This is a genomic window from Tsukamurella paurometabola, from assembly GCF_900631615.1.
Taxonomy (GTDB): Bacteria; Actinomycetota; Actinomycetes; order Mycobacteriales; family Mycobacteriaceae; genus Tsukamurella; species Tsukamurella paurometabola_A.
In genome coordinates this window covers 1,170,400-1,284,872 of record NZ_LR131273.1, presented here as the reverse complement: position 1 = coordinate 1,284,872, position 114,473 = coordinate 1,170,400, and the positions used below count along the sequence as shown (strand labels likewise).

Here is a 114,473-nt window from a genome sequence, read left to right as displayed (position 1 = left end):
ACCAGCTGGCGAAATCGCCCGGCGACGCGAAGATCAAGGACGGCGTCGTGATCGGCTACGGCCTGGTCAACGGGCGCAAGGTCGCGGCGTTCAGCCACGACCAGACCGTGGGCGCGGGCACCGTCGGCGAGATGTTCGGCCGGAAGATGGTCAAGCTGTACGACTTCGCGGCGGCCGCGGGCCTGCCGGTGGTCGGCATCAACGATTCGGGCGGCGCCCGCATCCAGGACGCGGCGACGTCGATCGCCTGGTACGCCGAGCTCGGCCGGCACCAGGACGGGCTGTGCGGCATGGTGCCCCAGATCTCGATGATCCTCGGCACGTGCGTCGGCGGCGCCGTGTACGCCCCGGCCAACACCGACGTACTGGTGGGCGTGCAGGACAACGCGTACATGTTCGTCACGGGCCCCGAGGTGATCGGCCCGACCACGGGTGAGTGGACCTCCAAGGAGGACCTGGGCGGCGCGATCAACCAGGCGCGGTGGGGCAACCTGCACCACGTCGCGGTCGACGAGAAGGCCGCGTTCGACTGGGTCAAGCGGTACCTGGCCTTCATGCCGGACTCCGTGCACCAGCGTCCGCCGCTGGTGAACCCGGGCCTGGAGCCCGAGATCACCGAGAGCGACCTCTCGCTCGAGTCGATCATCCCGGACGCCGACAACGCGGGCTACGACATCCACGACGTGATCCTGCGCGTCTTCGACGACGGCGACTTCCTCGAGTACGCCGAGCTGTGGGCGCCGAACATCGTGTGCGGCTTCGCCCGCGTCGACGGCCAGTCGGTGGGCGTCGTCGCGAACCAGCCGATGCACATGGCCGGCACCCTGGACACGCAGGCGTCGGAGAAGGCCGCGCGGTTCGTGCGCCTGTGCAACTCGTTCAACATCCCGCTGGTGTTCCTCGTGGACGTGCCCGGCATCCTCCCGGGCGTCGAGGAGGAGAAGATCGGCACCATCCGCCGGTCGGGCAAGTTCATCTTCAGCTACGTCGAGGCGGCGGTCCCGAAGATCACGATCATCCTGCGCAAGTCGTACGGCGGCGCGTGGGCGGTGATGGGCTCCAAGCAGCTGGGCGCCGACTTCGTGTTCGCATGGCCGACGGCGCGCCTGGCCGTGATGGGCGCGGAGGGCGCGGCGGCGATCATCAAGCGCCGCGAGATCGAGGAGGCCGGCGAGAACGGCCCCGCGATCCGGCAGGCCTTCATCGACTTCTACAACCAGTTCATGGCGACGCCGTGGCTGGCCGCCGAGCGCGGATACATCGACGGCGTGATCGAGCCCAAGGACACCCGCCTGCTGATCCGTAAGTGCCTGCACCAGCTGCGGGACAAGGAGCTGCAGCGCACGCCGCGCCGCACCTACCTCATGCCGATGTAGATGGCTTCGCTGGAGGGCTTCCCGCAGCTCACCGGTTCGGTGCTCACCGACCCGGACGTGACGGCGGCCTACGCCGTCGACCACTGCTCGCCGGTGCACGGCGCGGTGCCGCTCGCCGTGGTGCTCGCCGAGACCACGGAGGACGTCGCCGCCGCGGCGGCGTGGTGCTACGCCAACGACGTGGTCATCGTGCCGCGCGGCGCGGGCAGCGGCCTGGCCGGCGGCGCCAGCGCGATCGAGGGCTGCGTGATCATCTCGCTCGCGAAGATGAACGCGGTCAAGGAGATCAACGTCGCGGACCAGTACGCGATCGCCGAGGCGGGGGTCATCAACGCCGATCTCGACCGCGCGGTCCGCGAGCACGGTCTGATGTACCCGCCGGACCCTTCGTCGTTCGAGATCTGCTCCATCGGCGGCAACGTCGCCACCAACGCGGGCGGGCTGCGCTGCGTCATGTACGGCGTCACCCGCGAGTACGTCCTGGGGCTCACCGTCGTGCTGCCCGACGGCCGGATCATCACGACCGGTCGGCGCACCGTCAAGGGCGTCACCGGCTACGACCTCACCCAGCTGCTGTGCGGCAGCGAGGGCACGCTCGGCATCGTCACCGAGGTCACCGTCAAACTGCGTCCCGCGCCGGCGATCCCGCCGACCACGGTCGCGGCGGCGTTCCCGGATGTGGTCAGTGCGGCGGCCGCGGTCGCGGCGGTGGTCGGTACCGGCGTCGTTCCGGCGCTCATGGAGCTGATGGACCGTCGCACCCTCGAGTGCGTGGAGGCGCTGCGCCCCTTCGGCCTCGAGGACGAGACCAGGGCGATGCTCATCGGCCAGGGCACCACGCCCGACGACGCCGCGGTGCTGGCCCGCGAGTTCGACGCCGCCGGTGCGCACTACACCGTGGTCTCGGACGATCCGGCCGAGGCCGCCGAGCTGCTGGCCGTGCGCCGGGCCGCCTTCCACGCCTACGAGCACGCGGGCAACATCTTCTCCGAGGACGTGGGCGTGCCCCGGTCGCAGCTGCCCGAGATGTTCGCGCGGATCGAGGCGATCTCGGCGAAGTACGGCGTCGACATCCCCACGTGCGCGCACGCGGGCGACGGCAACCTGCATCCCACGCTGATCTACCCGAAGGACGAGCGGGAGGTGCCCCAGGCCATCTGGGACGCCGCCGACGAGGTCTTCCAGGCGGCCCTGGAACTGGGCGGCACGCTCACCGGTGAGCACGGTGTCGGCGTCCTCAAAGCCCGCTGGGTGGGCGAGGAGCTCTCCGAGGACGTCCTCGAACTGCACCGCGGCATCAAGGCCGTCTGGGACCCGAAGAACCTCCTCAACCCGGGCCGCGGCTTCTAGCGCAGCTCGTGCCGGTCAGGCCGTGTGCCACGGCGCGGACGGCACGTCGGCGACCTCCTTCGCGGCGGCGGCGGCGACCTCGACCGCCTCGGCGGTCCACGGCCGGGAGACGCCGAGCACGAGGTGGTCGATGCCCCAGCCCGCGGCCGTGCGCGCCCGCGCGGCGAGGTCGGCGGCGGTCTCCGTGGGGCCGAGCCGTGTACTCAGCGTCGTCTCGATGTCCGACGGTGCCCGGCCGGCGTCGCGGCAGTGGCCGGCGAGCACCGCGAGCTTGCGCCGGACGGTCGCCCCCTCGTCGGGCATGTCGAAGACGTTGCAGGCGTCGGCGTACCGCGCGACCATGCGCAGCGTCCGCTTCTCGCCGGCGCCGCCGACCAGGATCGGCGGCCGGGTGGCCGGCAGCGGGGACAGCCGGGGCCGGTCGCATCGCACCGTCGTCCCGCGGAACGGGCCGTCGTCGCCGGACCAGACGCGGTGCGCCAGGCGCAGCGTGTCCTCGGTGGCGTCGAGCCGTTCGCGGGCGCCCGGGAACGGCAGGCCCATGTCGGTCGCCTCCGCGCCGTGGTGGCCCGCGCCGAGGCCGAGCCAGGCGCGGCCCTCGGACAGGAGGGCCAGCGTGGTCACGGCCGCGACGAGCACGGCGGGCGGACGGAACGTCGCGGGGGAGACCATGGCGCCCAGCCGGATCCGCTCCGTGCGCGCGGCCAGGTGGCCGAGCGTCGTGTACGCCTCGAGATGGTCCTGGTCGCCGGGCGGCGCGGTCGGGTCGACCTGCAGCAGGTGGTCGGCGACCCACAGCGTGTCGAAGGCCGCGGCATCGGCGAGGGCGGCGACCCGGGCCAGGCCGGGCAGCGCACCGTCGGGGAACGACGGGTTCGTCACGGACAGGCTGATCTTCATTGCGCTCTCCTTCTACGTCGGGGCGGTGCCGCCGGGTGCGGCGGAGGTCCGAGCGAGGCCGCGGATGAGGACGTCGACGGCGGCGGTGCCCTCCGGGAGCACGGTCGCCGCGATCTCGGTGCCGAGGAGTCCGGACTCGGCGAGCCGGTGGACCTCGAGAGTCATCGCCTGCGTGATCCCGATGGCCGCGGTCGCGAGGGCGCGGGTGCGGATCCCGTCGCCCTGCTCCTCCGCGAGGAGTGCGGCGAGGTCCGCCGCCGCGGCGTCGGCGAGGAGCAGCTCGCGGGCCCGCAACGCCGGGCTCGCCGCGATGATCGCGCGGACGCGCACCAGGCCCTCGACGGCGCGCGGATCGTCGACGGCGAGCACGCCGCGCGGCTCGCGGAGGTGTGCGCGGAAGGCCTCGAGCACGGAGGTTCCCGGAGCACGGTCCCGCAACGCGCCGACGAGGCGCTCGCCGTACTCCGCCATCCCCTGGAGGACCAGGTCCTCCTTGGTGGGGAAGTAGTTGAACACGGTGGCCGGCGAGACGTGGGCTGCGCGCGCGACGTCGGTGACGGTGACGTGGTCGAATCCGCGCGCGGCGAACAGCTCCAGCGCGACCTCCTGCAGTCGTCGCCGCGTGTCGATCTTCTTCTGCTCGCGCAGGCCGATCCCCTCGGTCACATCCCCTCCAAAATTACTGTTGCTCTAAAGTTAGAGTCACTCTAACATGGATAGCGGCACACCACCATCCATCGAAGGAGGATCCGATGAACGACCGGGACGCGGTCGCCGACGCGCAGCGGCGCTTCGACGAGGCCGAGCTGCACGACGACCGGGAGGTGCTGGACGAGCTGATCGACGCCGACTTCCTGTCGATCGGCCCGAAGGGCTTCGTGCTCGACAAGACGCAGTGGATCGCGCGGCACGACCATTTCCGCTACCACGAACTGGACGTCTCCGAGATGGACGTGCAGACGTACCCCGCCGCGGCCATCGTCCGCAGCGTGCAGCGCAACCATGCGGACTCGTCGGGGCACGACGTCCGGATCGCCACGCGCATCTCGCAGACCTGGGTCGAGCGGGCCGGCGCGTGGCGGATCGCCGGGATCCAGTTCAGTCCCCTCGCCGACGCCTGACCGGTGCCCGACCGCCGGTGAGGCCGCGCGCCGAAGCCTGCGTGGGCGCCGGCGGCGCGGTCGGCGGGCTCAGCGCAGGGACTCGACGAAGACCGCGGCGATGGCCTCCAGCCCGCGCTGGTCGTCGTCCGTGAACCGGGCGGTCCGCTCGCTGTCGAGGTCGAAGACGCCGATCAGTTCGCCGTCGCGCACGAGCGGCACGACGAGCTCGGCGTTGGTCGCGCCGTCGCAGGCGATGTGATCGGCCACGGCGTGCACGTCGTCGACCCGCTGCGTGGTGCGCGTCCGCGCGGCCGCGCCGCAGACGCCGCGATCGAGGGGGATGCGGATGCACGCCGGGAGTCCCTGGAACGGACCGACGACGAGTTCGACACCGTCGTAGAAGTAGAAGCCCACCCAGTTGAGGTCGGGCACCGTCGCCTTCACGAGGGCCGAGAGGTTCGCCGCGTTGGCGACCCGGTCGGGCTCGCCGTCGACGAGCGCGCGGGCGTAGACGGCGAGCTCGGCGTAGCGCTCGGCGGGGGAGTCGGAGAGGTCGGGCAGCGTGAACGACACGCCACGACGGTACGTCCTCCGACGGTGCGCCGACACCCTCGCGGCCGGTGTGAGTCTGGGCGGAAGCTGAGAGCGTGAGCGACTCGAAACCGGCGTGATCGGGACCTAAAAACACCTCATGTACAGCGCTGACCTGCCTGAGCGCATCGATCTTCACCCGTAGTCGTAACACGGTGACGGGCTACTCCGACTAAGAGTTTGTCAGGAACTGAGATGTCGCATACAGTGCCTGACGAGCACTGAATCGCTCGCGTTGCTCTGTCACGGGGTCCTCCTGTGGTACCGACGGGGCCGGCACGCCGGCGCCGCGCAGGCGGTTTGCACGCGCCCACCGGGCGGAAACACTGAGGAAGAGAGTCTCGTATGCGTATGCGCAACGGCTGGGCCAAGAAGGCCACCGCCGCCGCGGTCACCGTGGCTGCCATTCCGGCCCTGACGATCGCCGGCACGGGCGCCGCGAACGCCTGGGGCCCCGGCAGCGCCAAGAACCCGCCGAAGGGCTTCAAGCAGGCCTTCGTCAACGGTGCGGGCATGCCGAACGTCAAGGTCCGCAGCTGGGCCTCGACCACCACCGACCCCAAGAAGGCTCCGACCGTCGTGCTGCTCGACGGCCTGCGCGCCACGTGGGACGTCTCGGGCTGGGAGCGTGACTCGAACGTCGCCTTCCTCTCGCAGAAGGGCATCAACGTCGTGACGCCCGTCGGCGGCACCTCGAGCTGGTACACCGACTGGCAGGCCCCGTCCTCGACGAACCGCCAGCCGTACCGCTACACCTGGGCCTCGTTCCTGAAGAACAGCCTTCCGCAGTACATCCGCAGCCTCGGCTTCAGCGACAACGTCTCGCTGGTCGGCCTGTCGATGTCCGGCAGCGCCGCGATCATCAACACCCTGGAGTCGAACGGCTACTACAAGCGCGCCGCCTCGCTCTCCGGCCTGAACAACATCTCGGCCCCCGGCATCCCGATCGCCGTCGGCATCGCCTCCCTCGACTCGAGCGGCTACAACGCCGGCCTCGACATGTGGGGCGGCCCGTTCGACTCGCGCTGGGCGAAGAACGACCCGACCGTGCAGGTGAACCGCCTGAAGAACATCCCGCTGTGGATCTCGGCCGGTAACGGCGTCTTCGGCAAGTACACCCCGAACCCGGGCCCCGCCGACGTCATCCAGGGCGTGCCGCTCGAGTGGCTCGCGCTGTCGCAGTCGCGCGCCTTCCAGGGTGCGGCGCAGCGCGCCGGCCTGAAGAACGTGCACTACGACTTCCCGCCGGCCGGCACCCACACGTGGGGTTACTGGCAGGACCAGGTGTGGCAGATGCAGCGCACCGGCTGGTTCTCGAAGTAGTCCTTCGCGATTGCACGAACAGATCACACGACAGGCGGCCTCGTTCGGACGAACGGGGTCGTCTGTCGTATTGTGATGTGGACGACTTTCCTGAGGAAACCGGGAGGGTCTGTAACGACTTACCCTGTGATTTCGATGAGATCCGGGGAGAGTGTCGGACATGTGACTGATGTGAATTATGTGACATGTGTGACGAACGATGTTAGAGTGACGGCTGTGACAAGGCTGGTCGATTGCGACCATCCGTCCGGTCCACCAGCTACTGCGCGGAGAATCCGTGTGAAAAAAGAGAGGTCAGCAATGCGAGCAGCCTGGGGTAAGCGAGCGGGTGCGGCGGTTCTCACCGCGGCCATGGTGCCCGCCCTCGCCGGTATGGGTGCCGGCGTCGCCGGCGCCTGGGGTCCGGGGTCGGCGAAGAACCCGCCCAAGGGCTTCAAGTCCGAGAAGGTCGACGGAGCCGGCATGCCGGCCGTCACGGTGCGTTCGTGGGCTTCCACCACGACCGATCCCGCGAAGGCCCCGACCGTCGTCTTCCTCGACGGTCTGCGCGCCACGCAGGACGTCTCCGGCTGGGAGCGCGACTCCAACGTCGCCTTCCTGTCGCAGAAGGGCATCAACGTCGTCATGCCCGTCGGCGGTACCGCCAGCTTCTACACGAACTGGGCGAACACCTCCAAGCACGGCAACGGCACCTACAAGGCCACCTGGGGCAACTTCCTCGCCTCGAGCCTGCCGAACTACATCAAGTCGCGCGGCTTCTCGAGCAACCTCTCGCTCGTCGGCATCTCGATGGGTGGCGGCGCCGCCCTCATCAACGCCGCGAACAACCCGGGCGTCTACAAGCGCGCCGCTGCGCTCTCGGGCTTCCTGAACACCTCGGCCCCCGGCATGCCGGTCGCCGTGGGCGTCGCGATGCTCGACGCGGGCGGCTACAACGTCCTCGACATGTGGGGCGGCCCGTTCGACGCCAACTGGGCGAAGAACGACCCGACCGTGCAGGCCGCGCGCCTGAAGGGCATCAAGCTGTGGATCACCGCCTCGACCGGTGAGCCCGGCAAGTACACCCCGAACCCGACCCCGGCCGACATCGTCCAGGGCGTGCCGCTGGAGATCCTGGCCAAGTCGCAGTCGGAGGCCTTCAAGGCCGCGGCCGACAAGGCCGGCGTGAGCGCGCACTACGACTTCTCGTCGGTGGGCACCCACACGTGGGGCTACTGGAGCGATCAGGTGTGGCAGATGCAGCGCACCGGTTGGTTCAACTGATCACGCGCTGATCGAGCGATCGCACGGAAGGCCCCGGGCACCTGCCCGGGGCCTTCCCGCGTATCGGTACCCTTTTCAGCGACCCCACACGAGAGAGTCGAGGTTGCAGCCCTCATGACCCCGCCGGCCCCGCTCACCCCCACCACCGACGCCGACGAGCCCCTCGGTTTCCGCATCGACCCGGTGCTCGCGCGCAGCTGGCTGCTCGTCAACGCCGCGCAGCCGGAGCGCTTCGACGCGGCCGCGCGCTCGCGGGCCGACATCGTGGTGCTGGACATCGAGGACGCGGTGGCGCCCAAGGACAAGGTGGCGGCGCGGAACAACGTGGTCGACTGGCTGGGCCGCGAGGTCGACGGGAAGCCGAACGACGGCTGGGTGCGCGTCAACGGGTTCGGCACGCAGTGGTGGGCCGACGATCTGGAGGCGTTGCGCGGGGCGAAGCACCTCGGCGGCGTCATGCTGGCGATGGTCGAGTCGATGGACCACATCACCGAGACCGCCAAGCGGCTGCCGGACACGCTCATCGTCGCGCTGGTGGAGACGGCGCGCGGCCTGGAGCGGATCAGCGAGATCGCGTCCGCGAAGGGGACCTTCCGCCTGGCCTTCGGCATCGGCGACTTCCGCCGCGACACCGGTTTCGGCGGCGATCCGACCACGCTGGCCTACGCCCGCTCCCGCTTCACCATCGCCGCCAAGGCCGCGCACCTGCCGGGCGCGATCGACGGGCCGACCGTCGGGTCCAAGGGGCTGCTCCTGACGGAGGCGACCGCGGTCTCCGCCGAGTTCGGCATGACCGGGAAGATCTGCCTCACGCCCGACCAGTGCCACCCGGTGAACGAGGGCCTGAGCCCGTCGCCGGAGGACATCCGCTGGTCGCGGGAGTTCTTCGCGGACTTCGACCGCGACGGCGGCGAGATCCGCAACGGCTCGGATCTGCCGCGTATCGCGCGGGCCACGAAGATCCTCGATCTGGCCCGTGCCTACGGCATCGTGGTGCCCGACGGGCTCGAGGGCGAGCACGCCCCGGCACCGTCGGACACCTTCCACTACTGACCTGACGACGAAGCCCCCGCGCCGGCACGTTCCGGCGGTCGGGGGCTTCGTCGTCAGGTCGATCAGGCCTGGCGCAGGGCCTCGATGTCGAGGGTGAGGGTGATCTTGTCGCCGATGACCTTGCCGCCGGTCTCCAGCGGCATGTCGATCGTGATGCCGAAGTCCTGGCGGGTGATCACGGTGCTGGCTTCGAACGCCGCCACCTCGCCCTGGCCCATGCCCGGGTTGGTGCCGAGGAACTCGAGGTCGAACTGCACGGGCTTGGTGACGCCGCGCAGGGTCAGCTCACCGGTGAGCACGTAGTTCGAACCCTTCTCGGCGACGCCCGTCGAGATGAACGTGGCCTTGGGGTGGTTCTCGGCGTCGAAGAAGTCGGCGGTCCGGATGTGGGCGTCGCGCTGAGCGTTGCGGGTGTTCACCGACGTCACGTCGACGTCGGCGGTCAGCGACGCGGTGCCGTCCTCGGCGACGGTGATGGTGCCGCTGAACTCGTCGAACCGGCCCTTGACCTTGCTCACCATCAGGTGGCGGACGGAGAACTCGACGGACGAGTGGACCGGGTCGACGACGTAGGTGCCGGCGGGGAGGACGTTGCTCATGGTGATGCTCCTTCGGTGGTTGGACTCTCGCGACTCACCGAGCATAACCGGACTGCGGTCCGATGTATTCCGGGGCGCGTGAACGCGCCCTGAACATCCCCTGAAGACCGTTTCTATGCGGCTCCGTGGAAGACCGCCTCCACGTTGTTGCCGTCGGGATCGCGGACGAAGGCGCCGTAGTAGCCGGGGTGGTACTCCGGCCACAGGCGGGGCGCGTGCAGCGACTCCGCGCCCAGCTCGAGCGCGACGCGGTGGAACTCGTCCACGGTGGCCGTGTCCGGCGCGGCGAAGGCGATGTGCGCCTCCCGGTTGGACGCGCCCTCCGCGGCGCCCGAGATCCAGAACACGGGCTGTTCCGTGCCGTAGCCGACGGCCACGTCGAAGTCCATGAGCCGGCGCGAGCCGAGCACGGCCAGCACCCCGTCGTAGAACCGCTTCGCGGCCTCCAGGTCTGCGCAATTGATCCCGAAGTGGTCGATCATGTCGGCTCCTCGCCCGATGCCGGGCGCCCGCTGCACCCGCGACGCCCTCAGGTGTAGCACCCGCGACCGACAGGTTTCAGGCCATTGCGGCGCGTGCGGCCTCCCGCGCGGACTGCGGGTCGGCGGCGGCGACCGCCGCCTCGGCCGCCCACCGGCACTGCTGCAGCGTCACGGAGCCGACCCGTGCGCCCACGGCCGCCGCGGCGCCGGCGGCGCACGACAGCGAGGTCACGCCGAGGCCGACGAGCACGCAGGCGAGCAGCGGATCGGCCGCGGCCTCGCCGCACACGCCGACGGGCTTGCCCGCCGCGGTGCCCGCGCGGGCGGTGAGCTCGATCAACCGCAGCACCGCGGGCTGCCACGGGTCGGTGAGCGCGGCCAGCTCGGTGCTCATCCGATCGGCGGCCATGGCGTACTGCGTCAGGTCGTTGGTGCCGAGGGAGACGAAGTCCACCTCGGCCAGGACGGCATCGGCGCACAGCGCGACGGCGGGCACCTCCACCATGACGCCCGCGGTCAGCCCCCGCGCGCGGCACTTCGCCGCGAATCCGCGCGCCTCCGCCGCGGTGGCGATCATCGGCGCCATCACCCACGGCTGCGCCGCGGCGCCCTCGGCGGCGGCGGCGATCGCGTCCAGTTGCCGGTCCAGCAGTCCGGGGTCGGCGTCCGCGATGCGAATGCCGCGGACCCCCAGTGCCGGGTTCTCCTCCTCGCCGTGGTCGACGAACTTCAGCGGCTTGTCGGAGCCGGCGTCCAGCGTGCGGATCACGACCTTCCGGCCGGGGAACGCGTCGATGACCTCGCGGTACAGCGAGGCCTGTTCCTCGACCGACGGCTCGTCGGCGCGATCGAGGAAGGCGAGCTCCGTCCGGAACAGGCCCACCCCCTCGACCTGCCGTTCAGCGGCGCTCCGCGCGCCCGCCCCGTCCTGCACGTTGGCGAGGATCGCGACGGGGGCGCCGTCGGAGGTGTGCCCGGGCCCGCGCCACCGTGCGATCTCGGCGGCCTCCCGGGCCGCCTCCGTCACCCGCGCCCGCGCCCGCGCCTCGTCCGGGGCGACGGTGACGGTGCCCGCGCCGCCGTCGAGCAGCACGGGCGTGCCCGCATCGACGGTGCCGGCGCCCGCCAGGCCGACGATGCACGGGATGCCGAGCTGTCGCGCGATGATCGCGGTGTGGCTGGTCGCGCCGCCGAGCCGGGTGCCGATGCCCACGATGAGGGCCGGGTCCAGGCCCGCGGTATCGGCGGGCGCGAGATCGTCGGCGAGCAGGATCGACGGTGCGTCCGGCACCGGGACGCCGGGCTCGGGGCCGCCGAGCAGCTCCGCGACCACGCGGTCGCGCACGTCGCGCAGGTCGGTCACCCGCTCGGCCATGAGGCCGCCGAGGTTGGTGAACATGTCCGCGAACTGCTCGGTCGCCGCGGCGACCGCGTTCGCGGCCGGGGTGCCCGCCCGGATCAGCTTCTCGGTGGTGCCGATCCACGCCTTGTCGGAGGCGAGGCCGGCGTTCGCGCCGAGTACCTCCGCCGCGGCGCCCTGAGCCTGTGCGGCGCGGGCGCGCAGCCGGTCGGCGACGGCCTGCGCCGCGGTGGAGAACCGGGTGGCCTCGGCGTCGCGATCGCCCTCCGGCAGGTCGACGGGCGGGGGCAGCTCGGGTCGCGCGCCGGGCCACATCACGGGTGCGTAGGCGACCCCGGGGACGACGGGGGTGCCGGTGAGGACGGCCAGGCCGGGCGCGGTCGACTGCTGCGAAGTCATGTGACACAGATTACGAAATCCTCTTGACTTGTCAACACAAACAGGCGTAAAAACAGAAAAATCAAATCCATAACCACAGAAACCCACGAACTCGGAGGGGTCATGTACGCGGAGGAACGACAGCGCGCGATCAGCGAACTGGTCGGCGGTCGCGGCCGCGCGTCCGTCATGGAGCTGGCCGAACGCTTCGACGTGACCCCGGAGACGGTGCGCCGCGACCTGGACGCGCTCGAGCGGCTCGGCGGCGTCCGGCGCGTGCACGGCGGTGTCGTCGCGGCGGGCGTCCTCGCCGGCGCCGAATCGGGCCTGGGGGAGCGCGAGGGCACGAACGCCGAGGCCAAGCGCGCGATCGGTGCCGCGGCCCGGCGCTTCCTCCCCCCGGCGGGCGGTTCGATCCTCTTCGACGCGGGGACCTCCACCATCGCCGCCGCCCGGGAGGTCCCGGCGAACCTGCACATCACCGCGATCACCAACTCCGTGCCCGTCGCCGCCGCGCTGTCGACGCGCGAGGCGGTCGAACTGCGGCTGCTCGGCGGCCGCGTCCGGGGCCTCACTCAGGCGGCGGTCGGCGCGGGCACCGTCGCCGAGATCGCGGGACTGCGCACGGACGTGGCGATCGTCGGCGCCAACGGGCTCAGTGCCGATCGCGGCCTCTCCACGCCCGATGCGGACGAGGCCGCCGTCAAGACCGCGATGGTCCGGGCCGCGGACTTCGTGGTCGTGGTCGTCGACTCGTCCAAGTTCGACCGGGAGAGCCTCGTCGCCTTCGCCGGACTGGACGCGGTGGACGTCCTGGTCACCGACGCCGCGCCCGCCGGCCCGCTGGCGGCGGCGCTCGCGGATCACGGCGTGGACGTCGAGGTCGTCGCCCGATGATCGTGACGGTCACCGCCAACCCCAGCCTGGACCGGCTGGTCGCCCTCGGCGACACGCTCCGGCGCGGCGCCGTGCACCGTGCCGCGGCGGTCGCGGCGGACCCGGGCGGCAAGGGCGTCAACGTCTCCCGCGTGGTGCACGCCGCGGGGGAGCGCACGGTCGCCGTGCTCCCCGCCGACCAGGGGGACCCGCTGCTCGTGGGACTCTCCCGCCTCGGCGTCCCCGCGATCCCCGTCCCCGTGGGCCACGAGGTGCGCAGCAACATCACCGTCACCGAGCCCGACGGCACCACGACGAAGCTCAACGCGCCCGGCGCGCCGCTGGCGCCGGAAGCCGTGCGGGCCCTGGAGGAGGCGATCGTCTCCGCCGCCGACGGTGCCGCCTGGCTCGCCCTGTGCGGCTCGCTCCCGCCCGGCCTCCCGGACGACTGGTACGCCCGTCTCGCCGACCGTCTGGGCGCACGCGAGGACGGCCCGCGGATCGCCGTCGACACCTCCGGACCGGCGCTCGCCTCCTCCGCGGTGCGCGGGATCGCGCTGCTCAAGCCGAACGCCGAGGAGCTCGCCGAGCTGGTGGGGCGCGGCCCGGAGGCCGGGGCGGAGTTCGAGAGTCGCGCGGCTGCAGGTGATCTCGCCCCGGTTCGCACCGCCGCCGAGGAGCTGCACCGCGCCACCGGCGCCACCGTCCTCGCAACGCTCGGCGGCGCGGGCGCACTGCTGGTCACCGGCGAGGGCGCGTGGGCCGCCTCCCCGCCGCCGATCGCGGTGCGCAGCACCGTCGGCGCCGGCGACAGCTCCCTCGCGGGGTACCTCATCGCCCACGCGCGCGGCGCCACGCCGCCCGAACGTCTCGTCCTCGCGGTCGCCCACGGCGCCGCGGCCGCCGCACTGCCGGGCACCCAGGCGCCCCGCCCCGAGGATCTCGCCGTCGCCGACGTGCGGGTCCTCGCCCTGTAGCTCCCGACGATCCACCAGCAGAACCGGAGAACACCCATGACCGAATCGATCATCGCGCCCGAACTGGTCGCGCTCGACGTCTCGGCCGGCACCGAAAAATCCGAGGTGATCGCCTACCTCGCCGGCCGCATCACCGACGCCGGCCGGTCCACCTCCGTGGACGGGCTCGTCGAGGCGGCCCTGGCTCGCGAGGCCCAGTCCGCCACCGGGCTGCCCGGCGGCATCGCCATCCCGCACTGTCGCGCCGCGGCCGTCACCGCCGCGAGCCTCGGCTTCGCCCGCCTCGACCCGAAGGTCGACTTCGGCGCTCCCGACGGCGGCGCCGACCTCGTGTTCCTCATCGCCGCACCGGAATCCGGCGGGTCGCAGCACATGAAGCTGCTCAGCGCTCTGGCGCGCGCGCTCGTGCGGCCCGAGTTCACCGCGGCGCTCCGCGCCGCCGCCACGCCGGACGAGGTGGTCGCGCTCGTCGAGGACGTCATCGCCCCGAAGCCCGCGGAACCGAAGTCCGCCGAACCGAAGTCGGCGGAACCGACGCCGGCCGCGACCGTGGACGCCGCGGCCACCGCCTCGCCGGGTTCGGTACCGGCCGCTGCACCGGCCGCTGCGCCGGCCGGGCGGGCGCCGTCGGCCGGGCCCGCGCTGGTGGCGATCACGGCCTGCCCGACGGGGATCGCCCACACCTACATGGCCGCCGACGCGCTCAAGCTGGCCGCCGAGCGCGCCGGCGTGGAGCTCGCGGTGGAGACGCAGGGGTCCTCCGGGTCGACGCCGCTGTCGGCGCAGACCATCGCCCGCGCGGGCGCGGTCATCTTCGCCACCGACGTCGGCGTCAAGGGGCGGGAGCGCTTCGCGGGCAAGCCCGTCATCACGTCCGGCGTCAAGCGCGGCATCAACGAGCCGGACGCGATGATCGCCGAGGCGGTCGCCGCCGCGACCGATCCGCACGCCGCGACCGTCGACGGGGCCGCGGCCGCGAGCGACGAAGCCGCCGCGGCGCCGGCGGGGCTGGGCGGGCAGCTCAAGCGCGCGCTGCTCACCGGCGTCAGCTACATGATCCCCTTCGTCGCCGCAGGCGGCCTCCTCATGGCCCTCGGCTTCCTCCTGGCGGGCTACGAGATCGGCAGCGACCACGGCGACGACGGCATGTCCAACGGCGCCTACTTCGCGCTCCACGATTCGCTGTGGAACCTGCCCGACGGCGGCCTGCTGCAGTACCTCGGCGGCGTCAGCTTCGCGATCGGGAGCGCGGCGATGAAGCTGATGATCCCGGTGCTCGCCGGCTACATCGCGTACGCCATCGCCGACCGGCCCGGGCTCGCACCGGGATTCGTCGCGGGCGTGCTCGCGGGGACGGTGAACGCGGGCTTCATCGGCGGCGTCATCGGCGGCCTGCTGGCGGGCGTCGTCGCACTGTGGCTCTCGCGGATCCCGCTGCCGCAGTGGGCCCGCGGCCTGCAGCCCGTGGTGATCATCCCGCTGCTCGGCACGCTCATCACGGGCGGCGTCATGTACATGTTCCTGGCCGGTCCGCTGCGCTGGGTGAACGAGGCCATGACGGACGCCCTGAACGGCATGAGCGGCAGCAGCAAGGTCGCGCTCGGTGTGGTCCTCGGCCTCATGATGTGCTTCGATCTCGGCGGCCCGGTGAACAAGGCCGCCTACGCCTTCGGCGTCGCCGGCATCGGACTCAGCACGGCCGGCGTCCCGCAGTGGGAGATCATGGCCGCCGTGATGGCCGCGGGCATGGTGCCGCCGCTGGCGCTCGCCCTCGCGACCTTCGTCCGGCCCGGCCTGTTCACCGAGCCCGAGCGGGAGAACGGCAAGGCGGCCCTGCCGCTCGGCCTGTGCTTCATCTCCGAGGGCGCCATCCCGTTCGCGGCGGCGGACCCGCTGCGCGTGATCCCGTCGATGATGCTCGGCGGCGCAGTGACGGGCGGCCTGTCCATGGCGCTCAGTGCGCAGCTGTGCGCCCCGCACGGCGGCGTCTTCGTCCTGTTCGCGACGAACGGCACCTGGCCGAAGTTCCTGCTCGCGCTCGTCGTGGGTGTCCTGGTGAGCGCCGTGGCCGTCGTCGCGGCGAAGAGCCTCGCCGGCCGGAGCGCCCCTGCGGACGAATCCGCCCAGCCCGCGGCGGTCGCCGCGTAATACTGGTCCTGACCACCTCCGCCGCCGACCGGCAGCGCGAGCCACCATCACCCCCACGAGGAGAGACATGCCCAGCACCACCGTCGCCGTCGGATCGGCCGTCGGCCTGCACGCCCGCCCCGCCGCCGTGATCGCGAACGCCGTCAACGAGTCGGGCCACGAGGTCACCCTGTCCGTGGCGGGCGGCGAGCCGGTGGACGCCGGCTCGGCGCTGATGATCATGACCCTCGGCGCCGAGCAGGGCGTGGAGGTCACCGTCGAATCCGCCGATCAGGCGACCGTGGACGCGATCGCGGCCCTGGTCGCCCAGGACCTCGACGCCTGAGCGCTCGCACGAAAAGAGGGGCGGCCGGATCCTCCGGCCGCCCCTCCTCGTGACCGGTCTACGTGACGGGCGCGATGCAGTAGCTCATGCGCTGCGGCGCGGAGTAGTTGAGGGCCGACGAGCCGCGGCACGTCAGTGGGGCGCCCGCCGCCCGCTCGATCACCCGGATCACGTTCGACGGTGCGCTGCCCAGCGCGGTCGGGCAGTCGACCGGGCGGATGTCGGTGGTGGCGGCCTTGTCGGGCTTGACCTGGTAGCAGTTGCCCAGCGTGAGCTTGGGGACCACGCACAGCACGGCGCCCGCGGACTCGACGCGGGCGTAGCTCGGCTGGCTGCACGCGGTCCTGGCGGCCGCCTTCTCGGCGACGGCGAAGCTGAAGCCGTCTCCCTCGCAGCCGGTGCGGGTCACCCGGTCACCGGAGACGGTGACGCAGTCGCCGACCTCGACGGAGCTCACCGGAGCGACCTCCGGGCTCGACGGTTTGACGCCGAGGAGCAGCACGGCGGCACCCATGACGACCGCGGCGATGAGGCCGGAGTAGACCACGGAGCTGATGACCTTCCAGGCGGTGGTCGGCCGGACCTCGTCGATCCGTCGGCCCACGGGCGTGGCCTCGAAGCGGCGCCGGAGCGCGGCGAGTCGCGGCTGCGCGGGGTGGAGGGAGGGCATCGACATAGTCTCAATCTTAACTTGAGACTCAGTAGGTAACACAAGTCTCAGTTTTCACAGGTCGAATGGGCGCGGCTGTACCCGGCGCCGACGGCGGCTCATTAGGCTTTGCGACATGTCATTCGACGACGCGCCCGTCATCGCCGTGGGACCGAAGCCCGATCCGGACTTCGACGCCGCGATCACCGCGGGCGGTGGCGAGCCGGGCCCGCTGACCCGTGCCGACGGCCTGGTCTGGACCGATTCCCGCGCGGCCCTGCCCGCGCTGCCGCCGAGCGTGCGCTGGGTCCAGCTGCCCTTCGCCGGGGTGGAGGGCTTCCTCGACAGCGGCGTCCTCGCGCGGAACCCGAAGGTCGTCTTCACCTCGGCCGCCGGTGCCTACTCCGGGACCGTCGCCGAACAGGCGGTCGCGCTGCTGCTCGCGGGTGTCCGCGGCCTGTGGCGGCGCGAGACCTCCTGGGACGCCGCCGGCGCGGGCGCCCGCACCGGGCGCCTCGGCGGCACGACGGTGGCCATCGTCGGCGCGGGCGGCATCGGCCGCGACGTCATCCCCGCGCTCCGCGGGCTCGGCGTCAAGGTCGTCGCCGTGAACCGCTCGGGCTCGGACGTCTCCGACGCGGTCGTCGTGACCGCCGACCGGCTGGACGAGGTGTGGCCCGCCGTCGACCACGTGATCCTGGCGGCACCGTCGACCGCGGAGACCCGCGCCCTCGTGAACGCGAAGGTCCTCGCGCAGCTCCAGCCGCACTCGTGGATCATCAACGTCGCCCGCGGCTCGCTGATCGACACGGACGCACTGGTGGACGCGCTGCGGAAGGGGACGATCGGCGGCGTCGGCCTGGACGTGACCGATCCCGAGCCGCTGCCCGACGATCACCCGCTCTGGTCGATCCCGAACGCGATCATCACCCCGCACGTCGCGAACCCGCCGCAGCACCTGCGGCCCGCGCTGCTCGCCCGCGTCGAGGTCAACGTGCGCCGCTTCGCCAACGGGATGGAGCCGCTGGCCGTCGTCGACGCCGACCGGGGTTACTGATGTCCGACGGCCGGCCGGAGGAGCCCCCGCCCGAGCCCGATGAGGTCGATCTCATCGTCCGGGGGATCGTCGGGCTGGCCAAGCGGATCCGCAGCGATGCGCGGTTCGTCGGCGCCGAGGTCTCCTACGTCGACTTCACGCTGCTGTTCGTGCTCCACGAGTCGCCGGGGATCCGGGCGGTCGATCTGGCCGAGGCGGTGTCGATCGACAAGTCCACCGCCAGTCGTCAGCTCGCGGGCCTGGAACGACGGGGCCTCATCACCCGCGACGTGGACCCCGGCAACCCCCGGTCGCGGCAGCTGCGCCTCACCGAGAAGGCCGAGCGCGTGCTGGCCGAGACCGATCGCGAATGGCGCCGCCGGATCGAGGCCCGGACGGCCGATTGGTCGCCTGAGGAATTGCGCACATTCGCGACCCTGATCGACCGCTACATGAGCGTCGATCTGCCCGGCGATACCGCCCTCGACCAGCCGATTGTCCCCGCTAAGGACCCTACTTTCGAGTAAGTTTGGGTGTGTTATGGTCAGCCCACTGTTCTGTGCATCAGGCGGCCAGCGTGCCCTCGCGATGCCCGGCGACCCCGGGCGTTCTGCGTGAATTCGCCCCCGTTCACACCGCGGCGGGGGTCGTACACGCGTGGATTCGTCCCGGTGCCGGAGCTCCGGGCCCGCAGCCGCGCGGCCCGGTAGGGACGACAGGAACGAATCAATGAACGTCGGTGGACCGACCATGACCCCGCATGCGGGTCGGCAGTGGGAGTGCTGCGCATGATCATCGGAGTTTTGAAAGAGGCACAGCCGGGCGAGACCCGTGCCGCCGCAACCCCCGCCACGGTGGCCCAGCTGATCAAGCTCGGCTACGAGGTGGTCGTGGACTCGGGCGCCGGTGAGGCGTCCTCGTTCGCGGACGAGGCCTACGTCGAGGCCGGCGCGTCGATCGGTGACGCACGCGCCGCCGACATCGTGCTCGGCGTCAACGCACCGTCGGCCGCCCAGCTCGACGGCGTGCGCCCCGGCGCGACCGTCGCCGGGCTCCTCGCGCCCGCGCAGAACCCCGAGCTGCTCGAGGACCTGCGCCGCCGCGAGCTGACGGCCCTCGCCATGGAGTCCGTCCCCCGCATCTCGCGCGCGCAGTCGATGGACGTGCTGTCCTCGATGGCGAACATCGCCGGCTACCGCGCCGTCGTCGAGGCGGCACACGTCTTCGGCCGGTTCTTCACCGGCCAGGTCACCGCTGCGGGCAAGGTGCCCCCGGCAAAGGTGCTCGTGGTGGGCGCCGGCGTCGCCGGCCTCGCCGCGATCGGTGCGGCCGGCTCGCTCGGCGCCATCGTGCGCGCCACTGACCCGCGCCCCGAGGTGGCCGACCAGGTCGCCTCGCTCGGCGGTGAGTACCTCTCCGTGGCGAACGAGCAGGCCGAGGTCTCGGCCACTGGCTACGCCAAGGAGATGGACGACGACTACAAGGCACGCGAGGCGCAGCTCTACGCCGAGCAGTGCAAGGACGTCGACATCATCATCACCACGGCCCTGATCCCCGGGCGCCCCGCGCCGCGCATCATCTCCGAGGAGATGGTCGCGTCGATGAAGCCCGGCAGCGTCATCGTCGACATGGCGGCGGCGAACGGCGGCAACGTCGCGGGCACCGTCAAGGACGAGGCGATCGTCACGCCGAACGGCGTCACGATCATCGGCTACACCGACCTCGCGGGCCGCCTGCCCGCGCAGGCCTCGCAGCTGTACGGAACGAACCTCGTCAACCTGCTCAAGCTGCTGACGCCCGAGAAGGACGGGCAGCTCGTGCTCGACTTCGAGGACCCGGTCCAGCGGTCGATCACCGTGACCCGCGCGGGCGAGCTGCTGTTCCCGCCGCCGCCGGTGCAGGTCTCGGCCGCGCCGAAGGCCGCGCCCGCCGCCGAGGCGGAGGCGCAGCCGGTCAAGGAGCCGATGTCGGCGTCCAAGAAGGTCTCGCTCACCCTCGTGGGCGTGGTCCTGTTCGGGCTGCTCATCAGCTTCTCGCCGAACCCGCTGCCGCAGCACTTCACCGTGCTGATGCTGGCGATCGTCATCGGCTACTACGTCATCGGCAACGTGGCGCACGCGCTGCACACGCCGCTGATGTCGGTCACCAACGCCATCTCCGGCGTCGTCGTGGTGGGCGCTCTGCTGCAGATCGCGACCAACACCACGACGGTCCTGGTGCTGTCGACGATCGCGATCCTGGTCGCGTCGATCAACATCTTCGGTGGTTTCGCGGTCACCCGCCGCATGCTCGCCATGTTCAGCAAGGGGGCATGAGTAAGCCATGAGTATCACTGCAATCTCCGTTGCGGCGTACATCGTCGCGTCGCTGCTGTTCATCCTGTCGCTGGCGGGGCTGTCCAAGCACGAGACCTCCAAGAGCGGCCTGACCTACGGCATCGTCGGCATGGGCATCGCCCTGCTGGCGACGATCGCGCTGGTCATCGACAAGGTCCTCAAGCCGGAGCTCGACCTGACCTGGCTGCCCGTCGCCCTCATGGCCGGCGCCATCGTCATCGGCGCCCTCATCGGTTTCTGGCGCGCACGCATCGTCGAGATGACGGGCATGCCCGAGCTGATCGCCCTGCTCCACTCCTTCGTGGGTCTCGCGGCCGTGCTCATCGGCTGGAACGGCGCGATCGAGGGCTTCCACGCCGACGGGGTCAACCCGGCCGACGTCCGCGCGCTCACCAACATCCACGAGGCCGAGATCGCGATCGGCATCTTCATCGGTGCGGTCACCCTGACCGGCTCGATCGTCGCGAACCGCAAGCTCTCCGGGAAGATGAAGTCGGCGCCGCTCATGCTGCCCGGCAAGAACCTCATCAACGTCGGTTCGATCGTCGTCTTCATCGTGCTCACCGCCGTCTACGTCTCCCGGGACACCCACGGCGACAACACGTCGATGATCCTGCTGGGCGTCATCACCGCGCTCGCCCTGTTCCTGGGCTGGCACCTGGTCGCCTCCATCGGCGGCGGCGACATGCCCGTCGTCATCTCGATGCTCAACAGCTACTCCGGCTGGGCCGCGGCCGCGTCGGGCTTCCTGCTGAGCAACGACCTGCTCATCGTCACCGGTGCGCTCGTCGGCTCCTCGGGTGCGTACCTGAGCTACATCATGTGCAAGGCGATGAACCGCTCGTTCATCTCGGTCATCGCGGGCGGCTTCGGCATCGAGGCCGGCCCGGCCGACGACACGGACTACGGCGAGCACCGGGAGGTCAACGCCGAGCAGGTCGCCGAGCTCCTCACGGGCGCCAAGTCCGTCGTCATCACCCCGGGCTACGGCATGGCCGTCGCCCAGGCGCAGTACGGCGTCGCGGAGCTCACCAGCGAGCTGCGCAAGAAGGGCGTCGAGGTCCGCTTCGGCATCCACCCCGTCGCCGGGCGCCTGCCCGGGCACATGAACGTGCTCCTCGCCGAGGCGAAGGTCCCGTACGACATCGTGCTCGAGATGGACGAGATCAACGACGACTTCCCCGAGACCGACGTGGTCCTGGTGATCGGCGCCAACGACACGGTCAACCCGGCCGCGTCGGAGGACCCGGGCAGCCCCATCGCGGGCATGCCGGTGCTCACCGTGTGGGAGGCCGAGAACGTGATCGTGTTCAAGCGGTCGATGGCCGCCGGCTACGCGGGCGTGCAGAACCCGCTGTTCTTCCGCGACAACTCGGCGATGCTCTTCGGCGACGCCAAGGACCGCGTGCAGGACATCCTCGCCGCGATGCACTGACGCACGAGCGCCCTCGGGCCCGGCACCGTCGACCGACGGTGCCGGGCCCGAGTCGTCGTCGGGGCCTACCGCCCGGGGCCTACGTCCAGGCCTCCTCGATGCGCACGTCCCCGTCGGTGAAGGGCAGGTCCTTCCCGATGGTGTCGGGACGGTCCAGCACCGAGGCCGCCACCAGCGCGACGTTCGCGCGCGACGTGCCGGGGTTGTCCGCCGCCCGCACCGCCGCGGGGTCCACTCGCCCGGTGGGTTCATCGAGGGTCAGGCGGCCCGGCATGAGCACCGTCCAGTCCAGGTCCGAGGCGCGCAGGGCGACGTCGGCGGCGGCCTTCGCCTCCGCGTAGGGGAAGAACGCGTCCGACTCCGGGACGCCGTGGTCGGGGGCGGCGCCGAGGTAGGAGACCATGACGTAGCGCTTCACCCCGGCCGATTCGGCGGCCTGGATCGAGCGGATCGCCGCGTCGCGGTCCACGGCGTACGTGCGGTCGGGGTTCCCGCCGCCCGCGCCGGCGGAGAAGACCACGGCGTCCGAGCCGGCGAGGGCCGCCGCGATCTCCTCGCGCGACGCCCGCTCCACGTCGAGGACGAGGGGTTTCGCGCCGGTCGCGGCGACGTCCGCCGCGTGCTCCGGGTTGCGGATCCACGAGGTGACCGCATCGCCCAGCGAGCTGAGGACGCGCGCCAGGATGAGCGCGATCTTGCCGTGTCCACCGATGATCGTGACAGCTGCCATGCATTCCAACGTACGCGCCCCGGCGGCGTGTCCGACTCGGCCCGGCGCGACCACAGGATCGCTGCAGCGAGGGCATGCGTGCGACGCATGCCTCGTCACGAGAACACGCCGCTGACCAGTGAAGGCAACAGCCATGCGTGCCACGCATGACTGTTCTGCGAGGACAGACCTCCGTTTACGCCCCCCGCGGCTCGCCACCACGCCCACCCTGCGCAGACTGCGAGCGCTGTCAGCCGCCGAGGGGCATGGTCGCGAGCCGCAGGGCCAGGAGCAGCAGCAGCGCACCGATGCCGAGGTTGATCGCCCGCCACACCCCGGGCCTGGCGAGCACGCCGGCCAGGCGCCGGGCGCCGAAGCCCAGCAGGCAGAACCAGGCGACGCTGGCGACGACGGCGCCGAGCGCGAACCACCAGCGGTCGCCCGCGTACCGGGTCGAGGCCGAGCCGAGCAGCAGCACCGTGTCCAGGTACACGTGCGGATTCAGCCACGTCAGCGCCAGTGCCCCCGTCACGACGGCCGCGACCGATGCGGCGCCGTCGCCGCCCGCGACGAGCCCCTCCGAGCGGCGTGCCGCCCACAGCGACCGCAGGCCGTAGCCGAGCAGCACCGCGGCGCCCGCCCACTTCACCACCTCCAGGAGCAGCGGCCGTCCCGAGACCGCGGCGCCGAGCCCCGCGACCCCCGCGATGATCAGCGCCATGTCGGAGGCGATGCACACCGCGACGACGCCGCCGAGCCCGCGCCCGCGCACGCCCACCTGCAGCACGTAGGCGTTCTGCGCGCCGATCGCCACGATCAGCGAGAGCCCGAGCCCGAGGCCGGCGAGGAGTGCGGAGGTCATGGCGTCGACGCTAGGGCCGCAGGGTGTATTAGCACCAATACGAAAAGGCGATCACCCATTAGAATTACTTCATGCTGAGCGGGCATCACCTGGAGACCCTCGTCGCGGTGGTCGAGGAGGAGAGCTTCGGCGCCGCCGCGTCCCGCCTGCGCATCACCCAGTCCGCGGTCAGCCAGCGCATCCGCGCCCTGGAGCAGCAGGTGGGACACGTCGTCGTGACCCGCGAGGGCCCGTGCCGGCCGACCGCGCAGGGGGAGGTGCTGCTCGGCCTCGCCCGCGGTGTGGCCTCGCTCGAGGCCGACGCGCTGGGCCGCCTCGCGGGCGGTGCGCCGTCGGCCGTGCTCGACGTCGGCGTGAACGCGGACTCGCTCGCCACCTGGTTCCGCGACGTGATCGGGGCCGTCGCCGGCCTGCCGGACGGGCCGCTGCTGCGCCTCGTGGTCGACGACGAGCATCACACCGCCGATCTGCTCCGCGCGGGCTCGGTGCTCGGTGCCGTCACCACCGACCCGGAGCCCGTGCAGGGGTGCGCGGCCGAGTACCTCGGCACCATGCGCTACCTACCGGTGTGCACGCCCGCCTACGCCGAACGCTGGCGTGCGGGCGGCCGCTGGCGCTGGAGGGAGATGCCCGTGGTGCAGTTCGACCTGCGCAAGGACGAGTTGCAGAACAAGGTGCTCCACCGCCGCGGCGTCCGCGACTCGCCGCCGATGCACCGCATCCCGTCGTCGGAGGCCTTCACCCACGCCGTCCGCGCCGGCCTCGGCTGGGGCAGCCTGCCGGAGGCCGACGTCGGCGACGCGCTCGAACGCGGCACCCTGATCCGGCTCACGGACGACACCGTCGACGTGAAGCTGCACTGGCAGTCCTGGCGGCTGCACACCCGCGCCACCGAGCGGCTCGCCGACGCGATCCACGCCGCCGCGGCGGTGCACCTCCACTGATCCCGCGTGCGTCCGGCGGAGCGCGAGTACCTTGGCGCTCATGCCGGATCCCGCAGCGCCGCACCCGCTCCGCACGCTCCACGAGGGCCTCAGCGACCTCGACCGCCGGCTCTTCGACGCCGTCGCCGACTCGCCCAGCCCGCTGCTGGACCTCACCATGCGGCCGCTCTCGGCGGCGGCCGACCACTCGAAGCTGTGGATGGTCCTCGCCGCGGGCCTGGGCGGCCTGGGCGGTCTGTCGTCGCGCCGCGGCGCCGTGCGCGGCATCGTCTCGCTCGCCGTGACCAGCCTGATCGTCAACCAGGGGCTCAAGCGGGTCTATCCGCGGCGCCGCCCCGCCCACGACGGGGTGCCGCTCAAGCGGGCTCGCCGCCAACCCACGTCCACCTCGTTCCCGTCGGGGCACTCCGCCGCGGCGGCGGCCTTCGCCATCGGGGTGGGCCTGGAGAACCGCACCGCCGGATACGCGCTCGCGGGGCTCGCCGGCGCGGTCGGCTTCTCCCGGATCGCCACGGGCGCCCACTACCCGGGCGACGTGCTGGCGGGCTTCGCCGTCGGTGCGGGCGTCGCGGTCGCGGGTGCCCGCCTGGTGCCGCCCGTCGACGACAGCCGGACCATGACGCCGGAGCCCACCGTCGAGCGGATCACGACGGACCCGGAGGGCGCCGGGCTCGTGGTGGTGCTCAACCCGGCCTCCGGTGACGGCACGGGCACGCGCGTGGCGGAGGAGATCCGCCGCACGCTCCCGAAGGCCGAGATCGTCGAGCTCGCCGAGGATTCCGACATCGACGCCGTGGCTGCGGACGCCGCCGCCCGGGCGGAGTTCCTCGGAGTCGCGGGCGGCGACGGCACCGTCGCGACGCTCGCCGCGCACGCCCTCGCGGCGGACAAGCCGCTCGCGGTGTTCCCCGCCGGGACCTTCAACCACTTCGCCAAGGACGTGGGCGCGGAGACGGTCGGCGCCGTCGTGGAGTCGATCCGCAGCGGCCGCCTCGCCCGGGTCGACGTGGTGTGGCTCAACGAGGAGAAGCTGCTGCTCAACACCGCCAGCATCGGCGCCTACCCGGAGTTCGTACGCGCCCGCACCCGGTACCAGCGGCGCCGGATCGGCCGCGTCACGGCCACGGTCCGCGCGCTGCGGCGGGTGCTGCGACACACCGCGCTGGCATCGGTGCGGATCGAGGGACGCCCCGCCACCGTCTCGTTCTTCTTCCTCGGCAACTCCATGTACGGTGCGCCGAGCTTCGTGCCCGGGCGGCGCACCCGCCTCGACGACGGCGTGCTCGACGTGCGGTACCTCGAGGACGGGCACCGGTACGCGACCGCGCGCCTGTTCGCCTCCTGGATCAGCGGCCGGATCCGCAACTCCAAGGTCTACCGGGAGCTGCAGGCGCCGGTCGTGACCATCGAGGCCGACGAGCCGTTCCGGGTGGCGCACGACGGCGAAGCCGGTGAACTGCACACGCGCGCCCGGTTCCGGGTCGACTACCGGGCCCTGCGGGTCTTCGGCACCAGTCTCACGCGATAGGCGCCGCGCACCACCCGCCGGTGCACAGGACCAGCCCGCCGGCGGTCACGCGACGCCCAGCAGTGTCATCTCGTTCGCCTGGATGTCCGCGGCGATGAGCGTGCCCGTGCCGCCGCCCGTCCCCGTCCCGTCGGGCCGGGTGTGGACGGTGTTGATCACCCCGACGGCGGTGAACGTCCCGTCGGGCCAGCGGGCGTAGACGGGCCCACCCGAATCCCCTTCCACCGCGGGGATTCCCACCCAGGTGACGCGGGTGCCGGTGACGTCGTCGAGCACGCCGCAGTGCCGGCCGGTGCGGGCGCCGACGACGCAGATCTCGGGCCGCCCCGCACGCAGTTCCTCGGTGCCGCTGACGCCCCGGACGGGGCCGATCACCCGCGCGATCGGCGCCACGTCACGGCCCGCCAGCTGGATGATCGCGATGTCCTGTCCGCGGTTGCTGCGGGTGGCCTTGATGTACTCGCCGAACGGGGAGCTGCCGCCGCCCGGCGTGAGGTACCGGGCGACGGGATTGCGGCCGGGCCGGACCTGGGCCGCGAGCTCCGCGCAGTGCCCGGCGGTGAACGCGACGATCTGGCCGCCGGGGTACCGGGCGAGGAAGCCCAGGGTGCACACGCTGCTGTAGACCCCGTACGGGTCGGCGTAGGTGGTGATGCCGGCGCCGGTCGTGGGCTTCGGCGCGGTCGCGGGCTTCAGGTCCGGTGCCACCACGTCGTACGGCCTCACGACGGGGGTCGTGATCACGGTCGTGGGGCTCGGCGGTCCCGCCGGAGCCGGGTCCTGCTGGATCACGGCGCAGCCGCCGAGCAGGGCGAGGCTCAGGGCGCACGCCGCGGCCCGCAGCTGTCGGCGGGCGGTGATCACCGATCCAGGGTAGGCCTTCAGGCCCGCGAGCGGATCGCCTCCGCGACCGCCGAGATCGCCAGCGCGCGCACCACGTCCACCTTGGCCTCCACGGCGCCGGTGGCGGCGGAGATGAAGGCGTCGCCGTCGTAGCGGGTGTGCGGCGGGTCGATCGCGCGGGCCAGACCGTCGTGCGCGCCCTGCGCCAGGATCAGGCACTCCGCCTTGGTGAGTACGGCGTTGGTCATCACGACGCCGATCGTGGTGTTCTGCCGGTCGCCGCCGAACGGCTCGTAGTCGCCGAAGTCGACGGGACCGGCCTCGCCGGTCAGGATGTCGCCGAACGCGTTCACGGCGCACAGCGCGCCCACGACGACCTCGCCCGCGCGCACCTCGGCGTAGGCGAGGCCCGCATCGTGCAGGTTCTCGAGGCCGCGGGCCTTGCCGGTGGTGGCGCCGGTGCCGGCGCCGATGAGGCCGTGCAGCTCGGCGTCCGCGCTCGCGGACGCCGCCGCCGCGTAGCCGTCCGCGGCGGTCGGGCGGACCGTCGGGTCGCCGACCATGAGGTCGAACAGGCCCAGGGTGGGCACGATCGGCACCCGGCCGGCCACGGTGTCGACGCCCCGGTCCTCCTCCTCGAGGCGGCGCATCACGCCGTCGGCGCTGGCGAGGCCGAAGGCGGAACCGCCGGTGAGCACGGCGGCGTGGATCTCCTCGACGGAGCGTTCGGGGGAGAGCAGGTCGAACTCGCGCGAGGCGGGCGCGCCGCCGCGCACCTCCCCGGACCCGACGGTGCCGTCGGGGAAGGTCACGACGGTGCAGCCGGTGCGGGCCGCCGCGTCGGTGACGTGGCCGACGCGGACGCCGGGGACGCTGATGGTCTGGACGACGGGCATGTCCCCAGGCTACGACGCCGCCGCCGGCGCGGGGACGTCGCCGTCAGGCGCGGGTGGGGGCGTACGCGGCTTCGTAGGCGGCGCGGGTCGCGTCGCGGCGCGCGGCCACGGCGGGGTTCTCCAGCTCCGGGTCGAGGCCGTTCTTCTCCAGCCGGCGGGCGCGGTTCGGACGCATGTAGGCGGCGTTGTAGAACACGGCGAGCAGCGCGCCGAGCAGCACCGTCGCGCCGCGCAGCGCCAGTGGGCCCGGGAGCAGCATGAGCAGCGCGTACACCGGGAGCACCGCGAGCTGCCCGCGGAGCAGGTGCCGCAGCGCCCACGTGCGGCGGGTCAGGGTGCGGCGCACCCATTCCCGGTTCCGATCCGGCAGCGAGCCGGTGTAGACCCAGGCGAGGTAGTGCAGGGGATCGGGGCGGTGGACGGCGGTCATCAGGACTCCTTCAGGGCGCCCGCGGCGAGCGCTTTGGCGTTGACGGTGGTGAGCACGCGGTGCAGGTCCTCGAGCTCCTCGAGGCTCGCGCCCAGCCGCTCGATCACGGCGGGCGGCACGGCGAGGGCCTGGTCGCGCAGTTCGCGACCGGCCGCGGTGAGTGCGACATCCATTCGCCGCTCGTCGTCCGCGGCGCGGGCGCGGGTGAGGAGGCCCTGCGCCTCGAGGCGTTTGAGCAGCGGGCTCAGGGTGGGGGAGTCGAGCTGCAGCGCCTCGGCGATCTCCTTCACCGACCGCGGCGAGGCCTCCCACAGCGCCAGCATCACGAGGTACTGGGGGTGGGTGAGGCCCATGGGCGCCAGGATCGGCCGGTACACCGAGAGCACCGCGCGGTTGGCGATCGCCAGCGCGAAGCACACCTGGCGTTCCAGGGCGAGCGGATCGGGATCTGTCATACCGCGACGGTAGCAGAAAGATAGTGCACTAATCAATAGGGCACTAAGTATCAGTCGGGGTCCTCCCACGGTGCCTCGTCGGCGGAGGGGAGGTCGCCGGGAAGGAGATCGCGCCGGAAGCCGCGCCAACTCGGTTGCCGCAGGTGACCGCCGCGCCGCAGCGAGGAGTAGCGCACGTCACCGATCACCTTCGGCAGCACCCACACCGCGTCGCGGGCCTCGGGATCGTCGATCGGGGCCGTGAACGGCGAGCGGCGCATCCGCAGCGGCTCCAGTTCCTCGGCGAGAGCGGCCAGGTCGCGGTCGCTGAAACCCGAGCCCACCGAGCCCAGGTACACGAGGCCCGTCTCGGCCGGCAGGCCGACGAGCACGGATCCGATCCGGTTGGCGCGCGCTCCCTTTCCCGGCTTCCAGCCGCCGATCGCGACCTGCAGGTCGCGCCAGTTCTTGTGTTTGAGCCATGCGCGCACCCGCTGCCCGGGCAGGTACGGCGAGTCCCGGCGCTTGGCGAGGATCCCCTCCCAGCCGCGCTCCGCGCTGAGCGCGGCGGCCTCCGCGCCCGTCGCGGCGTCCACAAGTGGCGGCACGCTCACAGCGGTGTCGGATTCGAGCAGCGGCGCAAGGCCTTCCAGCACCTGTCGGCGTAGCGTCCACGGCCGCTTCGTCAGGTCCACGCCGTTCAGCGACAGCACGTCGAAGAGGTACAACTGCACCGCGCCGGACCGGGTGTCGCCGCCCGCCATCAGGTGGAACGACGGTACGCCGTTCCCGTCGAGCACCACCGCCTCCCCGTCGAGCACCACGTCCATCCCGTCGAGATCGGCCGCCAGCGACTCGAACTCGGGGAACTCCGCGGTCACGGTGCGCCCCGATCGGGTGCGCAGGGAGACGGTGCCGCCGCGCACCGTCGCGATCATGCGGTAGCCGTCCCACTTGCCCTCGAAGGCCCAGTCGGCGCCGCGCAGCCCGTCGATCGGGGACTCGCTGGGCAGCATGGGATCCGGCGCGAGGCCGGCGACGGGCTTGGCGGGCACGGCCTTGTCCTTCGTCAGGTGCGCCAGCCAGTTCTTCTCCCCGGTGCGGATCAGCGCGTACCGCTTGCCCTGCAACCGGTTCCCGTGCAGCGTCACGATCACCTCGTTCGAGCGCCACTTCTCCAGCTCGTACGTGCCGTGGTCCCAGATGGTCACGTCGCCGCCGCCGTACTCACCCTTCGGGATGCTCCCCTCGAACGCCGCGTAGTCCATGGGATGGTCCTCGGTGCGCACGGCCAGGTGATTGACCTCCGGATCGTCCGGGAGGTTCTTCGGCACGGCCCAGGACGCGAGCACGCCGTCGTGCTCCAGCCGGAAGTCGTAGTGCAGCCGCCGCGCGTGGTGCTCCTGGATGACGAAGATCGGATCGCCCTGCGACGGTGCGCCGCCGAACGGTTCGGGCGTCTTCCGCGCGTCGCGCTTGGCGCGGTACTCGCCCAGGTCGACGGGCGCGGGCGGCGGCGCCGACGGTGCCTCGGCACCGCCCGGCCGGGCGGCGGCACCGTCGAGCCCGGCGAGCAGGTCGCCGTCGGACTGCGCCCGTGCGAGGACCTCCTCGAACTCCAGCTGCCGCAGGCCCGGCCGGGCCAGTTCGTCCCAGGTGCGCGGCGCGGCGACCCACGGGCGTTCGCGGCCGCGCAGCGAGTACGGCGCGACGGTGGTCTTGGAGGCGCTGTTCTGGGACCAGTCGACGAAGATGCGTCCGCCGCGCTGGTCCTTCGCCATCGACGCGGTGACCAGTTCGGGCGATTCGGCCTCGAGTTGCGACGCGATGGCGTGCGCCACCGTGCGGGCGCCGTGCGCGGAGATGGCGCCGGGCAGCGGAGCGTAGATGTGCAGCCCCTTGGAGCCGCTGGTCACGGGGTAGCCCTCCATGTCCATCGCGGCGAGCAGCTCGCGGATGCGCAGGGCGAGGGCGGCGCACTCGTCGAGGGTGACGTCGGGGCCGGGGTCCAGGTCGAGCACGAGGCGATTCGGCGGTCCGGGCACTTCCGGGCGGTCGGGGTCGGCATCGTCGGGGACGAAGGCCCACTGGGGGACGTGCAGTTCCAGCGCCGCCTGCTGGCCGAGCCACACCATGCCGGCGGCGTTCTCGATGACCGGGTACCGGGACTCGCCGTCGGAGTGGAACTGGCTGCCGCGGCGGATCCACGCGGGTGCATGGCTCGGCAGCCGCTTCTCGAAGAAGGCCGTCTTATCCACGCCGTTGGGCCAGCGCTTGCGGGTGAGCGGGCGGTCGCGCAGGTGCGGCAACGCGAACGGGGCGATGGCCTGGAAGTAGTCGATGACCTCGGCCTTCGTGGTGCCCGTCGCGGGGTACAGCACCTTGTCGAGATTGGTCAGCTGCACGCCGACGCCGTCGACCTCGCGGTTCTCCCGGATCTGCGCCACGGGCCCATTATCGAGGTCCTCGCAGGTGCCGGGAGGGCGGATGGCGCGGGCTGGAGGTGTGGTCAGGTCTCCGCGACAGCCATGCGCGCGGCGCATGCCCTCTGACCTGCGGAGACGCGGGCAAGACATGCGTGCGACGCATGGCATCGAGTTCCGGTAGCGGGCCGGAGGCGCGGGCGCCCTCATGCGAGACCGAATTCAGGTATGCGCCGGGCGGATGACACGGCAACGAAGTACCTGGTCGGAGGCCATGCGTCGGACGCATGGCCTTGCATGTCGCACCGCACCTCCCGGTGCGACGAGTCCGTAGCGCCCTGCTGTCGTCGCGGGTCGGTAGGAGTACCCGCCGCCACCTCTCGCAATCGGCGCTCACACCAGTCACAATGGTCACATGCGCGCGATTTGGACGGGTGAGCTGTCGTTCGGGCTGGTCAACGTGCCCGTGAAGGTGTACTCCGCGATCGAGAGCCACGATGCGAAGTCGCACCAGGTGGACTCGAAGGACGGGGTCCGCATCCGGTACAAGCGCGTGCGCGAGGGCACCGACGACGAGGTCGAGTTCTCGAACATCGCGAACGCCTACGAGTCCGAGGGCGGCGACACGGTGATCCTCTCGAAGGAGGACATCAAGTCGATGCCGGTGGAGAAGCACCGGGAGATCGCGGTGACGGAGTTCGTGCCGCGCGAGGACGTCGACCCGATCATGTTCGACAAGCCGTACTTCCTCGAGCCGTCGTCGAAGTCGCCCAAGGCCTACGTGCTGCTGCGGCAGGCGCTGCAGGAGACGGACCGGCTCGCGATCTGCACCTTCACGCTGCGCAACCGCACGCGGCTGTGTGCGCTCCGCGTGGTCGGCAACGTCATGGTGCTGCAGACGCTGCTGTGGCCCGACGAGGTGCGCACGCCCGAGTTCCCCGCCCTCACCGAGGACGTGAAGATCCGCCCGCAGGAGCTGGCGATGGCGGCCTCGCTCATCGACTCGATGGCGACCGACTTCGACCCGGAGCAGTACGAGGACGACTACCAGGTGCAGCTGCGCCAGCTGATCGAGGCCAAGGCCACCGGGGGCACGGCCTTCCCCGAGGCGCCCGAGGAGGAGGCCGAGGACGACGAGGTCGCCGACCTGCTGGCCGCCCTCAAGGCTTCGGTGAAGAACCGCGAGGCGCAGGCGGAGCGGCCCGCCCGCAAGCGCGCCGCCGGCTGATCAGCGCCCGCGATCACCGCCCGCCCGCGCCGTCGCGCAGGTCCGCGAAAGCGCGCCGCGTCACGTCCTCCAGGTCGACGGCGCCCTCCGCCGCGATCCACTCCTCGTACGCCGCGGTGAAGGCCGCGACGCCGGCGCCCGCCAGGACCCGGGCGGCCCGGGCCGCCGCCCCGCGGCCGGCGAGCGTGGTGGCGAGTGTGCGGGCCAGCGCGTCCATCTTGTGCAGCTCGCGTTCGCGCAGCGCGGGCGTCGCGTCGATGACCCGCTGTCGCTCGAACGGCAGGGTTCCGCGCCCGGCGATCATCCGCGCCATGGTGGCGAACGCGGCCTCGACGACGTCGATCGGCGCGGCCTCGGGGGCCGCCTCGGTGGCCTGCGCGGCGAGCGTCTCCTCGAGCAGGCTCTGGCCCCAGAACAGCACCTCCTTCTTATCGGTGTAGTGCCGGAAGAAGGTGCGCTCGGTGAGCCCGGCGCGCTCGGCGATCTGCGCGACGGTGGTCGACTCGTAACCCTGCTCGGCGAACAGCGCGAACGCCGCCGTCTCGAGCCGCTCCCGCGCGTTGGGCTGCCACCGTGCCATTCGTCGAGCCTACGAAACGGCCGCGGGATCCCAGCGTGCGATGTCGTCGAGGAGGCTCGCGCTCTCGGGTGCCCAGCCCAGCGCGGCGCGGGTGCGTTCGGTCGACGCGGTCGTGTCGAGGGCGAGCAGCGGTGCGAGGAAACCGAATCGGGTTCCGGCGTCGCGGGGCTCGACCGCCTCGGTCGGGACGCCCATGAGCCCGCCGACCGCGGCGGCGATGTCCGCCACCGCGACCGCCTCGCCGGCGGCGTGGAAGACCGATCCTGCGCCGCCCTTCTCGGCGGCCAGGCGGAACAGGCGCGCGGCGTCGTGGCGGTGCACCGCCGGCCAGCGCTGCGACCCGTCGCCGACGTATCCGGAACGACCGGCGTCGCGGGCGATCCCGGCGAGGCGGCCGACGAACCCGGCGGGCACGGTGTCGTGCACCGACGGCGCCAGCCGGACCACCGACGATCGGACGCCGCGCTCCGCGAGCGCCAGCGCAGCGGCGAATCCGGCGGTCCGCGGGGATTCCGGGGCGGGGTCTGTCTCGCGCGCCTCGCGACCGCTCGTCAGCCCGAGCAGCCCCGAAGCGATGACCAGTGGCCGTCCGGACCCGGAGAGTTCGTCGCCGATCGCCTCGATGGCGGCCACTTCGACGCGCGCCGACTCGGCGAACTGTGAGAAGTCGTGGTTGAAGGCGAGGTGGATGACCCCGTCCGCGGCCGCGGCGGCCGCGCGGAGCGTCGCGGTCTCCTCGATGGTGCCGCGGAGGGGCTCGGCACCCAGCGCGCGGACGGATTCGGCGGCGCGGTCGGACCGCACCAGACCGGTGACGTCGTGCCCGGCGCCGAGCAGCTCGGTGACCACCGCGGAGCCGACGAAGCCGGACGCGCCGGTGACGAAGAAACGCATGTGAGATCCTCCTGAACCAGTGATGTCAGCTACTGACATCACTGACTGTACGCCTGATGTCAGCGGCTGTCATCAGTGTTTGAGCGCGCCCTACAACGTGCGCTTGAGGCCGACGTGCTCGGAGCGGTAGCCGAGCCGCGTGTAGAAGGCGCGCGCCCGCTCCCGGGAGACGTCGGTGGTGAGCTGCGAGAGCACGGCCCCGTGGGTGCGGCCGTGGTGGTGCGCCCACTCGATCATCGCCGTGCCGAGGCCCTGTGAGCGATGGCCCCGCGCCACGCGGACGCCCTCGATCTGCAATCGCGTCGCGCCGCTGCGGGACAGGCCGGGGATCACCGTCAGGTGCATCGTGCCCACGACGTCGCCGGCCTCGTCCCGCACGACGGCGAGGTACTGCGAGCGGTCGCGGGTCACCAGCTCGAATGCGCTGTCGTACTCCGCGGCATCGCCCACCTCCCGGGCCGCGCCGAGCTCGTCGTCGGCGAGCAGCGCGACGATCGCGGGCACGTCGTCGCGGCGCGCGCGTTCGATCCGGTAGATGCCGCCGACGCCGCGGAGCACCCCGCCGACGGCGGCGCGGGCCTGCAGCTCGCGGACCACCCCGTCGAGCCAGGCGCCCACGTTCGCGCGGGCCTCGAGGGTGTCGGGGTAGCGGCACCGCAGGTGCAGCCCTGCCTCGTCGAGGATGAACCACAGCATGACGCCGTCGGTGCGGATGGTGGCGCCGACGTACTGCGCGTCCAGCCGGGTCGCGTCCACGCGGACGGGCAGCCGGCGCAGGTCCAGCCAGGAGATCGCGAACATGCCCGGCGCCTCCGGCATTCCGCCCCACGGCTCGAGCACGTCGGCGAGCGGCCACGACCCGAGCCGCACGGCCTCCTTCACGGCCTCGGCCGCCGCGGCGGGCTCCGCGGACGGGGAGTCCAGCACCGAGTTGGTGATGAACCAGCCCACCGAGTCGTGCCAGGTCTCGTCGTAGCGGCTGTGCACGGGGAACACGGCGCGCAGCGGCGCGCCGGCGAGGTCCAGGGTCACGCGGGTCAGCGCCGCCACCGTCGCGGAGAGGGTGGAGACGCCCGCCTCGCGGGCAGCGGCGGCGAACGCGGCGACCTCGTCGGTGCCGAAGACGTCGCGGACCTCCACCCGTTCCCGGTGCGCCTCGGGTGTGCCCAGGGGCAGCGGGAAGAGCGGCATGACTCCGCCGCTGGCGGTGATGATCTCGGCCCAGCGGCGGCGCACGTCGTCGGGCGCGCTCGGGCGGTCCGCCAGTGCGCGCGTGTGGTCGACGAACGGCGGCACGGTCGCCGTCGACGGTGCCCGCCCCGCCCGCACGTCCTCGAGTGCGGCGAGCAGGTCGCGCGCGATCACGAGCATCGACCACATGTCGGTGTGCGAGTGGTCGGCGGCCACGATCACCGTCGGTCCCGCGGCGGTCTCCAGGACGCAGAGCCGGTGCGCCGGACGGCGATAGGGGGAACAGGCGTCGTCGAGCACGTCCCGCAGGGCGTCGTTCACCGCCTGCCCGGGCCCGATGGGGTGCTCGACCCACGCGCCGGGCCCGACCTCGATCTCGTGCAGGGCCGGACCGGTGTCCGCGGGGAGGAACGCGGTCCGCAGTGTGCCGTGGCGGGCGATCACCGCGAGCCACGCCGCGGCGAGCTGCTCGCGCGGTACCGGATCGGGGAGGTGGAACGACAGGGCCATCCACGATCCCGGGCGGTCCCCGCCGGCCACGTGCCGCGCCTGGTCGAAGGACACCGGGAGCGCCGCGCCCGGCTCCGAGGCCGTGACGTCGTAGCCGTACAGCCGGCCGAACGGCAGGCGCAGGTGGGCGACGTTGGTCAGGCGCATGGCGGTACCCTAGCCCTCTCTCCATCCACCTGCGCGCTGTGAGAAGGCCCCATGCCGACGTTCCGAGTACCGGGAGCAGAGCTCGCCACCGAGTTCAGCGACGAGCACGGTCGCCCCGTGGTGCAGTTGCACGGGCTGACCTCCAGCCGCGCCCGCGATCGGGTCCTGGACCTGGACCTCGGCCGCGGCCTCAGCGGCACCCGCCTGCTGCGGTACGACGCGCGCGGGCACGGCTTCTCCACGGGCCGCGCCGTTCCCGACGACTACCGCTGGCCGAATCTCGCCGACGACCTGCTGCGGCTCCTGGACCACTGGTTCCCGGGGGAGCGGGTGCACGGCGTGGGCCCGTCGATGGGGACCGGCACGCTGTTGCACGCCGCGGTGCGGGAGCCGGCGCGGTTCAGTGGACTGACCCTGATGGTGCCGCCGACCGCGTGGGCGACGCGCGTCGCGAAGGCCGCCGAGTACCGCGCCGCCGCGGGCCTCATCGAGACCCGCGGGCTGGAGGAGTTCCTCGCCGCGGGCGAGGGCGCCGTGCCGCCGCCGGCCACCGTCGAACACCCGCCGACCCGCCCCGATGTCCCGGAGTCGCTCCTGCCCTCGCTCTTCCGCGGAGCCGCGGCGAGCGATCTCCCCGCGCTGGAGGAGATCGCCCGCATCGACGTGCCGGTCACCGTCCTGGCCTGGATCGGCGACCCCGCGCATCCGGTGTCGACGGCCGAGGCGCTCAGCAGGGCGCTCCCGCGGGCGACGCTGTCGGTCGCTCGGACTCCGCAGGACGTGCAGGAGTGGCCGTCGGTGCTGTGCGACGACGTCGCGGGCTGAGCCGCGAGACCGCCACGCCCACGAGGCATGCGGCGCCGCCCACCAGTCCCCACGCGGTGGGTGTCTCCGCGAGGAAGGCCCAGCTCAGCAGGATCGACAGACCCGGAACCGCGTAGGACGACGAGGCGGTGACGCCGGCAGGGGTGTGCGCGAGCGCGTAGGCCCACAGCAGGAAGGCGAGCGCGGTGGGCACGAGCCCCAGGTAGATCACGCCGACGGCGCTCGACATCGGGGCCGCGGCCAACTCGTCGAAGAGCCGGGGCGCCCACGGCAGTAGCACGATCGCGCCGACCCCCGCGCCCAGCGCGGTCGCGGTGAGCGGGTCGACGGTGCGCAGTACGAGTTTCTGCGCCACGACGCTGATGCCGTAGAGCAGGGCCGCGGCGATCGCGAGGGCGACGCCGGCACCGTCGCGCCGTCCGTCGCCGGTGAAGGCGATGATCGCCGCCCCGGCGAAGCTGATCGCGATGCCCGCCATCAGGAGCGGAGGGAAGCCCTCGTGCAGGAAGGCGCCGGCCAGGATCGCGACGATGATCGGCGCGATGTTCACGAGCAGGGCGGTGGTCCCGGCGTCGAGGTGTCGCTCCGCGGCGTTGACCAGCACCGTGTAGAGCGCGAACCACAGCGCACCGTAGCCGACGGTGAGCGCGAGCGTGCGGCCGCGCGGTAGCCGCACGCCGCCGTTGTACAGGGCGTTCATCCCCCAGATGACGCCGAGCACGGCGCCGCCCACCAGCAGGCGGCCCTCCGCCATGGCGATGGGGGAGACGTGCGGGCCGATCCCGCGGATCACCACGAACGCGGAGGCCCACGCGAACATCACGGCCACGAGAGCCAGGGCGGGAAGTCGTTTCGTCATGACTTCACTGTGCGATCGCGGCGAAGTAAGCACAAGCGCATATTTCTGCATTATCATTCAGTGGAACTGAATGGAGGCCTTCATGCTGGACGCGCACCGGCTCATGATCTTCCGCTCCGTCGCCGCTACGGGGTCGGTGGCCGCGGCGGCGGCCAGCCTCGGCTACACGCCGTCGGCCGTCTCGCAGCACGTCGCCGCCCTGCAGCGCGAGACGGGGCTCAAACTGCTGGAACGGGTCGGACGGGGCGTCGAGCTCACCCCCGCGGGGCGGGTGCTGGCCACGGAGGCCGACGGGGTCCTGGCCCGGTTGAACGATCTCGGCGCCACCGTCGACGACCTGCGGGCCGGCAAGGCCAACCGGATCACCATGAACGTCTTCGCCACCGCGGGCACGCATTGGATGCCGTCGGTCGTGCAGACGCTCAGCGCCGAGTTCCCCGACACCCGCCTGCGCCTGCGCATCGAGGACGAGGTCACCGAGATCGCCGCCCGCCGGCCCGATCTCGCCGTCGCGGTGCGGCAGGAGCATGCGCAGACGACCGCGGTTCCGGGCTTCTCCGCCGAGGACCTCGTGGTGGAGTCCTACGTCGCCGTCGTGCCCGCCGAGCATGCATTCGCGGGCCGCGAGCTGGTCGATATGGCCGAGCTCGAACACGAGCGGTGGATCGACAACGACGTGCGGCGCGGCGCCTGCCGTCAGGCGGTGCTCGATGCCTGCGCCGCAGCGGGATTCACGCCGCGCTTCGTCGTCGAGACCACCGACTACCCCTCAGCGCTGCGGTTCGTCGCGCGGGGCGTCGGCGTCACCGTGCTGCCCCGTCTCGGTGCCACCGAGCTGCCGCCCGGCACCGTCGCCGTCGACGTCTGCAACCCCGCGCCGCGCCGCACCATCGTCGCCTACGTCAAGGACTCCGAGTGCCGGAACCCCGTGGTGCGCAGGGCCATGCACCTACTCCGCGAGGCCGCCGCCACCGCTAGTCGGCCGTGAGGCGGGTGGCGACGATGACCGTTGCCACCGCAGAGGCGAGCGGCACCAGCAGCGCCACGGCGAATCCCGTGTGCCCCCACGCGAGAGTCTGCGCGAAGATCCCACCGGCGCAGGCGATCGCGAGGGCGGTGCCCACTGCCTCGGAGAGCTTGAGCGCGCTGGAGTTCGCGCCCTGCTCGTCGTCGGAGCTGAGGCCGAGCAGCAGGATCGACAGCGACGGCAGCGCGAGTCCCATGCCGAACCCACCGATGCCCCATGCCACGAAGATCACCGGCCACGGCGCGTCGGCGGCGAACGCCGCCGTGACCGACGCCAGCGCGAGCGCGAGCAGCCCTGCCCCGACCAGCGGCAGGCGGCGTCGCGCGACGCCGGTCGCCGGGATGCGTGCCTGTATCTGCGATGCGAGCGCCCACAGCACCGCCGCGCCCGTCATCACCGAACCCGCGGCGAACGGCGAGAGCCGGTCCACGTGCACCAGATAGAGCGGCACGTAGATCTCGGCCGCGAAGAACGCGCCCGCGATGAGCAGGTTGGCGAGCATGAGCCGCGGGATGCCGGCCCGGCCGGTCAACGATCCGGCCGGCAGCATCCGCCGGGTCGCCACCAGCGCGACGGCCAGGCAGAGTACGGCGACGGCGAGGAACCCGGCCCCGTCCTTCGGCGCGGCGAACTGGGCGACGGCCATCGACACGCCCGCCGCGAGCGCGGCGAACAGGAGCCCGCGGTTCGGCGGGTCGTCGTTGCGGTACGGGGATTCATCGAATCCGGCGGTGGCGCGCAGGGTCGCTGCCAGGGCGAGCAGGGACGGTCCGGCGAGACCGAGGAACACCCACCGCCAGCCCACGGTGTCGACCGCGAGGCCCGCGAGGGCCGGGCCGACGAGGGACGGCACGACCCACGCCGTCGAGTACGCGGCGAAGACCCGCGGCCGGCCCTCCTCGGGGACCAGCCGGCCCACCATCGCATAGAGCACCACGCTGATGAGGCCGCTGCCCAGGCCCTGCACCCCGCGGCCCAGCGCGAGCACGCCCATGCCGGGCGCAGCCCCGACGATCACCAGGCCCGCCGCGAACAGCAGCGCCCCTGTGATCAGCGGAGGCTTCACCCCGGCGCGGTCCACCCATGGCCCCACCCAGGCGATCGCCACGATCATCGCGGCGAACGAGGCGCCGAAGGCCACCGAGTACTCGGCGGTGGCACCGAACTCGGCTGCGGCGCGCGGCAGCACGGTACCCACGGCGAGGGTTTCGAAGGCGGAGAACGCGATCAGCGCGACGGACCCGATCAGGAACCAGCGCAGCCGGGCCCGATCGGGTGCTGTCTGAACGTCCGCATCGGTGGTCATCCTCGGCACGCTAATACGTCGACCATGGTTGAGGTCAACCGGAAATTCGGTTGATCGCACAGCCCGTCGGCGGCATCGTGAGAAGGTGCATACCGACGTCAGCTCCCGCCGCGTGCCCCGCATGCTGCGGCCGCTGCTGCGCCGGGACTACCGACTCCTCTTCGTCACCCTGCTCTGCGCGCTGACCACCGACGGCATGTGGCTGGTCTCCGTGGTGTGGCAGGTGATCGACATGGGCGGCTCGGCCACCAGCGTCTCGCTGGTCTCCGGCGCCGCCTCCATCGGCCTGCTCGTCTCGACGCTCGCCGGTGGCGTCCTCGCGGACCGGGTGTCGCAGCAGCGGATCCTGTTCGTGCTGGAGCTCCTCAAGGTCGCGGTGATCGGCGGAATCGGCGCGCTGATCGTCGTGGACGCCATCACCGTGCCGATCCTCATGGCGGGCTCGCTCGCCCTGGGCCTGGTGTCGGGCTTCTACTTCCCGGCCTACTCCGCGCTGGTGCCGCGGCTCGTGCCGCCGGGTGAGCTGCTCGCCGTCAACGGCTACGAGTCCGCGGTCCGCCCTGCGGCCGCGATGGCCGTCGGCCCGGCGATCGCGGCGTGGATCATCGCCGTCGCCGACCCGGGCTCCGCGCTGCTGGTGGCCGGCGGGATCTGCCTGTTCGCCGCGCTCTGGGTGGTGAGGATCCGGGTCCCGGAGGCCGACGGTGCCGACGGGCCCGAGTCCGGCTCACCGCTGCGCGACCTCTGGGAGGGCATCGCCTACGTCCGGCGGACGCCGTGGCTGCTCGCGACCCTGCTCTTCGCGAGCCTGATGGTGCTCGTCACCGTCGGCCCGATCGATGTCCTGCTTCCCTTCGCGATCAAGGACCAGGCGCACGGCGCCGCGAGTGAGCACTCGATGATCCTGGCCGCCTACGGTTTCGGTGGCGTGGCGGGCGCGCTGTTCATGGCCGCCCGCACGATGCCCCGGCGGTACCTCACCGTGATGATGGGGATCTGGGGCGTCGCCTCGCTGCCGATGCTGGTGTTCGGCATGGCCGAGAGCGTGTGGCCCATGGTGATCGCGGGATTCGTGCTCGGCGTGCTGTTCGAGGCGCCCGTGGTGATCTGGGGGACGCTGCTGCAGCGCCGCGTGCCGCGGAGGCTGCTGGGGCGTGTCTCGAGCCTGGACTTCTTCGTCTCCCTCGTGTTCATGCCGCTGTCGTTCGCGCTGGCCGGACCGGTGAGTCAGGCGATCGGTCTCACGGCGACGTTCGCGCTGGCCGCACTGGTCCCGATCCCGCTCGCGGTGGTCGCGATCCTCGCCGCGCGGATGCCGCGGGACGAACTGGAGCACCCGTTGCGCGATGAGGACGACGGCGACGCCGAGGACGACGGGGCCGACGGCACCGTCGGGCCCCGGACCGGTGCGCCGGCGGACGGCACCCGCGACGCGCCGGTTTCGCCGACCGTGAACGCTCCGCCCGCCGACCGCACCGTCGGATAGGCTGAGGCGTATGACGAGCGGGGTGGCGAGCATCGAGACGCACGAGTCGGCGGAGGCCGCGCGTCCCCCGCTGCTGCGCGAGGTCTTCGGGCGCGTGCTCCGGCAGGAGCGCACCCGGCAGGGGCGCACGCTGGCCGAGGTCGCGCGCGACGCCGGTGTCTCCACGCAGTACCTGTCGGAGGTCGAGCGCGGGCGCAAGGAGGCCTCGTCGGAGGTCCTCGCCAGCGTCTGCGATGCGCTCGGCGGCTCGATGATCGAGTTCGTCGGCGGCGTGCACCGCGAGCTGCTCGGCGCGCGCCCGCGCCCGGTGGCTCTCGCCGCCGCCTGATTCCAGGCGAAGTGCGGTCGGTTTCCTGCGGTATCCGTGGTTTTTCGGCCGCACTCGCGGACCCGGTGGTCGGTTACGACTTCTCGGTCGCCTCGGCGGGAGCCGCAACGGCGGCCGCCTCCGCCTCCTGGGCCGCCTCGGCTGCTTCGGCGTCCTTCGCCGCGCGGGTGTCCTTGTCATAGCGCAGCAGGTGCGGGTGCACGGCCCGGAAGCCGCGGGCGCGGTACGCGCGCAGGCTGCGCGTGGCGAGGCCCGGCTCGTCGGCGATGGCCTGCGTGAAGTTGTCGTCGATGAGCACGGTGCCCGGGCGCGCCGCGCTGGTCAGCCGGGCCGCCAGGTTCACGACGCTGCCGAACAGATCGCCGTAGCGCTGCAACACCTCGCCGTAGGCCATGCCCACGCGCAGCTGGGGGAACTCGATCTCGATGACGTCCAGCTCGGGGTACTCGTGCGGCTCCTGCAGCTCGAGGCCGATGCGGGCCGCGGCCGCGGGATCCTCCGCCGCGAACATCACCTCGTCGCCGACGCCCTTGATGATCCATCCGCCGCCGCCGTAGATCACGGCCTGCATCCGTGCCTCGAACGTCGCGACCAGGGTGTTGAGCTCCTCCACGGCGAGGCCGCGGCTCAGCCGCGTGTACCCGACCATGTCCGCGAAGCCGACCGCCATCATGGCGGTCATCGCGTCGGACGAGTCGTGGGTCACGAGGCGCTGGGTGGCCGTCGACAGGTGCCGCCGCCAGACGTGGGCCTGCAGGTTCTCCATCTTGTCGATGACCTGCGCGACCCCCGCCGACGGATCCGTCACCCCGGCGTCGTGCGCGGTGTCCAGGTGGGCCTTGACGATGCCGGCCTGCCACTCGGCGAGCCGGTACATCGCCTGGCCGAGGGACTGCGCCCCGGGCAGCACCGCCTCGCGGTCGATCACGTCCAGCGCGAACAGGTCGGCGAGGTCCTTGACGATGGCCACGTCGTCCGCCGTGAACGCCGGCTGGTCGTCGTCACGCAGGTCCGCGAAACCCGCGGAGGTCCACCACACGCGGAGGTCCTCCACGTCGATGCCGCCCTGCTCGGCGAGCTCACGGAAGGTGTACTTGCGTTCGCCCGGGAGGAGCAGACCGTCGATATCCAGATCTTCGGCGTCGCCCATGCGTCCACTGTATGGGGCATAGGCTGGAAGAGTGACGATCAGTGTGTTCGACCTGTTCTCGGTGGGCATCGGCCCCTCGAGTTCCCACACGGTGGGGCCCATGCGGGCGGGCGCGGACTTCGCCGACGAGCTGCGGGCCGCCCCGTCGACGGTGCGCGCCGTCACCGTCGACCTGTACGGCTCCCTCGCGGCCACCGGCCGGGGGCACGGCACCTTCGCCGCGGTGCTGCTGGGGCTCGAGGGCAACCGGCCCGAGACCGTGGATCCCGACCACGTGGACAAGCGCGGCGCCGAGATCGAGGCCACCCGCAGGATCAGGTTCGGCGGGCGGGACGAGGTCGCGCTGTGCGCCGAGCAGATCGTGCTGCATCCACTCACGGTGCTGCCGCGGCACACCAACGGCATCCGGTTCCGGGCCGAGCTCGCCGACGGCACGGTGCACGAAGCCGTCTACTACTCCGTCGGCGGCGGCTTCGTCGAGCGCGAGTCGGGCGCCGATACCGTGAACCCGCTCGCCGGGACCCCCGGCGTGCCGCACGACTTCGACACCGCCGCCGCGCTCCTGGAGACCTGCCCGCGCACCGGTCGCACCGTGCCGCAGCTGATGCTGGAGAACGAGATCGCGCTGCACGGCGGACCGTCGGACGTGGCGGAACGGGAGGTCCGCGCAGGGCTGCTGCACATCTGGGAGGTCATGGAGGCCTGCATCGAGCGGGGCTTCCGCGCCGAGGGCGTGCTGCCCGGCGGGCTGGGGGTCAAGCGGCGCGCGCCGGGCCTGTACCGCCGGCTCGTCGATTCCGACGGTGCCGACGCCATGGACTGGCTCAACGTCGCGGCCATGGCGGTCAACGAGGAGAACGCCTGCGGTGGCCGGATCGTCACCGCGCCGACCAACGGCGCGGCGGGGATCGTGCCGGCGGTGCTGTACTACGCGCTGAAGTTCCGGCCGCACCTCGCCGAGCGGCGCGAGGAGACGGTGTGCGACTACCTGCTGACCGCCGCCGCGATCGCGGTGCTCTACAAGCGGCGGGCGTCGATCTCCGGTGCCGAGGTGGGTTGCCAGGGCGAGGTCGGCTCCGCGTGCTCGATGGCCGCGGGCGCGCTCGCGCAGGTCATGGGTGCCACGCCCGCGCAGGTGGAGAACGCCGCCGAGATCGGCATCGAGCACAACCTGGGCCTGACCTGCGACCCCATCGGCGGCCTCGTGCAGATCCCGTGCATCGAGCGCAACGCCATCGCCTCGGTCAAGGCCGTGAACGCCGCCCGCATCGCCCTGCACGGCGACGGCACGCACCGCGTCTCGCTGGATCAGGCCATCGAGACCATGCGCCAGACCGGCGCCGACATGCTGTCGAAGTACAAGGAGACCTCCCTCGGCGGCCTCGCCGTCAACGTGCCGGAGTGCTGAGTTTGTCTGGTACCTAGCGCGCCTAGTTGCTCTGACAGATTCGGTTGATCTGACCCGCGAGGTTGTCGACGAGATCGCCCTTCCAGGTGATGTCGGCCGGGGGCTCGCGTCGTGAGAACGAGTCGAGTAGGTCCACGTAGCTGGTGATCCAGTCCTGCAGAGTGGAACGAATTGGCTCTGCAGCGTTGGGCGAAATGCGGGAGGCCAGCCTGGAGAGATCCTGGCGAGCTTTCTCAATGTCCGCGTCCAGGTTCGGCCGGGTCGAGTAGTCGAGCGGTTTCGCGAACTTGGGAATCTGCTGCGAGGTCAACCCGCCAGCGGTACACACTGCCGCTTTCGAGACCATGGTTCCGCGAAGTCGATAGTCTGCGGATGAGATCGCCGAGGAACTGGACGCGGCGGATGGGGCGGCGGTGCCCGAGGTTTGGCTGGAGCGCGTGAGGGCAAAAGTCAGAGCTGCACCCGCGATGAGCGCGATGACGACCGCGATGACGACGATGATGATCGTCTTTCTCGACTGCTTCGGGGGAGCGGGCGGCGGGAACTGGGGCGGCATGCCCGGCTGTCCCTGGAAGTGCGGGGGCGTTCCAGGCTGCTGCCCCGGGAACTCCGGCGGCTGTGGTCCCTGTGTCATGTGTTCCTCCCCGTGCCCCGCTGCGGCGACCGCCGCGTCGATGCGGACATATTACCGTTGCAAATGTGGAGTCGATCGAGCGCCGCAGGCGACTCCCCGGTAGCGTCCGCGGGCCGCACCCGGCGCCGACGGAACCTGTCGGTGGTGGTCGCTAGGGTGGCGGCATGGACGTGCTGACGGTGGCTGCGGTGTGTTTCCGGGACGAAGCCGGGCGGGTGCTCACGGTCCGCAAACGCGGTACCGACGCCTTCATGCTGCCCGGCGGCAAGCTGGAACCGGGGGAGGCCGCGATCGACTGCGCGGTCCGCGAGATCGACGAGGAGCTGGGCGTCTCGCTCACGACCGAAGACCTCACCCACCTCGTCTCGTGGCGCGGCCCCGCCGCGAACGAGGCGAACACCGATATCGAATCCACCGTCTTCGCCACGGACCTGCGGGTCGAGCCGCGCGCCGCGGCGGAGATCACTGAGGCCCGCTGGATCGACCCCGCAGACCACGGCGACGTGACCATCGCGCCGATGCTGGAGCAGTACCTCTTCCCGCGGCTGGCGGGCGCCCCTACCGCATGAGGATCACCCAGCCCCAGGCGCGGCGGATCGCCCTCGCCGCCCAGGGCTTCGAGTCAGGTTTCGCCGGCACCTCGGCGCCGACGATGCGGCAGGTGCAGAAGACCATCGACCGGCTCAAGCTCATCCAGATCGACAGTGTCAACGTGGTCGCCCGCAGCCAGTACCTGCCCGTCTTCGCGCGCCTCGGCGACTACGACACCGCGCTGCTCGACCGCGCCCGCGACAAGGCGCCGCGCCGGCTCGTCGAGGCGTGGGCCCACGAGGCCTCGCTGGTGCCGCCCGAGACCTGGCCGCTGCTGCGGCACCGTCGGACCGCTGACCGGGTGGCGCAGCGGTTCGCGAGCTACGACGCCCGGCATCCCGGTCAACTGGACCGGCTGCGCGGAGCGCTCGCCGAGCTGCCGCCGCTCACCGCTCGCGCGCTCGAGGCGCACCTGGAGCACGAGCAGGTGGTGGAGAAGACGCACTGGGGCTGGAACTGGTCGTCGGTGAAGGAGGGGCTGGAGGTGCTCTTCCACGCGGGCGAGGTCACCAGCGCCGGCCGCACCAGCCAGTTCGAGCGGCTGTACGCGCCCACGCCGACGGTGCTCGGCCCCCTCGCGGAGCGCGAGGTCGCGGACGAGGATGCGTACGTCGAGCTGCTGCGGCAATCGGCGAAGGCGCACGGAATCGGGACGCTGCGCTGCCTGCGCGACTACTTCCGGTTGTCCACGGCGCAGGCGGTGCCCGCCGTCGAGAAGCTCGTGGCCGCAGGCGAACTCCTACCGGTGGAGGCCGACTGGTGGCCCGGCACCGTCTACCTGCACGCGGAGGCCAAGCGCCCCCGGGCGATCGCCGCGCGGGCGCTGCTCTCGCCCTTCGACCCCGTCGTGTGGCAGCGCGAACGGGCCGAGGCGCTGTTCGACTTCTTCTACCGGATCGAGATCTACACGCCCAAGGAGAAGCGGGTGCACGGTTACTACGTGCTGCCCTTCCTGTTCGGCGACCGCATCGTCGCCCGCTGCGACGTCAAGGCCGACCGCGCGGCGGGGGAACTGCTGATCCACTCGACCACGTGGGAGCCCGGCGGCCGCGACGCCGAGTCCGAGGCGGCGTTGGAGCAGACCGTCGCCGAGATGGCCGGCTGGCTCGGGCTCGAGTCCTATCGACTCTGAGCCGACGCGTCACAGTCGGCGTAGCCGACGCCGCTTCGCGGCGCCGAGAACCCGTTCCTCGACCTTGAACAGCGGGTAGGCGATGAGGACTCCGACGAATACGACCAGTAGTTTCGTGACGAACGGCGACGGGGCGAACCACGGCACCGCGGTGTTCTTGACGATGAGTAGGGCCGCTGCGAGCGCAGGGACCAACACGGCCAGGTTGCGCACCAACTCGGCCCAGTCGACCGCCGTGAACACCACTTCTCCGGCTGCCTTGCGCAGCGTGATGGAGTCGGCCTGTGCCTTGCCGCGCTTGCGACGGATTCCGAGGACGATGCGGTCGTAGGTGCGGACGATACCGATCGAAGCGGCGATCGCGAGCGCGACGACACCCGCCGTCCACCACCCCGATGACGTGATGGCCGCACCGTCGAAAACAGTGCTGAGCACGCCGTCGATCACGAACGCGCACACGAAGAAGACGGTCACGTGGATGAGCACGTAGATGGACGCAACGGCGATGTACACGGGGATGGCGAGCAGGCCCCACGCTGCCAGTCTGTCCTTCTGCGAGTCGAAACCCATGCCCCGAGACTACGTGCCGCATCCAGGATCGCGTATTCCGAACTGAGTATCTGCTACTCGATCGGAGTCGTGATGGCCTCGAACACGCGGTACAGGGCGTGAGCGTCGGGGCGGTAGTGGCCGGGGTCGGGCGCGGACCGACGGGAAGCGCCGTCCCACTGCTTCTTGGTGATCGCGGAGAAGTCGAACCGGTACCCGGCCCGTACGGCGACGAGCTGCAACAGCGTTTTCGCGGCCCGCCCGTTGCCCTCGCGGAAGGGATGGGCGCAGTTGAGGTAGGCGTACGCCGTCGCCGCGCGATGCGCGTACGCGCGCCGATCGCGCTCCTGCGGCACGACTGCCGCCGCGAACGCCTCGGACGGGAGCTGGAGGATCACCGTCGCATCGTCGAGGTAGCGCTCGATCAACGTGGCGCCGAAGGTCTGATCGCGCAGGCCCATGTCATACCGGCGGAAGACGCCCGCCCACGGATAGACCGCGCCGAAGAGGGCGCGGTGGATCGCGACCAGATGCGCACCGTCGAAGGTGGCGGGGACCGCGACGAGCCCGGTCTCGATGCCGAACTGCTGAGCGGTCCCGACCTCGAACTCCAGCTGCCGTAGCGCCCGCGGATCGCGGATCCCGAAGCGATTGCGCAGGATCCGCGTGCCCGGATAGAACGTGTCCGGGAACTCGAGCGGCACTTCGATGCAGTCCGGCGGCCCGACTTCGCCCGCGCGCAGGGCGCGGTCGATCGACGCGGCGACGTAGTCGTCGAGTTGCACCGCGCCCGTTGCCAGCGCGAGGAGCCGCTCGACGTCCAGCGCCGTCGGCGCCCAGCCCTCAAGAGCGCTGTTCGCGATCGCCCCGCGCAGCACGACCGCTGGATCCATCCCCGCAGCATATCGAGCGATGCGAGTCCCCGGAGATTTCGCGCTCAGGGGCAGTCCGAGGCCGAATTCGGCTTCGGATGCCCGCAGAACGCGAAATTACCGAGGGCTATCGCGTGATCTCGACCTCGCGGGTCAGATCCAGCAGGTCGAGGAAGGCCCGGTCGTGCGAGACGACGACGAGCGCGCCCTCCCACGACTTCAGCGCCTCCACCAGCAGTTCCACCGACGGGACGTCGAGGTTGTTGGTCGGCTCGTCCAGCGCCAGCAACGACGGCGCGGGATCCCCGAGCAGGGCGATCGCCAGCGCGAGCCGCAGGCGTTCGCCGCCGCTGAGGGTGCTGACGATGCGCTCCGACTGCCGCCCGCGGAACAGCATCCGGGCGAGCGCGGCGTGCGCGTGCTGGGCGTCGAGATCGGGGTGGGCGTCACGCACCGCGTCCAGCAGCGAACCCTCCTCAGCCGCACCGAAGCGCACGTCCTGCGGGACGTAGCCGATCACCGTCGCCGGCTCCGCGGCCCGCGCGGCGTCGATGGCGCGGCGCAGCACCGTCGTCTTGCCCGCCCCGTTGGGTCCCACGAGCGCGATCCGCTCCGGACCCACGACCTGCAGCGGACCGTCGTCGAGTTGCATGCGGTGCAGTCCCGGACCCGGCTCCGGCATGGCGATCCGGACGGAGCGGTCGTCGCGGACGCCCTCCTTGGCGGCGTCGAGGGCGTCGCGCGCGGAGTCGACGCGGTCCTCGTGGAGGCCGCGGTGCTTGCCCGCCGAGACCTCGGCGGCGTTCTTCCGCAGGCCGGCGATGATCTTCGGGACCCGCTTCTCCGCCTCGGCCTTCGCGGCGAACCGCGCGCGACGGTCCAGCTTGACCTGCGCCTCCACCAGATCTCGGCGCTGCGCCTTGAGGTCGACCTTCGCCGAGGTCACCGCCTGTTCCGCGGCGGCCTGCTCCGCGTCGAGCACCTCGCGGTAGTGCGAGTACGGACCCCCGAACACGCGCACGGCCCCGCGGTAGAGCTCCACCGTGGTGTCCATGCGCTCGAGCAGTGTCAGGTCGTGACTCACCACCACGGCGGTGCCGCCGAACCGTTCCAGCGCCTCGGTGAGGAGCCCGCGGGCGCGCTCGTCGAGGTTGTTGGTCGGCTCGTCGAGCAGCAGGGTGTCGGGCCGCAGGAGGAGCTGGCCGGCGATGGCGAGGAGGGTGGCCTCGCCGCCGGACAACGTCCCGACGGTCCGGTCCAGGGCCCCGAGCCGCAGGCCCAGGCCGTCGAGCACGGCGGTGGCGCGCTCCTCGACGTCCCAGTCGTCGCCGACGGCCTCGAAGTCCGCCGGCTCGGCCGACCCGCCCTCGATGCGGCGCAGGGCGGCGACGGTGCCGCCGATCCCGAGCGCATCGGCCAGGGTGTCCTCCGGGCGGGCCTGCGGGTGTTGCGGCACGTAGCTGACGACGCCCGTGCCGCTCACGGAGCCGGCGGTCGGGGTGATCCGACCTGCGAGGATGCGGAGCACGGTGCTCTTGCCGGCGCCGTTGGCGCCGACCAGGGCCGCCCGCCCGGCCGGGATGGTGAAGCTCAGGTCGTCGAAGACGACGGTGCCGTCAGGCCAGCGCAGGGACAGTGCGGAGACGGCGAGAGAGGTAGCCATGATTGCTCCTTGAGGTCGTCAGGGGCCGCGACGGGTGGAGTGGACACACCGGGTGCGAGCGGCAGGGCCGAAGACGTCTCAGGACAGCATGGCGACGAGTCTAAACAAGGGTGCTTGCGCTTCGCACCGGAATTTCGGGGGATAGCGAGTGTGATCTGCGTCCCACTCCGGCCCGTGGTGCTTGTGCGGCGCGCGGTGTGTGGTGCTACTTTCAACACATGTCCGGGAGTCTTGAGGCCCATCTGCGCGTCGGTTATGAGACCGTCGCGCTGGGCTGCCGTCTCCCCATGGTTCGCGTGCACTGTCGAATGTGCTGCTGCTGAGCGTTCCCGCTCGCACTTCCGCCGGCCCTTTCATCTGGGCTGATCCGTTCGACAACTCCATTCCACGCCAGCGCCCGGGGTAGCCCCGGAGGTCGCGGCGTACGCACACCTTCGAGGAACCATGACCGTCGTTGATCTTCCCGCCGTTTCCGCCACCCGCTCGCCGCAGGCCCGCCCCGCGCAGGCGCGCACGGCCCGGCCCCGTAACCCTCTGGCCCGGCCCGCCGCCGGCGAACGCCAGGCCAGGGTCGCCGCACCGGCCCGTGTCTTCGCGCCCCAGCTGCGCGTCTCCGAGAAGCCCGCGGCGGCCGTCCTGCGCGTGATCCGTCGCGGCGGCCTCGTGCTGCGCGACGAGATCGTGCGCGAGACGCAGCTCTCCGCCGCCACCGTGAACCGCCAGGTCACGGCCCTGATCGAGGCGGGACTCGTGCGGGAGCGCGCCGATCGTGCGGCCAGCGGCGTCGTCGGCCGTCCCCGCCTGCCGCTCGAGGTCGACCCGAACGGCCCCGTCGCCCTCGGGATCCACATCGGTTTCCGCGTGAGCACGGTGACCATGCACGACGTCGCCGGCAAGGTCGTCGGCGCCATCCAGATCCCCACGCCCGAGAGCGGCGAGCCCGGCGAGGTGCTCTCGGTGATCGCGACCAGCGCGCGGCGCTTCCTGGCCCGCTGGGACGGCCGCACCGTGCTGGGCGCCGGCGTCGCGATCGGCGGCCGCGTGGACGACCGCGGCGTGGTCGCCGACCATCCGCGTCTCGGCTGGAAGGACGTCGCTCTGGGCGAACGCCTTTCGGGTGCGATCGGGCTTCCCGTCACCGTCGCGCCGCACGTGGAGGCGATGGCCGCCGCCGAGCTCCACCTGTCGGAGGAGTACGAGTCGCAGGGTTCCACGCTGTACTTCTACGGTCGCGAGACCGTGGGCGTCGCGTTGGCGCTGCACGGCGCCGTGCACTCGCCGAAGTCGGGCCCGCACACCATCGGCCACCTCCCGACGCGGAACGTCGAGCTCCTCGACCCGAGGCGCACCGGTCGGCTCGAGGACGCCGTGACCGACACCGCGGTCGTGGATGCCGCACGCGCGCAGAAGCTTCCGGTGCGGACCATCGCGGATCTGCACAAGCTGGCCGACGGCGGCGATGAGACGGCGCGAGCGATCGTCGCCGAGCGCGGACGGGTGCTGGGCGAGGCCGCTGCACTGGTGGCCGACATCTTCAACCCCGACCGGCTCATCCTGGGCGGCCAGGCCTTCACCGACCACACCGCGATCCTCCCGCACGTCTCCGCCGCGCTGAAGGCCACCTCGGCCGAGCCCGGCCGGTCCGTGCGGGTCAGCGGCGCCGGTGGTCGCGTGCAGCAGCAGGCCGCCGGCGCGGCCGCGCTCGACGGTGTCTACACCGACCCGCTGGGTGCCGTCGCGCGGGTGACGGCCTGATCTACTTCGCGTTCTTGACCATCAGGTAGCTCGCGGCCGCCTGCTGGTGCGCCTGCGCGAGCGTGCTCACGGCTCCCGTCCGCACGTAGTAGCGGCCCGACGCGAAGCTGCACGAGAATGCCTTGCGCGGTTCGCCGTTGGAGCGCGTGATGAAGGAGAGGCAGCGTCCGTCGGGGACGCCCGCCACCTTCGGCTCCTCGGTGCCGAGCGTGCCGCTGGCCTCCCCCGACCAGTACGCGTCGGCCAGATAGCGTGCGCTGGCCGCACCGCGCGTGCGGGTCACCGCCGACTCGGCCGTGCCGACGAGATCCACTCCCGCGCGTTCGAGCAGCGCCCATGTCGCCATCCAATCGTCGGCGGCGGCGTTCGCCCAGGCCCGCGGCGTGAGGTAGCCGAGCGCCAGTTGCGCTCCGTCGCTGGTCCGGATCACGTTCGGCAGCGTCAGCGACATGATGCCGTCGCGGTCCGGGGGCAGGCTCAGGAGTTGTTCGGGCGTGGCGGTGATGGCGCGCAATGCGGCGGTCTGGCGGTCGAACCACGTCGCGGCCAGGGCATCGGCTCTGCTGTCGGGGACGTTGCCGACGCCGATCATGAGCAGATAGTCCTGGAACGGCATCCACCACACCCTGGTCAGCGACCGGCGCGGGAGCGCCGCGCCGGGAACCGCTGCAGGCCGTGCGGGAAGGGAAGCGGGCGAGGATGTTTCGGTGCTGACGGCCTGCGTGGCAGCGGCGGCCCGGTCGGCGCTGCGATATCGGATGACGGCGGTCATCATGCGCGCGGTGTCGGCGGTCTCGCGTTCGACCAGCGTCGTCTGACGTGCGGAGACGGCGCCTCCGACGTAGGTGTTGGTCTGCGACAGCGCCGCCACCAGCGGAATTCCGAAGACCAGTCCCAGCGACTCCGGTGAGGGGAGCACGGGGGTCGACGCCGGTGCCGAGAAGGTGAACGCCGCGTCGAGCTCGGCCGGGGAGACGAGGGCGCCCGACAGCTCGTAGCCGGCCTGCACGCGCTGGTCGTTGGGATCCGTGCGCGCAGGAACGGCTCGCGGTGCTGTCGGATATCCGCCGGTGTCGAGACGGGCGGCGGCGCTCGGGTCGGGCTGGGCGGTGCCGTCGACGACGGTGGCGCAGGCGGTCGTCGCGACCAGCACCGCCGCCAGGACGAGCACGATGCGATCGCGTCGGAATCCCCTCATGACGGACAGCTTGGCACAGCGCGACTCGAGGGACACGGCCGGCGAGGTGCCGGAACCGCGCCGGCCGAGGGCGCGGGAAAATTACGGAACTGAATTCATGGGTTCGATGCAGATGCTCACGAAGCACTTTCGCGGACCGCCGCCACTCACGTGCCGGCGCTGGGCCCCGATGCCGGTTCGCGCCCGGCGACCAGGCCCCTCAGGGTGAACTGGCTCGTGGTGCAACGTGTTCTAGGTGATTCGGGGCGGATGCTCGTCGCCGGCGGTTGTGGGCGGGTTGTCGCGAAGCGAGGTCGCGCGCCGCGAGGGTGCACAACGTGATCAACAACCGGAATTGAGAATCATGATCCTGTGAGCCCTGACCTGCCTATCTTGCAATCCAACAACGGTGACTTCAAAGAAGTGCAGTTGCAATACGGGTGGTACATTCTTTTGCGACAACGAATTCAGTCGGTACGTCTGTGCCGTCTGGCTGGGCAGGACGGGAGGGTGGCATTGAGTTCCGAGAAGGACGCCGGTGCGAACCTCGGCCAGAGTGCCGGTGCGCGGGCCATCGAGGCGCGCGCAGCGATCGCGACGGCGCAGTTGCGGTCGACCGTGACCTCGATCAGCTCCTCGGTGGGCTGGACCAGCCCGCACGGTGAGCGGATCGTCGAGACCATCGACGACCTCGTCGACGACGTCATGCCCGAGCTCGAGGCCGCCGAGGCCCTCACGGCCGCCCGCACGTCCGGGCGGGCGCCCGACGGCCCGACATCGCGGCCGTCGCTGTGGGTGGAGACCCAGTCGACTGTGGGTGCTTCCTCGTGAGCACGTCGTTCGTCGCGGCGCCCGCGCCGTGCCCGGCCTGAAGTGAGGTGTCGAAGTGATCGATCGCCCTGATACCCCCCACGCCGACGTCCTCCTCGAAGGGATCTGGGAGGACGAGGTGACGCCCGACGATCTCGCGTCGCGCGCCCTGTCCGCGGCCCAGGCCTCGTCGTACGCCTTCCGCGTGGCGAGCGAGGGGACCACCGCGACAGCTCAACTCGGCGAGGTCGACGTTGCCGAGTTCCTCGAGACCGAGACGGGCAAGTGGGCGCAGAGCTTCATCGGCATCGTCCGGGTGGGCGAGTCCCTGGTCCACGTCTCGCACGCGCTCGGCGAACTGGCGCGCAGCCTGCAGCAGGTGAACCTCGAGCAGTCCGAGATCGTCTACCAGGTCGAGGCCGAGATCGAGGCCGCCCAGCGGCAGTCCGCGCAGGCGGGCGTCGACCCGGCGGAACAGATCGCGGAACTCATCGCCGCCGCGCGGGCACGCGCCGCGGAGGTCGCGGAGAAGATGGTCACTCCCGAGACCGCGAGTTCCGCGAAGAAGCCCGCGGCCGGCCTGGTCAGCGGGTTCATGGCGTTCGGGAGGGTCCCGGGCGCCAGCGCCGAGGCCGCCGAGCGGAACGGGCGGGTGGCACGGAACGGGCACGCGCGCAACGGCTACGCGATCCGCACCACGCGAACGGAGCAGAACGGCCACGGCGCGCCGAACGGTCACGGGGTTGCCAACGGGTACTCGCGGCCGAACGGCAACGACGTCGTCACCGGGCACGACGCGATGAACGGGCATGACCCCCATGACGCCGCCGTCGCTGAGCATGCCGACGCCGCGCAGCAGAACGCGGCGGCCGCAGCGCAGGACGCGTTCGCGAACTCGGGGGACGAGACCACCATGGATCTCGGATTCATGGGCTTCGGTCGCACCCCGTCGACCGTGGTTCCCGCGGCTGGGGACGCGACCGCCGGCGCGGAACGCGCGACGGAGAACACCGACGACGCGGACGCGGAGGAGTCGGAGGCTGCCGCGCCCGTCGTGTCGAACGGATTCCTCGGCCTGGGCGACGCACCGGCGGTGACCGCCGCGGATGATGCCGGGGTGCCGGTGGTGCCCCAACCGATGGTCAACGGGTTCATGGCCTTCGGCCGCACGCCGGGTACCGACGGAGCGGCCGTGCAGCAGGGCCCCAGCAGCGGCCCGATCCCCGTCGCCGCCCCGACCCAGTTCCTGCCCATCCCCGTGACACCCGCGCAGATCGTCGCGGGCGAGACGGACGAGTCCGCCGGCGTCGAGCTCGGAACTCCGCTGACGCTGTCCCGTCCGGAGGACGGCCCCTCGCGCGCGGGCGACGACACCGCAGCGGACACGATGGACGAGGGCTTCCTCTCCTTCGGTCGCGTCCCCACCGCCGGTGCCCCCGGCGGCTCGGGGGTCCTCCCGACGGTGCCCGTCACCCCCGGCTCGGCCCCGCCCGAGGACGGTGACGACGCGTTCGAGGGCCCGGACGGCGCGGCCGACGAATCCGTCGCGCGGGCTGACGAGAGCAACGAGGACGAGTCCGACGACGAAGCCGCCGAAGCGGCGGAGGAGACCACCGGTGCCATCGGAGAGGTCCAGGATGCGGCGGCGCACGAGCAGTCCCGCGACGATGCCGAGGAGTCGGTCGAGGCCGACGACGAACCGGTCGACGGGGCCGACGACGCGGCCGACGAGCTCGTGCTCGACGACGTGACGGACGAGCAGCCCGTCGATGACGAGCCCGCGGATGCGGAGGTCGACTTCGCCGACGAACTCGACGCCGACGAGGTCGTCGCGCTCGATGCGGAGGACGAATTCGACGACGACGCGGACGAGCCGGTGGCCGACGAGTCCGCGCCCGCGAACGACGCGGAGGCCGTCGAGGACATCCAGGACGTCCAGGACGTCGCGGATGAGCCCGCGGACGACGCGGGGGACGTCGAGGACGTCGCGGATGAGCCCGCGGACGACGCGGGGGACGTCGAGGTCGTCGCGGATGAGCCTGCGGAGGCCGCCGAGCCCGCACACGAGACCGAGCCGGAGGCCGGGCACGAGGACGACGACGCGCCGGCGGCCCCTGCGATCGACGAGACGACCGCCGAAGTCGTCGCCGGGCCCGCGGCGGAGGAGGCGCGGGCGGAGGCTCCGGTGGAGGCACCGGAACGCACCGACGCCCCCGCGGTTCCCGCGCCGAAGGCGAGAACCTCGTTCGCGGAGCAGAGGCCGGTGCGCAAGTCCGGCCCGGTGAAGTTCTCGGACCTGCTCAAGGCCGCGAATGCGAACAAGGTCGACCCCGCGCACGTCGCGCCCGCCGCGCTCGTCGCGTCGGGCACGCTCCCCGCCGACACCGAGGCTCCGGACGCCGCCGCTCCCGCGGCCACGGACCCCGCCGTCGCCGGCACGGACCCCGTCGCCGGTATCGAGGCCGCGGAATCCGCTGATACCGGGACCGCACCGGCCGCGTCCACGCCCGACGCCGGTGCCGAGGCGCCCGCGGACGAGGCCCCGGTCAAACCGGCGCCCGTGCTCGCCACCGGACCGGTGATCCTCGGCCGGACCGAGCCCCTGGTGCTGGGCCGGCGGGTGTCGCCGGCGGTGCAGCAGGTGCACGACACGGTCGCGTCGATCCTCGGCTCGCTCCGGGGTGGGCCGCACGGCCCCGAGACGGGGCTGCACTGGGCCGCGGGCCTGCTGGTCCGGGGGAGCGAGACGATCATGGCCGTGACCACGTCGGACGCGGGCTGGCTGCCCCCCGGCGTGCTGATCCCGGCCGGTGCGCGGGTGCTGTGGAACACGCCCACCGGATACCGGTGGGCGTCGATCGACGACCCGGCGCGGCAGCTCATCGAATACGCCCGGCAGGACGGCTACACGCTCACTGCGATCGCGACGACGCACCCGAGCCGCGCCTACGCCCCCGTCGTGGGCGAGTCCAGCCTCGTCCGCGTCACCCGCCCGGGGGCGGTGCTCCCCGGCGGGCGCAGCCGGTTCGAGGTCACGGTGTCGCCCGCTCGGCTGCAGCACATCCGATCCCTCGATCGCGAACAGGCCGAGCGGCAGGCGCGAGCGCTGATCCGCGACCTGGAGACCCAGCCCATCGCGCCCGAACACGCCATCGGCATCGAGGCCGCGCGTATCGACGCCCGGTGCTTCCTCGACGAGCGCGACGAGGTACCGCCGGCGGTGCTCGATCAGCTGCACACCGACGAGCGTGCGCTCGGCGACGCCCTCAGCCTCGACCGGGTGCCGGCCTCGGCGGCCGATCTCGGGAGCGCGGCGCCGGAGGCGGCGCGACTGCGCGACCGGATGCTCGAACGGGCGATCCTCGTCGCCACGCTCGCGGCGGCGTACCACGACATCGAGTCGGCCGTGTACGCCTGGACGTACGCGCGGTTCCTCTCGAGCCAGGATCAGGATCCCAAGCAAGCACGATGACGAACTCGAATCCCACTGCCCAGCGGTACTTCTCGCTCGGGCTGCGATCACTCGCGGCGCGCACGGACACCCGTGAACCGGCGCAGGCGTTCCGGCTCGCCGTCGAGGCCGACCCCACGATGTGCGACGCGTGGATCGGCCTGATGGCCGTCGACCGGACGCAACTGAGCGACCCGGCCGCCGCGCGGGGCCTCCTGGCCTCGGCCCGCAACTTCGGTGTGGAGCTGCGCCGCAACGGCATGGTCGTGGACCCCGCCGAGGGCGCGCTCGGGTTGAAGATCCCCGTCCACATGGGCGTCGTCGAACTCGGCATGCCCGTCACCGACGTGATCTACGCGCGCGCCGGCGCCGCGGTCATCCTCGCGCAGTCCGGGCACCTCGCCGAGGCGGCCGCGGAACTGACCCGGCTCCAGCGCGAGGTGAGCGCCGACTCGCCGGCCCAGCGCAACTACCTCCGATACCTGTGGATCTGCCTGCTCGGGATGGCGCACCGGTGGCCCGAGGTGCTCTCGACGGTGGCCGACGGCCGCGAGCCCCTCTGGGTCTCCGCGGAGTCCGACGGTGCCGTCAGGTTCTGGCAGCTCGGCGTCACCGCGCTGACCGCGCGCGCCCTCGTCGGGACCGGAGACGCCCACCAGGCGCTCTCGGCGACCAGAACGGCGCTCGCCTCCGAGGACTTCAAACTGGTGCAGGCCAGTCTCCTGGTCACCCAGGCCTACGCGCTGCGGGCCACCGGCGACGAGGACGGGGCGGCGAAGCTGATCCGCGACGCCCGCGCCTGGATCTCGTCGCGCCCCGACCTCGATCACGCCGCCGCGGGCGGCGCCCTCGAGGTGGTCACGGCGCAGTCCATGAACACCCGCACGGATCCCTGGGATCCCGCGTCGGGAACCACGGCCCAGGAGATCGAGCAGGCGAGCCTCGACCGGCAGCGCGACGCCGTCCTCGCCGACGCGTGGCGCGAGTTGGACGCCCTGGTGGGCAGCCCGGACGTGAAGTCGCAGATCCGCCGCCTCGCCTCCAAGGTCGAGATGGACCGGGAACGCAAGCTGCTCAGCGAGGAACTCGGCGAGGAGTACAGCGAGGAGGAGATGCGCCTCTCCGCGATCATCACCGGGCCGCCCGGTACGGGCAAGACGACGGGCGTGCGGATCCTCGCGAAGCTGTACTACGGCCTCGGCGTGATCGCCAAACCCGAGGTCTACGAACACCAGCCGAGCGACATGATGACGGGGTACGTGGGGCAGGCGGGCATCCGCACCAACAAGCTCGTCGACGAGTCCCGGGGCGGCCTGTTCTTCCTCGACGAGGCGTACGGCCTCGTCGCCGGGGACGGCGAGGACCAGGCCTCCCGGTTCGGCCGCGAGGCGCTCGAGGCGCTGCTCGCCCGGATCGAGAACGAGGGGGACAAGCCCCTGCGCGACAAGGTGGTCGTGGTGCTCGCGGGCTACGACGACGACATGAATCGGCTGCTGCAGGTGAACCCCGGTCTCCCGCTACGATTCCCGACGCGCATCTCGTTCAGCTCCTTCACCGCCGAGGAACTGGTGGAGATCGCCGAATCCGTCGCCGCGAAGAGCCGCGAGCAGCTCGGGGTCGGCGTGCGCGGCTACCTGGAGGAGCACAACAAGCGGCTCGCCGAGGTCAGTGCGCTCGACCTCAAGGGCCGACTGTGCTCGGGCATCGACCTGATGTCGAACGCCCGCTTCATGCGCACCGTGATCTCGTCGGCCCGCGGGTTCCGGGACTTCCGGGTCAGTGCCACCGACCGGTCGGCCCTCTCGTCCGAGGAGAAGCGCACGCTGCTGCGGACGCTCGAACTCGAGGACGTGCGCCTGGCCTACGAGGAGACGCTGCGCGTGTCACCGAACTTCCCGTGGTCGCAGTGGCACCTCCTCGAGGTGAGTTGGGAGGAGGAGTCGAATGGCTGAGACCACCCCGGAACCGTCGAATCCGGCGTCGGGCCTGCAGGAACGGGTCCGCGGCTTCCGCCTCACCTCCAAGTACCAGAAGTCGGGCGAGGCCTACCTGCAGCGGCGCAACGAGGAAGCCCTCGTGCGCCGCGACACGCGGTGGATCGACGACGTCAAGAAGTTCCAGGGATCGCCGCTGTACATGGCGATCGCCGTGGGACTCGTCGTGGCGCTCGGCTGTGTGATCGCCGCCGTGATCTTCCCCGCCGGCAAGGTCGGCGACGGGGACATCATCCAGGACAGCCAGACCGGCGCCCTGTACGTCAAGGTGGGCGACGCGCTGAGCCCGATCCCCAACGTGGTCTCCGGCCAGCTCATCATCGGTTCCCCCGCGAGGCCGGTGCTGGCGAAGTCGGGCGAGATCGAGAAACTCCCGCGCGGTCCGATGGTGGGTATCCCGTACGCCCCCACGGTGATCCGGAACTCGTCCAGCCGGCTCTCGCAATGGGCGGTGTGCGACACCACCGCCACCGGATCGGCCGTACCGCTCGACCCCTCGACCGGGCTGCCGACCACCGCCACCTCGGCCGTGAAGGTCACCGTCATCGGCGGGCCGCTGACTCCCGCCGACGGCACCGACGAGCTGATGGGCGACCGCGCCCGGGTCGTGGCCTTCGACAACCAGACGTGGCTCGTGTACTCCGACGACGGGGTGGTCGCCCGCGCCCGGCTGGACCTGGGCAACTCGGCGATCCGCGAGGCCCTGGGCATCGGCATCGACCAGCGGGTCATCCCGATGTCGTCGGGCCTGTTCAACGCGCTCGCCGCGCGCGAGCCGATCGACGTACCGCAGATCACGGATCTCGGTAAGCCCGTGCGCTTCCCGAACACCGAGAAGCTGCTCGTGGGAACCACACTCCGCGTCGCCACGGTCGACGGCGGGTGGACCTACTACGTGGTGGCGGCCGACGGCATCCAGCAGGTCAGCCAGACCGCCGCGGCGATCCTGCAGACCGTCTCGCCCGTCAAGAGCGGCGTCGTCGAGACGGAGGCGTCGAAAGCGAACCAGTGGCCCAAGGTGGGCGGGCGGATCGCCGTCGACCACTTCCCGACCGGGAAGGTCCGGGTCGAGGACGCCACGAGCGACCCCGTGACCTGCATGACCTGGTCGCACGACGGTGACGCGCCGACGGCCGATCAGCGGGTGGTCGTCGCGGGCACACTGCCCCTCACCGGGGAGCAGAACGCCGCCCGGATCTCCCTGATCGGAGCCCCGGGCTCCGCGGGCACCATCGCCGACGACGTCTACCTGCCCGCGAACAGTGGGCGGTACGTCTACGCGACCGGCTCCGCGAAGGACTCGCGCGAGCACAGCGGTGAGTTCTGGATCGCGGACACGGGCATCCGGTACGGGATCGACGACCAGGGCTCCACCGAACCGGGCTCGTCCGCGAAGGCCCTCGGCCTGAGCAACCCGGTGCCCGCGCCGTGGACGATCATCAGCCTTTTCGCGCAGGGCCCGACCCTGTCCAAGGCCAGCGCTTCCATCAAGCACGACGGTGGCGCGGACGACCCGGTCGTCGCGAAGTTCGACCCGAAGGGGAAGTAGTGAGTAGGCAGGTCTTCGAGCCCCCGCTCCACCCGAAGAAGGAGCCCCGGGTCATCAAGAAGGAGGTGGAGGTCCGCACGCCGGACACCATCGACGAGGTCGACCCACCCGGCAAGTGGCGCACCGTGATGATGCCCGTCATCATGGTGGTCGCCGTGCTCGGCATGCTGTTCATGATGATCCGCCTCAACCGCGGCTTCAACCCGGTGATGCTGCTCATGCCGATGATGCTGCTGTTCGGCATGTTCGCGTACATGGGCGGCGGCCCGGGCGGCAGCGGCAGCAAGTCGAAGGCGCAGCTGCTGCACGACCGCAAGCAGGCGAGCCGCTCGATCGGGGCCTCACGGGAGAAGGCGCTCTCCCGCGGCCGCAACTACTTCGACGCACTCGCTCACGCCTACCCCGATCCGGCCGTCGCCGGCTCGCTCATCGGCACGGAGCGGATGTGGGAGGTCAACGGCGGTGACGCCGAGCGCAAGGCGCGCTTCACCGCCGCACGGTACGGTCGCGGCCGGATCGTGCCGAAGGCCAAGCTGCTCACGCCGGAGGCGCCCGACGGCGAGTTCCTCGACCCGGTGCAGTGGACCGAGACCGTCAAGTTCCTGCACACCCACTCGACCATCGCGGACATGCCCCTGGCGTTCACGCTGCGCACGGTGCCCGTCCTGGGCGTGGGCGGCGATCCCGAGCGATCGGCGGGAATGGTGCGCGCCATGCTGAACCACCTCGCGATCACCCACGGCCCGGACCGGCTGCGCATCGCCGTCGTCGCGGACACCCCGGACGGCGGGCGGTGGGAGTACCTGAAATGGCTTCCGCAGGTGCAGCACCCGTCGCTCATCGACGCGCTCGGCTCGCGCCGCATGATCTACGGCAACTGGACGGAGTTCCTCGACGAGCTGTCGGGCGGCGACGAGCAACCGGTGGCCGAGGCCGACCGCATCGTCGACTACTCCCGGCCGTTCACCACCGAGTCCGAGGTGTCCGGTCGCACCCGGCACACCGTGGTGATCGTCGAATCCGCGGAGCGGGCGCGGATGACGGACCAGGCGATCGCCTCGCTGGCCGATGTCACCTGGATCCTGATGTCGCCGCCCGACGGCGTGATCGACTCCTTCCCGCACGCGGTCCTGCTCGACGTGGACCAGGCGGGCATCGTCACGCGGTGGGACTCGGATCTCCCGCTGGAGGAGCCCAAGGAGATCGCCCGGGCCGACCACCTCGACCTCATCGACGCACACACCAACGCGCGCAAGCTCGCCCGGTGGGAACTCGAGACCACGGCGTCGCTGCTGTCGAAGGAGCGTCAGGACACCGGGCGGGATTGGGCCAACCTGGTCCAGGTCGACGATCCCGGCGCGATCGACGTGGTCGACTTCTGGCAGCGCATCAAGCGGTTCGACGACCCGCGCCGGCTCAACTTCCCGATCGGCTTCGGGCCCGATGGCACGCGGATCTTCCTGAACATGCGCGAGGCCAGCCAGGGCGGCACCGGCCCGCACGGCGAGATGATCGGCACCTCGGGCTCCGGCAAGTCGGAGTTCCTGCGCTGCCTGGTCCTCGACGCCTGCCTCTTCCATTCGCCGTCGATGCTCAACCTCCTCCTCGTCGACTTCAAGGGCGGTGCCACGTACCAGGGCATGGAGGACATCCCGCACGTCGCCGCGGTGGTCACCAACCTCGAGAAGTCCGAGAGCATGGTCGACCGCATGATGGAGGTCATCACCGGCGAGCTCAAGCGCCGCCAGCAGCTGTTCGACAGCGCCGCGGCGCGCTACCCGTCGTCCAACATCATCGGCCTCACCGAGTACGAGAAGGCCCGGGAGTCGGGCCACTGCCCGGACCTCGAGCCCATGCCCGCCCTGCTGGTGCTGATCGACGAGTACACCGAGCTCCTGGAGGCCAAACCGGAGTTCGTGAACATCTTCAGCCAGATCGGCCGCGTGGGACGCTCGGTCGGCGTGCACCTGTTGCTCGCCTCGCAGAACGCCGAGATGGCCCGCTCCCGCGGACTCGAGTCGAACATCCACTACCACATCGCCCTTCGCACCGGCACCGCCGGAGACTCGCGCGCGGTGATCGGTGTGCCGGACGCGAAGAACCTGCCCGGCAAGCCCGGCAACGGCCTCATCAAGACGCTCCACGAGGACGAGCTGATCCGGTTCTACGCCGGTTTCACCGGCAAGCCCTACTTCCCGCCCGAGGCGGCGCCGGAACCCGTCGTGCGGGAGATCGTGCAGCCCACCGCGGACGACCTCTCCTCCCGCGGTTTCACCGCGCGCCGGATCGACATCCCCGACCTCGAGGCGGAGATCGTCGAGGACGACGAGATCGTGCGCACCGAGGAGGAACTGCTCGCCGCGCCCACCGTCTTCACGGTGGTCAAGGAACTGCTCACCAAGGCGCCGGCCCGACCGGCGTACAAGCCGTGGCTCCCGGAGCTCACCTCGACGACGCTGGACATCCTGGCACCGTCGCTCGCCGCCGACGAGTGGGTCGCGCCCGCGGTGACCACGCCCGCCACGCTGAAGACGCCGTTCGGTGTCTTCGACGACCCGGCCAAGCACCAGCAGCCCGTGTGGGAGCTGGATCTGTCGGGCGGCCAGGGCAACGTGCTCATCTACGGTGCGCCGCAGAAGGGCAAGACCACCGCCGCCATGACGCTGGTGACCTCCCTCGCGCTCACCCACTCGCCGGAGCAGGTGCAGTTCTTCGTCGTCGACTACACCGGCGGCGGCTGGATGCGGCTCGAGGACCTCCCGCACGTCTCCCGGATCGCGACCCGGTCCGAGGAGGACGCGATCAACCGGATCGTCTCGCAGATGGCGGACCTGATCGACCAGCGCGTCAAGCTCTTCCGCAAGTACCGCGTGAACTCGATGGCGGAGTACCGGCGACTGCGCAGCGACCCCGGCGCCGAGGTCATCACCGAGGACGCCTTCGGCGACGTCTTCATCGTGATCGACGGCTTCGACGCCGCGGTGACCGAGGGCGGGGTCTTCGAGGACAAGGTGGCCGTGCTCGAGGCGCTCGCGTCGGGCGCGCTGAACTACGGCGTCCACTTCGTCATCACCACGGCCCGCAACACCGTGCTGCGCGGCCTCGCGAGCCACATGCACACGATCGTCGAGGGCCGCGTCTCGACCGCGAGCTACGACATGTCCGTGGTGAACTCGCAGCGGAACAAGGCGGTGCCCGATCGGGCCGGCCACGTGATCACGACCGACCGGGAGCTGCTCGCCCTCGTCGCGCTGCCCCGCGCCGACGGCGACGCCTCGCCGGACACGCTCAGTGCCGGCATCGAGGAGGTCGTGGAGCGGATCCGCCGCGCCAACACCTCCGGGGCCGCGGCGCCGAAGCTGCTGGCGCTGCCCGCATCGGTCCTGCAGGACGACCTGTTCTCCGTACTGCCCGCCGAGGCGAGCGACCGCGAGCGTGTCCGGCTGCCCTTCGGAGTCCGGGAGACCGACGCCGGCCCCGCCGTCGCGGACTTCGGTCGCGAGGCGCACATGTACGTCGTCGGCGAGAGCGGTTCCGGCCGGTCCGCCTTCGTGCACACCCTCATCGAGGCGATCAGCCGCCGGTACCCGACGATCGACGACGGTGCCATCGCGCTCCTCGATCCCAAGCGCGTGCACCGCGGCGCGTTCGCGCCGAACCCGAAGAACCTCGGGCTGCACGGCTCCGATCTCTACGACTTCCTGCGGCGTTGGCAGGACAAGCTCGTGGAGTGGATGGGCGATGGGGAGACGGATCCCGAGCGGGTGACCTACCGCAGGGTGCCGGACTCCGCCGACAGTGCCGCGCTCGCGCGCCGCGACTGGTGGACCGGCCCCGAGATCTTCCTCATCATCGACGACTACGACGCCGTCGTCGCGCGCGGCGACCGCACGAACCCGCTCACGCAGACCGTCAAGCTGATGAATGACGGCGTGATCCGGGGCTTCCACGTGATCGTGGTGCTCAACGACTCCGAATACCTGTACAAGGCGAGCTCGGACCCGTTGATCCAGTTCCTCGACACCCACAGCTCGATGGCGCTGGCCCTCTCCGCGGACAAGTTCAACGTGAACATCGCAGGTGAACGCGGGCAACGGTTCGGTGTTCCCGGCCGGGGCCGGTTCCATCCGGGACGGGGCGCGCCGTCGGACGTCGTCCAGGTGGCCTGGAACGGCGTGCGCAGGGACGAAGCGGAGTCCGACGACGAGGTTTGGGGATGACAATTTCGGACAACCAGGGATTGACGAAATTTGACAATTCTGTTTTAGTTGCAACTTGAAAATCTAGGCGGAGGGAAGATCAGGTGGGCCTGAACGTGGCGCCTATTCAACTGTTGGCGGGAACCAACGAAGTGATGGCGAACGTCGCCACCACCGCGGGTTCGATCGGTGGTGCCGCCGGCGCTCTCGGGGCTGTCGTGCCCGCGGGTGCCGATGCCGTGTCGCTGCTGGTCTCGGCGAGTTCGGCCGCGCACGCGGCCAACTTCCTGGCGACCTCGATCATCGATCACGCCGAGGTCGCGCAGTACGCCGTGAGCCTCTCGGCCGTCGCCTCGACGTACATCATGGCCGATAACGCCGTGCAGTTCTGACGGGGCGGAACCATGTACTTCGTCGCTCTGGCCCCCGAGATCAACGTGGGTCTGCTCATGTCGGGGGCCGGGCCGGCGCCGGCCACCGCCGCGGCGGCGGCGTGGGCCTCGGTGGCGGCGTCGGTCAGTGCGCGGTCGGCGTTCCTCCAATCGCTGCTGCCGCGCCTCGCCGCGTCCTGGCAGGCGCCGGAGACCGCGCTGATGACGCGCAACGTCGCGATCTACCTCGCGCACAACGAGGCGCTGCGCACGCAGGCGCTGCTCGCCTCCACTCGACACACGAAACAGGCGGCCGACTACTCGGCCGCGCTGGCCGGTATGGCCCAGATCCCCGAGATCGTGGCGAACCACGTGACCCACGCGGTGCTCCAGGCCACCAACTTCCTGGGCGTGAACACCGCGGCGATCGCCGCCAACGAGGCCCAGTACGCGGCGATGTGGGCGCAGAACGCCGGGATGATGACGACCTACCTCGCGAACTCGACCGCGAACATGACCTTCGAGCCCTTCCTCCCGCCGAAGCCCCTCGCCACGTCGATCGGTGTGCCGGTCCCCGCGGCGGCCGCGGGCGCGGCCTCGGTGGGCGATGCGGTGGTCACCAAGATGACCCTCGCCGCCCAGGGGGCGCAGGCCGTCGCGAGCATGCTCGAGATGCGCATCGCCGGCGGAGCGCTCGTCGGCACCAAGCTCGGCCAGACGGTGGCCGCGCAGGCGCAGCGGCTGGAGCAGGCGGCCTCGAACGCGGCGACCGCCGCGTCCCAGTCGCGCGAGAATCAGGCGGCGCGCCCCACCACGGGCCAACAGCTCGGACACAGCCTCGTGCAGCAGCTCGGCGGAGTCGGCGGCGGCGTGGCGGCGGGTGCCGGCGGCGCCGCGGTCGGCATCGCGTTCTCCGGTGGGGGGCAGGCGCTGCAGACCGGAGCCGGCGTGGGCACCGCCACCGGCGGCGGCGTGGTCTACCAGCCGATGAGCGCCCTGCTCGCCAACGTGAACCCCGAGAACCGGACCGGCAGCGTCGGATACTTCGGTGCGCGCCCCGGCTCGCCCACGCTGGAGCGGATGTCGCGCGGCGAGCAGGCCCACCGCTCCGCATCCGCACTCCGCGCCGAGTCCAGCAGCGCCGCGCTGCCGCAGGTGGCCGCGCCGGCGAACTGGGAGACCGGCGGCCTCACCGTCGCTCCGCCGCCCCCACCCGTGCCCCGCGTGCCGGCCGAGCCGCTGCGCCCGATCCTGCCGACCAGCACCAGTGCGCCCGTCACGCGGTCGAAGGGCAAGCAGCGTGAGCGCATCGTCGTTCCCGACACCGCGGCCATGCCCATCTACCAGGACTCGGCGCCCGAGTACGAGTCCGTTCCCGTCGACGTCCCGTCGAGTGGGGAGGGACGCTGATCCGCACCACGTACTCGGCCCACCACGACCATCCCTGAACTGGAGGAACCATGCCCCCGCAGATCTACGACCTGAACACCGTCGCGCACGCCGCGGGTACCGCGAAGACCCACGACGTGGCCGCGACCACCCTCGCCAACATCAAGTTCGTCCGCACCACCGCCGAGGCGTACCGCGCCGCGAACAACGGCGACACGGCGAACAAGGCCACCGCCCACATGGAGGAGCTCATCGCCGTGTGCAACGCCGAGCAGCAGAAGCTCGAGGCGGTCGCCGAGGCGCTCGGCCGCAACGGTGGCCTCATCACCAGCACCGACGGCGACGCCGGCGGCCTGTTCACCGGCTACGTCGTCTAGCCGCCGATCTCACGAAGGGGTAACAGCACATGACTTCCGCCGAGCGCATCACAGTCACGTACGCCAGCTACGACGCCACGTCGGCCGGGCTCGCCAAGGCGTCCGCCATCGCGGACGCGAACATCGCCGAGCTGACCGCCAACAACACCGCCAACCTGAACGCGGGCAACTGGGTGGGCGTCGACCAGGAGAGCTACCAGCACGTCCACGAGATCTGCCTGAAGGCCAACGAGAACCTGGCCATGGCGATCCGGAAGACCGGCATCAACATCCAGACCGCCGCGACCATCCACCAGGCCGGCCAGGTGCAGGCCGCGGGTCTCTACGGGGTCTAGTACGACGGTGACGAGGCCCGGCCACCGCGTGCGGAGGCCGGGCCGCGTCGGAACAGGAGAGGCGAATGGCCCTGCTGCGTGAGGAACCGGCGGCGAAGCTGTCCGCCTTCGCCGCCGACATCGATGAGCTGCTCCTGCTGATGCGGCTCGCGGACGTCAGCGAACTGGCGCCCGTGGTGCTGGCGGTGCATCCGAACGTGTACCGGCCCGACGATCAGCTGGTGGTGGACCTCGCCGTCCTGCCCGGCCTCGTCGACGCCGGGCTGGTCGATGCGAACGGGTCCGTCGATCCCCAGGTCAAGCAGTGGCTGCGCGCGCTTCAGGCACCGGCCGCCGAAATCGCGATCCGCGTCTTCGACGGTGACGCCGTGCTCCGCGGCGCGGTCGTGCGCCGCGACGAGCTGGTGGTCGTGGCCCTCCGCAACGACGATCAGTGCACCGTGCAGGGCTTCCGGACCGACCGCGAGGATTTCGAATCGACCGTGGTCGAACCTCTGTGGCGGGTGCTCGGGGCGAGCGATCCCGCCGACTTCGAATCGCTGACCCTCGAGGCCGGTGAGTTGGCGGAGGTCGTCGCCGCGTTCGACCCGCAGGTCGCGGGCCCCCGCGGTGAGCGCGCGATCCGCAGCCGGCTGCGCGAGCACGATCTGTCGCAGCAGACCGTCGACATCCTTCTCGACGCAGCGCGATACACCGGACGCCGGGCCGAGATCGTCTATCACCGTACGGATCCCAGCGGAGTCCGGACGCAGGCCGGGTGGGCGGTCGGCGTGATGGACACGGTCGCCGGCCGCGTCCTGTCGACCACTGAACGCGGTTCGCACGGTGTCCTCGACGTCACCCTCAGCCCGGGAACCCGTCGGCGATTCTCCGAGGGCATCGCCGCGCTCGTCGAGCGGGGTGGATGCCGCGGGTGGTTCGATACAACAAACTGAAAGCGCGCCCCCACTGGTCGTCTGACCTGGGTATGTATTAGTCTGCAAAAGATTCTTCCAGCAAGAGAGGTGCAGTCCATGAGCGACGCAGCCACTAACGTTCGGGTGCCTTTCGTACCGCAAACCAGTCACGACGAGAGTGACTCCGCGGCGGCGATCCTGCCCTCGACCGATGCCGCCGTCCCGGTCGTGCGGCCGACCGCCCCCGCGGGTGGTCCGCTGTCCGAGCCCGCGAGCGGCGAGTGGGAGGAGCCGGAGCTGCCCGAGGTCGACGAGGCCGACGGATCCGCGGCCGTGCCCACCGCCCCCGCCCCCGCGCCGGTGGTGATCGCCGCGGACGAGCGGCCCACTGCGGAGCAGCCGGCCGTCGTCGACGACGACACCGATACGGCCGCCTCCGGCTCGTCCGGTGCCGCACCGTCCGGCGCGACCGATGCCGCGAAGGCCGATGCTGCGAAGACCGATGCTGCGAAGGACGACTCGGCCACGCCGGAAGCTCCCGCCGCGACCCCCAAGGCCGAGGCGCCCGCGGCACCGTCGGCCCCGCAGGCGACCAAGCCCGCACCCGCCCCCGTGCCGCAGCCGCAGCAGGTGCAGCAGCAGTGGCAGGGCGGCCAGAACGGCTTCGTGCCCGCCGCGGCGCAGCACGCCCAGGTGCAGAACGGGCAGGTGCACGCCCCGTTCCAGGGCGCCCCGCAGACCGGGCAGTTCCCGACCGCGTCGGGCCAGATCCATCGCCCGGCCGCGCCGCAGCCGTTCGGCCAGGCGCCCGGCCCGGTGCAGGGCGCGCCGATGGTCCCGCAGCACCAGCAGGCCCCGATGCGCCCGATGGGCGAGTCGCTCTCGGCCCCGATGTCGACCGCCTCGTCGTCCTTCAATCAGCAGATCCGGTTCTCGGACGCGGCGGTCCGCGTCTCCGGCTGGCGCGCCTGGCTGCGCAAGATGGGCCTCGACGTGGGGCCGAGCGCCAACGATCAGGAGCACGCCGAGCTCGTGCACCGCATCCGCGTTCCGAAGAACAAGTTCCACGTGACCAGCGTCTTCGCCGACAACGCCGGGGGCACGCTGCTCGTGGGTGTGCTCGGCCAGATCCTCGAGCAGACCCGCGCCGACAACGTGGTCGCACTCGACCTCGACCCCGACGGCGGCGACCTCGACCAGGTGACGGCGTGGCACCAGGGCGGTTCGACGGCCCGCACGCTGATCCAGCAGAGCGACCTCTCGGACCGCAACCAGGTGGACAAGCACCTCGCGGTGACCTCGACCAACCTGCACGTGCTGCCCACACCGTGGCGCTTCAACGGCCGCGACGTGACCGACTACGACGACGTGCTCGACCTGTACTCGATCTTCCGCCCGCACTACAGCCTCGCGCTGGTCGACGCCGGCCGCGGCCTTCAGACCCAGACCGGCACCGGCGTGCTCGAGATCTCCTCGGCGCTGATCCTGCCCGCGTCGGCCACCACCCGTGGCGTGCGCAAGGTGGCCGCGACGATCGACTGGCTCCGGCACCACGGCTGGCACGGCCTGCTCGCGAACACCATCGTGGTCATCAACCACACCAAGCGCCGCGGCAGCGTCTCGGTCGAACAGTTCGACGAGCTCTTCCGCGCGGGGCAGAAGCTGCGCGTCCACGAGATCCCGTACGACCCGCACCTCGATTCGGACCAGCCGATCGACATCACTCTGCTCCGCAAGCGCACGGTGCGCGCCTTCGAGGAACTCGCCGCGGACCTGGCGGACGGCTTCAACTCCGGCTACGAGCCGCCGGCCGCCCAGAAGCTCGCCGAGTTGCAGCAGGTGCGCACGACAGAGGGACGCTGACGGCAGATGGTCTTCCCGATCACCCCGGAGCCCGCCGGAACCGAGAACGCGGGCCCCGGGCGATCCGCCGTCCCCGAGCAGGTCCGCGTCCTGGTCGAAGTCGGTGAGAACTCCGTCGAGCGGAGCCTGTTGGCCCGCCGGCGGCTGTCCGTCGTGATGGACTCGGTGATCCCCGGGCTCGAGCAGATCTTCCCGGATCACGACTTCTCGACGACCGGCGCCTGGACCTTCGCGCGGGAGGGCGGCACCCAGCTGGCCCGCGACAAGTCCCTGGCCGATGCGGGCGTGCTCGACGGGGATCGGCTGATCCTGTCGGAGACCTTCTCCGCGCAGACGTTCCGGCCGCTCATCGAGAGCACCGCCGACGCGATCCAGGAGTTCTGCCGGCAGCGCTTCCGCCGGTTCGAATCGGCCACGGCCCGCGCACTGGGACTGCTCGCGCTGGTGCTCGGCGCGACCGTCTTCGCGGCGCTCGTGCTCATCGCGTGGTTCGCGCATTCGAGCGTGCTGTGGTGGTTCCCGGTGGCGGCCCTCGCCTCGATCGCCGTGGTGCTCGCCGCCCTGTCCGCGGATCGGCAGTACCGCGCCCCGCAGGTGGCGTACGCGCTGCAACTGGCCGCGGTCCCGGTGCTGTTCTCCGCCGGGTTCGTGCTCATCCCCCCGGACGGCGGGGTCGACGGTGCCTTCACCGCCGCGAACGTTCTCACCGGCTCGACCTTCGCGCTCATCGGCATCGTCGTGCTGGGCCGCGCGAGCCGCCTGGGCGCCGCGGTGCTCGCGGCCCTCGGGCTCGGCGCCGCGGCCGCGGTGGTCGCGAGCGCGCTGTTCGCGTACACCCCGCTCGGCCGGCCGGCGATCCCCGCCCTCGGCGTGATCGGTGGCCTGCTGCTGGCGAACTGGGCGCAGGGCTGGGCGCTGATGCTCGCCGGTGTCCGGCCGGATCCGCTCCCGCCGCCCGGCGAGGACATCGACCGCAGCGAACTCGACGCGGCGTACCACGTGGACACCTTCGACGACGAGAGCACCACGGAGCTGGCCCGCGCGCAGGAGAACACCGGCCTCGAGCGCAAGGCCCGCACCGCGGCCAAGCTGCTCACCGGTTTCTACGTCGCGATCGCCGGGATCCTCGTGGTCTCCGCACTGACCGTGATCGTGCCGCACAGCCACTACTTCTGGGGCGAGGTGGCGATCGCCGCCCTGACCTCGGTGATCTGTGTGCTGCGCGGCCGCACGCTCGACGATCGGGTGCACGCCACCGTCTTCTTCGTGGCGGGCTTCGTGATCGCGGCGGGCCTGGCGGTCGTCCTCGTGGGCGCACTCGACTCGGATCTGGGCCGCCTCATCGTGATCGTGCTCAGCGCCGCCGTGCTCGCGAGCTTCGGCGCGGGCGGCCTGCTGCTCGCGGACCGCGTCTCCACCGACCGCGGCGGCCACGGGCGCCCGCTCTCGGCGCGGCTGCTGGGCCGCATCGAGGCCGGCGAGAAGCTGGCGATCTTCGCGGTCGTCATGCTCGCGCTCTGGTGCACCCGCCTGTTCGCCGCGATGCGCGAACTCGACCTGTCGTTCCTGAAGTAGAGGGGCTGGGGTCCGTGCTCCGTATCCCGAGGGCGGCCGCGGTCGCCGCCGCTGCCGTCACCGTCGTCGTGGCGGGCACCTGGGCCCCCGCCGTCTCCGGCGCCGTGGTGCCGCCCGTCGCCGACATCGGCGGTGCGCCGCCGGACACCGACGGCCCGGAGCGCCCGTTGCGCAACAACAATCCGCGCTGCGTCGAGCCCGGTGTGTTGCCGAACTCGAACCTCGCGGCGGCCCCCGCTCCGGCGAACACCCTCCGGATCGAGGAGGCGCACAAGTTCTCCACCGGCGCCGGGGTCACCGTTGCGGTCCTGAGCACGGGAGTGCGTCCCCAGGCGCGCCTGCGGGGCCTCGACGGTGCGGGCGACAACATGGTGGCCGGCGACCGCGGGCTCGTGGACTGCGACTCCACCGGCACGTTGGTCGCGGGCATCGTGGGCGCGCAGCCCGCAGCCGGTGACGGCTTCGTGGGAGTCGCCCCGGACGCGCGCATCATCTCGATCCGCGTGGACTCCGCGGGGTTCTCCCTGCAGAACAGCCCCGCGGACGATGCGGACCCCAACCTCGGCCGCGCCGCGGTGAACGCCCGCAGCATCGCCCGCGCCGTCGTGCGCGCCGCCAACCGCGGCGCCAAGGTGATCGTCGTGCCCGAGCCGGTGTGCATGGCCGCCGACAATCAGTTCCGCCAGCGCGAGATCGGCGGCGCCGTGGCGTACGCGTTGCGCGCCAAGGACGCACTGGTCGTGGTCGGCGCGGGCGCGACCGACCGGCAGGGCGGCACCGTCGGCGCGAACGACTGCAAGGCGAACCCGGACCCGGACCCCGGTCGGCCCGACGATCCGCGCGGCTGGCGGCAGGTGACCACCGTCGCCACCCCGAACTGGTTCGACGCGCAGGTGCTCTCGGTGGGTGCCACCACCGCGGAGGGCACGCCCCTGCCCGGATCGCTCAACGGCCCCTGGCTCGACGTCTCCGCGCCCGGCGCGGGCATCGTCTCCCTGAGCTCCCGGGGCGGCGACGGCGTGGTCAACGGCGCCCCCGTCGAGCGGAACCTCGTGCCCTTCGCCGGTCCCGAGTTCGCAGCGGCCTACGCCGCGGGCGCGGCGGCCCTGGTGCGATCGCGGTACCCGCAGCTGTCGGCCACGCAGGCGGCCGCGCGGCTCGTGGCCACGGCGCACGCGCCCGGCCGCGGCACGGACAACAAGGTGGGCCGTGGCCTCATCGATCCGGTGGCGGCCCTGACGGCGAAGGTCCCCGACATCGACGCGGACATCGACCCGCAGTCGGTCGACGAGCTCCTGGTGCCGCCGCCGCCCCCCGAGCCCGACACCCGGCCGCGGCGGACCGCCGCGATCGTGGCGGGCGCCGGTGCCGTGGCGCTCGTGGTGATCGCCGGCGCGGTCGCGTTGACGCGGCCCGGGCGGAAGGGGAGGACACGATGACCGAGACCCTGACGGGCCCACCGGCGGGTGCCGCGGCGACCGCCGACGTCCCCACGCACCCCGACGTCGCGCGGCTGCGCCGGCCGGTCGGCATCCGGATCTCGTTGCGCCGCGCACTGGTCTGGGCGGTGCTGTCGGCGAGCCTGGTCGCCGTGGCCGGTGGCCGCTGGCCGCTGTGGGCGGTCATCGCGCTCGTCGTGGCGGGCGCTCTGGTCGCCTTCGTCTCCGTGCACGGCACGGTGCTCAGCGAGAAGCTCGGTGCTCGGGCCCGGTTCCTGCGCCGGCGGCGCCGCGCGGCCGGGGGCATCCCCGGCGGCGTCATCGACGTCGACGGTGTCGGCGTGCGGCAGGGCGACGGCTTCGAGCTGGTCTCGGCGATCGAGCTCACCGCCGATCCCGCCGAGACCCGCCTGCGTGAGGGCCGTGCGTTCGCCGCGGAGACAGTACCGCTGGACCTGCTCGCGACGATGATGACGCAGTACGGGTTGGACGTGGACATCGACGTGGCCTCCGCCGGACGGCGGGTGCCGCCCGGGCCGGCCTACCGCGCCTCGTACTCGCAGGGGGTCCGCTTCTACGCCGCGATGGCCGAGCGGTCCACCTGGCTGATCCTGCGCGTCAACACCCGCCGCAACCTCGAGGGCATCGTCCGCCGCGGACCGTCGCGCACGGCGGGCCCCAAGGCCCTCATGGCCGCGACCCGTCGGCTCGAACAGCGGCTGCAGGAGCGCCTGATCCGGGCCCGGGTGCTCCCGGCCCAGGAGCTCGCGCTGCTCGACTCCCGCCTCACGTTCGGCGCGGATCCGCTGGGCGGCACGGAGAACTGGCAGAACATCGAGCACGGTGCCGAGTTCGCCACCACCTACCTCGTCGATCCGGTGCGCACCTCCACGGAGAAGCTCGACCGGTGGTGGGGCCTCGACAGCGACAGCACCTCCGTGGTGCTGCGCATGCGCAAGGCCCACGCCCAGGCGCCCGTGGAGATCAGCGGACTGGTCCGCTACGACACCGCGGTGCCGATCGTCGACAACCTCGACGATGCGCTCGTCCCGATGCCGGGCCGCCAGCTGGAGCTCGCCCGGGCCACACTGCCGGGCGGCGGGTCCAGCGTCGTGGACCTGCCGTCCACCCCGCTGGACGACCTCGGTGCGGTCGAGATCCCCGTCGGTCCCGCGGGGCCGGTCTGGGGCGTGTCCGGACCCGATGCCGTCGCGCTGCCCCTGTTCGACGGCTCGCCCGTCCCCGAGACGCTGATCGTCGAGTTCGCGACCGAGCTGATCCCGCTGCAACTGGTGCTGCTGCGCTCCGTCGGCGCGGGTGCGTCCGTCGCGGTGCACACCGACCGTCCGGCGCAGTGGGCCACCCTGGCCGCGACCCTGGCCGACCCGGCGCGTTTCCGGATCGCCGAGGGGCCCGGTGGCCGCCCGGCCGACATCACCGTCTTCGACGGTGCGCCGGCCGACGCGGTGCCCGAGCGGACCATGCTCACCCTGCGGGCGCCGGGCAGCGCTCCGCAGCGGGCGAATGCGGATCTGGTGGTCGAGCAGGTCGCGCCGTCGGCCGTGCGCGTGCGCATCGGCCGCCGCGCCCCGTTCGACGTGGTCCTCAACCCGACCGACGAGGAACTGCGGTACTGCGATGCGCAGGCGCAGCCGATCGCCGCCACGGGCCCGCAGCCCGTGCACCGCCAGCCTCGCCAGGTGCCCGCGCCGCCGCGGCTCGCCCCGGGATCCACCGCGCCGCGGCCCGCCGTCGCGCCGTCGCCCGTCGCCGGGCCCGCGGCCGCTCCGCAGGTCCCCGTTCCGCCGGGTGGCCGGCACGCGCAACCGGGCGCCCCGCAGGCCCCCGCGCCGTACCCGACCGCACCCGCGGCCCAGGCCCCCGGCGCGCCCGCCGCGGCTCCGTCCGGGCCCGCGCCGCAGCCGCCCGGGGCGCAGCCCCCAGCTGCGCAGCCTTCCGCGCCGCAGCACCCGGCGGCGCCGCAGTACCCGGTGGTGCCCCCGGCCGCGCCGCCGCAGCGCCCGCCCCGCCCGGTGCGGCCGCTGCCGCCGCCGCCCTACGAGCGGGGCAGCGGCGCCCAGCGCAAGCAGGTCGGGGACCGGTGGGTGCGGCCCACCGCGGGCCAGGACGAGCGCGGCCCGCGGCGCCGTCCCCTGCAGCCGCCGACCGCGCCCCGCTGGGGCAAGACGGGCGAGCGCCCGCCCTCCGACGAGCCGCCAATCTCACGTTAAGCGGCGGGCAACCTGCATCGCGGTAGATTCTTACCGCTGTACACGTGCAGGAGCGGAGGTGTGTTCGTGGCGTCGGAACCCGGTGAATCGATCGCGGGGTACGTGATCGAGTCGGTCCTCGGTACCGGAGGCATGGGCACGGTGTACCGCGTCCGGCACCGCACGCTGCCGCGGTCCGTCGCGCTCAAGGTGTTGCAGACCCAGCTGTCGGCCGACCCGTCGGTGCGTGCCCGCTTCGACCGCGAGGCCGACCTGATCGCCGGGCTCAAGCACCCGCACATCGTGGACGTCTACGACCGCGGCGAGTCCGACGGGCACCTGTGGATCGCGATGGAGCTCGTGGAGGGCGGCAACCTCGCGTCCACGGTGCAGCGGGAGGGCCCCTTCAGCCTGGACCGGACCGTCTCCGTGGTCGAGCAGGTCGCCGACGCCCTCGATTACGCGCACCAGCACGGCATCCTGCACCGGGACGTCAAACCCGCCAACTTCCTCGTCGACCGCGGCCGCCGCGGCGAGCAGGTCAAGCTCGCCGACTTCGGCATCGGTGCCGCCCAGACCGAGGTCGGGCAGAACACCCAGGCCGGCACCGTCGTCGGCACGCTGGCGTACACCGCTCCCGAGGCGCTCCTCGGCCACGCCGTGGACCACCGCGCCGACGTCTACTCGCTCGCCTGCGCCACCGTCGTCCTGCTCACCGGCGCACCGCCCTTCACCACCACCATCTCGGGCCAGCTCATGCTGGCGCACATCAGCCAGAACCCGCCCAGCGTGCGGCTCAAGCGTCCCGACCTGTCGCCGGAGATCGACCACGTGCTCGGCCGCGCCATGGCGAAGAACCCCGCGGACCGGTTCGGCACCGCCGGCGAGTTCGCCGACGCCCTGGCCGCCGCCGCGCGCCGCATGTCGGGCGCTGCCGGGATCGCGCCGCCCACGGCGCCGCAGGGCGTCAACTGGCAGGGAACACCGTCGAATCCGGCCCTCGCGACCGGATTCAACCAGCCCGGCCCTCCGTCGCCCGCACCCGGCGCGCACGGCCTGCCGCCCGGTGCCCCGACGGGGCTGCTCGGCCCGGTCGGTCCCACCGGACCGCGCGGCCCCGGTGGCCCGGCGACACCGGGAGGCCCGATGGGGCCGAGCTCGCCGTCGATGCCCGTGCACGGTGGTGCGGGAACGACGCCGAAGAACCGCACGAAGCTGCTGATCGGTGGCGCCGCGGCGCTCGTCGTGATCCTGGCCGTGGTGCTCGCCGTCGTGATCCTCCGGGGCGGGGGAGGCGACGACGGCCGCCCGGCCCTCGACGCGTGGACGGCCCGCACCGTGACGGATGTGAACGGCTCCACCGAGCTCACCGACCGGCCGCAGCGGATCGTCGCGCTCGGCGCGGGCGACGCCGAGCTCGTCGCCGCCCTCGGCTTCGAGGTCGTCGCCGGGGCGAACGGCCCGAAATCGGAACTGCCGTCGTGGGTTCCCGCGCTGTCGTCCGTGCCGACCGCCGGCACCTCCACCAACCCGGACAAGTCGGTGATCGAGAAGGCCGGCCCGGACCTGATCCTGGACACCGATCCGGACGCCGCCGACAAGGTCAAGGACCTCAAGTCGCTCGCGGGTGGCCGCGCGATCGCGGTCCCCGACGAGGGCCGGGCCGGGTGGACCTGGCAGCAGCAGCTCGCGTTCATCGCGGCCGCCCTCGGCGCGAAGGACCGCGCCGAGGCCGTGAAGAAGACCTACGAGGGCCGCATCACCGCGCTGCGCTCGGCGCACCCGGAGTTCGCGGGCAAGAAGGTCGACATCGTGCATTACGACGGTAAGGCGACGAAGCTCGCCGGTGGTACCGCGAACGCGCTGCAGCTGCTGGGGCAGATCGGTTTCGCCACCCAGACCCCCGTCGACGGGACCGGGTCCTGGCTGCCCCTGTCCTCGAACGATCTGTACAAGGCGGTGAACTCGAGCTCCGTGGACCGGACGGTCGTGGCGCGCACGGATCCCGCGGGCGGCAACGGCGGCTTCGACGGGGTCCCGTCGTCGCTGACCTACGGTGTACCGATCATCATCGTGGACAAGACGAACGGCGTGGACGCGCTCCTGTACGGAGGTCCGCTGGCGATCGACACGATCGAGCAGTCGGTGGTCCCCGCACTCGTGAAGGGAATCAAGTGATGGCCGAGCAGACCCTGACCGCCGACGATCTCGAGCGCTACGCGGCGGCCCTGGCGGAGGGGAGGAAGCCGCTGGTCTACCTCATCGAGGGCGTGCCGAGCCTCGGGCTCGACGCCGGTGCCTCCGCCCGCGTGGTCGACGTCGACGGTGCGGTGGTCACCGTCAAGCCGACGGGCGTCGACGACCAGTTGCCCTACGACGCACGGGAACTGCGCGCCACCAAGCAGCCGAAGCCGGTGAAACGGGCCGCGAAGCAGCAGGCCGCTGCGAAGGCCTCCCCGGCGAAGTCGCCGGCCGCGAAGGCTCCGGCCACGACGGGCACGAAGGCCTCGGGCCGGTCCGCCCGTTCGGTCGCGATCACCGTGTACGTGGGCGCCGACAACGCGGCCACGCTCAAGGTCACGCGGAACGCGCAGAAGCCCTCCGGCGCCCAGGAGATCCCCCTGCCCGCCGTGCACAAGGCCCTCGCCGGGCTCGGCGACAAGGAGGCGCTCGCCGCGGTCGACGACGTGCTGTCCGCCGCCCGCGACGCCGCCGCCGATCGTGTCGCGGCGCTGCAGGCGGAACTGGCCGCGGCGAAGAAGTCGCTCGCCACGCTCGACCGCGCCAAGCGGGGGAGCGGCTCGGCCCGCGCCCGGTAGCGCGGCTCGCTAGGGTCGAGGCATGGCATCCGACTTCCCGCACCTGGACCTGTCCGCCGACGAGGTACTGACCTCCACCCGGTCGGTGCGCAAGCGCCTCGACCTCGACAAGCCCGTCCCGCTCGAGGTCATCACCGAGGCGCTCGAGGTGGCGCTGCAGGCACCGTCGGGCAGCAACGCGCAGGGGTGGCACTGGATCGTGCTCACCGACCCCGAGCCGAAGCGGATCGTGGCCGAGTACTACCGGAAGTCCTACTTCGCCTACGCCGAGGCGGGCGCCGCGGCGCGGGCCGCGAAGCCGCCGAAGGACCCCGAGACGGCGGAGAAGGTGGCCTCCAGCGCGACCTACCTCGCCGAGGTGATGGAGCAGGTTCCGGCACTGGTCATCGGCGCCATCCACGTGCCCGGCGGCGAGCTGCCGGAGGGCAACCAGGCCGGGCTCTGGGGGTCGCTCCTGCCCGCGGCGTGGAGCCTGGCGCTGGCGCTGCGCGAGCGTGGCCTCGGATCCGCCTGGACCACGCTCCACCTCGAGTACGAGCGGGAGGTCGCCGAGGCGCTCGGCATCCCCGCCACCGTCCGGCAGGGCGTGCTGCTGCCGGTCGCGTACACCAAGGGCACCGATTTCAAGCCCGCCAAGCGCGCGCCGCTGGAGACGGTCCTGCACGTCAACCGCTGGTAGCCCGACGGTCCGCCGCGGCCACCGTCGGGACCTCTGGTGCAATCCTGCGGGCGGTCATCGGCGTGTCGTCGCCGACACGCACCGACGATCGCGAGGTCAGAGGCCGAGGGCGGCGTCGACGAGGTGCACGAGCTCGTCGTGGAAGCGCGGGCGGCCGCGGAGGCGGCGGGTGCGGGCGAAGTCGTTGGCGATGGTCATCGCGGCGCCGACGGCGATGCGGGCCCCGGCGGGGTCGACGGCACCGTCGGAACCGTCGGCGAGCAGGGCGACCCAGCGCGCCACGTAGGCCTTCTGCGCGGCGAGCAGCGCCTCGCCGCCGGACTCGATGACCACCTCGCGGCCGACGGTGAACGCCACGGCGAGATCCGTCGACGAGACCAGGTTCGCCGCATAGGACCGGACGAGCGCGCGCAGCTCGGCCAGCGGGTCGCCGCCGGACGCCCCGGCGGCACCCACGACGCCGATCTCGAGTGCGGCGCGCGCCCGGGCGACGATGCCCACCAGGATGGACCCCTTCGACGGGAAGTGCCCGTACACACTGGGGCCCGAGATCCCCACGGCCGCACCGATGTCGTCCATGCTCACCGTGCTGTAGCCGCGCGAGAAGAACAGCTCCGAGGCGGCGTCGAGGATCTCGTCGCTGCGCACGACCGGCGCGCGACGGGGCGGGGGCGCGGGCAGCTCCGGCGCGGTCGACGGCGCCGCGCGCAGCACCCGCTGCGCGATCACCTCGAGGTCGGCGCGGTAGCGGCGGATGCCGATGCGGCCGCGGCTGGGCGGCACGGAGCCGCCCACGGCCAGCACGGCCCAGGTGAGGACGCGGGCGTCGTCGTCGGTGAGTTCGGGGTGGTCGCGGCGGAGCACCTCGGTCCAGGAACCGAGCACGCCCTCGCTGGCGGCGATCATCTCCCGCGCCTGCTCGGCCGTGAGGTGCCGCCGGTTCCACCGCCACAGGGCCAGTGGGCCGGGCCGCGAGACGGCCATGGCGAAGACGGCGGAGGAGAGGTCGTCGAAGGTGGCGCCGGGGCGGGCGAGCACGCGCGCGGTGGTCTCGGCCATCTCATCGACCGCGGAGCGCATGGCCGCGGCGAGGATGGCCTCCTTGTCCGGGAAGTGCCGGTAGACGCTGGGGCCGCTGATCCCGGCGGCGCGGGCAATATCGGCGACGGACACCTTGCCGTAGCCCTGGTCGAGGAACAGCTCGGTGGCGACGTCGACCAGTTGTCGACGCCGCTCGGCGGGACGCAGGCGAGTGCCCGCGGTGCGTGGTGCGGATGCCATGATTAACGTCACAATAGCCCATCGTGGGCGTTTGGAACCAGGATTTACCTGGCGGTCTTTCCAAATAAGCTACACGCGGTTAGCCTGTAGGAGTGACGGGCTCCGTGGTATCCGCGGGGGCCGGGAACACCTTCTTCGAAAGGACGGGAAGACCAAGTGTCTGACGCATTCATCTACGAGGCGATCCGTACGCCCCGTGGCAAGCTCAAGGGCGGCTCGCTGACCGCCATCAAGCCCACCGACCTCGTGGTCGGCCTGATCGACGAGATCAAGGACCGCAACCCGGAGCTCGATCCCGCGTCCATCGACGACATCGTGCTCGGCGTCGTCTCGCCCGTGGGTGAGCAGGGCGCCGACATCGCCCGCACCGCCTCGATCGTGGCCGGCCTGCCGGACACCGTCGCGGGCGTGCAGATCAACCGCTTCTGCGCCTCGGGCCTCGAGGCCACCAACATCGCCGCGCAGAAGGTCGGCTCGTCGCTGGGCGACGACCTGGTGCTCGCCGGCGGCGTGGAGTCGATGTCCCGCGTGCCCATGGGCTCGGACTTCGGTGCGCTGTTCTACGACCCGCAGTACAGCTACGACAACTACATCGCGCCCCAGGGCATCGGCGCCGACCTGATCGCGACCATCGAGGGCTTCTCCCGCGAGGACGTCGACCAGTACTCCGCCGAGTCGCAGGAGCTCGCCGCGAAGGCCTGGGACGAGGGCCGCTTCGCGAAGTCCGTCGTGCCCGTCAAGGATCAGAACGGCCTCGTCGTGCTCGACAACGACGAGCACCGTCGCCCCGGCACCACCGCCGCGGACCTCGGCAAGCTGCGCCCCGCGTTCACCGTGGTCGGCGAGATGGGCGGCTTCGACGCCGTCGCGCTGCAGCGCTACAACACCGTCGAGAAGATCAACCACGTCCACACCGGTGGCAACAGCTCGGGCATCGTCGACGGTGCCGCCCTGGTCCTGGTGGGCAACGAGGCCGGCGGCAAGAAGGCCGGCCTGACCCCGCGCGGCCGCATCGTCGCCACCGCGTCGACCGGTGCCGACCCGACGATCATGCTGACCGGTCCCACGCCGGCCACCGAGAAGGTGCTCGCCAAGGCCGGCCTGACCAAGGACGACATCGACGTCTGGGAGCTCAACGAGGCCTTCGCCTCCGTGGTCCTGAAGTGGATGAAGGACTTCAAGCTCGATCGCGAGCAGGTCAACGTCAACGGCGGCGCCATCGCGCTCGGCCACCCGCTCGGCGCCACCGGCGCCATGCTGGTGGGCACCGTGCTCGACGAGCTGGAGCGCACCGGCGGCCGCTACGGCCTCATCACGCTGTGCATCGCCGGCGGCATGGGCTCGGCCACCATCATCGAGCGCGTCTGACGCCCGCCGGAACAACAGGAGACTGAAGAAACATGTCTGACAACATGATCCGCTGGGAGCAGGACGCCGACGGCATCGTCACCCTGACGATGGACGACCCGACCAGCTCCGCGAACACCATGAACGAGCTGTACGGCACGTCCATGCGCGCCACCGTCGACCGCCTCGAGGCCGAGGTCGAGTCGATCACCGGTGTCGTCATCACCTCCGCGAAGAAGACCTTCTTCGCCGGCGGCAACCTGACCGAGATCCGCAAGGCCACCAAGGCCGATGCGCAGCAGGTCTTCGACAACGTCCAGGAGATCAAGCGCGACCTGCGCCGCCTGGAGAAGCTGCCCAAGCCCGTCGTGGCCGCCATCAATGGCGCCGCGCTCGGCGGCGGCCTCGAGATCGCTCTCGCCGCCAACCACCGCATCGCGGCGGACGTCAAGGGCAGCAAGATCGGCCTCCCCGAGGTCAGCCTCGGCCTGCTCCCCGGCGGCGGCGGCGTGACCCGCACCGTCCGGATGCTCGGCCTGCAGGGCGCGCTCATGGGCGTGCTGCTCCAGGGCCAGCAGATGGCCCCCGGCAAGGCCCAGAAGACCGGTCTGGTCAACGATCTCGTGGGCACGGTCGACGAGCTCGTCCCCGCCGCGAAGGCGTGGATCAAGGCCAACCCCGACAAGGTCGCGCAGCCGTGGGACGTCAAGGGCTACGAGATCCCCGGCGGCTCGCCGATCGACAAGACGCTGGCCCCGAACGCCCCGGCCTTCCCGGCCAACCTGCGCAAGCAGCTCAAGGGCGCCCCGATGCCGGCTCCGGAGGCCATCATGGCCACCGCCTTCGAGGGCACCTACGTCGACTTCGACACCGCCCTCGAGATCGAGTCGCGCTACTTCACCAAGCTCGCCACCGGCCAGGTGTCGAAGAACATGATCAAGGCGTTCTTCTTCGACCTGCAGACCATCAACGGCGGCGGCAGCCGGCCCGAGGGGTACGAGAAGTACACCGCCAAGAAGGTCGGCGTCATCGGCGCCGGCATGATGGGCGCGGCCATCGCCTACGTCTCGGCCAAGGCCGGTATCGAGGTCGTCCTCAAGGACATCGACATCGACGCCGCCAACCGGGGCAAGGACTACAGCGTCAAGCTGGAGGAGAAGGCGCTCGCCAAGGGCCGCACCACCAAGGAGAAGTCCGACGCGCTCCTCGCGCGGATCCACCCGACCGTGGACCCGCAGGACTTCAAGGGCGTCGACCTGGTGATCGAGGCCGCGTTCGAGTCCGTCGAGGTCAAGAACAAGGTCTTCCAGGAGATCGAGGACATCGTCGAGCCCGACGCCATCCTCGGCTCCAACACCTCCACCCTGCCGATCACCATCCTCGCGGAGGGCGTGAAGCGCCAGGAGGACTTCATCGGCATCCACTTCTTCTCGCCCGTCGACAAGATGCCGCTGGTGGAGATCATCCGCGGCGCCAAGACCTCGGATGCGGTGCTGGCCAAGGTCATCGACTACACGCTGCAGATCAAGAAGACCCCGATCGTCGTTCACGACAGCCGCGGCTTCTTCACCTCGCGGGTCATCGGTACGTTCATCAACGAGGCCCTCGCGGCCATCGGCGAGGGCGTCGACCCCGTGTACCTGGAGCAGGCGGGCCAGCAGGCCGGCTACCCGGCCGCGCCTCTGCAGCTGGCGGACGAGCTGACGCTCACCCTGATGCAGAAGATCCGCCTCGCCACCGAGACCGCGCTCAAGGCCGAGGGCAAGGACGTGCCGCAGCACGGTGCCTTCGCCGTGGTCGACTGGATGGTCGAGAACGGCCGCCCGTCCAAGAAGGACGGCGCGGGCTTCTACGACTACGCCGACGGCAAGCGCACCGGCCTCTCGAAGGGCTTCCAGGAGCACTTCAAGTCGGGTTCGACGAAGCCGGACTTCGCGGAGCTGCAGGAGCGCATGCTCTTCATCGAGTCGATCGAGACCGTGCGCTGCTTCGACGAGGGCGTCATGGATTCCGTCGCCGACGCCAACATCGGCTCGATCTTCGGCATCGGCTTCCCCGCGTGGACCGGCGGCGTGCTGCAGTACATCAACGGCTACGAGGGCCGCCCGGGCACGCCCGCCGAGGGCCTCACCGGGCCCAAGGCCTTCGTCGCGCAGGCGAACGCCCTGGCCGCGAAGTACGGCGAGCAGTTCACCCCGCCCGCGTCGCTGGTCGCCAAGGCCGAGGCCGGCGAGACCTACGAGTAGGAACCGCGCTCGGACCTGAACAACCGGAAAGGGCCGGCACCGTCGAGATGACGGTGCCGGCCCCTTCGCCTGCCGGGATGAGGTCGGCAGGTCCGCGGGTGCGGACTAGACCTGCGGATGCAGGCGGTTGAAGTTCGAGCGGATCTGGATGCCGTGGACGATCTCGACCACGCCGAGCACGATCAGGACGACACCGGTGGCCAGCACCAGCGACGGGATCGAGTCGTACGGGTAGATCACGACGAAGGCGCCCGCCGCGATCGAGATGATCGCGAGGATGATGCCCCACACCTTGCCCGGGGTGCCCTTCGGGAAGTCGGTGTAGAGAGACAGGCCCGCGATGCCGCGGAAGATCCAGCCGACGCCGATCCAGATGGCCAGCATCACCAGCGACTCGACGACGTTACGGAAGGCGATCACGGCGAGCACGATCGAGACGACGCCGGACAGGAAGGTGAGCAGGCGCCACCAGAAGCCCGACGACTGCAGCACGCCGAAGGTCGCGACGACCTGCAGGACGCCGGTGATGAGCAGGTACAGCGCGAACAGGATCGCCACGACGTGCAGCGTCGGGTCGGGCCACACGAGCAGCACGATGCCGAGGATCGCGGCGATGGCGCCGACGGCGATCGCGGTCTGCCAGGAGCGCTTGGCGACGTCGGCCGCGAAGCCGCGGACCTCGTCGAAGATCGTTTGGCCGGTGTCGACCGGTCCGGTCGGGTTTGTGGACATGTTCTCCCTCTTCTTGTGAGACGTTCCCCGGCGATGGATGGAGGTGAACCTGAGTTCGTCTCACTTCGCCGTCGACAGACAATCACACCAGACGGTGTTTTGCGATGTGAACAGCGGGTGTCGATCGTCGCGGTTCGAATTCGCGACCGACGCAGAACGGTGCCCACGCGTGTCAGCGCGACGGGTGGCGTGCTCGTCGACGGCACGTCCGGTCATCGCCGACCGGCCCGTCGTCATCGGTGCGCCGTCGGTCGCGGAGGGTGCGTGTGCTCGGATGCCATGCGCCGCACGCATAGCCGCGCGCGTGACTGCGCGGAGTGAGGGAGTGTGGTCCCGCGCCCGGACTACTCCGGTCCGGCCTCGATCACCTGCTCGGCGACCTCGGCGAGGCGGACGTTGCTGTCCTGGGACAGGCGGGCGAGCAGCCGGAACGCCGCGTCGGAGTCCAGCTTGTAGCGCTCCATGATCATGCCCTTGGCCTGCCCGATCACGTCGCGCGTGGTGAGCGCCGCGCGGATCTGCTCCTTCTCGCGGACCGCGGAGAAGGCGACGGCCGCGTGCACGGCGTACAGCGATCCGATGGAGATGGACTCGGCGTCGAAGGCGTGCGGCTCGCGCGCCATGAGATCGAGCGTCCCGTACGCCTCGTTCTGCACGTACAGGCAGAACGAGAGGATCGAGCCGACGCCCGCGGCGTGCGCGGCGGCGGCGAAGCGCGGCCAGCGGTCGTCGGTGGCGGTGTCCTCCAGCAGCAGGATGGTCGTCGCCTCGAAGGTGGCGCCCACGCTGGGGCCCTCCTCGAGGTCGCGCTGCACGTCGGCGACGCGCTGCGCCTCCTCACCGATCACCACGGGGTGCGAGATGCCGCCCTTCGGGTCCACGAGGGTCACGCACGCGAAGTCGGCGCCGGGCACCTGCTCGACGGCGAACTGCGTGGCGGCGGTCAGGAGCGATTCGGAGTCCGAGGACTGCTCTCGCAGCATCCTCGCGATCTCGCCCATCCGTTCGCTCAGAGTCAGTTCTTCGAGCGGTACCTCGGGTGACTCGTGGACGACACCGAGGACGGAGGGGAGTTGTTCACTGGAATGTTTGCGTGAGTGCACGGCCACCCGTTCTCCGTGCCGGCTCGACACGGGGTCACATCATGGGTATCCGCCGGTTGCTGGACGGGACGTTCGACAGGTCGTTACTGATCGGATCTCACCATATCGAGACGCGGCGGTCGCGGTCCAAAAACAGGCGATCCCCGGCATCGACGCCGAACGCCTCGTAGAACTCGTCGAGGTTCGAGACGATGGCATTGCAACGGAACTCGGCCGGCGAGTGCGGGTCGATCGCGAGCCGGCGGATCGCCTCCTCCGGCCGCGACTTGCCCCGCCAGACCACGCCCCAGCTGAAGAACAACCGCTGCAGGCCGGTCAGCCCGTCGATCCGCGTGGACTCGTCGTCGACGGTGCCGCCCGCCCGCTCGCGGGCGATCCCGTACGCGACCAGCGCGATGCCGAGCCCGCCGAGGTCGCCGATGTTCTCTCCCACGGTGAAGCCGCCGTTGACGTGGTGCTCGGAGCCGTCCGGCAGGTCGGCCAACTCCCTCGGCACGAGGGCGTCGTACTGCTCGATCAGCGCCGTGGTGCGCTTGCCGAACTCCTCCCGGTCGGCGTCGGTCCACCAGTCCTCGAGGTTGCCGTCACCGTCGTACTTGGCGCCCTGATCGTCGAAGCCGTGGCCGATCTCGTGCCCGATCACCGCGCCGATGCCGCCGTAGTTCACGGCGTCGTCGGCGGTGGGGGAGAAGAACGGCGGCTGCAGGATCGCAGCGGGGAAGACGATCTCGTTCATGCCGGGGTTGTAGTAGGCGTTCACGGTCTGCGGCGTCATGAACCACTCGTCGCGGTCGACCGGGGCGCCGATCTTCGCGAACTCGCGGTCGTGCTCGAAGGCCTCGCCGCGGCGCAGGTTCCCGAGGAGGTCGTCGCGGCGGATCTCGAGCGCCGAGTAGTCGCGCGCCGTGTCCGGGTAGCCGATCTTCGGGGTGAACTTGTCCAGTTTCTCCAGCGCGCGCTCGCGCGTCGCGGGGGTCATCCACGGCAGGTCGGTGATCCGCCGGCGATAGGCCTCCACCAGATCGGCGACGAGGGCCTGCATCCGCTCCTTGGAATCCGCGGGGAAGTGCTGCGCGGTGTACAGCTCGCCCACGGCGAACCCCAGGTACTGCTCGACCAGCGTCACGCCGCGCTTCCAGCGGTCGCGGATCTCAGGGGTGCCGGTGAGCACCGTGCCGTAGAAGGCGAAGTGCTCGTCGACCAGGGCGTCGGTGAGGAAGGGGCTGCGCGCGTGCAGCACTCGCCACGCGAGCCACGTGCGCCACTGGGCGATCGGTCGATCGGTGAGCAGGTTCGCGGCGTGCGTCACGAAGGACGGCTGCCGCACGTTCACCTCGGCGAACGCGCCCGAGTCGCCGGTGCCGGTGACGGCGGCGACCCACGCGGCCGGAACCGCCCCGGGCGCCTCGGCGGTCAGCTCGGCGAAGGTGCGCAGGTTGTAGCCCTTGTCGGCGTCGCGCCGGGCGACGACGTCCCAGTGCCCGGCGGCGATCGCGGTCTCCAGCTCGAGGACCTGCGCCGCCGCCGCGTCCTCCTCGCCCGGGGCGACGATGCCCCCGAGGACCTCCGCGGCCAGCCGGAACGTCGCCGCGACGTGCGCGGCGAACTTCTCCCGGATCGGCGCGTACTGCTCCTCGCGGTAGTAGGCCTCGTCGGGCAGCGAGATGCCGCTCTGCACCAGGTTCACCAGGTACCGGTCCGAGCGCTTGGCGTCGGTGTCCACGTAGTAGCCGAGCAGGCCGCTCACGCCCGTCCGCTGTAGGCGGCCGAGGACCGTCACGAGGTCCGACGGGGATTCCGCCCACCGGACCTCCGTCAGCTCGTCGGCGAGCGGCGCGAGCCCGGCCGCGGCGATGCGATCGGTGTCCATGAAGCTCGCGTAGAGGCCGCCGATCCGCGCGGTGTCCCCGGTCGCATCGGGGCGGGCGGCGCAGTCCTCGATGATCGTGCGCACCGTCGCCTCCGCGGCGTCGCGGAGGGCGTAGAACGCGCCGTCGGTCGAGCGGTCGGCCGGGATCTCGTGCGTGTCCAGCCATGCGCCGTTGACGTGCCCGAACAGGTCGTCCTGCACGCGGATGCCGGGGTCGACGTGGCTGAGGTCCAGAGCGGGAGAGGTGGTCACCCGTCCATCTTGCCAGCGCCCCTCAGCCGTCTCACATGGTGGGAGAAGTGACTCGTCAGTATTCCCTATGGCGCAGCACACCGTTAGCGTGCGGAGTGACGCATACCGCAATCGGGGTTACCCTGTTGCGACGCTGAGAAGTTAAAGGGGATTCTTCGATGAGCCTGACCCGTCCGCGCCTGCGGCTCGCACTGGCGGCGCTGCTCACGACGTTCGTGCTGATCGGAACGTCACTCACCGTCCCCGGGCTCGCCGCCCGCTCCGGAGCCGAGCCGTGGAAGCCGGGCCCCGGCGTCGCGGGGATGGTCAATCCCGAATGGATCGCCGCGCACGACGGCCCCACGCAGTACCCGAGGATGGCCACGGAGTGGGACGTGCCGATCCGCATGTCGGACGGCACGATCCTGCGGGCCAACATCTTCCGGCCGGCCGACGCCTCCGGCAGGGCGATCGAGACGAAGACGCCGACCATCGTCAACCTCACGCCGTACACGAAGTTCGTGAGCACCGTCGCCACCGTGATGACGAACGTGCCCGTGCTCTACCCGGCGCTGGTCGGCGTGCTCAACATGTTCAACTTCTCCGGCACTCCGATCGGCGGCGTCGACGACCTGCGCAACGTGCTCAACGGCGGCCTGATCAACACCTTCACCGTCGACCAGAAGCTGGTGCAGAGCGGGTACACGCAGGTGGTGGTCGACGTGCGCGGCACGGGGTACTCGCAGGGCGTGTGGGACGTCTTCGGTCATCGCGAGCAGAAGGACACCATCGAGGTGCTCGACTGGGTGCGCAAGCAGAGCTGGACCAACGGCCGCCTCGGGATGTCGGGCGTCTCGTACTCGGCGATCAACCAGCTGCAGGCCGCGTCGAAGAACCCCGCGGGCCTGGAGGCCGTCTTCCCGGTCGTGCCGGGCGCCGACATCGCGGCCGACATCGTCGCCCCCGGCGGCGGCCTCGGCGTCGGCTTCCTCGGCCCGTGGCTCGGGATCGTCAACGCCCTCAAGTTCATCCCCGACCTGCGCTCGCTGCTCAACGGGACCTTCGACTGGACCTGGCTGCGCGATCGGCTGCAGAATCCGGCGGTCTTCGTCCCCGAGCTGCTCTCCGGCGTCTTCTCGCCGACCGTCGAAGGGCTCACGCCCACGACCAAGCAACTCATCGACAAGAACTCCACCCTGCGGGCCGCCTATCGGACGCCACTGGACAAGATCACCACGCCCACCTTCGCGCTCGGCGGCTGGAACGACCTGTTCACCAACACGGAATGGCGCCTCCCCAAGGACCTGAGCGCGCTGCCCACGAGCAAGAAGAAACTGATCATGGGCGACGTCGCGCACGCCACCGTCACCAGCGACATGGGCGGGGTGAACCAGCCGACCCGCGCCGACGTGCTGCAGAAGGCGTGGTTCGACAAGTGGCTCAAGGACGCCGACAACGGCATCGACAACTACGCCCCGGTCACCGTGCACCGCAAGGGCGGCGGCTGGTGGCAGGGCGAGACCTTCCCGGAGCCGGCGCAGAAGTACCAACGCATGTACCTCTCCAGCCTGCCGTCGGGGACGGCGCCCACCGCGCTGAGCGACAACAGCCTGCAGACCGCGCCGCCGAAGATCGCCGCCCGGCGCACCGTCGGCCCCGGCCTGTCCACACTGTGCTCCGACGACACCGGGCAGGCCATGTTCGGCCTGCTCGTCCTCACCGGCTGCACCAAGGACACCCGCGTCGCCGAGATGAACGCGCTCACCTTCACCTCGAAACCGGTCGGGAAGTCCACGGTCATCTCCGGGCCGATCAACCTCCGGCTCACCACCACGCAGGACGCGCGCGACGCGTACTGGAGCGTGATCGTCACCGACGTCGCGCCCGACGGCCGCTCGGAGAAGATCAGCTCGGGCCAGCTCACCACCTCGCTGCGGCAGATCGACGATTCCCGCAGCATCCGCACGGCGGGCGGCGATTACACGGCGCCCTACTACCAGCTCAACCTCGACGATCGTGAGCTCGTGAAGCCCGGCCAGGTGGTGCAGCTCGACATCGGCACGCACGCGGTCAGCGCGGTCCTCAAACCCGGCCACCGGCTGCGCGTGGACGTCTTCGCGCTCAACCTGATCAAGGCGATGACGGTCGGGCCCGTGACGGCGGAGACGCAGTTCCGGCCGCAGCACGTGCTCATCGATCCGAAGAAGCCCAGCTACCTCGTGGTGCCCTCGGACCGCCCGCTGCCCTGATGCCGACGGCGCGGGTCAGCCGCCGAGGCGGCTGCGCATGCGCCAGAACAGGACCTCGGCGCCGTCGGGCCCCGCGGTCACCCGCCGCCCGTCCCCGACGGTGCGCAGCGAGTCGCCGTCGGCCAGGCCGACGGAGCCCGTCGACGATTCGGTGACCGCGGCACCGTCGGCGAGGTAGAGGTGCCCGAACGGCGCGTCGGGCAGGTCCACGGTGCCGCCGGGGGCGAGCCGGGCCGCGAACAGGGTGGCACCGCGGCTGCCGATCCGGATCGCCGCGTCCTGGGCGGGCTCGCCCGACGCGACGGGCACCAGCCCGCCCGCGGCGAGCTCGACGTCCACGTCGCGCTGTTCGTACGATGGTGCGCCGCCCGGATCGTCGGGGAGCACCCACATCTGGACGAAGCGGACATCGGCGCCGGCGGGCTCGGGCCGGTCGTTGCGCTCGGAGTGCAGCACGCCCGTGCCGGCGCTCATGCGCTGCGCGAGCCCCGGGTGGACCAGCCCGGCGTGTCCCTCGCTGTCCTGGTGGACGAGCGAACCGGACAGCACCCACGTGACGATCTCGACGGCGCGGTGCGGGTGCGTGTCGAAGCCCGTACCCGCCGCCACCTGCTCGGCGTTGCACGCGAGGAGCACGCCGTGGTGCGTATTGTCCGGATCGTAGTGGTCGCCGAAGGAGAAGCAGTGCCGCGAGCGCACGCCGGGCATCGACGACGCGGCGCGGTCCTCCGAGCGAACCAACCGATCCATATCCCAAGGATGCCATGTGAGGACCGGTAAACTTCGCGGCCAGAGACGCCGAACGCACCATGACCAGCGAGGAGACCACGTGAGACGCAGCGGCCGGGTACGGTACGGCGCCGCCGCGATGGTCTCCGGGCTCCTGCTCGCACTCGGTTCGGGGCTGGCCGCGTGCGGCGACAGCGCCGTCGAGGAGGTGCAGAAGATGCTCGACGGCTACGCCTCCGCACTGGGGGAGGGCAAGGCCGTCGCGGCGGCCGCATTCACCTCCTCGCCCGATGCGGCGGGCGGCGTCATCGGGCGCACCCTGCGCGACATGAACGCGAAGTCCGTGGAGGTGAAGGCCTCCAACGTGCAGCGCTACTCGGGCGGCAACGCCACCTTCGACGTGAAGACGCACTGGAACTTCGGCGACGGCCGCGACTGGGACTACACCACCAAGGGCAGCGCCTCGCAGCTGTCGATCGGCTGGCGCATCTCCTGGGACCCCGCCGTGCTCGCGCCGGGACTCACACCCGAGACGGCGATCCGGCAGATCCGCACCGACGCGAAGCCGCCGAAGGTCTTCGCCGCCGACAAGTCCGAGCTGATGTTCGCCGGCACCGTGCACCGGCTCACCGTCGACCCGACGAAGACCAAGAACCTCACCGACAGCCTGAACCGGGTGGCGAAGATCGTCTCCCCGGTCGCGCCGCTGGTCACGCCCGAATCCCTCGCCGCGAAGGCGAAGGCCGATCCGGGCAAGCCCGTGCCCGTCGTGGACCTGCGCGACGACGACTACGGCGTCCTGGGCGATCAGCTCAAGGCGGTCCCGGGTGTGCAGGACACGACCGCGGGCGACCTGCTCATCGCCAACCGGCAGTTGTTCTCCCCGCTGTTCGACGGCATCAAGGGCGCCTGGCAGGCCAACCGGGACGAGACCGCCGGCTGGGAGGTGCAGCTGCTGACGAACGGGAAGCCGCCCACCAAGATCGTCGGCTTCCAGGGCCCGCCCGGTCCCGACCTGCGCACCGCGATGGATCCCAAGGTGCAGCTCGACGCCGAGAACGCCGTGGTCCAGCTGGGGCAGCCCGCCGCGATGGTGGTGCTCTCCGTCTCCACCGGTGCCGTGCTCGCCGCCGCACAGAACACACAGGCCAGCGGCATCGCCACCGACTGGGCGCTCACCGGCCTCTCCACCACGGGCCCCGTCCTCGAGCCGCTGTACAGCGAGGTCAACGCCGCCGCCGGGAACGACGCCGGTAAGCAGTCGAAACTGCTCGCCCCGCTCGGGATGGGCACCGACTTCGCGATGACCGGCGTGAAGACGAAGACCGCGGAACTGCCGGGCACCGGCGGCCGCGGTGCCGCCGAACTCGGCGCCGACACCGTCAAGGCCAGCCCGTTCGGCATGGCCGTCTTCGCCTCCGCGATCGCCAAGGGCAAGACCACCGCGCCGTACGTCGTGCAGGGCCAGACCGCGAAGCCGAGTGCCCCGCTCGGCGACGTCGACGAGAAGATCCTCAAGGCGGTGCGAGCGAAGATGGACGCCACCGTCTCGCCGTCGGGCGACGGCAGCGACCTGGTCTCCACCAAGGCGAAGGGCCTCGTGGGCACGAACGGCCCCGAGGGGCCGGGGTGGTTCATCGGCTACCGCGGCGACCAGGCGTTCGCGATCATGGTCACCGGTGAGCGCTCGGGCGCGGGATCCCTGCAGGTCGCGGGCGCGTACCTGAAGTAGCGCCGGCGATTCCCGCGGGCGCTCGACGCTCGCCCGGGTGCCCCGGGCCGGCAGCTACGTGCCGGCAGCCTCGAGGATCAGGTACTGCGCCGCCGCGGCCTGCTTGGACTGGGTGATCGAGGCGAAGGCGTTGAGCCCCACGTATCGCCCGTAGCTGGTCAGGCACAGCGTCGCCGAGCAGACGGATGCCCCCGCGGGGATGCCGGGGATGGACGAGAGCGCCTCGCCCGTCCCGGCGCGCTTGCGGTAGTCGGCCAGGTAGCGAAGGGAATCGGCCGCACTGCGCATCCGGAGCACACCGTTGACCGAGGTGTGGCCCGCCAGGTCGAGCCCGTACTCCTCCTGGAGGCTGCGCGGTTCGTAGATCATCAGGGAGAAGGCGTAGGCGCTCATGTAACCGTCCCCGAGGGTGAACTCCGCGGACAGGCCGTACGAGGCGTCGTCACTGCGCGACGCGATCGTGCGGGAGAGGATGCCCTCCTTGTCCATCGGGACCGGGGGCACGAAACTCGACGGGTTCCGCGGCGTGGGAACGTACTTCGGGAGTCGCTCGACCTGTTCGGCCAGGCCCGCGACGACGCGGGCCGTGAGTCCGTCCCGGCCGGTCTGCGGCATCTCCACGCTGGCCAGGGCGACCAGATCGCCGCGAATCGCCGCCGCGGTGAGGCGGGTGGCGCCGGGGACATCGCCGTACAGCACGATCGTGCCGCCGGGAATCGCCGAGACCGCGCTGGAGACGGCGTCGTCCCGGGTCGGGTTCTTCTGCGCCGCACCGTCGATCGCCCGGCGAGCGGTGGCCTCGTCGGGGAACCGGAGCACGCCGGTCTGCACGGTCACCGAGCGGTCGCGCGCGGTTCGGGTGGCGAGGAAGCCGGTGTGGAACGGCGCGGTGATGAACGATTGGGCCTGCTCGGAGGTGACCAGGCCGGCGCCCGCCTCGGTGCCCAGCGCCTGGGCCTGGAACAACGGTAGGACGGGCGGCCCGGACTCGGGTGCCGCGGTGGCCCGTGGATCCACCTCCCAGGGAGCCACCACCGCATCGGCCACCCGCCAGCCCTCCTGCTGCCAGGCGTCCGCGGAGGCCTTCGCCTCGACGGTCCGCGGTGCGGTGGGATAGTTCCCGGTGTCCAGGCGCGTGACCTCGGGCGGCGCCGAGGCGGTTCCGGCGATCACGCGGGTGCACGCGGTGCACGACACGGCGATCAGCCCGCCCAGGGCCAGCGCCGCCGCCCGCTGCAGCGCGGGTGCGCGGCGGGCTCGGAGCTCAGGCACGGACCCGGCGGGACGCCACGACGCGGGCGACGGCGCGCCACCCCAGCAGGAACAGGCCCAGCGCGATCGTCGCGACGACGACGAAGCTGACCTCGACGCCCTTCGACGTCAGCAGTCCGCGGGCGGTCATGCCGAAGGCGACCGTCGAGATCCAGATGATGACGCCGGCGGGGAAGACGCGCTCCGGGGCGAAGGTCGCCGCCCGGCCGGGCTCGTGGCCGCGCAGGGCGGCCAGCACGTAGGTGAACGCCCAGCCCACGGCGAGGGCGAGGAGGAACGGCCACGCGGTCTCGGCGAATCCGGACGGCGAGAAGGCCTCGTTGTGGTTGAACCGGCCGATCACCACGAACAACAGGACGAAGACGACGTCGAGGGCGGCGATGACCGGGATGCGCATACGGCAACGGTAATCGACCTGCAACCCCTGCCGGGAATCGGATCGTGGGGCTGTGACGTCCCGGAACGGCACGCGGCCGGGGCGCGGTCCTCCCAACCGCGACCCCGACCGGGCCTGACCCCCTCGCCCCCCTCCACTCCGGGGCGCCGTGAGCGTCGTGGGTCTCTCGCTCACGGGACGAACGATGCCCGCAAGCCCTTGAGCGCCGGTTGGACTGCGCTAAATCCGCTGGTCCGCGCCGGTATCCCCGGTCGACGGTCCGCCTTCGTCCGACGGTCCTCCCTCGTCCGACGGTCCGCGCTCGTCGCCCTCCGGTGGCGCGGCCGGGCCGGCGGTCTGCGCGGCCTGCGCTTCCTCCGCGGCCCGGGCGGCCTTCTCGGACGGCTTCTCGCCGTTCTTGTCCGGTGCGTCCGGGTCGATGTCCATGGTGCTGCGGTAGGACACGAAGAACACCACCCAGCCGACCACGACGACGAGGACGTAGCTGACCAGCCGGTACAGGATGGTCGCGGTGAAGGCCTGGCTCAGCGGCATGCCGGCCAGGACCAGCGCGGGGACGAGCGCTCCCTCGACCAGCCCCACGCCGCCGGGGATCGGGCTGATGGTGTTGACCACCTTCGAGGCCGCGTAGGCCCCGGCGAGGGCCGCCAGCCCCGGAGCCTCGCCCACGGCGTAGCAGGCGAAGGCGAGGCAGGCCACGTCGGCGATCCAGTTGAACAGGGACCAGCCGAAGGCCTCCGCGCCGTAGCGGCGGCTCATCTTCACCGACTGGAGTTGTTCGATCACCTCGCGGAGCCGGGCCAGGCCGGTGTCCTCCGGCTTGTTCCGCAGGTCGTTGATCCACCGGATCAGGCGCGCGCCCACGACGTACAGGCCGTCGGGATGCGAGGCGACGTACTGCACGAGCACGATGAAGACCACGAGCATGCCGACCGAGAACAGCACCGAGTACGGGCTGGTCTTCGCCCCCGCGAGCAGCGCGCCCGCGACGCCCAGCACCGCCAGGCCGGCCGACATGAGCAGGCCGCTCATCACGATCTGCCACGCGGCCACCACCCGCGACGCGCCCCACATGCGGGTGCGCCGGTACACGAGGGTCGGGGCGAGCACCTGCCCGCCCGGCATCGTCTGCGAGACGGAGTTCGACGCGAGCTGCAGGCCCAGCGCCTGCCGCTGCGTCACCTTCACGCCCGCCGAGCGCAGCAGGACGCGGGTCACCTGGGCGAACGAGTCCATCGAGAAGAAGACGGCGATCACGCAGGCCAGAACCCATTCCCAGCGGATGTGCTCGAGCTCGCGGATGGACTTCGACACCGTCGGCCCGAACAGGTACACCTCGACGCCGAGGACGATCGTGATCACCAGCAGCAGGGCGCGCCGGACCCACCGGAGCCGCCGCCGGGTCACGGCGGGATCCTTCGAGGGCGTGGCCTCGGGCGGCTCGGCGCCGGAGTCCTCGGCGCCGGGTGAGGGCGCGTCGTCGTCTGCCTGCATCGGCGCCAGCCTACTCAGCGGTTAACGTGGGCACATGCAAGGCCTCGCATCGCGGCTGCGGCGCGTCGAACCCTCCGGCGATGAAGCGGAGGTGCGCGCGTCCGACGGCGACCCCCGTGCGCCCCTCTGGCGCGGCGCGCAGTGGTTCCGCGCGCTGTCGGTCGTGTACGCGGTGGGCAGGCAGATCGACGAGGCCGACAGGTACCAGCGGATCGGCTGGAGCTGGGTGATGATCGCCGCCGTGGTCGCCGTGAGCCTCATCGCCGGGATCGGGTACGTGCGCGGCTTCGGGCGCAACCGCTGGTTCGTGGTCGGCGAGTTCACCGCCGCCGCCGTGCTGGCGCTGGGCACCGTGTGGGTGGCCTCGCCCGAGTTCACCGCCCACAACCAGGCGCTGCCGACCACCCTCTGGCTCACCAACCCGGTGGTCTCCGCCGCGATCCTGGGCGGCCCCGTCGCGGGCGTGGCCGGCGGGATCGCCATCGCCGTCATCAACGCGGTCTATCGCGGCACCTTCCCCGAGACCATCGTGCGGGACGCGAACTACCCCGTCTTCATGGCCGTCGGCCTGGGCCTCGGGGTCGCGGCGCGCGTCGCGATCCGTTCGCAGGAGCAGCTCCGCGAGGCCGAACGCGTGGCCGCCGAGGCCCGCGCCCGGGAGCGGCTCGCCCGGGAGGTGCACGACGGGGTGCTGCAGGCGCTCGCCTTCCTCGCCCGACGGTGCGCCGAGCTCGGCGGCCCCGGGACGGAGCTGGGCGCGCTGGGGGAGCTCGCGGCGCAGCAGGAGCGCGCGCTGCGGCAGCTCATCGCGGAGACGCCGTCCGGCGCCCCGGCCGCCGCGCCGGAGGAGGAGGGCACCGCCGACCTGCGGGACCTGCTGCGCCCCCTCGCCTCGTCGACCGTGACCCTCGCCGAACCCGGCGGACCGGTGCCGCTCCAGGCCGGCCCCGCCGCCGAGGTCGCCGCCGCCGTGCGGAACGCGCTGGACAACACCGCGCTGCACGCCGGCCCGGGGGCGCGCTCGTACCTGCTGCTCGAGGACCTCGGCGATACCGTGCTGGTCACGGTGCGCGACGACGGGACCGGAATCGCGCCGGGACGGCTCGACGCCGCCCGCGCGGAGGGCAGACTGGGGGTGTCGGAATCCATCGTCGGGCGGATGCGGGCGCTGGGCGGCCGCGCCGAACTGACGACCGAGGTCGGAGGAGGGGTGGAATGGGAGTTGTCGGTGCCGAGGCCGGTGGACGGATCGGAACTGCCCTGACGGTGAGGAGACGAGCGTGGGTACTTCGGTGAGCGGGCCGGGCGCGGACCCGGCGGCCATCTCGGTCCTGGTGGTGGACGACCACCCGATGTGGCGCGAGGCCGTGGCCCGCGACCTCGAGGCGCGCGGCTTCCGCGTGGCGGGCACGGCGGATTCGGTGGCCGCCGCGGGACGGATCGCCAAAGCCGTGCAGCCCGTGGTCGTGCTGATGGACATGTCGCTGCCCGACGGCGACGGGGCCGCCGGCACCGCACTGGTGCTCGAGGCAGCGCCGCGCGCGCAGGTACTGATCCTCTCCGCGTCCGACGAGCGCGACGACGTGGTCGAGGCGGTCAAGGCGGGCGCCTGCGGCTACCTGGTCAAGAGCGCCTCCGCGGAGGAACTTGTGGACGCCGTACAGGCCACCGCCGCCGGGCAGCCCGTGTTCACGCCGGGCCTCGCCGGGCTGGTGCTGGGCGAGTTCCGGCGGATGGCATCGGCGCCCGAGCCGGCCGGCCCCGCGCTCACCGCGCGCGAGACCGAGGTGCTGCGGCTGGTCGCGAAGGGCCTGTCCGCCAAGCAGATCGCCAGCAGACTGCACCTGAGCCACCGCACCGTCGAGAACCACGTGCAGGCCACGTTGCGGAAGCTGCAGCTCGGCAACCGGGTGGAGTTGGCCCGCTACGCGCTGGAGAACGGGCTGGATTAGGCGGCATGGCCGGGGCGGCAAGGACGTTGTAGCGCGTGGATGTCTCGCAGTTGGTTCAGTTGGTGGCGCCTCCGGAGGCGCCGGCACCGGTCGATTGGGTGGATGTCGAGGGGCGACTCGGGACGCGCTTGCCGGTGGACTACAAGCTTCTGATCGAGACGTACGGCCAAGGCCGATTCTTCGGTGATCTCGCGATCGTGGGCCCTGATCGCATGGCGGAACTCAGGAGCGATGCGATAGCGGACACCGTGCGGAATCACGCCGCGGATGGGCCCTACCGGTGCCTGGCGAGAACCTCCCCCGGGGTGGATGTCGATGCGGCCATCGGTGTAGTCGCTGACCGCTACCTGTTGTGGGGTGGCGGGATCGACGGAGGGTCCGGGTTCTGGAGGGTGAGTGCTGACGAGGACCCGGATCGGTGGCCGGTCGTCTATTGCGAATCGGCGTTCATCGACTACGACCCCGCCGGCCTGCTGCACTACCTCGTCGCGTTGTTCTCCGGTGATCTCGAGTCGAGCGTCTTCCCGATCGGAGGTAGCAGGTACGAGGGGCCGGCGTTCGACACGCGATGAGAACCGCCGGGGCGGCGAGCCTGGCCCGCTACGCGCTGGAGAACGGGCTGGACTGAGCGGGCGCGATCAGGCACGTGGCCGGGAGATCGAACCACCGCAGGGATTCGAAGTCGGCGGAGACGGCGCCGCCTGCGCCGCCGTCGGGATCACCGGGACCCTGTCGCCGTGCGAACACCGCTTCGGCCTGTCGCAGATAGTCGCCGAGCGCGGATTCCGGCGCGGTGTCCGCGTGTCGCGGGTAACGGAGCTCGCCGTTCTCGTCGTAGCTGAGGTCGGAGAGCCGCACGAGCGGTTCGACGACGCCGTCGCGGTGGTGCCACAGCCCCGACTCGGGCTCGAAGACGTAGTCGTCGAGCAGTTTCCATCCCTCGCGCGCGATCAGTCGGACGGCGTCGACGATGTACTCGAAGACCGCCTCGGAGATGAAGTAGTTGAAGTTGATGCGGACCCAGCCTGGCTTGATCCCCTCGCAGCCCTTCGCGATCTCGCGCTCGAACTCCCGCGAGTGGTCCAGGTCGATCCCCAGCAGCCGATGCCCGTACGGCCCGGCGCACGAGCATCCGCCGCGGGACTGGATGCCGAAGAGGTCGTTGAGGAGGGCCACGACGAAGTTGTGGTGCAGGAACCGCCCGGTGGGCGACCGGACGACGAAGGACACGATCGAGAGCCGCTCCGCATCGAGGTTGCCCAGGATCTCGATCTCGGCGACATCGGACCAGGCGGCGATCGCGCGCCGGAACAAGTGCTCCTCCCGCGCCCGGATGAGCGCCGTGCCGACGTTGGCCTTGAGGTCGAAGACCAGGCCCGCCCGGATGGACTCGACGATCGCGGGGGTGCCGGCCTCCTCGCGCTGGATCGGATCGTCGAGGTAGCGATGGTCCGCCGGGTTGACGTAGGCGACGGTGCCGCCGCCGGGGACGGCGGGCACCCGGTTGGTGAGTAGTGCTCGTCGGACCGCAAGGACGCCGGGCGTTCCCGGGCCGCCGATGAACTTGTGCGGACTGAGGAAGACCGCATCGAGGTACTCGCCGCTCTCCGCGGCGCCGGCGGGATCGCCGAGGTACATGTCGATGTCGATGTAGGGGCCCGCGGCGGCGAAGTCCCAGAACGACAATGCGCCGTGCTCGTGCAGGATCCGGCTGATCCGACGCGTGTCGGTGAGGATCCCGGTGACGTTGCTGGCGGCCGAGAACGAACCGATCTTCAGCGGTCGCGCGGCGTACTTCACCAGCTCGGAGGTGAGCCGGCCGACGTCGACGTGCCCGTCCGGATCCTGGTCGATCACGACCACGTCGGCGATGGACTCGCGCCACGGCAGCTCGTTCGAGTGGTGCTCGTAGGGGCCGATGAAGACGACGGGGCGTTCGTCCGGGGGGATCGCGTCGGACAACCCGTAGGCCGAATCCAGCTCGGACGGAAGGCGGATCCCGAGGATCCCCACCATCCGGTCGATCGCCCCGGTGCACCCCGAACCGGCGAAGATCACGGCGACGTCCTCGTCGCCGCCGACGGCCTCGAGGATCTTCGCGCGCGCGTCCTCGCGCAGCCGGGTCGTCTGCAGTCCGGTCCCGCTCGATTCGGTGTGGGTGTTCGCGTACCGCGGGAGCACCTCGTAGCGGATGAAGTCCTCGAGGAAGGTCAGCGCGCGCCCGGAGGCGGTGTAGTCGGCGTACGTGACGCGCCGCGGGCCGTAGGGCCCCGGAACCACCTGGTCGTCTCCGATGATCGATTCGCGAATGCGTTGCAGGATGGGGGTGTCCGCGAACTCGTCGCCCGGTGCTGTGGTCGTCATGGCCGTTCGTCTCCGTCTCCGAAATATCCCCCTGGGGGGATGAATGATCGGAACGTAACACTCCACCGCGCGATGTGCAATGCCATCGGTCGCCTCGCGCGGCCGCGCCCCCGTCGGCGCGCCGTCGGGCGAGGTGCGCGATCGGTGTCCGGGTGGTGCCGGACCCCGGATTCGCGCTGGGGGTGGAGGGTTCGGGTGGAGGGCGACGCACCGGATGTGTCGATCGTGTGAAGAATCGCCCGGGGGGTGCGCGTGGCGCCGGACGTCGGTAGCCTCGATGTCATAACCCCCAGGGGGGATAAGGAGAGGAGTGGTCGTGCCCGCAGTCCGATTCTGGTTCGATCCGGTGTGCCCCTACTCGTGGCCGACCGCCGAGTGGCTGCACGAGGCCGTGGGCGGCCCGGAGGCGCTGGAATGGGAACTGATGAGCCTCGCGATCCTCAACGAGGGGCGCGAACTCCCCGCGCGCGCAACGGCTCGGATGCGCGATTCACGATCCGCGGGAAGGCTTTTCGCGAGCCTGGCACGCGAGGTCGACGGCACGCGCCTGTGGGAGGCCCTGCGTGCCTTCAACGACCTCTACCACCGCGACGGGGCCGTACTCGACGAGCCGTCGATGCGGACGATGCTGCGCATGCTCGGACTCCCGCCCGGTCACGCCGCGAGCGTCGCGGACCGATCCCTCGATCCCGCCGTGAGCGACGCCCACGCCCGGAGCCAGGAGGCGGCGGGCGGGAGCGGCGGAAGCCCTCTGATCGCCCTCGGCGACACGGTGTTCCACGGGCCGATCCTGCGCACGGTGCCCGATGCCGCTGCCGGGCGCGCCCTGTTCGATGCGCTCGGCACCGTCGCGTCCGTCGACGCCTTCACATCGGTGCAGCGCCTGCGGCATCCCACGTGACCCAACCCCACACAGAAAGGTCCTGCACATGACTACCCAGCGCATCGTCGTCGCCGGCGCCGGCATCGGCGGCCTGAGCGTGATCAAGGAGCTGCGCGAGTCCGGAGTTCCCCTCGAGGACGTCGAGATCACCCTCGTCGACGAGGACTTCGAGCACTACATCGGATTCACCCTGCCGTGGGTGATGCGTGGATGGCGCACCGTCGAGAGCGTGCCGATCCGTCCCTCCGAGCAGAGCCTCTCCGGAGTGCGGACCCGGCGCGCCGAGATCGCCGGCGTCGACACCGCCGCACGCGTGGTGGTCCTCGAGACCGGGGAACGCCTGCCGTACGACGCCCTGGTCCTGGCCCTGGGCGCCCGGAACGCGACGCACCGGGTCCCGGGGCTGCAGGAAGCCGTCGACGCGGGCCTGGCGGTGCACTACTACTCGGCCGCGGAGGCGGCGCGCGCCCACCGCGCGCTCAGCGCGTTCGCGGGCGGACGACTCGTGTTCCTCGTGGCGGCGACGCCCTTCCGCTGCCCCGTCGCCCCGTACGAGGGCGCGTTCCTGGCCGCCGACCTCCTCACCGAGACCGGGGTGCGCGACAGGACGAGCATCGCCGTGTACACCCCGGAGCCGCAGCCGATGCCCTCCGCCGGGCCCGATGCCGGCCTCGAACTGGCGAGCCGGGTGCGCGACGCCGGGATCGACCTGCACACGCTGCACCAGGTGGAGCGGGTGGATCACATCGCGCGGACCGTGCACTTCGCCGACGGCGAGGCCGTGCCCTTCGACCTCCTGGTGTTCGTGCCGCCGCACGAGCCCGCGCTGGCCCTGAACGGGACCGGCTGGACGCCCGTGGACCGGGAATCGATGGCCACCGAGTACGACGGGGTGTGGGCGATCGGCGACGTCTCCGCCGTCACCTCGCCGACGGGTCGCCCGCTGCCGAAGGCCGCGATCTTCGCGAAGAACGGGGCGGCGGCGGTCGCCCGCACCGTGCTGCACCACCTGGGCCGCACGGACTCCCCGGCGTCCCTGTCCGGGGTCGGCTACTGCTACATCGACACGGGTGATCACCGTGCGGCGCGCGGCGAGGGCGACTTCTTCGCGCAGCCCCACCCCGAGGTGACCCTGCTGCCGGCGACGGCGGAACGACACGAGGAGAAGGTCCGCGAAGAACGCGAATGGCGCGCGTACTGGGAATGACCCGACGGTTCAGCGGCTCTCGGAAGATCCGTCGCCGCCGGCACCGTCGGGCTGCGGCGTGAGGGCGTGCGGCGGGTGGCCGGTGAGGTACTCGGGGCTGAGCAGGGACGCGAGGGTCGCCTCGTCGAGGAGGGCGCGTTCGCGCACGATCTCGACGACGCCCCGCCCGGACTCGAGCGCCTCGGCGGCCACGGAGGTGGCCGCGGCGTAACCGATGGTCGGGCTCAGTGCGGTCACGACGCCGATGGACTCGGCGACCATCCGCTCCAGGCGATCGGAGTTCGCGGTGATCCCGGCGACGCAGCGCTCGCCGAGCACCCGGGCGCCGCGCGTGAGGTGCGCGATCGACTCGACCAGTGAGCGCCCGATGATCGGTTCGAAGGCGTTGAGCTGCAACTGGCCTCCCTCCGCGGCCAGGGTGATGGTGACGTCGTGGCCGATCACCTCGTAAGCGATCTGGTTCACAACCTCGGGGATGACGGGGTTGACCTTGCCCGGCATGATCGACGACCCGGCCTGCACGGCGGGCAGGTGGATCTCCGCGAGGCCGGCGCGCGGGCCCGACGACAGCAGCCGCAGATCGTTGCAGGTCTTCGACAGCTTCACGGCGATCCGCTTGAGGACTCCGGACAGCTGGACGAAGACGCCGACGTCGGCGGTGGCCTCGATGAGGTCGGTCGCGCCGACCAGCTCGTGGATGCCCGTGACCTCGCGCAGCCGCTCGATGACCTGACGGCGGTATCCGGGGTGGGCGTTGAGGGCGGTGCCGATCGCGGTGCCGCCGATGTTGAGCTCGTGCAGCAGTCGGGTGGCCTCCTGCAGCCGCACGATGTCCTCGCCGAGCGTGGTGGCGAAGGCGCCGAACTCCTGTCCGAGCGTCATCGGCACCGCGTCCTGCAACTGCGTGCGCCCCATCTTGAGGATCCGCGCGAACTCGTCGGACTTCGCGGCGAACGTGCCGCGGAGCTCCGTGAGGGCATCCGCCAGCTCGGCGAGCTGGGTGATCAGGGCGATCTTGATCGCGGTGGGGTAGACGTCGTTGGTGCTCTGCCCGAGGTTCACGTGATCGAGCGGGTGCAGCGAGGCGTAGTCGCCCTTCGGCCGGCCCAGGTGCTCAAGGGCGGCGTTCGCGATCACCTCGTTCGCGTTCATGTTCGTCGAGGTACCCGCGCCGCCCGCGATGGTGTCGACGACGAACCACTCGTGCAGCCCTCCACCCCGGATCCGTTCGCACGCGGCGACGATCGCGGCGGACCGCTCGTCGTCGAGCAGGCCCAGCTGCCGATTCGCCGATGCCGCGGCCTGTTTCACGGCGGCCAGCGCGTTCACCAGGTGGGTGTGGATCGCGATCGGGACGCCGGTGATGGGGAAGTTGAGCAGCGCCCGAGCGGTGTGGGCGCCGTAGTAGGCGTCGGCGGGGACGTCGATGTCGCCGAGCAGGTCGTGCTCGCTGCGCGTCTGAGAAGAGGTCATCCCACGATCGTCGCGCACCGTCGGCGATCGCCGGGCGGTTCGGCGGAATCAGCCCGCGCGCCCGGTCCGCTCGTCCGTCGCGAAGGGCACGCCCGACGTGGCGAAGACGTCCAGCACCTCGGCGTAGAGCGCCGGACCGAGCGCGGTGCGGACGTCATCGGCGTGGGTGAGCCGGAAGCCGAAGGGCTCGTCCTCCGGGGTGCCGAAGCCGCCGCGCAGGCAGTCGACGAGGGCGTCGAGGTTGCTGCCGAAGTAGCCGCCGGGGCCGTTCACGGCGCGCCCGAGCTCGGCGTAGAAGTCGGCTGCGCCGGTCACCCGGCCGCCGTCCACGGTGTAGGTCTTCACGGCTCAGGCTCCCGTCACGATGCAGAAGGAGGCGTAGTGGTCGCCGGTGTAGTACCAATCGGGCGGCGAGGTGAGCGGCGTTCCACCGGTGACGATCCGGCGCGCGCCGCGGGTCGACGAGCCCGGCGTGGGCACCGTGTACTCGTGGTAGTAGCCCGAGGCCTTCGCGGGCAGGATGCCCTCGCGGTTCTGGAACACCACCCCGTCGTTGCGCGGGTACGGGAACGGCCCGCCCTGGTGGATGAGGTCGACGGTGTCCGTGGCCTCCGCAGGGAGGGAGGAGAGGGCGCAGGTGGGCAGGGCGGCGGTGGCGGGCGAGACGGTCGCGACGGTGACGCCGAGCGCCACGACGACCGATCCCGCGAGGCGGGGTGCGATGCGCATGGCAAAAAGTTAGCCGAACTAGATGATCGCCGGGTGGCGATCCGGTGAACGTCCCGGCGTTCACCGGGGGAATCGGCGCGGCGTGGGGGACGACGCGGAGCGGTGCTACTGCTCGCGCGGCTGATAGGAGCCCAGGCCCAGGGCGACGACCGTGAGCTGGCGGGTGGTGCGGTCGATGAGTTCCGCCTCGTCGCGGGTATTGCGGGCGTCGATGCGCACCAACTCGGCGACGAAGCCCAGCATGATCGTGACGTAGAGGTCGGCGATCATGTCCAGGTCCTCCACGCTCCAGTCGCTGAGCGCGGGGATCCGCGACAGGTCGTGGGTGAGTTCCTTGGCGAACAGCCGCAGTTCGACGTCGATCGCGCGCTGCAGCTCCGGGGAGCCGCCGTAGCGCTCGCGCACGAGGAACTGGAACTCGGCGTCGTTGGCGCGTGCCTGCTTGGCGACGATGCGGATCGCCTCCGCCCCGCTGGGCGCGACGCCTTCGCGCCGCCCCTCCCGCAGCATGCGACGGAGCACGCGCATCGCGTCCTCGACGAGGGTGACGCCGAGGTCGTCCATCGACGCGAAGTGGCGGTAGAAGGCCGTGGGCACCACGCCGGCCGCCTTGGCGACCTCGCGCAGCGACAGGCTCGCGAACGAGCGTTCACCGGCCAGGGCCAGCGCCTCGTCCAGCAGGGTCTGCCGCGTGCGCTCCTTGGCCTCCGCCCGCGACGGTCCCGGGGTGTGCCGTTCGACGGCGCGCGGGGTCGGTCTGGGCATGGGTTCGAGTCTATCGCCCCTGCGTCGGGGCGGTGTCGCGGAGGTTGTGGCCGAGGTCACGGAACAACTCCTTGACGGGGAGCGGACGGCTGCGTGCATACTGTGAGTGTACAAGCGTGCACTGAACGGAGAAACACAGCCATGAGCCGCTTCACTCGATTCGCCGGATCCGTCGTCGAGGCCGTGCTGACGCCCCACGCGGTGGACCGCTACCTCGAACTCGTCGACCCGATGGTCACGTGGACCGAGATCCGTGGCCGCGTGACCGCCGTGAGCCGCCGCACCGACCGCACCGTGACCTTCACCGTGACCCCGACCCGCCAGTTCGAGGGCTTCGAGGCCGGTCAGTTCATCCAGGTCAGCACCGTGATCGACGGTGTGCGTCAGACGCGCTGCTTCTCGCCCGCCGGTTCGCAGCACGCGCCGGGCGAGCTCGAGTTCACCGTCACCGCGGACGCCGACGGCCTCGTCAGCACGCACCTCCGTGAGAACCTCGCGGTGGGCGACGTCCTGGGCCTCACCCCGGCCGCCGGCACCTTCACGCTGCCCGGGACGCCGGGGAACCGGCCCGAACGGATCCGCCTCATCAGCGGCGGCAGTGGTGTGACACCCGTACTCTCGATCGTGCGCACGCTCGTGGACGAGCAGCACGAGGGTGCGATCGACGTCCTGCACTTCTGCCGCGACGCCGCCGACAACCCGTACCGCCGCGAACTCGAGCACCTCGCCCGCCGGCCGAACGTCTCGGTGACCTACGTCTACACCCGCGCCGGCGGCCGTCACCTCGGCCCCGAGCACCTCGAGGACTTCGGCGACATCGGCTTCGCGTGCGGCCCCGCCCCGCTGCTCGAGACCGCGAAACAGCTGTACTCCGACGCCGGTGTCGAGCTCCGCGTCGAGGAGTTCACCCCGCCGGTGGCGGCCGCACCGTCGGGCGAGGCGACCGGCACCCTGCGCTTCACCAAGGCAGGCACCGAGGTCGACAACGACGGCCGCAGCATCCTCGACCAGGCCGAGTCCTCCGGCCTTTTCCCCGAGAGCGGCTGCCGCATGGGCATCTGCTTCTCCTGCACCGCCGTCCGCACGTCGGGCTGCACCACGAACATCCTCACGGGCGAGACGAACGACGAGCCCGACCAGCACATCCAGCTCTGCATCAGCGCGCCCGTCGGCGACGTCGAGATCGCGCTGTAGCCCACCACCTTCGAAGGGGAGAACCATGACGGAACAGATCACTCTCACCGCCGAGCAGGTCGAGATCATCGGCGAGCGCTTCGACGCCATCCGCACCCGCATCATCAACGACCTGGGCGCCAAGGACCGCGAGTACATCTACAAGATCGTGCGCGCGCAGCGCGGCTTCGAGATCGCCGGCCGCGCCATGATGTACCTGCCGCCGCTGTGGCCGCTGGCCGTCGGCTCCCTCGGTGTGTCGAAGATCCTCGACAACATGGAGATCGGCCACAACGTGATGCACGGCCAGTACGACTGGATGCGTGAGCCCGGCCTGAACTCCCGCGAATTCGAATGGGACACCGTGTGCCCCGCCGACCAGTGGAAGCACAGCCACAACTACCTGCACCACACCTTCACCAACGTCCTCGACATGGACCGCGACATCGGCTACGGCATCCTGCGCATGGCGCCGGAGCAGAAGTGGCACCCGTACTACCTGGGCAACCTCGCCTACGCGAGCGCGCTCATGGTGCTGTTCCAGTGGGGCGTCATGCTCCACGACCTGGAGGCCGAGCGGATCGTCAAGGGCGAGCGCAAGTGGGGCGACATCAAGGAGCTCGTCGCCGGCATGCGCCGCAAGGCGGGCAAGCAGGTGCTCAAGGACTACGTCATCTTCCCGGCGCTCACCGGCCCGCTGTTCCCGCTGACCTTCCTCGGCAACATGTCGGCCAACCTGATCCGCAACCTGTGGACCTTCTCGATCATCTTCTGCGGCCACTTCCCGTCGGGCGTGCAGACCTTCACCAAGGAGGAGACGGCCGAGGAGACCCGCGGCGAGTGGTACGTCCGGCAGATGCTGGGCTCCGCGAACATCGACGGCGGCCGGCTGTTCCACATCATGAGCGGCAACCTGAGCTTCCAGATCGAGCACCACCTGTTCCCCGACATCCCGGCCAACCGCTACCCGGAGATCGCCGCCGAGGTCCGCGCGACGTGCGAGGAGTTCGGCCTGCCCTACAACACGGGTTCGCTGCGCGGGCAGCTCGGTTCGACCTGGAAGAAGATCGCCAAGCTCTCGCTCCCGAACCGCTGGACCAAGCAGGAGCCCGAGCTCGCGGTCACCATCGAACGCGCCCGGCACGAGGACGCCGCCCGCGGCGCGCTCGCCAAGGCGGGCTGGCAGCGCGCCGTCGAGCGTGAGATGGTGTCGGTCTAGGACCTCGGCGGAAGGGCGCGGACGTGGGCAAGCTGGAGCGGCGCAAGGACGCGGCGCAGGAGGCCGTCGAGTCGACGGCCATCCGCGTCGGCCGGATCGCGACGATCATCACCACCGCCGTGGCCGACGTCGCGCGGGAGATCGGCGACGCCGTGAGCGACGCCCTCGAGATGCGGCAGGCGGCCAAGGCCGCCGCCGCGGACGAGGCCCGCACCGAACAACCGCCCGACGAGGGGAACCCGCCCGGCGAGCGGGCCTGATCCCGTGCTGACGCCACTGTGACGCGAACGGTGGCAGCGCGGCGCCGGCCGTGAGAAGGTTGCAATCCAACAATCTTCCCGGGAGGTGTGGTCGTGAGCGCGATCGAGCAGGGCAAGGCCGTAGTCAAGAAGATCAGCGAGATCGTCGGCGGGCTGACGCAGGCCCGCGGCGCGGCCGGGCGGGCCGCCGAGGAGAAGGCCGAGATCACCTCCGACGTCGGCGACGTCGAGACCGCCGGCAAGGAGGTGAAGGAGGGGCTCGCCAACCTCACGTCGGCGGGCTCGAAGCTCGACGCCGACGTGAAGGCCACCGCCGCGAACGTCGCCGCCGACGTCGCCGCCGTCAAGGGCGCGAAGGCACCCAAGCCGGCCGCCCCGACCGGCAGCACGCCGGCTGCCACGACCGCTCAGGCCCCGAAGAGCGCCGCGAAGACCGAGGCGACCAAGGCGGCCCCCAAGACCGAGGCGCCTGAGGCCGCTCCGAAGGCCGAAGCGCCCAAGGCCGCCGCGCCGAAGCCCGCACCGTCGGCACCGAAGGCCGATCCGAAACCCCGGTCCTGACCTCTCTGTCGACGAGGACCCGGCCGCACCGGCCGGCTCAGGCGCCCTCGTCGACCTCGACCCCGTAGCCGCGGACGAGCGCGGCGACGCCGTCGGTCCACCCCTGCGCGATCGCGCGCAGCCGCAGGACCCGGCCGTCCGCGGTGTCGCGGTGGTACGCCTCGCACAGCACGGCCGCGCGCAGGCCGGGCTCGGGCGCCGTCGGGACCGCCCACGCGCCGCCCTCGCACTCGACGGTGACGGCCGGCACCGTCGGGCGGGTGGGTTCGGGTGCGTCGGATGCGACCGCGACCACGATCCGGGCGCCGGGCGGCAGCAGGCGCGGCACGAGGACGAGGCCCGCGTCGTCTCCCGGCGTGAGCGCGGCGATGCCGCCCGGATCGCGGGGATTGTTGTAGAACACCAGGTGCTGCTCGCTCAGGACACGCGCGTCACCGTCCACGACCAGCGCGAACAGGTCGCTCTCAGCACGCGAGCGGGGCGGCGTCACCAGGAGGCGCTGCTCGGCGGCGGCCGGCAGGTCGACGGTCTCGCCGCGGCGCAGCTCGACGGCGGGGGTCCCGCCGACGATCGCGGGCGCCGCGGGGACAGAGCTGGGAGGCAGGACGGTGGTCGCATCGTCGTCGCCGGGACCGGCCTGCCGCACGGTGGTCGCCGCGTAGTGCGGATCCACCTCGTCCTCATCCGACGGGGCCGCGGCACGGGCATCGGGAGCGGCGGCCGCGATCGCCGCCAGCGCCGCCGCGAACTCGCCGCTCGTCGCGTACCGCTCGGTGGGGTCCTTGGCGAGGGCGCGCTCGAAGACCGCGTCCAGCTCCGGCGGCAGGCCGGGGCCGCGCAGGTGCAGCGCCGGGACCGGCTGGTACAGGTGCGCGCCCATCACAGCGGCGATCGTGGTGCCCGCGAAGGGCGGTGCGCCCGTGAGCAACTCGAAAGCGGCGGTCGCCAGGGAGTACAGGTCGGTCCGGTTGTCGAGCTCGACGCCGTTGATCGCCTCGGGGGAGAGGTATCCGAGCGTCCCGACGGTCGTTCCCGTGACCGTCAGTGAGCTGGCCTCCGTGGAGGCCTTGGCGATGCCGAAGTCGACGAGTTTCACCGCGCTCACCCGCCCGTTTCGCAGGCGGACCAGCACGTTCGCGGGTTTGACGTCGCGGTGGGTGATCGCGAAGTCCTCGTACGCGTAATCCAGGGCAGCGGCCACGCCGCTGACGATCTCGGCGACCAGCGCCAGCGGCAGCGGGCCGCGCTCGCGCAGCAACTGCTTGGCGTCGGTGCCCTGCAGGTACTCCATCGTCAGCCACAGGCGGCCGTCGTCGAGCCGCCCGCGGTCGTAGAGGTGCACGATGTTCGGGTGCGAGAGCGGCGCCAGCAGGTCCGCCTCGTGGATGAACCGCGCCTGGAACTCCTCGCTGGAGGAGACGGCACCGTCGAGCAGCTTGAGCGCGTCGCTGCGCGGCAGCCGCGGATGGGCCACCAGGAAGACCTGCCCCATGCCGCCGGCGCCCAGCCGATCGATCACCCGGTACCCGGCGATCTCCAGGTCCTGGTCGTTCCCCGCCATGATCAGCGAGCCTACTGCGCGGCGCCGCGGACCGGAATACGCGACGAGCCCCGATCCCGGGAGGGGATCGGGGCTCGTCGGTCGTGCGGGATCAGTCCTCGGAGTGCCGGCGACCGGGCTGCGGGCGCGGACCCTCACCGGTCGGACCCTGCGGGCGCGGACCCTGCGGTCCTCCCGGCCCCTGCGGGCGGGGCGGGTACGGCTGGCGCGGACCCTGCGGACCGCCCTGTGGCCCCTGCGGGCCGCCCGGGCGCTGCTGTCGCGGCATCGGGCCGCTCGGCCCGGGACCGATCGGACCACTCGGGCGCGGGCCCTGCGGGCCGGCTCCGTGCGGCCCGGGCGGCGGGCCCTGACGGTGCCGCGAGGGCTGCCCGGGCGCCTGGCCCGGCCCCTGCGGTCCGCCGCGCCCCGGCACCGGCTGCTGGTAACTGCGCGGGTCCTGCGGCGGGCGCTGCGTGGGCGCCGACGGGCGCGGGGGCAGTTCCAACCGGCCCGAGAAGCCGGGCGGCGGGCCCGGACGGCGCGGACCGGGGCCGACCGGGGTCGGCCGGGCGGGACGCACGTCGGGCAGGTTCGACGGCGGGTGGAGCCGGCCGTCGTCGGGCGCCGCGGGCGCCCGCGTGGCGGAGGCCGGTGCACCCGCACCGACCAGCTCCGGGGCTGCCTTGCCGGGGGCCGCGGAGGCGGGCTTGACCGACGACAGCGGGCGGCCGTCGCGGGTCTCGGCCGGCAGCGAGGTCTCGCCGAGGCCCACCGCCTCCTGGATCTTGCGCATCCACACCGGCGCCCACCAGGAGTCGTCGCCGAGCAGCTTCATCACCGCCGGCACGAGCACCATGCGGACCACGGTCGCGTCGATGAGCAGCGCGAAGATCAGGCCGAAGGAGACGTACTTCAGCATCACCAGGTCGGACGTGGCGAACGCCGCCGCGACGCAGGCCAGCAGGATCGCGGCCGCGGTGATGATCCGGCCCGTGTTGGCCGTGCCGGCGCGGATCGCCTGGTTCGTGGTGGCACCGCCCGCGCGTTCCTCGATCATGCGGGAGATCACGAAGACCTCGTAGTCCGTACTGAGGCCGAAGACCACCGCGATCACCAGCACCAGCACGGGCGCCATCATCGGGCCGCCGGTGAAGTTGAACAGGTCGCCACCGTGACCCTCGACGAACATCCAGGTCAGGAAGCCCAGCGTCGAGCCCAGCGACAGGAGCGACATGAGCACGGCCTTGATCGGCAGCGTCAGCGACCCGAACGCCAGGAACATCGCGAGCGTGGTGACCAGGACCAGCAGCACCATCAGGTTGGGCAACAGGCTGATCATCGAGTCGATCGAGTCGTACTGCAGCACCGGCATGCCGCCGACCAGGAAGCCGACGCCCTTGCTCGGGTCCGCGCCGTCCATCTTGATGGAGCGGAGCGCGGCCACCGCCTCCCCGACGGCCTTGGTGTCGTTCGGATCCTGCATGCTGCCGTTCGACACCCGTACCGAGACCTCCTGGCCGCGGACGACGAGCTTGTCCGAGGTGCCCTTGGCGGTGGAGACGGCGTCGGTCGCCGCGCTGAACCGCGCGGAGTTCGGGTCAGCGGGGTTCGAGTGCGTGAAGCCGGGGATCTTGTTCGCCTCGTCGAGCACCTGCTTGATCTGCTCGTCGCTGGCGTTGGTGAACACGATCTTGACCGGCTGGCCCGTGTTGTCCGGGAACAGCTCCTGGAACTTGTCCTGCGTCTGCCGGGTCTCGTTGGTCGGCGGCAGATAGGTCTGCGAGATGCCGCCGAACTGCAGCCCGACGATCGGGATGCAGATCGCGAGCAGCAGCGTCACGACGGCGACGATGGCGGTCTTCGGGCGCTTCATGACCGCGTCGGTCACCTTGCCCCACATGCCGGCCTCGATGTTGGCCTTGGTCTTCGCGCGGCCCGTCTTCTCCGCGGCCCAGTGGATGACGCCGCCGATCAGCGGCAGGTTCCACTTGTCGAAGATCGTGAGGAACCAGTGGAAGCTGAGCGCGAAGACCCGCGGGCCGAGGACGCCGAGCATCGCGGGCAGCAGGACCAGCGAGAGCAGCGCGGCGATGAACACGCCCAGCAGCGCACCCGTGGCCATCGACGTGAGCAGGCCCAGCGGGGAGATGTAGAGACACGCGAGAGCCGCGACGATGAGCAGCGAGGACATGACCACCGTTCTGCCGGCGGTCATGACCGTGCGTCTGACCGCCGTCGGTGTGTCGTACCCCTCGTCCAATTCCTCCCGGAACCGGGAGACCATGAACAGGCCGTAGTCGTGGGCGATGCCCAGGCCGATGAGGGAGATGATCGGCCCGACGAACAGGTTGACGTCCGTGAAATCGGCCATCACCGAGGCGACCGCCATCGCGGCGCCGATCGTCAGCACACCGATGATCATCGGCAGCACCGCGGCCACGATGCCGCCGTAGACGAAGAACAGCACGATCGCGACGAGCGGCAGCGCGATGATCTCGGCCTTCTTCTGGTCCTTCTGCACGCCCTCCGTGACCTCGGAGGTCACCGGTACCAGGCCGCCGACACGCGCCTCGAAGGTCGCCTTGTTCGCGTCCGACTGGAGGATCTCCATGAGCGGCTTCTGGATCTCCACCCAGTCCTTGCCGCGCTGGGTGTCGTCCGCCGACTTCATCGGCAGGGTGAAGAAGCCCCAGGTACCGCCGTCGGCGTCGGTGCGGGTGAACTTCTTGTACAACCCGTCGTTCGCCTGGGGCGCGCCCGGCGCGAACATCGTGTAGCTGAGGGAGCTCTCCTGCGGATCCTTCTCGTTGAGCGGGTTCAGCTTGGCGTCGTCACCGGTCGCGAACTTCGCCAGGACGTCCTCGCGGGTCTTCGCGACCGCCTTCATGACGTCCTCGTCGGAGATCTTCTTGCCCTCCGCGGGCTTGATGAGCACCAGGATGTCGGGCTGCATCTCGCGGCCGTTCGCCTTGTCGGTGACCTGGGCCGACGCCACGGAGTCACTGGCCTCGTCGTAGAGGCCGTTCATCTTGGTCTTGGCGCCGAGCCCGAGGAAGCCCCAGACGCCGGTCGCGGCGATGGACACGAAGAGGACCGCGATGATCGTGTATCGGAACGCGTACGTGAAGCGTCCTATAGCTGCGAACAAGCGAAAATTCCTTTCCGGTGAACCGGTTCTAGGGCTAGGCCCGGCTCGAAAGTAGCGAGGACAGGGGACGGAACGGCTGCAGCCACGCACCCTCGTCGGGCAGCGAATCGAGGCTCACCCGTGGCAGCGGCTCGCGGAACACCCCGGCGATGTCCTCGAGATCGACGAACTCCAGAGTAGGGGACGCCAGCGCCCAGGCGGCGTGCTCACGGAACCCGAGGACGGTTACCGGTACGCCGCTTGCGGAGATCTCCTCCAGCGGCTCCCGGAAGGCCTGGCCGTCCGCGGAGGCGACGAGCAGCCCGCCGAGGCCCGGCGAGTACCGCCGGACATCGATGTGGTCGAGCATGTCCTCGTCGACATCGCTGTCCTCGTCGATCTTGGGCTTGGCGAAGACGGCGTAGCCCACGTTGCGCAGGGCCTCGACCCAGGGCCGGACCACGTCGGCCGTGCCCGGAGCGATGTTGGTGAAGACGGTGGCCTCGGGCTCGAGCCGGGTGTCGATGTCCGATTCCAGGCCGGCCGTGTACTCCAGCAGCCACCGGCCCAGCGCGTCGAAGCGCGGGCGGTGGGCCGCCGTCGGGCGGCCGCCGAGGATCGACCCCAGCCCCATGTCGAGGTTGGGCGCGTCCCACACGAGCAGGACACGCTTGGCCACGTCGAGCTGCGGGTCGGCGGGTGCGTCGAGCGAAGTCACCGCACCTCTCCTTCCTCCACGCGCTCCCACACGAACTCGTGGATCTCGCGGCCCACCTGCGCGGCCTTGTCCTGGAACTTGGTCACCGGGCGGTCGACGGAGATCGGCAGCCCGGCATCGGCGAGCCGCGGCGGCAGCACGACGGGCCGCAGCAGCGGCTCCAAGGGTGCGGTCTCCGCAATCGCCTCTGCATAGTCTGCATGATCCGTAGCCACGTGCAGAATCCCTCCGACACGGAGACGGTCCGCGATCAGCGAGAACATGCGCGGCTGCAGCAGCCGGCGCTTGTGGTGACGGGCCTTCGGCCACGGGTCCGGGAAGTACACGCGCACCCCCGTGAGCGACCCGGGCTCGATCATGTCCTCGAGCACGGCGACCCCGTCGCCCCTGATCACCCGCACGTTCGTCAGCTCCGCGCGCTGCACGGCGCCGACGAGCTGCGCGATGCCCGGCAGGTACACCTCGACGGCCACCACGTCGTTCTCGGGCTCGGCCTGCGCCATCGCCCACGTCGACGTGCCGGTGCCGGAGCCGATCTCCACGATGAGCGGGGCCTTCCGCCCGAACCAGGCCTCCGCGTCCAGCGGGTGCGACGGCGTCGGGAACGTCCCGGGCGCGCCGTCGGGCGCACCGTCGGGAAGCGGGGTGGCAGGCGGGATGTCCCGGCCGAGCGTCTCCCAGCCCGTGTCCATCGCCAGTTGCTGGGCGGGGGTGAGGGAGGCGCGGCGGGACCGGAAACTGGTCACGCGGGGGTACAGCCGACGGTGCTCGGCGCGGGGATCCTGGGACTGGGGCACGCTCTCCATCGTCCCAGCTTTGCGCTTGTGACTTAGCATTGGCCGCATGATCGTGCGTAACACTCGCCACACGGCGCTCCGCCTCGCCTCCACGGTGGTGGCCCTCCTCGCCGTTCTCGGGCTCCTGGCCGCCTGCTCGAAGAGCGACGGGGAGAAGGTGAACGACGCGCCGCTGCCCGATGCCAAGACCCTGATCGACGCATCGTCGAAGGCCGCACGCGACCTGCACGACGTGCAGCTGGACCTCTCCGTCGACGGCACGGTGCCGAACCTGCCGGTCAAGAGCGTCTCCGCCTACCTCACCGACCAGCCCAAGCTCGGGGGGCAGGGCGATGCGGACGTCGTCTACCAGCGCAGTGCGGTCAAGGCGAAGTTCATCGTCACCGACGGTGACCTCTTCGTGCAGTTCGGCCCGGGGCAGCCGTACAACCGGACGGGGAAGGCGGTCGACGTCTACGACGCCTCCGCCATCCTCGACCCCGAGCGGGGCATCGCCAACCTCATCGCGTCCGTCCGCGAGCCCAAGGTCGAGGGCCGCGAGCAGATCGGCGGCACCGAGGCCGTGCGCATCTCCGGCATCATCCCCGGCACCGCGCTGGCCGGCATCGTCCCCAAGGCCGCGCTCGGCGACCGCCCGCTCACCTTCTGGGTGCAGGAGGCGGCGCCGAACAACCTGGTCCGTGCGAACGTCGGCTTCGACTCCGGAACGCTCACCGTGACGCTGTCCGACTGGGGTAAGAAGGTCGCCCTGCTCGACCCGAAGACCGCGAAGTGACGGTCACCGCGGCGCCGACCACGCCGAGCCGCGTCCGCGGCCGCGGCGTCGCCATGGGCGCCGCGGGACTCGCGGTACTGCTCGGCGCGCTCGACACCTACGTGGTGGTCTCGGTCCTCGAGGACATCATGCGCAGCGTCGAGATCCCCATCAACCGGATCCAGCTCGCCACCCCGATCATCACCTGGTACCTGCTGGGCTACATCGCGGCGATGCCGCTGCTGGGCCGGCTCTCCGACCGGTTCGGCCGTCGCCTCGTGCTGCAGGCCAGCCTCGCGCTGTTCATCGTCGGGTCGGTGCTCACCGCGCTCGCCCACACGGTGCCGGAGGTCCTCGCCGGCCGCGTG

General features: G+C 71.5%; 99 protein-coding genes (2 of these 99 only partly in view). 57 read left to right on the top strand and 42 right to left on the bottom strand.

Annotation, left to right across the window (positions count from 1 at the left end):
* Positions 1–1,376, top strand: partial view of an acyl-CoA carboxylase subunit beta gene (locus ELY19_RS06475; protein WP_126195487.1) — the 3' portion only. It extends 199 nt beyond the left edge of the window; only the last 1,376 of its 1,575 coding nucleotides appear in the window; its start codon lies off the left edge, out of view; the stop codon is at positions 1,374–1,376.
* Complete coding sequence (locus tag ELY19_RS06470) at positions 1,377–2,726, top strand: FAD-binding oxidoreductase (protein WP_126195486.1); 1,350 nt, start codon at positions 1,377–1,379, stop codon at positions 2,724–2,726.
* Between the two features lie 15 nt (positions 2,727–2,741).
* Here the strand turns inward: ELY19_RS06470 and ELY19_RS06465 are convergent, their stop codons facing one another.
* Together ELY19_RS06465 and ELY19_RS23980 are read right to left on the bottom strand one after the other, a co-directional pair.
* Positions 2,742–3,626, bottom strand: a complete 885-nt coding sequence (locus tag ELY19_RS06465) for an LLM class flavin-dependent oxidoreductase (RefSeq protein WP_126195485.1) — start codon at positions 3,624–3,626, stop codon at positions 2,742–2,744.
* A gap of 12 nt (positions 3,627–3,638) precedes the next feature.
* Entirely contained in the window at positions 3,639–4,292 is a 654-nt protein-coding gene (locus ELY19_RS23980) for a TetR/AcrR family transcriptional regulator (RefSeq protein WP_126195484.1), read from the bottom strand.
* A gap of 86 nt (positions 4,293–4,378) precedes the next feature.
* Here ELY19_RS23980 and ELY19_RS06455 point away from each other — a divergent pair, with 86 nt between their 5' ends.
* Complete coding sequence (locus tag ELY19_RS06455; RefSeq protein ID WP_126195483.1) at positions 4,379–4,747, top strand: nuclear transport factor 2 family protein; 369 nt, start codon at positions 4,379–4,381, stop codon at positions 4,745–4,747.
* 69 nt (positions 4,748–4,816) lie between these two features.
* Here the strand turns inward: ELY19_RS06455 and msrC are convergent, their stop codons facing one another.
* Positions 4,817–5,302 (bottom strand): free L-methionine (R)-S-oxide reductase MsrC, encoded by a 486-nt coding sequence (gene msrC, locus ELY19_RS06450; RefSeq protein WP_126195482.1) that lies wholly within the window; start codon positions 5,300–5,302, stop codon positions 4,817–4,819.
* Positions 5,303–5,665: 363 nt separating this feature from the next.
* On the opposite strand from msrC, the gene ELY19_RS06445 reads away from it, so the two are divergent.
* From ELY19_RS06445 to ELY19_RS06435, 3 genes are all read left to right on the top strand, one after another.
* Positions 5,666–6,643 carry an alpha/beta hydrolase gene (locus ELY19_RS06445; protein ID WP_126195481.1) on the top strand — a complete coding sequence of 326 codons (978 nt, stop codon included), beginning with the start codon at positions 5,666–5,668 and terminating at the stop codon, positions 6,641–6,643.
* Positions 6,644–6,943: 300 nt separating this feature from the next.
* Complete coding sequence (locus ELY19_RS06440) at positions 6,944–7,906, top strand: alpha/beta hydrolase (RefSeq protein ID WP_126195480.1); 963 nt, start codon at positions 6,944–6,946, stop codon at positions 7,904–7,906.
* A gap of 114 nt (positions 7,907–8,020) precedes the next feature.
* The gene (locus tag ELY19_RS06435; protein ID WP_126195479.1) at positions 8,021–8,959 is read left to right on the top strand and encodes an HpcH/HpaI aldolase/citrate lyase family protein; all 939 of its coding nucleotides are present in this window, start codon (positions 8,021–8,023) and stop codon (positions 8,957–8,959) included.
* Between the two features lie 62 nt (positions 8,960–9,021).
* Here the strand turns inward: ELY19_RS06435 and ELY19_RS06430 are convergent, their stop codons facing one another.
* The 3 genes from ELY19_RS06430 to ELY19_RS06420 all read right to left on the bottom strand — a co-directional run bounded on the left by ELY19_RS06430 (position 9,022) and on the right by ELY19_RS06420 (position 11,799).
* A complete protein-coding gene (locus tag ELY19_RS06430) occupies positions 9,022–9,558 on the bottom strand; it encodes a YceI family protein (protein WP_126195478.1) in 537 nt (178 codons plus the stop codon).
* A gap of 113 nt (positions 9,559–9,671) precedes the next feature.
* The gene (locus tag ELY19_RS06425; protein ID WP_126195477.1) at positions 9,672–10,040 is read right to left on the bottom strand and encodes a VOC family protein; all 369 of its coding nucleotides are present in this window, start codon (positions 10,038–10,040) and stop codon (positions 9,672–9,674) included.
* 76 nt (positions 10,041–10,116) lie between these two features.
* Positions 10,117–11,799 (bottom strand): phosphoenolpyruvate--protein phosphotransferase, encoded by a 1,683-nt coding sequence (locus ELY19_RS06420; protein ID WP_126195476.1) that lies wholly within the window; start codon positions 11,797–11,799, stop codon positions 10,117–10,119.
* Positions 11,800–11,901: 102 nt separating this feature from the next.
* Between ELY19_RS06420 and ELY19_RS06415 the strand changes: the two genes are divergently transcribed.
* The 4 genes from ELY19_RS06415 (at position 11,902) to ELY19_RS06400 (ending at position 16,104) form a co-directional block, all read left to right on the top strand.
* Positions 11,902–12,675, top strand: coding sequence for a DeoR/GlpR family DNA-binding transcription regulator (locus ELY19_RS06415; RefSeq protein WP_126195475.1), 774 nt, complete (start codon positions 11,902–11,904; stop codon positions 12,673–12,675).
* On the top strand, positions 12,672–13,631 hold the full coding sequence (locus ELY19_RS06410; RefSeq protein WP_126195474.1) for a 1-phosphofructokinase family hexose kinase: 960 nt from the start codon (positions 12,672–12,674) through the stop codon (positions 13,629–13,631). Before ELY19_RS06415 ends, ELY19_RS06410 begins: the two co-directional genes overlap by 4 nt.
* 36 nt (positions 13,632–13,667) lie before the next feature.
* Positions 13,668–15,779, top strand: coding sequence for a PTS fructose transporter subunit IIABC (locus tag ELY19_RS06405; protein WP_126195473.1), 2,112 nt, complete (start codon positions 13,668–13,670; stop codon positions 15,777–15,779).
* Positions 15,780–15,846: 67 nt separating this feature from the next.
* Positions 15,847–16,104, top strand: coding sequence for an HPr family phosphocarrier protein (locus tag ELY19_RS06400; protein WP_126195472.1), 258 nt, complete (start codon positions 15,847–15,849; stop codon positions 16,102–16,104).
* 58 nt (positions 16,105–16,162) lie between these two features.
* Here the strand turns inward: ELY19_RS06400 and ELY19_RS06395 are convergent, their stop codons facing one another.
* The gene (locus ELY19_RS06395) at positions 16,163–16,774 is read right to left on the bottom strand and encodes a hypothetical protein (RefSeq protein ID WP_126195471.1); all 612 of its coding nucleotides are present in this window, start codon (positions 16,772–16,774) and stop codon (positions 16,163–16,165) included.
* 115 nt (positions 16,775–16,889) lie between these two features.
* Here ELY19_RS06395 and ELY19_RS06390 point away from each other — a divergent pair, with 115 nt between their 5' ends.
* From ELY19_RS06390 to pntB, 4 genes are all read left to right on the top strand, one after another.
* The gene (locus ELY19_RS06390) at positions 16,890–17,810 is read left to right on the top strand and encodes a D-isomer specific 2-hydroxyacid dehydrogenase family protein (protein ID WP_126195470.1); all 921 of its coding nucleotides are present in this window, start codon (positions 16,890–16,892) and stop codon (positions 17,808–17,810) included.
* Positions 17,810–18,316: a MarR family winged helix-turn-helix transcriptional regulator gene (locus ELY19_RS06385; RefSeq protein WP_126195469.1), complete on the top strand. Its 507-nt coding sequence runs from the start codon at positions 17,810–17,812 to the stop codon at positions 18,314–18,316. The genes ELY19_RS06390 and ELY19_RS06385 overlap by 1 nt, the downstream gene beginning before the upstream one ends.
* A gap of 261 nt (positions 18,317–18,577) precedes the next feature.
* Complete coding sequence (locus tag ELY19_RS06380; protein WP_126195468.1) at positions 18,578–20,104, top strand: Re/Si-specific NAD(P)(+) transhydrogenase subunit alpha; 1,527 nt, start codon at positions 18,578–18,580, stop codon at positions 20,102–20,104.
* Between the two features lie 7 nt (positions 20,105–20,111).
* Positions 20,112–21,560 (top strand): Re/Si-specific NAD(P)(+) transhydrogenase subunit beta, encoded by a 1,449-nt coding sequence (pntB, locus tag ELY19_RS06375; RefSeq protein WP_126195467.1) that lies wholly within the window; start codon positions 20,112–20,114, stop codon positions 21,558–21,560.
* A 79-nt stretch (positions 21,561–21,639) separates the two neighbouring features.
* On the opposite strand, the gene ELY19_RS06370 is transcribed toward pntB, so the two are convergent.
* Together ELY19_RS06370 and ELY19_RS06365 are read right to left on the bottom strand one after the other, a co-directional pair.
* On the bottom strand, positions 21,640–22,290 hold the full coding sequence (locus ELY19_RS06370; RefSeq protein ID WP_126195466.1) for an SDR family oxidoreductase: 651 nt from the start codon (positions 22,288–22,290) through the stop codon (positions 21,640–21,642).
* Positions 22,291–22,519: 229 nt separating this feature from the next.
* The gene (locus ELY19_RS06365) at positions 22,520–23,131 is read right to left on the bottom strand and encodes a LysE/ArgO family amino acid transporter (RefSeq protein WP_126195465.1); all 612 of its coding nucleotides are present in this window, start codon (positions 23,129–23,131) and stop codon (positions 22,520–22,522) included.
* A 71-nt stretch (positions 23,132–23,202) separates the two neighbouring features.
* On the opposite strand from ELY19_RS06365, the gene ELY19_RS06360 reads away from it, so the two are divergent.
* On the top strand, positions 23,203–24,075 hold the full coding sequence (locus tag ELY19_RS06360; protein WP_126195464.1) for a LysR family transcriptional regulator ArgP: 873 nt from the start codon (positions 23,203–23,205) through the stop codon (positions 24,073–24,075).
* A 40-nt stretch (positions 24,076–24,115) separates the two neighbouring features.
* Entirely contained in the window at positions 24,116–25,603 is a 1,488-nt protein-coding gene (locus ELY19_RS06355; RefSeq protein WP_126195463.1) for a bifunctional phosphatase PAP2/diacylglycerol kinase family protein, read from the top strand.
* A gap of 45 nt (positions 25,604–25,648) precedes the next feature.
* Here ELY19_RS06355 and ELY19_RS06350 read toward each other — a convergent pair whose 3' ends face one another.
* The 5 genes from ELY19_RS06350 to ELY19_RS06330 are packed head-to-tail and all read right to left on the bottom strand — an operon-like array spanning position 25,649 to position 30,653.
* Positions 25,649–26,467 (bottom strand): chymotrypsin family serine protease, encoded by an 819-nt coding sequence (locus ELY19_RS06350; RefSeq protein WP_126195462.1) that lies wholly within the window; start codon positions 26,465–26,467, stop codon positions 25,649–25,651.
* 17 nt (positions 26,468–26,484) lie between these two features.
* On the bottom strand, positions 26,485–27,342 hold the full coding sequence (locus ELY19_RS06345) for a P1 family peptidase (RefSeq protein WP_126195461.1): 858 nt from the start codon (positions 27,340–27,342) through the stop codon (positions 26,485–26,487).
* Between the two features lie 43 nt (positions 27,343–27,385).
* On the bottom strand, positions 27,386–27,772 hold the full coding sequence (locus tag ELY19_RS06340) for a DUF5313 family protein (protein WP_126195460.1): 387 nt from the start codon (positions 27,770–27,772) through the stop codon (positions 27,386–27,388).
* The gene (locus ELY19_RS06335; protein ID WP_126195459.1) at positions 27,772–28,227 is read right to left on the bottom strand and encodes a MarR family winged helix-turn-helix transcriptional regulator; all 456 of its coding nucleotides are present in this window, start codon (positions 28,225–28,227) and stop codon (positions 27,772–27,774) included. The genes ELY19_RS06340 and ELY19_RS06335 overlap by 1 nt, the downstream gene beginning before the upstream one ends.
* Positions 28,228–28,277: 50 nt before the next feature.
* The gene (locus tag ELY19_RS06330; RefSeq protein ID WP_227966624.1) at positions 28,278–30,653 is read right to left on the bottom strand and encodes an ATP-dependent DNA ligase; all 2,376 of its coding nucleotides are present in this window, start codon (positions 30,651–30,653) and stop codon (positions 28,278–28,280) included.
* Positions 30,654–31,044: 391 nt separating this feature from the next.
* On the opposite strand from ELY19_RS06330, the gene ku reads away from it, so the two are divergent.
* Positions 31,045–31,857, top strand: a complete 813-nt coding sequence (ku, locus tag ELY19_RS06325) for a non-homologous end joining protein Ku (protein WP_126195457.1) — start codon at positions 31,045–31,047, stop codon at positions 31,855–31,857.
* Positions 31,858–31,870: 13 nt separating this feature from the next.
* Here ku and ELY19_RS06320 read toward each other — a convergent pair whose 3' ends face one another.
* From ELY19_RS06320 to ELY19_RS06310, 3 genes are all read right to left on the bottom strand, one after another.
* Entirely contained in the window at positions 31,871–32,437 is a 567-nt protein-coding gene (locus tag ELY19_RS06320) for a TetR/AcrR family transcriptional regulator (RefSeq protein ID WP_126195456.1), read from the bottom strand.
* Positions 32,438–32,446: 9 nt separating this feature from the next.
* The gene (locus tag ELY19_RS06315) at positions 32,447–33,331 is read right to left on the bottom strand and encodes an SDR family oxidoreductase (protein WP_126195455.1); all 885 of its coding nucleotides are present in this window, start codon (positions 33,329–33,331) and stop codon (positions 32,447–32,449) included.
* A gap of 90 nt (positions 33,332–33,421) precedes the next feature.
* The gene (locus tag ELY19_RS06310) at positions 33,422–35,179 is read right to left on the bottom strand and encodes a GNAT family N-acetyltransferase (RefSeq protein ID WP_126195454.1); all 1,758 of its coding nucleotides are present in this window, start codon (positions 35,177–35,179) and stop codon (positions 33,422–33,424) included.
* A 51-nt stretch (positions 35,180–35,230) separates the two neighbouring features.
* Here ELY19_RS06310 and ELY19_RS06305 point away from each other — a divergent pair, with 51 nt between their 5' ends.
* Positions 35,231–36,004, top strand: coding sequence for an alpha/beta fold hydrolase (locus tag ELY19_RS06305; RefSeq protein ID WP_126195453.1), 774 nt, complete (start codon positions 35,231–35,233; stop codon positions 36,002–36,004).
* On the opposite strand, the gene ELY19_RS06300 is transcribed toward ELY19_RS06305, so the two are convergent.
* On the bottom strand, positions 35,907–36,863 hold the full coding sequence (locus ELY19_RS06300) for a DMT family transporter (protein ID WP_126195452.1): 957 nt from the start codon (positions 36,861–36,863) through the stop codon (positions 35,907–35,909). The genes ELY19_RS06305 and ELY19_RS06300 overlap by 98 nt on opposite strands.
* A gap of 82 nt (positions 36,864–36,945) precedes the next feature.
* Here ELY19_RS06300 and ELY19_RS06295 point away from each other — a divergent pair, with 82 nt between their 5' ends.
* Positions 36,946–37,851: a LysR family transcriptional regulator gene (locus ELY19_RS06295; protein ID WP_126198725.1), complete on the top strand. Its 906-nt coding sequence runs from the start codon at positions 36,946–36,948 to the stop codon at positions 37,849–37,851.
* Here the strand turns inward: ELY19_RS06295 and ELY19_RS06290 are convergent.
* Positions 37,838–39,196, bottom strand: coding sequence for an MFS transporter (locus ELY19_RS06290; protein ID WP_164711532.1), 1,359 nt, complete (start codon positions 39,194–39,196; stop codon positions 37,838–37,840). The genes ELY19_RS06295 and ELY19_RS06290 overlap by 14 nt on opposite strands.
* An 85-nt stretch (positions 39,197–39,281) precedes the next feature.
* Between ELY19_RS06290 and ELY19_RS06285 the strand changes: the two genes are divergently transcribed.
* A complete protein-coding gene (locus tag ELY19_RS06285) occupies positions 39,282–40,682 on the top strand; it encodes an MFS transporter (protein ID WP_227966615.1) in 1,401 nt (466 codons plus the stop codon).
* Between the two features lie 10 nt (positions 40,683–40,692).
* Positions 40,693–41,010 carry a helix-turn-helix domain-containing protein gene (locus ELY19_RS06280; RefSeq protein WP_126195450.1) on the top strand — a complete coding sequence of 106 codons (318 nt, stop codon included), beginning with the start codon at positions 40,693–40,695 and terminating at the stop codon, positions 41,008–41,010.
* A gap of 73 nt (positions 41,011–41,083) precedes the next feature.
* Here the strand turns inward: ELY19_RS06280 and ELY19_RS06275 are convergent, their stop codons facing one another.
* Positions 41,084–42,160 (bottom strand): adenylate/guanylate cyclase domain-containing protein, encoded by a 1,077-nt coding sequence (locus tag ELY19_RS06275; protein WP_164711531.1) that lies wholly within the window; start codon positions 42,158–42,160, stop codon positions 41,084–41,086.
* Between the two features lie 31 nt (positions 42,161–42,191).
* Here ELY19_RS06275 and ELY19_RS06270 point away from each other — a divergent pair, with 31 nt between their 5' ends.
* On the top strand, positions 42,192–43,568 hold the full coding sequence (locus ELY19_RS06270; RefSeq protein ID WP_126195448.1) for an L-serine ammonia-lyase: 1,377 nt from the start codon (positions 42,192–42,194) through the stop codon (positions 43,566–43,568).
* Between the two features lie 22 nt (positions 43,569–43,590).
* On the opposite strand, the gene ELY19_RS06265 is transcribed toward ELY19_RS06270, so the two are convergent.
* Entirely contained in the window at positions 43,591–44,202 is a 612-nt protein-coding gene (locus ELY19_RS06265) for a hypothetical protein (RefSeq protein WP_126195447.1), read from the bottom strand.
* A 164-nt stretch (positions 44,203–44,366) separates the two neighbouring features.
* Here ELY19_RS06265 and ELY19_RS06260 point away from each other — a divergent pair, with 164 nt between their 5' ends.
* Together ELY19_RS06260 and ELY19_RS06255 are read left to right on the top strand one after the other, a co-directional pair.
* On the top strand, positions 44,367–44,771 hold the full coding sequence (locus tag ELY19_RS06260; protein WP_126195446.1) for an NUDIX hydrolase: 405 nt from the start codon (positions 44,367–44,369) through the stop codon (positions 44,769–44,771).
* Positions 44,768–45,925: a winged helix-turn-helix domain-containing protein gene (locus ELY19_RS06255; RefSeq protein WP_126195445.1), complete on the top strand. Its 1,158-nt coding sequence runs from the start codon at positions 44,768–44,770 to the stop codon at positions 45,923–45,925. The genes ELY19_RS06260 and ELY19_RS06255 overlap by 4 nt, the downstream gene beginning before the upstream one ends.
* A gap of 9 nt (positions 45,926–45,934) precedes the next feature.
* On the opposite strand, the gene ELY19_RS06250 is transcribed toward ELY19_RS06255, so the two are convergent.
* The 3 genes from ELY19_RS06250 to ELY19_RS06240 all read right to left on the bottom strand — a co-directional run bounded on the left by ELY19_RS06250 (position 45,935) and on the right by ELY19_RS06240 (position 49,009).
* A complete protein-coding gene (locus ELY19_RS06250) occupies positions 45,935–46,495 on the bottom strand; it encodes a hypothetical protein (RefSeq protein ID WP_126195444.1) in 561 nt (186 codons plus the stop codon).
* A 53-nt stretch (positions 46,496–46,548) separates the two neighbouring features.
* The gene (locus tag ELY19_RS06245; protein ID WP_126195443.1) at positions 46,549–47,367 is read right to left on the bottom strand and encodes a Fic/DOC family protein; all 819 of its coding nucleotides are present in this window, start codon (positions 47,365–47,367) and stop codon (positions 46,549–46,551) included.
* Positions 47,368–47,473: 106 nt separating this feature from the next.
* Positions 47,474–49,009: an ATP-binding cassette domain-containing protein gene (locus tag ELY19_RS06240; protein ID WP_126195442.1), complete on the bottom strand. Its 1,536-nt coding sequence runs from the start codon at positions 49,007–49,009 to the stop codon at positions 47,474–47,476.
* 444 nt (positions 49,010–49,453) lie between these two features.
* On the opposite strand from ELY19_RS06240, the gene ELY19_RS06235 reads away from it, so the two are divergent.
* Positions 49,454–50,764: an ROK family transcriptional regulator gene (locus tag ELY19_RS06235; RefSeq protein WP_126195441.1), complete on the top strand. Its 1,311-nt coding sequence runs from the start codon at positions 49,454–49,456 to the stop codon at positions 50,762–50,764.
* Between the two features lies 1 nt (position 50,765).
* On the opposite strand, the gene ELY19_RS06230 is transcribed toward ELY19_RS06235, so the two are convergent.
* On the bottom strand, positions 50,766–51,962 hold the full coding sequence (locus ELY19_RS06230; RefSeq protein WP_126195440.1) for a DUF7373 family lipoprotein: 1,197 nt from the start codon (positions 51,960–51,962) through the stop codon (positions 50,766–50,768).
* Between the two features lie 489 nt (positions 51,963–52,451).
* Here ELY19_RS06230 and ELY19_RS06225 point away from each other — a divergent pair, with 489 nt between their 5' ends.
* From ELY19_RS06225 to ELY19_RS06145, 17 genes are all read left to right on the top strand, one after another.
* Positions 52,452–52,772 carry a hypothetical protein gene (locus tag ELY19_RS06225; RefSeq protein ID WP_126195439.1) on the top strand — a complete coding sequence of 107 codons (321 nt, stop codon included), beginning with the start codon at positions 52,452–52,454 and terminating at the stop codon, positions 52,770–52,772.
* Positions 52,773–52,827: 55 nt separating this feature from the next.
* Positions 52,828–56,223 (top strand): hypothetical protein, encoded by a 3,396-nt coding sequence (locus ELY19_RS06220; protein ID WP_126195438.1) that lies wholly within the window; start codon positions 52,828–52,830, stop codon positions 56,221–56,223.
* A complete protein-coding gene (locus ELY19_RS06215; protein ID WP_126195437.1) occupies positions 56,220–58,154 on the top strand; it encodes an AAA family ATPase in 1,935 nt (644 codons plus the stop codon). The genes ELY19_RS06220 and ELY19_RS06215 overlap by 4 nt, the downstream gene beginning before the upstream one ends.
* Positions 58,147–59,745: a type VII secretion protein EccB gene (eccB, locus tag ELY19_RS06210; protein WP_126195436.1), complete on the top strand. Its 1,599-nt coding sequence runs from the start codon at positions 58,147–58,149 to the stop codon at positions 59,743–59,745. Before ELY19_RS06215 ends, eccB begins: the two co-directional genes overlap by 8 nt.
* Positions 59,745–63,965, top strand: coding sequence for a type VII secretion protein EccCa (eccCa, locus tag ELY19_RS06205; RefSeq protein ID WP_164711530.1), 4,221 nt, complete (start codon positions 59,745–59,747; stop codon positions 63,963–63,965). Before eccB ends, eccCa begins: the two co-directional genes overlap by 1 nt.
* Before the next feature lie 83 nt (positions 63,966–64,048).
* Complete coding sequence (locus ELY19_RS06200) at positions 64,049–64,336, top strand: PE domain-containing protein (RefSeq protein WP_126195434.1); 288 nt, start codon at positions 64,049–64,051, stop codon at positions 64,334–64,336.
* 12 nt (positions 64,337–64,348) lie between these two features.
* Positions 64,349–65,725: a PPE family protein gene (locus ELY19_RS06195; protein WP_126195433.1), complete on the top strand. Its 1,377-nt coding sequence runs from the start codon at positions 64,349–64,351 to the stop codon at positions 65,723–65,725.
* A 50-nt stretch (positions 65,726–65,775) separates the two neighbouring features.
* The gene (locus ELY19_RS06190) at positions 65,776–66,081 is read left to right on the top strand and encodes a hypothetical protein (RefSeq protein ID WP_126195432.1); all 306 of its coding nucleotides are present in this window, start codon (positions 65,776–65,778) and stop codon (positions 66,079–66,081) included.
* Positions 66,082–66,110: 29 nt separating this feature from the next.
* Positions 66,111–66,416, top strand: a complete 306-nt coding sequence (locus ELY19_RS06185) for a hypothetical protein (protein WP_126195431.1) — start codon at positions 66,111–66,113, stop codon at positions 66,414–66,416.
* A gap of 65 nt (positions 66,417–66,481) precedes the next feature.
* Complete coding sequence (locus ELY19_RS06180) at positions 66,482–67,351, top strand: ESX secretion-associated protein EspG (RefSeq protein ID WP_126195430.1); 870 nt, start codon at positions 66,482–66,484, stop codon at positions 67,349–67,351.
* A 105-nt stretch (positions 67,352–67,456) separates the two neighbouring features.
* The gene (locus ELY19_RS06175; RefSeq protein WP_126195429.1) at positions 67,457–69,175 is read left to right on the top strand and encodes a MinD/ParA family ATP-binding protein; all 1,719 of its coding nucleotides are present in this window, start codon (positions 67,457–67,459) and stop codon (positions 69,173–69,175) included.
* A gap of 6 nt (positions 69,176–69,181) precedes the next feature.
* Positions 69,182–70,750 (top strand): type VII secretion integral membrane protein EccD, encoded by a 1,569-nt coding sequence (gene eccD, locus ELY19_RS06170; protein WP_126195428.1) that lies wholly within the window; start codon positions 69,182–69,184, stop codon positions 70,748–70,750.
* A 14-nt stretch (positions 70,751–70,764) separates the two neighbouring features.
* A complete protein-coding gene (gene mycP / locus ELY19_RS06165) occupies positions 70,765–72,189 on the top strand; it encodes a type VII secretion-associated serine protease mycosin (protein ID WP_227966613.1) in 1,425 nt (474 codons plus the stop codon).
* Positions 72,186–74,420, top strand: coding sequence for a type VII secretion protein EccE (gene eccE / locus ELY19_RS06160; protein WP_126195427.1), 2,235 nt, complete (start codon positions 72,186–72,188; stop codon positions 74,418–74,420). The genes mycP and eccE overlap by 4 nt, the downstream gene beginning before the upstream one ends.
* Positions 74,421–74,486: 66 nt before the next feature.
* A complete protein-coding gene (locus ELY19_RS23975; RefSeq protein ID WP_126195426.1) occupies positions 74,487–76,577 on the top strand; it encodes a serine/threonine-protein kinase in 2,091 nt (696 codons plus the stop codon).
* The gene (locus ELY19_RS06150) at positions 76,577–77,218 is read left to right on the top strand and encodes a hypothetical protein (protein ID WP_126195425.1); all 642 of its coding nucleotides are present in this window, start codon (positions 76,577–76,579) and stop codon (positions 77,216–77,218) included. The genes ELY19_RS23975 and ELY19_RS06150 overlap by 1 nt, the downstream gene beginning before the upstream one ends.
* 22 nt (positions 77,219–77,240) lie before the next feature.
* Positions 77,241–77,897, top strand: a complete 657-nt coding sequence (locus tag ELY19_RS06145) for a nitroreductase family protein (RefSeq protein WP_126195424.1) — start codon at positions 77,241–77,243, stop codon at positions 77,895–77,897.
* 96 nt (positions 77,898–77,993) lie between these two features.
* On the opposite strand, the gene ELY19_RS06140 is transcribed toward ELY19_RS06145, so the two are convergent.
* Positions 77,994–79,178, bottom strand: coding sequence for a TetR/AcrR family transcriptional regulator (locus ELY19_RS06140; protein ID WP_126195423.1), 1,185 nt, complete (start codon positions 79,176–79,178; stop codon positions 77,994–77,996).
* Positions 79,179–79,334: 156 nt separating this feature from the next.
* On the opposite strand from ELY19_RS06140, the gene ELY19_RS06135 reads away from it, so the two are divergent.
* Together ELY19_RS06135 and ELY19_RS06130 are read left to right on the top strand one after the other, a co-directional pair.
* Positions 79,335–80,546, top strand: a complete 1,212-nt coding sequence (locus ELY19_RS06135) for an acetyl-CoA C-acetyltransferase (RefSeq protein ID WP_126195422.1) — start codon at positions 79,335–79,337, stop codon at positions 80,544–80,546.
* Between the two features lie 32 nt (positions 80,547–80,578).
* Positions 80,579–82,771 carry a 3-hydroxyacyl-CoA dehydrogenase NAD-binding domain-containing protein gene (locus tag ELY19_RS06130; RefSeq protein WP_126195421.1) on the top strand — a complete coding sequence of 731 codons (2,193 nt, stop codon included), beginning with the start codon at positions 80,579–80,581 and terminating at the stop codon, positions 82,769–82,771.
* Between the two features lie 105 nt (positions 82,772–82,876).
* On the opposite strand, the gene ELY19_RS06125 is transcribed toward ELY19_RS06130, so the two are convergent.
* From ELY19_RS06125 to ELY19_RS06115, 3 genes are all read right to left on the bottom strand, one after another.
* Complete coding sequence (locus ELY19_RS06125; protein WP_126195420.1) at positions 82,877–83,503, bottom strand: HdeD family acid-resistance protein; 627 nt, start codon at positions 83,501–83,503, stop codon at positions 82,877–82,879.
* Between the two features lie 344 nt (positions 83,504–83,847).
* A complete protein-coding gene (locus tag ELY19_RS06120) occupies positions 83,848–84,504 on the bottom strand; it encodes a GAF and ANTAR domain-containing protein (protein ID WP_227966611.1) in 657 nt (218 codons plus the stop codon).
* 199 nt (positions 84,505–84,703) lie between these two features.
* Complete coding sequence (locus ELY19_RS06115; RefSeq protein ID WP_126195419.1) at positions 84,704–86,728, bottom strand: M13 family metallopeptidase; 2,025 nt, start codon at positions 86,726–86,728, stop codon at positions 84,704–84,706.
* Between the two features lie 158 nt (positions 86,729–86,886).
* On the opposite strand from ELY19_RS06115, the gene ELY19_RS06110 reads away from it, so the two are divergent.
* On the top strand, positions 86,887–88,956 hold the full coding sequence (locus ELY19_RS06110; RefSeq protein ID WP_227966610.1) for a CocE/NonD family hydrolase: 2,070 nt from the start codon (positions 86,887–86,889) through the stop codon (positions 88,954–88,956).
* Between the two features lie 15 nt (positions 88,957–88,971).
* Here ELY19_RS06110 and ELY19_RS06105 read toward each other — a convergent pair whose 3' ends face one another.
* Complete coding sequence (locus ELY19_RS06105; protein ID WP_126195418.1) at positions 88,972–89,706, bottom strand: pirin family protein; 735 nt, start codon at positions 89,704–89,706, stop codon at positions 88,972–88,974.
* A 79-nt stretch (positions 89,707–89,785) separates the two neighbouring features.
* Between ELY19_RS06105 and ELY19_RS06100 the strand changes: the two genes are divergently transcribed.
* Entirely contained in the window at positions 89,786–91,417 is a 1,632-nt protein-coding gene (locus ELY19_RS06100; protein ID WP_126195417.1) for an NTF2-like N-terminal transpeptidase domain-containing protein, read from the top strand.
* 54 nt (positions 91,418–91,471) lie between these two features.
* On the opposite strand, the gene ELY19_RS06095 is transcribed toward ELY19_RS06100, so the two are convergent.
* From ELY19_RS06095 to ELY19_RS06085, 3 genes are all read right to left on the bottom strand, one after another.
* A complete protein-coding gene (locus ELY19_RS06095; RefSeq protein WP_126195416.1) occupies positions 91,472–92,689 on the bottom strand; it encodes a DUF7373 family lipoprotein in 1,218 nt (405 codons plus the stop codon).
* A complete protein-coding gene (locus ELY19_RS06090) occupies positions 92,682–93,086 on the bottom strand; it encodes a DUF3054 domain-containing protein (RefSeq protein ID WP_126195415.1) in 405 nt (134 codons plus the stop codon). The genes ELY19_RS06095 and ELY19_RS06090 overlap by 8 nt, the downstream gene beginning before the upstream one ends.
* 219 nt (positions 93,087–93,305) lie before the next feature.
* Positions 93,306–94,580: a lysylphosphatidylglycerol synthase transmembrane domain-containing protein gene (locus tag ELY19_RS06085; RefSeq protein ID WP_126195414.1), complete on the bottom strand. Its 1,275-nt coding sequence runs from the start codon at positions 94,578–94,580 to the stop codon at positions 93,306–93,308.
* A gap of 34 nt (positions 94,581–94,614) precedes the next feature.
* Here ELY19_RS06085 and macS point away from each other — a divergent pair, with 34 nt between their 5' ends.
* From macS to ELY19_RS06070, 3 genes are all read left to right on the top strand, one after another.
* Positions 94,615–95,844, top strand: coding sequence for a MacS family sensor histidine kinase (macS, locus tag ELY19_RS06080; protein WP_227966609.1), 1,230 nt, complete (start codon positions 94,615–94,617; stop codon positions 95,842–95,844).
* An 88-nt stretch (positions 95,845–95,932) separates the two neighbouring features.
* Entirely contained in the window at positions 95,933–96,532 is a 600-nt protein-coding gene (locus ELY19_RS06075) for a LuxR C-terminal-related transcriptional regulator (protein WP_232015620.1), read from the top strand.
* A 35-nt stretch (positions 96,533–96,567) separates the two neighbouring features.
* The gene (locus ELY19_RS06070; protein ID WP_126195413.1) at positions 96,568–97,104 is read left to right on the top strand and encodes an SMI1/KNR4 family protein; all 537 of its coding nucleotides are present in this window, start codon (positions 96,568–96,570) and stop codon (positions 97,102–97,104) included.
* 28 nt (positions 97,105–97,132) lie between these two features.
* Here the strand turns inward: ELY19_RS06070 and ELY19_RS06065 are convergent, their stop codons facing one another.
* The gene (locus ELY19_RS06065) at positions 97,133–98,896 is read right to left on the bottom strand and encodes an aminotransferase class V-fold PLP-dependent enzyme (RefSeq protein ID WP_126195412.1); all 1,764 of its coding nucleotides are present in this window, start codon (positions 98,894–98,896) and stop codon (positions 97,133–97,135) included.
* A gap of 316 nt (positions 98,897–99,212) precedes the next feature.
* On the opposite strand from ELY19_RS06065, the gene ELY19_RS06060 reads away from it, so the two are divergent.
* Positions 99,213–99,797: a DsbA family protein gene (locus ELY19_RS06060; RefSeq protein ID WP_126195411.1), complete on the top strand. Its 585-nt coding sequence runs from the start codon at positions 99,213–99,215 to the stop codon at positions 99,795–99,797.
* Positions 99,798–99,825: 28 nt separating this feature from the next.
* A complete protein-coding gene (locus tag ELY19_RS06055) occupies positions 99,826–100,986 on the top strand; it encodes an NAD(P)/FAD-dependent oxidoreductase (RefSeq protein WP_126195410.1) in 1,161 nt (386 codons plus the stop codon).
* Between the two features lie 9 nt (positions 100,987–100,995).
* On the opposite strand, the gene ELY19_RS06050 is transcribed toward ELY19_RS06055, so the two are convergent.
* The 4 genes from ELY19_RS06050 to ELY19_RS06035 all read right to left on the bottom strand — a co-directional run bounded on the left by ELY19_RS06050 (position 100,996) and on the right by ELY19_RS06035 (position 103,953).
* Positions 100,996–102,459: an aspartate ammonia-lyase gene (locus tag ELY19_RS06050; protein WP_126195409.1), complete on the bottom strand. Its 1,464-nt coding sequence runs from the start codon at positions 102,457–102,459 to the stop codon at positions 100,996–100,998.
* 48 nt (positions 102,460–102,507) lie between these two features.
* On the bottom strand, positions 102,508–102,804 hold the full coding sequence (locus tag ELY19_RS06045; RefSeq protein ID WP_126195408.1) for a barstar family protein: 297 nt from the start codon (positions 102,802–102,804) through the stop codon (positions 102,508–102,510).
* A 3-nt stretch (positions 102,805–102,807) separates the two neighbouring features.
* Positions 102,808–103,188: a guanyl-specific ribonuclease gene (locus tag ELY19_RS06040; RefSeq protein WP_126195407.1), complete on the bottom strand. Its 381-nt coding sequence runs from the start codon at positions 103,186–103,188 to the stop codon at positions 102,808–102,810.
* Positions 103,189–103,293: 105 nt separating this feature from the next.
* Complete coding sequence (locus ELY19_RS06035) at positions 103,294–103,953, bottom strand: TetR family transcriptional regulator (RefSeq protein WP_126195406.1); 660 nt, start codon at positions 103,951–103,953, stop codon at positions 103,294–103,296.
* A 141-nt stretch (positions 103,954–104,094) separates the two neighbouring features.
* On the opposite strand from ELY19_RS06035, the gene ELY19_RS06030 reads away from it, so the two are divergent.
* The 4 genes from ELY19_RS06030 to ELY19_RS06015 all read left to right on the top strand — a co-directional run bounded on the left by ELY19_RS06030 (position 104,095) and on the right by ELY19_RS06015 (position 107,166).
* Complete coding sequence (locus ELY19_RS06030) at positions 104,095–105,147, top strand: flavin reductase family protein (RefSeq protein WP_126195405.1); 1,053 nt, start codon at positions 104,095–104,097, stop codon at positions 105,145–105,147.
* A gap of 25 nt (positions 105,148–105,172) precedes the next feature.
* Positions 105,173–106,345, top strand: a complete 1,173-nt coding sequence (locus ELY19_RS06025) for a fatty acid desaturase family protein (protein WP_126195404.1) — start codon at positions 105,173–105,175, stop codon at positions 106,343–106,345.
* A gap of 23 nt (positions 106,346–106,368) precedes the next feature.
* A complete protein-coding gene (locus tag ELY19_RS06020; RefSeq protein WP_126195403.1) occupies positions 106,369–106,605 on the top strand; it encodes a hypothetical protein in 237 nt (78 codons plus the stop codon).
* 93 nt (positions 106,606–106,698) lie between these two features.
* Positions 106,699–107,166: a hypothetical protein gene (locus ELY19_RS06015; protein ID WP_126195402.1), complete on the top strand. Its 468-nt coding sequence runs from the start codon at positions 106,699–106,701 to the stop codon at positions 107,164–107,166.
* Positions 107,167–107,203: 37 nt separating this feature from the next.
* Here ELY19_RS06015 and ELY19_RS06010 read toward each other — a convergent pair whose 3' ends face one another.
* The 4 genes from ELY19_RS06010 to trmB all read right to left on the bottom strand — a co-directional run bounded on the left by ELY19_RS06010 (position 107,204) and on the right by trmB (position 113,360).
* On the bottom strand, positions 107,204–108,727 hold the full coding sequence (locus ELY19_RS06010) for a protein kinase domain-containing protein (protein ID WP_126195401.1): 1,524 nt from the start codon (positions 108,725–108,727) through the stop codon (positions 107,204–107,206).
* Positions 108,728–108,818: 91 nt separating this feature from the next.
* A complete protein-coding gene (locus tag ELY19_RS06005) occupies positions 108,819–111,857 on the bottom strand; it encodes an MMPL family transporter (protein WP_126195400.1) in 3,039 nt (1,012 codons plus the stop codon).
* A 34-nt stretch (positions 111,858–111,891) separates the two neighbouring features.
* Positions 111,892–112,554 carry an NYN domain-containing protein gene (locus tag ELY19_RS06000; RefSeq protein WP_126195399.1) on the bottom strand — a complete coding sequence of 221 codons (663 nt, stop codon included), beginning with the start codon at positions 112,552–112,554 and terminating at the stop codon, positions 111,892–111,894.
* Positions 112,551–113,360, bottom strand: a complete 810-nt coding sequence (trmB, locus tag ELY19_RS05995; protein WP_126195398.1) for a tRNA (guanosine(46)-N7)-methyltransferase TrmB — start codon at positions 113,358–113,360, stop codon at positions 112,551–112,553. The genes ELY19_RS06000 and trmB overlap by 4 nt, the downstream gene beginning before the upstream one ends.
* 37 nt (positions 113,361–113,397) lie before the next feature.
* On the opposite strand from trmB, the gene ELY19_RS05990 reads away from it, so the two are divergent.
* Positions 113,398–114,126, top strand: coding sequence for an LppX_LprAFG lipoprotein (locus ELY19_RS05990; protein ID WP_126195397.1), 729 nt, complete (start codon positions 113,398–113,400; stop codon positions 114,124–114,126).
* Positions 114,123–114,473, top strand: the beginning of a protein-coding gene (locus ELY19_RS05985) for an MFS transporter (protein WP_308297425.1). Its footprint extends 1,230 nt past the window's final position; only the first 351 of its 1,581 coding nucleotides appear in the window; the start codon lies at positions 114,123–114,125; its stop codon lies off the right edge, out of view. Before ELY19_RS05990 ends, ELY19_RS05985 begins: the two co-directional genes overlap by 4 nt.

Excerpts from the sequence above, each read along its gene's own strand:
- ELY19_RS06470 (WP_126195486.1), top strand. The coding sequence starts at position 1,377 with ATGGCTTCGCTGGAGGGCTTCCCGCAGCTCACCGGTTCGGTGCTCACC.
- ELY19_RS06465 (WP_126195485.1), bottom strand. The coding sequence starts at position 3,626 with ATGAAGATCAGCCTGTCCGTGACGAACCCGTCGTTCCCCGACGGTGCG.
- ELY19_RS06455 (WP_126195483.1), top strand. The coding sequence starts at position 4,379 with ATGAACGACCGGGACGCGGTCGCCGACGCGCAGCGGCGCTTCGACGAG.
- ELY19_RS06445 (WP_126195481.1), top strand. The coding sequence starts at position 5,666 with ATGCGTATGCGCAACGGCTGGGCCAAGAAGGCCACCGCCGCCGCGGTC.
- ELY19_RS06440 (WP_126195480.1), top strand. The coding sequence starts at position 6,944 with ATGCGAGCAGCCTGGGGTAAGCGAGCGGGTGCGGCGGTTCTCACCGCG.
- ELY19_RS06435 (WP_126195479.1), top strand. The coding sequence starts at position 8,021 with ATGACCCCGCCGGCCCCGCTCACCCCCACCACCGACGCCGACGAGCCC.
- ELY19_RS06430 (WP_126195478.1), bottom strand. The coding sequence starts at position 9,558 with ATGAGCAACGTCCTCCCCGCCGGCACCTACGTCGTCGACCCGGTCCAC.
- ELY19_RS06425 (WP_126195477.1), bottom strand. The coding sequence starts at position 10,040 with ATGATCGACCACTTCGGGATCAATTGCGCAGACCTGGAGGCCGCGAAG.
- ELY19_RS06420 (WP_126195476.1), bottom strand. The coding sequence starts at position 11,799 with ATGACTTCGCAGCAGTCGACCGCGCCCGGCCTGGCCGTCCTCACCGGC.
- ELY19_RS06415 (WP_126195475.1), top strand. The coding sequence starts at position 11,902 with ATGTACGCGGAGGAACGACAGCGCGCGATCAGCGAACTGGTCGGCGGT.
- ELY19_RS06410 (WP_126195474.1), top strand. The coding sequence starts at position 12,672 with ATGATCGTGACGGTCACCGCCAACCCCAGCCTGGACCGGCTGGTCGCC.
- ELY19_RS06405 (WP_126195473.1), top strand. The coding sequence starts at position 13,668 with ATGACCGAATCGATCATCGCGCCCGAACTGGTCGCGCTCGACGTCTCG.
- ELY19_RS06400 (WP_126195472.1), top strand. The coding sequence starts at position 15,847 with ATGCCCAGCACCACCGTCGCCGTCGGATCGGCCGTCGGCCTGCACGCC.
- ELY19_RS06395 (WP_126195471.1), bottom strand. The coding sequence starts at position 16,774 with ATGCCCTCCCTCCACCCCGCGCAGCCGCGACTCGCCGCGCTCCGGCGC.
- ELY19_RS06390 (WP_126195470.1), top strand. The coding sequence starts at position 16,890 with ATGTCATTCGACGACGCGCCCGTCATCGCCGTGGGACCGAAGCCCGAT.
- ELY19_RS06385 (WP_126195469.1), top strand. The coding sequence starts at position 17,810 with ATGTCCGACGGCCGGCCGGAGGAGCCCCCGCCCGAGCCCGATGAGGTC.
- ELY19_RS06380 (WP_126195468.1), top strand. The coding sequence starts at position 18,578 with ATGATCATCGGAGTTTTGAAAGAGGCACAGCCGGGCGAGACCCGTGCC.
- pntB (WP_126195467.1), top strand. The coding sequence starts at position 20,112 with ATGAGTATCACTGCAATCTCCGTTGCGGCGTACATCGTCGCGTCGCTG.
- ELY19_RS06370 (WP_126195466.1), bottom strand. The coding sequence starts at position 22,290 with ATGGCAGCTGTCACGATCATCGGTGGACACGGCAAGATCGCGCTCATC.
- ELY19_RS06365 (WP_126195465.1), bottom strand. The coding sequence starts at position 23,131 with ATGACCTCCGCACTCCTCGCCGGCCTCGGGCTCGGGCTCTCGCTGATC.
- ELY19_RS06360 (WP_126195464.1), top strand. The coding sequence starts at position 23,203 with ATGCTGAGCGGGCATCACCTGGAGACCCTCGTCGCGGTGGTCGAGGAG.
- ELY19_RS06355 (WP_126195463.1), top strand. The coding sequence starts at position 24,116 with ATGCCGGATCCCGCAGCGCCGCACCCGCTCCGCACGCTCCACGAGGGC.
- ELY19_RS06345 (WP_126195461.1), bottom strand. The coding sequence starts at position 27,342 with ATGCCCGTCGTCCAGACCATCAGCGTCCCCGGCGTCCGCGTCGGCCAC.
- ELY19_RS06340 (WP_126195460.1), bottom strand. The coding sequence starts at position 27,772 with ATGACCGCCGTCCACCGCCCCGATCCCCTGCACTACCTCGCCTGGGTC.
- ELY19_RS06335 (WP_126195459.1), bottom strand. The coding sequence starts at position 28,227 with ATGACAGATCCCGATCCGCTCGCCCTGGAACGCCAGGTGTGCTTCGCG.
- ku (WP_126195457.1), top strand. The coding sequence starts at position 31,045 with ATGCGCGCGATTTGGACGGGTGAGCTGTCGTTCGGGCTGGTCAACGTG.
- ELY19_RS06320 (WP_126195456.1), bottom strand. The coding sequence starts at position 32,437 with ATGGCACGGTGGCAGCCCAACGCGCGGGAGCGGCTCGAGACGGCGGCG.
- ELY19_RS06315 (WP_126195455.1), bottom strand. The coding sequence starts at position 33,331 with ATGCGTTTCTTCGTCACCGGCGCGTCCGGCTTCGTCGGCTCCGCGGTG.
- ELY19_RS06310 (WP_126195454.1), bottom strand. The coding sequence starts at position 35,179 with ATGCGCCTGACCAACGTCGCCCACCTGCGCCTGCCGTTCGGCCGGCTG.
- ELY19_RS06305 (WP_126195453.1), top strand. The coding sequence starts at position 35,231 with ATGCCGACGTTCCGAGTACCGGGAGCAGAGCTCGCCACCGAGTTCAGC.
- ELY19_RS06300 (WP_126195452.1), bottom strand. The coding sequence starts at position 36,863 with ATGACGAAACGACTTCCCGCCCTGGCTCTCGTGGCCGTGATGTTCGCG.
- ELY19_RS06295 (WP_126198725.1), top strand. The coding sequence starts at position 36,946 with ATGCTGGACGCGCACCGGCTCATGATCTTCCGCTCCGTCGCCGCTACG.
- ELY19_RS06290 (WP_164711532.1), bottom strand. The coding sequence starts at position 39,196 with ATGACCACCGATGCGGACGTTCAGACAGCACCCGATCGGGCCCGGCTG.
- ELY19_RS06280 (WP_126195450.1), top strand. The coding sequence starts at position 40,693 with ATGACGAGCGGGGTGGCGAGCATCGAGACGCACGAGTCGGCGGAGGCC.
- ELY19_RS06275 (WP_164711531.1), bottom strand. The coding sequence starts at position 42,160 with ATGGGCGACGCCGAAGATCTGGATATCGACGGTCTGCTCCTCCCGGGC.
- ELY19_RS06265 (WP_126195447.1), bottom strand. The coding sequence starts at position 44,202 with ATGACACAGGGACCACAGCCGCCGGAGTTCCCGGGGCAGCAGCCTGGA.
- ELY19_RS06260 (WP_126195446.1), top strand. The coding sequence starts at position 44,367 with ATGGACGTGCTGACGGTGGCTGCGGTGTGTTTCCGGGACGAAGCCGGG.
- ELY19_RS06255 (WP_126195445.1), top strand. The coding sequence starts at position 44,768 with ATGAGGATCACCCAGCCCCAGGCGCGGCGGATCGCCCTCGCCGCCCAG.
- ELY19_RS06250 (WP_126195444.1), bottom strand. The coding sequence starts at position 46,495 with ATGGGTTTCGACTCGCAGAAGGACAGACTGGCAGCGTGGGGCCTGCTC.
- ELY19_RS06245 (WP_126195443.1), bottom strand. The coding sequence starts at position 47,367 with ATGGATCCAGCGGTCGTGCTGCGCGGGGCGATCGCGAACAGCGCTCTT.
- ELY19_RS06240 (WP_126195442.1), bottom strand. The coding sequence starts at position 49,009 with ATGGCTACCTCTCTCGCCGTCTCCGCACTGTCCCTGCGCTGGCCTGAC.
- ELY19_RS06235 (WP_126195441.1), top strand. The coding sequence starts at position 49,454 with ATGACCGTCGTTGATCTTCCCGCCGTTTCCGCCACCCGCTCGCCGCAG.
- ELY19_RS06230 (WP_126195440.1), bottom strand. The coding sequence starts at position 51,962 with ATGAGGGGATTCCGACGCGATCGCATCGTGCTCGTCCTGGCGGCGGTG.
- ELY19_RS06215 (WP_126195437.1), top strand. The coding sequence starts at position 56,220 with ATGACGAACTCGAATCCCACTGCCCAGCGGTACTTCTCGCTCGGGCTG.
- eccB (WP_126195436.1), top strand. The coding sequence starts at position 58,147 with ATGGCTGAGACCACCCCGGAACCGTCGAATCCGGCGTCGGGCCTGCAG.
- ELY19_RS06195 (WP_126195433.1), top strand. The coding sequence starts at position 64,349 with ATGTACTTCGTCGCTCTGGCCCCCGAGATCAACGTGGGTCTGCTCATG.
- ELY19_RS06190 (WP_126195432.1), top strand. The coding sequence starts at position 65,776 with ATGCCCCCGCAGATCTACGACCTGAACACCGTCGCGCACGCCGCGGGT.
- ELY19_RS06185 (WP_126195431.1), top strand. The coding sequence starts at position 66,111 with ATGACTTCCGCCGAGCGCATCACAGTCACGTACGCCAGCTACGACGCC.
- ELY19_RS06180 (WP_126195430.1), top strand. The coding sequence starts at position 66,482 with ATGGCCCTGCTGCGTGAGGAACCGGCGGCGAAGCTGTCCGCCTTCGCC.
- eccD (WP_126195428.1), top strand. The coding sequence starts at position 69,182 with ATGGTCTTCCCGATCACCCCGGAGCCCGCCGGAACCGAGAACGCGGGC.
- eccE (WP_126195427.1), top strand. The coding sequence starts at position 72,186 with ATGACCGAGACCCTGACGGGCCCACCGGCGGGTGCCGCGGCGACCGCC.
- ELY19_RS06150 (WP_126195425.1), top strand. The coding sequence starts at position 76,577 with ATGGCCGAGCAGACCCTGACCGCCGACGATCTCGAGCGCTACGCGGCG.
- ELY19_RS06145 (WP_126195424.1), top strand. The coding sequence starts at position 77,241 with ATGGCATCCGACTTCCCGCACCTGGACCTGTCCGCCGACGAGGTACTG.
- ELY19_RS06140 (WP_126195423.1), bottom strand. The coding sequence starts at position 79,178 with ATGGCATCCGCACCACGCACCGCGGGCACTCGCCTGCGTCCCGCCGAG.
- ELY19_RS06130 (WP_126195421.1), top strand. The coding sequence starts at position 80,579 with ATGTCTGACAACATGATCCGCTGGGAGCAGGACGCCGACGGCATCGTC.
- ELY19_RS06125 (WP_126195420.1), bottom strand. The coding sequence starts at position 83,503 with ATGTCCACAAACCCGACCGGACCGGTCGACACCGGCCAAACGATCTTC.
- ELY19_RS06120 (WP_227966611.1), bottom strand. The coding sequence starts at position 84,504 with ATGGGCGAGATCGCGAGGATGCTGCGAGAGCAGTCCTCGGACTCCGAA.
- ELY19_RS06110 (WP_227966610.1), top strand. The coding sequence starts at position 86,887 with ATGAGCCTGACCCGTCCGCGCCTGCGGCTCGCACTGGCGGCGCTGCTC.
- ELY19_RS06105 (WP_126195418.1), bottom strand. The coding sequence starts at position 89,706 with ATGGATCGGTTGGTTCGCTCGGAGGACCGCGCCGCGTCGTCGATGCCC.
- ELY19_RS06090 (WP_126195415.1), bottom strand. The coding sequence starts at position 93,086 with ATGCGCATCCCGGTCATCGCCGCCCTCGACGTCGTCTTCGTCCTGTTG.
- ELY19_RS06085 (WP_126195414.1), bottom strand. The coding sequence starts at position 94,580 with ATGCAGGCAGACGACGACGCGCCCTCACCCGGCGCCGAGGACTCCGGC.
- macS (WP_227966609.1), top strand. The coding sequence starts at position 94,615 with ATGCAAGGCCTCGCATCGCGGCTGCGGCGCGTCGAACCCTCCGGCGAT.
- ELY19_RS06075 (WP_232015620.1), top strand. The coding sequence starts at position 95,933 with ATGTGGCGCGAGGCCGTGGCCCGCGACCTCGAGGCGCGCGGCTTCCGC.
- ELY19_RS06065 (WP_126195412.1), bottom strand. The coding sequence starts at position 98,896 with ATGACGACCACAGCACCGGGCGACGAGTTCGCGGACACCCCCATCCTG.
- ELY19_RS06055 (WP_126195410.1), top strand. The coding sequence starts at position 99,826 with ATGACTACCCAGCGCATCGTCGTCGCCGGCGCCGGCATCGGCGGCCTG.
- ELY19_RS06050 (WP_126195409.1), bottom strand. The coding sequence starts at position 102,459 with ATGACCTCTTCTCAGACGCGCAGCGAGCACGACCTGCTCGGCGACATC.
- ELY19_RS06040 (WP_126195407.1), bottom strand. The coding sequence starts at position 103,188 with ATGCGCATCGCACCCCGCCTCGCGGGATCGGTCGTCGTGGCGCTCGGC.
- ELY19_RS06035 (WP_126195406.1), bottom strand. The coding sequence starts at position 103,953 with ATGCCCAGACCGACCCCGCGCGCCGTCGAACGGCACACCCCGGGACCG.
- ELY19_RS06030 (WP_126195405.1), top strand. The coding sequence starts at position 104,095 with ATGAGCCGCTTCACTCGATTCGCCGGATCCGTCGTCGAGGCCGTGCTG.
- ELY19_RS06025 (WP_126195404.1), top strand. The coding sequence starts at position 105,173 with ATGACGGAACAGATCACTCTCACCGCCGAGCAGGTCGAGATCATCGGC.
- ELY19_RS06010 (WP_126195401.1), bottom strand. The coding sequence starts at position 108,727 with ATGGCGGGGAACGACCAGGACCTGGAGATCGCCGGGTACCGGGTGATC.
- trmB (WP_126195398.1), bottom strand. The coding sequence starts at position 113,360 with ATGGAGAGCGTGCCCCAGTCCCAGGATCCCCGCGCCGAGCACCGTCGG.
- ELY19_RS05990 (WP_126195397.1), top strand. The coding sequence starts at position 113,398 with ATGATCGTGCGTAACACTCGCCACACGGCGCTCCGCCTCGCCTCCACG.